This window comes from Paenibacillus sp. J31P13 (assembly GCF_056269295.1).
This window is the reverse complement of the sequence record NZ_JBWDNR010000006.1, coordinates 57,672-173,014: the sequence shown is the minus strand read 5'-3', so window position 1 is coordinate 173,014 and position 115,343 is coordinate 57,672. Positions and strand designations below refer to the sequence as shown.

At 42.0% G+C, this 115,343-nt stretch carries 122 protein-coding genes, 8 tRNA genes and 1 other annotated feature (2 of these 131 cut by a window edge); of the genes, 29 read left to right on the top strand and 101 right to left on the bottom strand.

What is annotated here, in order from left to right:
• Positions 1-36, bottom strand: the start of a protein-coding gene (locus AC0YOD_RS20555; protein ID WP_475801196.1) for a GNAT family N-acetyltransferase. The gene continues 993 nt to the left of window position 1, outside the view; only the first 36 of its 1,029 coding nucleotides appear in the window; its start codon is at positions 34-36; the stop codon falls past the left edge of the window.
• Between the two features lie 450 nt (positions 37-486).
• Here AC0YOD_RS20555 and AC0YOD_RS20550 point away from each other — a divergent pair, with 450 nt between their 5' ends.
• Positions 487-1,236, top strand: coding sequence for an MBL fold metallo-hydrolase (locus AC0YOD_RS20550; RefSeq protein WP_475801195.1), 750 nt, complete (start codon positions 487-489; stop codon positions 1,234-1,236).
• A gap of 46 nt (positions 1,237-1,282) precedes the next feature.
• On the opposite strand, the gene AC0YOD_RS20545 is transcribed toward AC0YOD_RS20550, so the two are convergent.
• The 3 genes from AC0YOD_RS20545 to AC0YOD_RS20535 all read right to left on the bottom strand — a co-directional run bounded on the left by AC0YOD_RS20545 (position 1,283) and on the right by AC0YOD_RS20535 (position 3,038).
• Positions 1,283-1,612 (bottom strand): low molecular weight protein tyrosine phosphatase family protein, encoded by a 330-nt coding sequence (locus AC0YOD_RS20545; protein ID WP_475801297.1) that lies wholly within the window; start codon positions 1,610-1,612, stop codon positions 1,283-1,285.
• Positions 1,613-1,630: 18 nt separating this feature from the next.
• Positions 1,631-1,891, bottom strand: coding sequence for a DUF7667 family protein (locus AC0YOD_RS20540; RefSeq protein ID WP_475801194.1), 261 nt, complete (start codon positions 1,889-1,891; stop codon positions 1,631-1,633).
• Positions 1,892-1,970: 79 nt separating this feature from the next.
• Complete coding sequence (locus AC0YOD_RS20535; RefSeq protein WP_475801193.1) at positions 1,971-3,038, bottom strand: hypothetical protein; 1,068 nt, start codon at positions 3,036-3,038, stop codon at positions 1,971-1,973.
• 167 nt (positions 3,039-3,205) lie between these two features.
• Here AC0YOD_RS20535 and AC0YOD_RS20530 point away from each other — a divergent pair, with 167 nt between their 5' ends.
• Positions 3,206-3,562, top strand: a complete 357-nt coding sequence (locus AC0YOD_RS20530; protein ID WP_475801192.1) for a hypothetical protein — start codon at positions 3,206-3,208, stop codon at positions 3,560-3,562.
• A gap of 62 nt (positions 3,563-3,624) precedes the next feature.
• Here AC0YOD_RS20530 and AC0YOD_RS20525 read toward each other — a convergent pair whose 3' ends face one another.
• From AC0YOD_RS20525 to AC0YOD_RS20490, 8 genes are all read right to left on the bottom strand, one after another.
• Positions 3,625-5,568, bottom strand: a complete 1,944-nt coding sequence (locus AC0YOD_RS20525; protein ID WP_475801191.1) for an ABC transporter permease — start codon at positions 5,566-5,568, stop codon at positions 3,625-3,627.
• Complete coding sequence (locus AC0YOD_RS20520) at positions 5,543-6,319, bottom strand: ABC transporter ATP-binding protein (RefSeq protein ID WP_475801190.1); 777 nt, start codon at positions 6,317-6,319, stop codon at positions 5,543-5,545. The genes AC0YOD_RS20525 and AC0YOD_RS20520 overlap by 26 nt, the downstream gene beginning before the upstream one ends.
• A 141-nt stretch (positions 6,320-6,460) precedes the next feature.
• Positions 6,461-7,549, bottom strand: a complete 1,089-nt coding sequence (locus AC0YOD_RS20515; protein WP_475801189.1) for a sensor histidine kinase — start codon at positions 7,547-7,549, stop codon at positions 6,461-6,463.
• The gene (locus AC0YOD_RS20510) at positions 7,546-8,298 is read right to left on the bottom strand and encodes a response regulator (protein WP_475801188.1); all 753 of its coding nucleotides are present in this window, start codon (positions 8,296-8,298) and stop codon (positions 7,546-7,548) included. The genes AC0YOD_RS20515 and AC0YOD_RS20510 overlap by 4 nt, the downstream gene beginning before the upstream one ends.
• Positions 8,299-8,387: 89 nt before the next feature.
• Positions 8,388-9,164, bottom strand: coding sequence for a formate/nitrite transporter family protein (locus AC0YOD_RS20505; protein ID WP_475801187.1), 777 nt, complete (start codon positions 9,162-9,164; stop codon positions 8,388-8,390).
• 155 nt (positions 9,165-9,319) lie between these two features.
• Positions 9,320-10,453, bottom strand: coding sequence for a PAS domain-containing sensor histidine kinase (locus AC0YOD_RS20500; RefSeq protein ID WP_475801186.1), 1,134 nt, complete (start codon positions 10,451-10,453; stop codon positions 9,320-9,322).
• Positions 10,446-11,102 carry a response regulator transcription factor gene (locus AC0YOD_RS20495; protein ID WP_475801185.1) on the bottom strand — a complete coding sequence of 219 codons (657 nt, stop codon included), beginning with the start codon at positions 11,100-11,102 and terminating at the stop codon, positions 10,446-10,448. The genes AC0YOD_RS20500 and AC0YOD_RS20495 overlap by 8 nt, the downstream gene beginning before the upstream one ends.
• A 136-nt stretch (positions 11,103-11,238) precedes the next feature.
• Positions 11,239-11,679 (bottom strand): GAF domain-containing protein, encoded by a 441-nt coding sequence (locus tag AC0YOD_RS20490; RefSeq protein WP_475801184.1) that lies wholly within the window; start codon positions 11,677-11,679, stop codon positions 11,239-11,241.
• Positions 11,680-12,000: 321 nt separating this feature from the next.
• Between AC0YOD_RS20490 and pflA the strand changes: the two genes are divergently transcribed.
• Positions 12,001-12,795: a pyruvate formate-lyase-activating protein gene (pflA, locus tag AC0YOD_RS20485; protein ID WP_475801183.1), complete on the top strand. Its 795-nt coding sequence runs from the start codon at positions 12,001-12,003 to the stop codon at positions 12,793-12,795.
• Between the two features lie 420 nt (positions 12,796-13,215).
• On the opposite strand, the gene AC0YOD_RS20480 is transcribed toward pflA, so the two are convergent.
• Positions 13,216-13,578 carry a HesB/IscA family protein gene (locus tag AC0YOD_RS20480; protein ID WP_475801182.1) on the bottom strand — a complete coding sequence of 121 codons (363 nt, stop codon included), beginning with the start codon at positions 13,576-13,578 and terminating at the stop codon, positions 13,216-13,218.
• Between the two features lie 273 nt (positions 13,579-13,851).
• Here AC0YOD_RS20480 and mqnE point away from each other — a divergent pair, with 273 nt between their 5' ends.
• Together mqnE and AC0YOD_RS20470 are read left to right on the top strand one after the other, a co-directional pair.
• Positions 13,852-14,955, top strand: coding sequence for an aminofutalosine synthase MqnE (gene mqnE, locus AC0YOD_RS20475; protein WP_475801181.1), 1,104 nt, complete (start codon positions 13,852-13,854; stop codon positions 14,953-14,955).
• 65 nt (positions 14,956-15,020) lie between these two features.
• Positions 15,021-16,088 carry an NAD(P)/FAD-dependent oxidoreductase gene (locus tag AC0YOD_RS20470; protein WP_475801180.1) on the top strand — a complete coding sequence of 356 codons (1,068 nt, stop codon included), beginning with the start codon at positions 15,021-15,023 and terminating at the stop codon, positions 16,086-16,088.
• 2 nt (positions 16,089-16,090) lie between these two features.
• Here AC0YOD_RS20470 and AC0YOD_RS20465 read toward each other — a convergent pair whose 3' ends face one another.
• Positions 16,091-16,351, bottom strand: a complete 261-nt coding sequence (locus AC0YOD_RS20465) for a YuzB family protein (protein ID WP_475801296.1) — start codon at positions 16,349-16,351, stop codon at positions 16,091-16,093.
• A gap of 98 nt (positions 16,352-16,449) precedes the next feature.
• Between AC0YOD_RS20465 and AC0YOD_RS20460 the strand changes: the two genes are divergently transcribed.
• The gene (locus AC0YOD_RS20460; protein ID WP_054026871.1) at positions 16,450-16,695 is read left to right on the top strand and encodes a NifU family protein; all 246 of its coding nucleotides are present in this window, start codon (positions 16,450-16,452) and stop codon (positions 16,693-16,695) included.
• A 102-nt stretch (positions 16,696-16,797) separates the two neighbouring features.
• Here the strand turns inward: AC0YOD_RS20460 and AC0YOD_RS20455 are convergent, their stop codons facing one another.
• The 24 genes from AC0YOD_RS20455 to AC0YOD_RS20340 all read right to left on the bottom strand — a co-directional run bounded on the left by AC0YOD_RS20455 (position 16,798) and on the right by AC0YOD_RS20340 (position 42,954).
• Positions 16,798-17,577, bottom strand: coding sequence for an SDR family oxidoreductase (locus AC0YOD_RS20455; RefSeq protein ID WP_475801179.1), 780 nt, complete (start codon positions 17,575-17,577; stop codon positions 16,798-16,800).
• 20 nt (positions 17,578-17,597) lie between these two features.
• On the bottom strand, positions 17,598-18,422 hold the full coding sequence (locus tag AC0YOD_RS20450; RefSeq protein ID WP_475801178.1) for a Cthe_2314 family HEPN domain-containing protein: 825 nt from the start codon (positions 18,420-18,422) through the stop codon (positions 17,598-17,600).
• 47 nt (positions 18,423-18,469) lie between these two features.
• Entirely contained in the window at positions 18,470-19,402 is a 933-nt protein-coding gene (locus tag AC0YOD_RS20445; RefSeq protein ID WP_475801177.1) for a COX15/CtaA family protein, read from the bottom strand.
• 245 nt (positions 19,403-19,647) lie between these two features.
• Positions 19,648-19,995: a thioredoxin family protein gene (locus tag AC0YOD_RS20440; RefSeq protein WP_475801176.1), complete on the bottom strand. Its 348-nt coding sequence runs from the start codon at positions 19,993-19,995 to the stop codon at positions 19,648-19,650.
• Positions 19,996-20,051: 56 nt separating this feature from the next.
• Positions 20,052-21,662: a copper amine oxidase N-terminal domain-containing protein gene (locus tag AC0YOD_RS20435; RefSeq protein ID WP_475801175.1), complete on the bottom strand. Its 1,611-nt coding sequence runs from the start codon at positions 21,660-21,662 to the stop codon at positions 20,052-20,054.
• Positions 21,663-21,785: 123 nt separating this feature from the next.
• Positions 21,786-22,985 (bottom strand): polysaccharide deacetylase family protein, encoded by a 1,200-nt coding sequence (locus tag AC0YOD_RS20430; RefSeq protein WP_475801174.1) that lies wholly within the window; start codon positions 22,983-22,985, stop codon positions 21,786-21,788.
• Positions 22,986-23,077: 92 nt separating this feature from the next.
• The gene (locus AC0YOD_RS20425) at positions 23,078-24,451 is read right to left on the bottom strand and encodes a sensor histidine kinase (protein ID WP_475801173.1); all 1,374 of its coding nucleotides are present in this window, start codon (positions 24,449-24,451) and stop codon (positions 23,078-23,080) included.
• Positions 24,452-24,455: 4 nt separating this feature from the next.
• The gene (locus tag AC0YOD_RS20420; RefSeq protein WP_475801172.1) at positions 24,456-25,154 is read right to left on the bottom strand and encodes a response regulator transcription factor; all 699 of its coding nucleotides are present in this window, start codon (positions 25,152-25,154) and stop codon (positions 24,456-24,458) included.
• A 185-nt stretch (positions 25,155-25,339) separates the two neighbouring features.
• A complete protein-coding gene (locus AC0YOD_RS20415) occupies positions 25,340-26,392 on the bottom strand; it encodes an ABC transporter substrate-binding protein (protein ID WP_475801171.1) in 1,053 nt (350 codons plus the stop codon).
• Positions 26,393-26,497: 105 nt separating this feature from the next.
• Complete coding sequence (locus AC0YOD_RS20410) at positions 26,498-27,259, bottom strand: ABC transporter permease (RefSeq protein ID WP_475801170.1); 762 nt, start codon at positions 27,257-27,259, stop codon at positions 26,498-26,500.
• On the bottom strand, positions 27,189-28,031 hold the full coding sequence (locus AC0YOD_RS20405; protein ID WP_475801169.1) for an ABC transporter ATP-binding protein: 843 nt from the start codon (positions 28,029-28,031) through the stop codon (positions 27,189-27,191). Before AC0YOD_RS20405 ends, AC0YOD_RS20410 begins: the two co-directional genes overlap by 71 nt.
• Before the next feature lie 231 nt (positions 28,032-28,262).
• Positions 28,263-29,909, bottom strand: a complete 1,647-nt coding sequence (locus tag AC0YOD_RS20400; protein ID WP_475801168.1) for a putative polysaccharide biosynthesis protein — start codon at positions 29,907-29,909, stop codon at positions 28,263-28,265.
• 20 nt (positions 29,910-29,929) lie between these two features.
• The gene (locus AC0YOD_RS20395; RefSeq protein WP_475801167.1) at positions 29,930-30,655 is read right to left on the bottom strand and encodes a ThuA domain-containing protein; all 726 of its coding nucleotides are present in this window, start codon (positions 30,653-30,655) and stop codon (positions 29,930-29,932) included.
• A gap of 22 nt (positions 30,656-30,677) precedes the next feature.
• The gene (locus AC0YOD_RS20390) at positions 30,678-31,160 is read right to left on the bottom strand and encodes a DUF456 domain-containing protein (RefSeq protein WP_475801166.1); all 483 of its coding nucleotides are present in this window, start codon (positions 31,158-31,160) and stop codon (positions 30,678-30,680) included.
• A gap of 7 nt (positions 31,161-31,167) precedes the next feature.
• Entirely contained in the window at positions 31,168-31,920 is a 753-nt protein-coding gene (locus tag AC0YOD_RS20385; protein WP_475801165.1) for a Cof-type HAD-IIB family hydrolase, read from the bottom strand.
• A 201-nt stretch (positions 31,921-32,121) separates the two neighbouring features.
• Positions 32,122-33,585: an ABC transporter substrate-binding protein gene (locus AC0YOD_RS20380; protein ID WP_475801164.1), complete on the bottom strand. Its 1,464-nt coding sequence runs from the start codon at positions 33,583-33,585 to the stop codon at positions 32,122-32,124.
• Positions 33,586-33,760: 175 nt separating this feature from the next.
• Positions 33,761-35,200: an ABC transporter substrate-binding protein gene (locus AC0YOD_RS20375; protein ID WP_475801163.1), complete on the bottom strand. Its 1,440-nt coding sequence runs from the start codon at positions 35,198-35,200 to the stop codon at positions 33,761-33,763.
• A gap of 186 nt (positions 35,201-35,386) precedes the next feature.
• The gene (locus tag AC0YOD_RS20370) at positions 35,387-36,256 is read right to left on the bottom strand and encodes a metal ABC transporter permease (RefSeq protein WP_475801162.1); all 870 of its coding nucleotides are present in this window, start codon (positions 36,254-36,256) and stop codon (positions 35,387-35,389) included.
• The gene (locus AC0YOD_RS20365) at positions 36,253-37,194 is read right to left on the bottom strand and encodes a metal ABC transporter permease (RefSeq protein ID WP_475801161.1); all 942 of its coding nucleotides are present in this window, start codon (positions 37,192-37,194) and stop codon (positions 36,253-36,255) included. The genes AC0YOD_RS20370 and AC0YOD_RS20365 overlap by 4 nt, the downstream gene beginning before the upstream one ends.
• Positions 37,195-37,196: 2 nt before the next feature.
• Positions 37,197-38,003 carry a metal ABC transporter ATP-binding protein gene (locus AC0YOD_RS20360; protein ID WP_475801160.1) on the bottom strand — a complete coding sequence of 269 codons (807 nt, stop codon included), beginning with the start codon at positions 38,001-38,003 and terminating at the stop codon, positions 37,197-37,199.
• A 50-nt stretch (positions 38,004-38,053) separates the two neighbouring features.
• The gene (locus AC0YOD_RS20355; RefSeq protein ID WP_475801159.1) at positions 38,054-39,019 is read right to left on the bottom strand and encodes a metal ABC transporter solute-binding protein, Zn/Mn family; all 966 of its coding nucleotides are present in this window, start codon (positions 39,017-39,019) and stop codon (positions 38,054-38,056) included.
• Positions 39,020-39,220: 201 nt separating this feature from the next.
• Positions 39,221-41,305, bottom strand: coding sequence for a peptidoglycan D,D-transpeptidase FtsI family protein (locus AC0YOD_RS20350; protein WP_475801158.1), 2,085 nt, complete (start codon positions 41,303-41,305; stop codon positions 39,221-39,223).
• Positions 41,306-41,351: 46 nt separating this feature from the next.
• The gene (locus tag AC0YOD_RS20345) at positions 41,352-42,500 is read right to left on the bottom strand and encodes a transglutaminase domain-containing protein (protein ID WP_475801157.1); all 1,149 of its coding nucleotides are present in this window, start codon (positions 42,498-42,500) and stop codon (positions 41,352-41,354) included.
• Between the two features lie 4 nt (positions 42,501-42,504).
• Positions 42,505-42,954 carry a hypothetical protein gene (locus AC0YOD_RS20340; RefSeq protein ID WP_475801156.1) on the bottom strand — a complete coding sequence of 150 codons (450 nt, stop codon included), beginning with the start codon at positions 42,952-42,954 and terminating at the stop codon, positions 42,505-42,507.
• 160 nt (positions 42,955-43,114) lie between these two features.
• Here AC0YOD_RS20340 and AC0YOD_RS20335 point away from each other — a divergent pair, with 160 nt between their 5' ends.
• Positions 43,115-44,281 carry an MFS transporter gene (locus AC0YOD_RS20335; protein ID WP_475801155.1) on the top strand — a complete coding sequence of 389 codons (1,167 nt, stop codon included), beginning with the start codon at positions 43,115-43,117 and terminating at the stop codon, positions 44,279-44,281.
• A 377-nt stretch (positions 44,282-44,658) separates the two neighbouring features.
• Positions 44,659-45,030, top strand: coding sequence for a toprim domain-containing protein (locus AC0YOD_RS20330; protein WP_475801154.1), 372 nt, complete (start codon positions 44,659-44,661; stop codon positions 45,028-45,030).
• A 93-nt stretch (positions 45,031-45,123) separates the two neighbouring features.
• Here the strand turns inward: AC0YOD_RS20330 and AC0YOD_RS20325 are convergent, their stop codons facing one another.
• Positions 45,124-45,729 (bottom strand): SCO family protein, encoded by a 606-nt coding sequence (locus AC0YOD_RS20325; protein WP_475801153.1) that lies wholly within the window; start codon positions 45,727-45,729, stop codon positions 45,124-45,126.
• Between the two features lie 33 nt (positions 45,730-45,762).
• Complete coding sequence (gene cyoE, locus AC0YOD_RS20320) at positions 45,763-46,638, bottom strand: heme o synthase (protein WP_475801295.1); 876 nt, start codon at positions 46,636-46,638, stop codon at positions 45,763-45,765.
• Positions 46,639-46,877: 239 nt separating this feature from the next.
• Here cyoE and AC0YOD_RS20315 point away from each other — a divergent pair, with 239 nt between their 5' ends.
• Together AC0YOD_RS20315 and gerQ are read left to right on the top strand one after the other, a co-directional pair.
• Positions 46,878-47,300 carry a cell wall hydrolase gene (locus tag AC0YOD_RS20315; protein WP_475801152.1) on the top strand — a complete coding sequence of 141 codons (423 nt, stop codon included), beginning with the start codon at positions 46,878-46,880 and terminating at the stop codon, positions 47,298-47,300.
• Positions 47,301-47,338: 38 nt separating this feature from the next.
• The gene (gene gerQ / locus AC0YOD_RS20310; RefSeq protein ID WP_475801151.1) at positions 47,339-47,917 is read left to right on the top strand and encodes a spore coat protein GerQ; all 579 of its coding nucleotides are present in this window, start codon (positions 47,339-47,341) and stop codon (positions 47,915-47,917) included.
• 19 nt (positions 47,918-47,936) lie between these two features.
• Here the strand turns inward: gerQ and AC0YOD_RS20305 are convergent, their stop codons facing one another.
• Positions 47,937-48,221 carry a hypothetical protein gene (locus tag AC0YOD_RS20305; protein ID WP_475801150.1) on the bottom strand — a complete coding sequence of 95 codons (285 nt, stop codon included), beginning with the start codon at positions 48,219-48,221 and terminating at the stop codon, positions 47,937-47,939.
• Between the two features lie 89 nt (positions 48,222-48,310).
• Here AC0YOD_RS20305 and AC0YOD_RS20300 point away from each other — a divergent pair, with 89 nt between their 5' ends.
• Positions 48,311-49,297 (top strand): metal-dependent hydrolase, encoded by a 987-nt coding sequence (locus tag AC0YOD_RS20300; protein ID WP_475801294.1) that lies wholly within the window; start codon positions 48,311-48,313, stop codon positions 49,295-49,297.
• Between the two features lie 157 nt (positions 49,298-49,454).
• On the opposite strand, the gene AC0YOD_RS20295 is transcribed toward AC0YOD_RS20300, so the two are convergent.
• On the bottom strand, positions 49,455-49,670 hold the full coding sequence (locus AC0YOD_RS20295) for a small, acid-soluble spore protein, alpha/beta type (RefSeq protein ID WP_475801149.1): 216 nt from the start codon (positions 49,668-49,670) through the stop codon (positions 49,455-49,457).
• 130 nt (positions 49,671-49,800) lie between these two features.
• On the opposite strand from AC0YOD_RS20295, the gene AC0YOD_RS20290 reads away from it, so the two are divergent.
• Complete coding sequence (locus tag AC0YOD_RS20290; protein WP_475801148.1) at positions 49,801-49,977, top strand: DUF5325 family protein; 177 nt, start codon at positions 49,801-49,803, stop codon at positions 49,975-49,977.
• Between the two features lie 34 nt (positions 49,978-50,011).
• On the opposite strand, the gene trpS is transcribed toward AC0YOD_RS20290, so the two are convergent.
• Complete coding sequence (gene trpS, locus AC0YOD_RS20285; protein ID WP_475801147.1) at positions 50,012-51,001, bottom strand: tryptophan--tRNA ligase; 990 nt, start codon at positions 50,999-51,001, stop codon at positions 50,012-50,014.
• Positions 51,002-51,060: 59 nt separating this feature from the next.
• Positions 51,061-51,328 (bottom strand) — a binding site (T-box leader).
• A gap of 178 nt (positions 51,329-51,506) precedes the next feature.
• Between trpS and AC0YOD_RS20280 the strand changes: the two genes are divergently transcribed.
• The gene (locus tag AC0YOD_RS20280; protein WP_475801146.1) at positions 51,507-52,463 is read left to right on the top strand and encodes a permease; all 957 of its coding nucleotides are present in this window, start codon (positions 51,507-51,509) and stop codon (positions 52,461-52,463) included.
• Positions 52,460-52,777, top strand: a complete 318-nt coding sequence (locus AC0YOD_RS20275) for a DUF1980 domain-containing protein (RefSeq protein ID WP_475801145.1) — start codon at positions 52,460-52,462, stop codon at positions 52,775-52,777. Before AC0YOD_RS20280 ends, AC0YOD_RS20275 begins: the two co-directional genes overlap by 4 nt.
• Positions 52,778-52,872: 95 nt before the next feature.
• Here the strand turns inward: AC0YOD_RS20275 and AC0YOD_RS20270 are convergent, their stop codons facing one another.
• A complete protein-coding gene (locus AC0YOD_RS20270; RefSeq protein ID WP_475801144.1) occupies positions 52,873-53,283 on the bottom strand; it encodes an O-methyltransferase in 411 nt (136 codons plus the stop codon).
• A 510-nt stretch (positions 53,284-53,793) separates the two neighbouring features.
• On the opposite strand from AC0YOD_RS20270, the gene AC0YOD_RS20265 reads away from it, so the two are divergent.
• Positions 53,794-55,059 carry a methyl-accepting chemotaxis protein gene (locus AC0YOD_RS20265; protein WP_475801143.1) on the top strand — a complete coding sequence of 422 codons (1,266 nt, stop codon included), beginning with the start codon at positions 53,794-53,796 and terminating at the stop codon, positions 55,057-55,059.
• 80 nt (positions 55,060-55,139) lie between these two features.
• On the opposite strand, the gene AC0YOD_RS20260 is transcribed toward AC0YOD_RS20265, so the two are convergent.
• Together AC0YOD_RS20260 and AC0YOD_RS20255 are read right to left on the bottom strand one after the other, a co-directional pair.
• Positions 55,140-55,943, bottom strand: coding sequence for a (2Fe-2S)-binding protein (locus AC0YOD_RS20260; protein ID WP_475801142.1), 804 nt, complete (start codon positions 55,941-55,943; stop codon positions 55,140-55,142).
• Positions 55,944-56,026: 83 nt separating this feature from the next.
• On the bottom strand, positions 56,027-56,920 hold the full coding sequence (locus tag AC0YOD_RS20255; RefSeq protein ID WP_475801141.1) for a fumarylacetoacetate hydrolase family protein: 894 nt from the start codon (positions 56,918-56,920) through the stop codon (positions 56,027-56,029).
• 145 nt (positions 56,921-57,065) lie between these two features.
• On the opposite strand from AC0YOD_RS20255, the gene AC0YOD_RS20250 reads away from it, so the two are divergent.
• A complete protein-coding gene (locus AC0YOD_RS20250; RefSeq protein ID WP_475801140.1) occupies positions 57,066-57,893 on the top strand; it encodes a polysaccharide deacetylase family protein in 828 nt (275 codons plus the stop codon).
• A 54-nt stretch (positions 57,894-57,947) separates the two neighbouring features.
• On the opposite strand, the gene AC0YOD_RS20245 is transcribed toward AC0YOD_RS20250, so the two are convergent.
• The 9 genes from AC0YOD_RS20245 to yicI all read right to left on the bottom strand — a co-directional run bounded on the left by AC0YOD_RS20245 (position 57,948) and on the right by yicI (position 66,965).
• Positions 57,948-58,595 carry a 3D domain-containing protein gene (locus tag AC0YOD_RS20245; protein ID WP_475801139.1) on the bottom strand — a complete coding sequence of 216 codons (648 nt, stop codon included), beginning with the start codon at positions 58,593-58,595 and terminating at the stop codon, positions 57,948-57,950.
• Positions 58,596-58,720: 125 nt separating this feature from the next.
• A complete protein-coding gene (locus AC0YOD_RS20240) occupies positions 58,721-59,620 on the bottom strand; it encodes a CAP domain-containing protein (RefSeq protein WP_475801138.1) in 900 nt (299 codons plus the stop codon).
• A 231-nt stretch (positions 59,621-59,851) separates the two neighbouring features.
• Positions 59,852-60,538, bottom strand: a complete 687-nt coding sequence (locus AC0YOD_RS20235; RefSeq protein ID WP_475801137.1) for a peptidoglycan recognition protein family protein — start codon at positions 60,536-60,538, stop codon at positions 59,852-59,854.
• A 154-nt stretch (positions 60,539-60,692) separates the two neighbouring features.
• The gene (locus AC0YOD_RS20230) at positions 60,693-61,529 is read right to left on the bottom strand and encodes a DUF4097 family beta strand repeat-containing protein (RefSeq protein WP_475801136.1); all 837 of its coding nucleotides are present in this window, start codon (positions 61,527-61,529) and stop codon (positions 60,693-60,695) included.
• The gene (locus AC0YOD_RS20225; RefSeq protein ID WP_475801135.1) at positions 61,530-62,063 is read right to left on the bottom strand and encodes an HAAS signaling domain-containing protein; all 534 of its coding nucleotides are present in this window, start codon (positions 62,061-62,063) and stop codon (positions 61,530-61,532) included.
• A 17-nt stretch (positions 62,064-62,080) separates the two neighbouring features.
• Positions 62,081-62,401 (bottom strand): PadR family transcriptional regulator, encoded by a 321-nt coding sequence (locus tag AC0YOD_RS20220; protein WP_475801134.1) that lies wholly within the window; start codon positions 62,399-62,401, stop codon positions 62,081-62,083.
• 217 nt (positions 62,402-62,618) lie between these two features.
• A complete protein-coding gene (locus AC0YOD_RS20215; protein ID WP_475801133.1) occupies positions 62,619-63,641 on the bottom strand; it encodes a Gfo/Idh/MocA family protein in 1,023 nt (340 codons plus the stop codon).
• A gap of 25 nt (positions 63,642-63,666) precedes the next feature.
• Complete coding sequence (locus tag AC0YOD_RS20210) at positions 63,667-64,437, bottom strand: sugar phosphate isomerase/epimerase family protein (RefSeq protein WP_475801132.1); 771 nt, start codon at positions 64,435-64,437, stop codon at positions 63,667-63,669.
• Between the two features lie 206 nt (positions 64,438-64,643).
• Positions 64,644-66,965 (bottom strand): alpha-xylosidase, encoded by a 2,322-nt coding sequence (gene yicI, locus AC0YOD_RS20205; RefSeq protein ID WP_475801131.1) that lies wholly within the window; start codon positions 66,963-66,965, stop codon positions 64,644-64,646.
• A gap of 178 nt (positions 66,966-67,143) precedes the next feature.
• On the opposite strand from yicI, the gene AC0YOD_RS20200 reads away from it, so the two are divergent.
• Positions 67,144-68,055, top strand: a complete 912-nt coding sequence (locus AC0YOD_RS20200) for an AraC family transcriptional regulator (RefSeq protein WP_475801130.1) — start codon at positions 67,144-67,146, stop codon at positions 68,053-68,055.
• Positions 68,056-68,200: 145 nt separating this feature from the next.
• Positions 68,201-68,428 carry a 3-dehydroquinate dehydratase gene (locus AC0YOD_RS20195; protein ID WP_102709951.1) on the top strand — a complete coding sequence of 76 codons (228 nt, stop codon included), beginning with the start codon at positions 68,201-68,203 and terminating at the stop codon, positions 68,426-68,428.
• Between the two features lie 103 nt (positions 68,429-68,531).
• Here the strand turns inward: AC0YOD_RS20195 and AC0YOD_RS20190 are convergent, their stop codons facing one another.
• Positions 68,532-70,295, bottom strand: a complete 1,764-nt coding sequence (locus AC0YOD_RS20190; RefSeq protein ID WP_475801129.1) for a glycoside hydrolase family 2 protein — start codon at positions 70,293-70,295, stop codon at positions 68,532-68,534.
• A 163-nt stretch (positions 70,296-70,458) separates the two neighbouring features.
• On the opposite strand from AC0YOD_RS20190, the gene AC0YOD_RS20185 reads away from it, so the two are divergent.
• Complete coding sequence (locus tag AC0YOD_RS20185) at positions 70,459-71,358, top strand: ArsR/SmtB family transcription factor (protein ID WP_475801128.1); 900 nt, start codon at positions 70,459-70,461, stop codon at positions 71,356-71,358.
• Between the two features lie 103 nt (positions 71,359-71,461).
• Positions 71,462-71,881, top strand: a complete 420-nt coding sequence (locus tag AC0YOD_RS20180) for a CBS domain-containing protein (RefSeq protein ID WP_475801127.1) — start codon at positions 71,462-71,464, stop codon at positions 71,879-71,881.
• A gap of 73 nt (positions 71,882-71,954) precedes the next feature.
• Here AC0YOD_RS20180 and AC0YOD_RS20175 read toward each other — a convergent pair whose 3' ends face one another.
• Together AC0YOD_RS20175 and AC0YOD_RS20170 are read right to left on the bottom strand one after the other, a co-directional pair.
• Complete coding sequence (locus AC0YOD_RS20175) at positions 71,955-72,611, bottom strand: hypothetical protein (protein ID WP_475801126.1); 657 nt, start codon at positions 72,609-72,611, stop codon at positions 71,955-71,957.
• Positions 72,612-72,697: 86 nt separating this feature from the next.
• Positions 72,698-73,939, bottom strand: a complete 1,242-nt coding sequence (locus tag AC0YOD_RS20170) for an MFS transporter (protein ID WP_475801125.1) — start codon at positions 73,937-73,939, stop codon at positions 72,698-72,700.
• A gap of 258 nt (positions 73,940-74,197) precedes the next feature.
• Here AC0YOD_RS20170 and AC0YOD_RS20165 point away from each other — a divergent pair, with 258 nt between their 5' ends.
• Complete coding sequence (locus tag AC0YOD_RS20165) at positions 74,198-75,088, top strand: ROK family protein (RefSeq protein ID WP_475801124.1); 891 nt, start codon at positions 74,198-74,200, stop codon at positions 75,086-75,088.
• A 37-nt stretch (positions 75,089-75,125) separates the two neighbouring features.
• Here AC0YOD_RS20165 and AC0YOD_RS20160 read toward each other — a convergent pair whose 3' ends face one another.
• The 4 genes from AC0YOD_RS20160 to AC0YOD_RS20145 form a co-directional block, all read right to left on the bottom strand.
• Complete coding sequence (locus tag AC0YOD_RS20160) at positions 75,126-75,704, bottom strand: TetR/AcrR family transcriptional regulator (protein WP_475801123.1); 579 nt, start codon at positions 75,702-75,704, stop codon at positions 75,126-75,128.
• Between the two features lie 22 nt (positions 75,705-75,726).
• Positions 75,727-76,437 carry an MBL fold metallo-hydrolase gene (locus tag AC0YOD_RS20155; protein WP_475801122.1) on the bottom strand — a complete coding sequence of 237 codons (711 nt, stop codon included), beginning with the start codon at positions 76,435-76,437 and terminating at the stop codon, positions 75,727-75,729.
• A gap of 92 nt (positions 76,438-76,529) precedes the next feature.
• Positions 76,530-77,444: a ribokinase gene (rbsK, locus tag AC0YOD_RS20150; RefSeq protein WP_475801121.1), complete on the bottom strand. Its 915-nt coding sequence runs from the start codon at positions 77,442-77,444 to the stop codon at positions 76,530-76,532.
• 155 nt (positions 77,445-77,599) lie between these two features.
• Positions 77,600-78,880 carry an adenylosuccinate synthase gene (locus AC0YOD_RS20145; protein ID WP_475801120.1) on the bottom strand — a complete coding sequence of 427 codons (1,281 nt, stop codon included), beginning with the start codon at positions 78,878-78,880 and terminating at the stop codon, positions 77,600-77,602.
• A 109-nt stretch (positions 78,881-78,989) separates the two neighbouring features.
• Here AC0YOD_RS20145 and AC0YOD_RS20140 point away from each other — a divergent pair, with 109 nt between their 5' ends.
• Positions 78,990-79,868, top strand: a complete 879-nt coding sequence (locus tag AC0YOD_RS20140; protein WP_475801119.1) for a LysR family transcriptional regulator — start codon at positions 78,990-78,992, stop codon at positions 79,866-79,868.
• A gap of 167 nt (positions 79,869-80,035) precedes the next feature.
• A complete protein-coding gene (locus AC0YOD_RS20135) occupies positions 80,036-81,334 on the top strand; it encodes an ArnT family glycosyltransferase (RefSeq protein ID WP_475801118.1) in 1,299 nt (432 codons plus the stop codon).
• 218 nt (positions 81,335-81,552) lie between these two features.
• Here the strand turns inward: AC0YOD_RS20135 and hflC are convergent, their stop codons facing one another.
• The 4 genes from hflC to AC0YOD_RS20115 all read right to left on the bottom strand — a co-directional run bounded on the left by hflC (position 81,553) and on the right by AC0YOD_RS20115 (position 85,128).
• The gene (hflC, locus tag AC0YOD_RS20130; protein ID WP_475801117.1) at positions 81,553-82,419 is read right to left on the bottom strand and encodes a protease modulator HflC; all 867 of its coding nucleotides are present in this window, start codon (positions 82,417-82,419) and stop codon (positions 81,553-81,555) included.
• A complete protein-coding gene (gene hflK / locus AC0YOD_RS20125; protein ID WP_475801116.1) occupies positions 82,416-83,465 on the bottom strand; it encodes an FtsH protease activity modulator HflK in 1,050 nt (349 codons plus the stop codon). Before hflK ends, hflC begins: the two co-directional genes overlap by 4 nt.
• A 295-nt stretch (positions 83,466-83,760) precedes the next feature.
• Positions 83,761-84,693, bottom strand: a complete 933-nt coding sequence (locus AC0YOD_RS20120) for an SPFH domain-containing protein (RefSeq protein ID WP_475801115.1) — start codon at positions 84,691-84,693, stop codon at positions 83,761-83,763.
• On the bottom strand, positions 84,694-85,128 hold the full coding sequence (locus AC0YOD_RS20115; protein ID WP_475801114.1) for an NfeD family protein: 435 nt from the start codon (positions 85,126-85,128) through the stop codon (positions 84,694-84,696). It abuts the gene before it with no gap.
• A 141-nt stretch (positions 85,129-85,269) separates the two neighbouring features.
• On the opposite strand from AC0YOD_RS20115, the gene uraA reads away from it, so the two are divergent.
• The gene (gene uraA / locus AC0YOD_RS20110; protein ID WP_475801113.1) at positions 85,270-86,568 is read left to right on the top strand and encodes a uracil permease; all 1,299 of its coding nucleotides are present in this window, start codon (positions 85,270-85,272) and stop codon (positions 86,566-86,568) included.
• Positions 86,569-86,705: 137 nt separating this feature from the next.
• On the top strand, positions 86,706-87,122 hold the full coding sequence (locus tag AC0YOD_RS20105) for a pyridoxamine 5'-phosphate oxidase family protein (protein WP_475801112.1): 417 nt from the start codon (positions 86,706-86,708) through the stop codon (positions 87,120-87,122).
• 179 nt (positions 87,123-87,301) lie between these two features.
• On the opposite strand, the gene AC0YOD_RS20100 is transcribed toward AC0YOD_RS20105, so the two are convergent.
• The 10 genes from AC0YOD_RS20100 to AC0YOD_RS20055 form a co-directional block, all read right to left on the bottom strand.
• Positions 87,302-87,386, bottom strand: a tRNA-Leu gene (locus AC0YOD_RS20100).
• A gap of 51 nt (positions 87,387-87,437) precedes the next feature.
• A tRNA-Lys gene (locus tag AC0YOD_RS20095) sits at positions 87,438-87,513 on the bottom strand.
• A gap of 48 nt (positions 87,514-87,561) precedes the next feature.
• Positions 87,562-87,636: transfer RNA gene (locus AC0YOD_RS20090), tRNA-Glu, on the bottom strand.
• A 112-nt stretch (positions 87,637-87,748) separates the two neighbouring features.
• Positions 87,749-88,063, bottom strand: a complete 315-nt coding sequence (locus tag AC0YOD_RS20085; protein WP_475801111.1) for a hypothetical protein — start codon at positions 88,061-88,063, stop codon at positions 87,749-87,751.
• Between the two features lie 178 nt (positions 88,064-88,241).
• A tRNA-Leu gene (locus AC0YOD_RS20080) sits at positions 88,242-88,326 on the bottom strand.
• Between the two features lie 55 nt (positions 88,327-88,381).
• Positions 88,382-88,457, bottom strand: a tRNA-Lys gene (locus tag AC0YOD_RS20075).
• A gap of 50 nt (positions 88,458-88,507) precedes the next feature.
• Positions 88,508-88,582, bottom strand: a tRNA-Glu gene (locus AC0YOD_RS20070).
• 108 nt (positions 88,583-88,690) lie between these two features.
• Positions 88,691-88,781: transfer RNA gene (locus tag AC0YOD_RS20065), tRNA-Ser, on the bottom strand.
• 6 nt (positions 88,782-88,787) lie between these two features.
• Positions 88,788-88,863 (bottom strand) — tRNA-Asn (locus AC0YOD_RS20060).
• Positions 88,864-88,897: 34 nt separating this feature from the next.
• Positions 88,898-89,371 carry a SprT family protein gene (locus AC0YOD_RS20055; protein ID WP_475801110.1) on the bottom strand — a complete coding sequence of 158 codons (474 nt, stop codon included), beginning with the start codon at positions 89,369-89,371 and terminating at the stop codon, positions 88,898-88,900.
• A 130-nt stretch (positions 89,372-89,501) separates the two neighbouring features.
• Here AC0YOD_RS20055 and AC0YOD_RS20050 point away from each other — a divergent pair, with 130 nt between their 5' ends.
• A complete protein-coding gene (locus AC0YOD_RS20050) occupies positions 89,502-89,864 on the top strand; it encodes a hydrolase/acyltransferase (protein WP_475801109.1) in 363 nt (120 codons plus the stop codon).
• 78 nt (positions 89,865-89,942) lie between these two features.
• Complete coding sequence (gene cmpA / locus AC0YOD_RS20045) at positions 89,943-90,086, top strand: cortex morphogenetic protein CmpA (protein WP_475801108.1); 144 nt, start codon at positions 89,943-89,945, stop codon at positions 90,084-90,086.
• A gap of 157 nt (positions 90,087-90,243) precedes the next feature.
• Here the strand turns inward: cmpA and AC0YOD_RS20040 are convergent, their stop codons facing one another.
• The 5 genes from AC0YOD_RS20040 to uptA form a co-directional block, all read right to left on the bottom strand.
• The gene (locus AC0YOD_RS20040; protein ID WP_475801107.1) at positions 90,244-90,918 is read right to left on the bottom strand and encodes a nitroreductase family protein; all 675 of its coding nucleotides are present in this window, start codon (positions 90,916-90,918) and stop codon (positions 90,244-90,246) included.
• Between the two features lie 172 nt (positions 90,919-91,090).
• Positions 91,091-93,346 carry a Tex family protein gene (locus tag AC0YOD_RS20035; RefSeq protein WP_475801106.1) on the bottom strand — a complete coding sequence of 752 codons (2,256 nt, stop codon included), beginning with the start codon at positions 93,344-93,346 and terminating at the stop codon, positions 91,091-91,093.
• 22 nt (positions 93,347-93,368) lie between these two features.
• Positions 93,369-94,034 carry an MBL fold metallo-hydrolase gene (locus AC0YOD_RS20030; protein ID WP_475801105.1) on the bottom strand — a complete coding sequence of 222 codons (666 nt, stop codon included), beginning with the start codon at positions 94,032-94,034 and terminating at the stop codon, positions 93,369-93,371.
• 6 nt (positions 94,035-94,040) lie between these two features.
• Positions 94,041-94,607 carry a thioredoxin family protein gene (locus AC0YOD_RS20025; protein WP_475801104.1) on the bottom strand — a complete coding sequence of 189 codons (567 nt, stop codon included), beginning with the start codon at positions 94,605-94,607 and terminating at the stop codon, positions 94,041-94,043.
• 61 nt (positions 94,608-94,668) lie between these two features.
• Positions 94,669-95,277, bottom strand: a complete 609-nt coding sequence (uptA, locus tag AC0YOD_RS20020) for an undecaprenyl phosphate transporter UptA (protein WP_475801103.1) — start codon at positions 95,275-95,277, stop codon at positions 94,669-94,671.
• A gap of 168 nt (positions 95,278-95,445) precedes the next feature.
• Here uptA and AC0YOD_RS20015 point away from each other — a divergent pair, with 168 nt between their 5' ends.
• A complete protein-coding gene (locus tag AC0YOD_RS20015) occupies positions 95,446-95,892 on the top strand; it encodes a cupredoxin domain-containing protein (protein WP_475801102.1) in 447 nt (148 codons plus the stop codon).
• 79 nt (positions 95,893-95,971) lie between these two features.
• Positions 95,972-96,283: a dehydrogenase gene (locus tag AC0YOD_RS20010; RefSeq protein WP_475801101.1), complete on the top strand. Its 312-nt coding sequence runs from the start codon at positions 95,972-95,974 to the stop codon at positions 96,281-96,283.
• An 81-nt stretch (positions 96,284-96,364) separates the two neighbouring features.
• On the opposite strand, the gene AC0YOD_RS20005 is transcribed toward AC0YOD_RS20010, so the two are convergent.
• The 20 genes from AC0YOD_RS20005 to AC0YOD_RS19910 all read right to left on the bottom strand — a co-directional run.
• The gene (locus tag AC0YOD_RS20005; RefSeq protein ID WP_475801100.1) at positions 96,365-96,550 is read right to left on the bottom strand and encodes an H-type small acid-soluble spore protein; all 186 of its coding nucleotides are present in this window, start codon (positions 96,548-96,550) and stop codon (positions 96,365-96,367) included.
• 59 nt (positions 96,551-96,609) lie between these two features.
• The gene (locus AC0YOD_RS20000) at positions 96,610-96,792 is read right to left on the bottom strand and encodes a hypothetical protein (protein ID WP_475801099.1); all 183 of its coding nucleotides are present in this window, start codon (positions 96,790-96,792) and stop codon (positions 96,610-96,612) included.
• Positions 96,793-96,908: 116 nt separating this feature from the next.
• The gene (cls, locus tag AC0YOD_RS19995) at positions 96,909-98,339 is read right to left on the bottom strand and encodes a cardiolipin synthase (protein ID WP_475801098.1); all 1,431 of its coding nucleotides are present in this window, start codon (positions 98,337-98,339) and stop codon (positions 96,909-96,911) included.
• Between the two features lie 112 nt (positions 98,340-98,451).
• Complete coding sequence (locus AC0YOD_RS19990; RefSeq protein WP_475801097.1) at positions 98,452-99,459, bottom strand: glycosyltransferase family 2 protein; 1,008 nt, start codon at positions 99,457-99,459, stop codon at positions 98,452-98,454.
• Positions 99,449-100,855 (bottom strand): undecaprenyl-phosphate glucose phosphotransferase, encoded by a 1,407-nt coding sequence (locus tag AC0YOD_RS19985; protein WP_475801096.1) that lies wholly within the window; start codon positions 100,853-100,855, stop codon positions 99,449-99,451. The genes AC0YOD_RS19990 and AC0YOD_RS19985 overlap by 11 nt, the downstream gene beginning before the upstream one ends.
• A 113-nt stretch (positions 100,856-100,968) precedes the next feature.
• The gene (locus AC0YOD_RS19980) at positions 100,969-101,898 is read right to left on the bottom strand and encodes a glycosyltransferase family 2 protein (RefSeq protein WP_475801095.1); all 930 of its coding nucleotides are present in this window, start codon (positions 101,896-101,898) and stop codon (positions 100,969-100,971) included.
• Positions 101,899-101,906: 8 nt separating this feature from the next.
• Complete coding sequence (rfbD, locus tag AC0YOD_RS19975) at positions 101,907-102,755, bottom strand: dTDP-4-dehydrorhamnose reductase (protein ID WP_475801094.1); 849 nt, start codon at positions 102,753-102,755, stop codon at positions 101,907-101,909.
• Between the two features lies 1 nt (position 102,756).
• Positions 102,757-103,779, bottom strand: coding sequence for a dTDP-glucose 4,6-dehydratase (rfbB, locus tag AC0YOD_RS19970; protein ID WP_475801093.1), 1,023 nt, complete (start codon positions 103,777-103,779; stop codon positions 102,757-102,759).
• Positions 103,780-103,788: 9 nt separating this feature from the next.
• A complete protein-coding gene (gene rfbC, locus AC0YOD_RS19965) occupies positions 103,789-104,346 on the bottom strand; it encodes a dTDP-4-dehydrorhamnose 3,5-epimerase (RefSeq protein WP_475801092.1) in 558 nt (185 codons plus the stop codon).
• Between the two features lie 16 nt (positions 104,347-104,362).
• The gene (locus AC0YOD_RS19960; RefSeq protein WP_475801091.1) at positions 104,363-105,106 is read right to left on the bottom strand and encodes a sugar phosphate nucleotidyltransferase; all 744 of its coding nucleotides are present in this window, start codon (positions 105,104-105,106) and stop codon (positions 104,363-104,365) included.
• A gap of 40 nt (positions 105,107-105,146) precedes the next feature.
• Positions 105,147-105,725 carry a hypothetical protein gene (locus AC0YOD_RS19955; protein WP_475801090.1) on the bottom strand — a complete coding sequence of 193 codons (579 nt, stop codon included), beginning with the start codon at positions 105,723-105,725 and terminating at the stop codon, positions 105,147-105,149.
• A 13-nt stretch (positions 105,726-105,738) separates the two neighbouring features.
• Complete coding sequence (locus AC0YOD_RS19950; protein WP_475801089.1) at positions 105,739-107,337, bottom strand: glycosyltransferase; 1,599 nt, start codon at positions 107,335-107,337, stop codon at positions 105,739-105,741.
• Positions 107,334-109,571, bottom strand: coding sequence for a glycosyltransferase family protein (locus AC0YOD_RS19945; RefSeq protein ID WP_475801088.1), 2,238 nt, complete (start codon positions 109,569-109,571; stop codon positions 107,334-107,336). The genes AC0YOD_RS19950 and AC0YOD_RS19945 overlap by 4 nt, the downstream gene beginning before the upstream one ends.
• Positions 109,572-109,587: 16 nt before the next feature.
• Positions 109,588-110,331: an ABC transporter ATP-binding protein gene (locus AC0YOD_RS19940; RefSeq protein ID WP_475801087.1), complete on the bottom strand. Its 744-nt coding sequence runs from the start codon at positions 110,329-110,331 to the stop codon at positions 109,588-109,590.
• Positions 110,332-110,349: 18 nt separating this feature from the next.
• A complete protein-coding gene (locus AC0YOD_RS19935) occupies positions 110,350-111,135 on the bottom strand; it encodes an ABC transporter permease (protein ID WP_475801086.1) in 786 nt (261 codons plus the stop codon).
• Positions 111,136-111,179: 44 nt separating this feature from the next.
• Complete coding sequence (locus AC0YOD_RS19930) at positions 111,180-112,298, bottom strand: DegT/DnrJ/EryC1/StrS family aminotransferase (RefSeq protein ID WP_475801085.1); 1,119 nt, start codon at positions 112,296-112,298, stop codon at positions 111,180-111,182.
• Positions 112,299-112,312: 14 nt separating this feature from the next.
• Complete coding sequence (locus AC0YOD_RS19925) at positions 112,313-112,942, bottom strand: acetyltransferase (RefSeq protein WP_475801084.1); 630 nt, start codon at positions 112,940-112,942, stop codon at positions 112,313-112,315.
• A 20-nt stretch (positions 112,943-112,962) separates the two neighbouring features.
• Complete coding sequence (locus AC0YOD_RS19920) at positions 112,963-113,895, bottom strand: GDP-mannose 4,6-dehydratase (protein ID WP_475801083.1); 933 nt, start codon at positions 113,893-113,895, stop codon at positions 112,963-112,965.
• Between the two features lie 16 nt (positions 113,896-113,911).
• On the bottom strand, positions 113,912-114,910 hold the full coding sequence (gene gmd / locus AC0YOD_RS19915) for a GDP-mannose 4,6-dehydratase (RefSeq protein ID WP_475801293.1): 999 nt from the start codon (positions 114,908-114,910) through the stop codon (positions 113,912-113,914).
• Between the two features lie 49 nt (positions 114,911-114,959).
• Positions 114,960-115,343: the final stretch of a mannose-1-phosphate guanylyltransferase gene (locus tag AC0YOD_RS19910; protein ID WP_475801082.1), read on the bottom strand. Its footprint extends 693 nt past the window's final position; the window shows 384 of its 1,077 coding nt (coding positions 694-1,077); the start codon falls outside the window, past its right edge; the stop codon is at positions 114,960-114,962.

The window sequence follows — 115,343 nt, the reverse complement described above, 5'->3', positions numbered from 1 at the left end:
AAGTGAAGCTGTTTCTATTGTCATGGTATGAGTCATTTATGAACACTCTCCTATATAGTTAGATGGGGTGAGAACAAAAAAACGGAGTACCCCAAATAGGCACTCCGCAGGTTATATAAGCCCGCATAGCACTTGTAATGGGTCAAAAGGGCACACGAATCCCGTCTTTGATAAAACGAGTCATTGCGCTGCTTCTAAATATCCATTACATAGTTGCTGGCATATAGTTTAAATTCCCCTCTCAAATAACTCCTTATAGATTACCATTCTTGAAATCCGTTGTAAATAATTATGGATATTTTTAAAAATAAAGGAAATGCTATTTCGATCAACATCCCTGCACATTGACTATTGACAAATAATTATTTTTGTGATATAATATTAAATTTTTCTATTTACTTCTCTTTTCTCTACTGCTAATATGTACTCAGCATTGCATTAGCAACGGTGCTGAAGAGCTATTCATCCGAATAACGGGGGGATAAAATGAACATTGCAAGAGGAATTAATATGCTGCCTATCTCGGCAGTCATGATGGGTCGTATGGAAACCATATATCCTGTATTGATATGGGACAATGATTCCGTTGTTTTAGTGGATACCGGATATCCTGGACAGCTTCCACTAATAAAGGAACAGGTGGAACGAGCGGGACTAACTCTTGATCAACTATCAAAAATCATTATTACGCATGGCGATATAGATCATATCGGCAGCTTGCCTGATCTATTAAAAGCAGTGCCCCTTAAGGTAGAGGTTCTAGCCAGTGAAATAGAAAAACCATTTATTGAAGGCCAGAAGAGGCCTTTAAAAATTACAGATGAATCCATCGAGCAAGCCGTAAAAGCGTTGCCGCCAGAAGTACCAGAACAATGGAAGGCATCCTTTCGCAAAGTACTGGAGCAGCCGCCATCAGCCCCTGTTGATACGATCATTGAAGACAAATTAGAGCTGTCCGATTGTGAAGGGATTATCGTGATCTCGACACCTGGTCATACACCTGGTCATATTAGTCTCTATCATAAAGCTAGCAAAACCTTAATTGCAGCCGATGCAATGAACGTCTTAAATGACCAGTTGACCCTGCCAACGCCAGAGTTATGCACGGATCCTGAACAAGCCAAACAATCGCTTAGGAATTTGCTAGCCTACGACATCGAGACCGTGGTCTGCTATCATGGTGGATTGCTTTCGGGTGGGATTACCGAGAGAATTAGAGCGTTAATCGAAGAATAGACTTACTCCATATCCATCTGCTAGAGCCTTGCGGTAATTCATACATCTACTTCTCAAGATCAATGTATTCTGAGACAGATGAGTGCAATAACTCTACTAAATCCTCCTCCATATACTTATAATCATCCGGTATATGGAGGCATATTATTTTCTTGTCCGTAAGAGCCTCGCTGAATTTATTTTGCATGCGTCTCACATGCTTTTTTTCCATCGCAAATATTAAATCTGCCCAACCGAGCATACCCGCAGACAGCTTTATTCGTGCTTGCTCCTCTGTACCTGCTGACCGTACCTCATGACCATTCACGCCTTGAAAGATCGTCTCTGCCGTGAGGCTTCTCCATTTATTTCGACTGCAAACAAATAATAATTTAATATGATTCTCTCCTTCATTCTATTGCTTCTCAAAAAACGACGGTCTCTCACAATAGTATAAATTTTCTATTTTATCAATTTCTGCAGACACCTCATGCAGCCAATCCCAATCCTTTGTCATACTCGCCATAAGTCCGAAATTATATTGGGCAGCGAGCTTTCGAGCATAAATAGCGTTCAGCTGCAGGCAACTGTTCATATCTGACAACTCATCTTCAGACAACGTTCTTTTTTGCTGCAGCAGCCACAGCTCTGCCAACCGCCAATGAATATTCAACATCCTTATCAGCCCGATTCATTTATAATTTCATTCATTGTCATTCTTACCCCTTTCATCATAAAATATAATTTCGAATTCGCTATAAAGTCTTAACTGCCTTCTTTGACAAGTTTCGAATTCTTTTGAAGACCACTATATTACATACGATTAAAAACACTCCAACTACTATATCCGTAAATCCAACAAAGATAGGGTTAAACGGATATCCTCCCATTTTCGTAATGTAATAGACCGTAAAGAACATAATCCCAATTGAACTGATCATGAGAATCCAACTCCTTCTCAGTAGGAGTGCCGCCCCTGAAGCAAGTGCCGTTACTATTAAAGTTGACAGCAGTATCAGTAAATTATGATCACTTTCTATATTTGTTGGGAAGAGGAGACGCCCAGGATTCGTATAAGAGAAGTACCATTCCTCCCCAGGCAGGCCCTTAAATAAGGCATGATATGTTGCAGGTCCTGTTTTCTCCATAGGCAAATTCGAATGAAAGCTTAGGTTAGGATTATTTAAAATGACTTCTAGCTCTACTTGCGGCTCACCTTCCCAAAACTTAGCAGGGGTAAGGTAATAAAGGCGCGAAAAGATAGTGCTGATAACCCCTTTGTCATACATCCCTCCAAATTCTGTATAGTGAATGTCAATTTGCTTTGTTTCATTTGGCTCGAATGACAAGAAGAATCGTGTTCCTGTCGTTTCATTGCGAGAATCCCCATACGAATATATACGCAGCTCCTTACCGCTTACAGGATCAGTAACTGTCATTTTGGTGCCGGCATGCCAGTTTAGCGTTTTTGCATCATTCGTCAAGCTTGATGGAATCCGCTTATCCCCCTCCATAACGGTTAGTACTTCCCTTGTAGGAGTAAGGAACAACACATCAATATCCTTCTGAAAATCATTATTGTTTTTCAGTTCATACCGAATCGATACATCCGCTTGACGATCATATCTACTGGCCTCTTTTTTTATCGTAAAAGAGACCTTCTCCCGAACTAAGCTCACATTCGTTCCCTCGTCTAGCCGCAGCAGTCCATGTCCGTCTGCCGGCTCATACATGGGTCCTCCATTTGCACTTATTGCTGTCGGGCCGAGCATGAATAATAGGATAACAACAGCGGATAGCGTCCGAAGTCTTCTAAGTATCATTCCAAACCCCTCATTTCTTGAATTGTATCTGTACAAAAGATACCTTAATCTTACAGGAATTGCCTGACAGCATCCATTCCAATTTCGTTAATGCTGAATTACCCATGTTTCATCCCATCTCAAACTCGTTTACTACTTAGTAACGCTAAAGATGAGGAGTGAGAGCAATGAGCGAGAAGCAACTCTATTACGTATCCGTATCCAGCAAAAAAATTGAGTATGGGCCTGATACCAATGAGCAATTGACGGTGACAGCAACAGTTGATGAGATCGATGAGCTGCAGCAGCTGCTTGATCAAGTTCAGCTTGATGATGAAAAAATACAGCTCCGAGCTCCTATTCCATTTAAATCGGCTGATCATGATGAGACGACTGATAAATATAATGAGGATATTATAAAGGTTTATGACGCCATATATGAGCTGGGAACCGATGAGACAAGAGCTCATATTCAAGAAATGAACATACTAAGGAAACTCCAAGATACCGACTATAACTACCCTGGCTATGATCGTAATGGATAAATAAAAGCAGCTCCCCATCCTAAACGATGAGGAGCTGCTTTTTAGTTGCCTATAGAAAGTTTCTATGCCGTTGCACCGCGCAGCATGCTTTTCATATAGCTGCTGCATGCTGCAATGAAGTAAATAAGCTGCATGGCAATATAAATGCCGATAACAACAAAGGAATAAATCCAGTTCGACGATTCCATCATATTATCGAGTGCCTTCATCGCGAACAGTGCATGGGAAATGCCGACGATGACGGGCACGAAAAATATGATGCCGATTTGAGTAACGACAATTTTTCGGATCTCTCCTTTTGTCATCCCAATCCGAGATAAAGCCTTAAATTGTGCTTGATCCTCTTGCAGCTCCGTAAAGAGCTTGAAGTATATCATACTGCCAGAGGCAATAAAAAACAGTAAGCTGATAAACAAGCCTATAAATAAGGTAAGTGAAACGACTTCTTTCATTGAATCATAGTCGGTTGCCCGTCGGAAATCGGTCTGCTCAAGAAGCTTCTCTGGTACTAAAGCTTTTATTTTCTCTACGGTACCAGATGAGCGTTCCCAATTACTTAGCTCAAATCCATACATAACGTTAAGCTTATCCTCAGGTACAGTTGAGAGCAGCTTCAAATAGGAGAAGTCATCCATGACGAATGTATAATAGTTGCTCTCAAGCCAGTTCATAACCACTGCATCAACGGTACTGCTAAGTCTAAGTTCCGTTGCCTTGCCATTTATACTTCCTTTAATTACACCATTCTTGGCGCCTGTTCCACCATAGGTTCGCATAGCCAGTGTTACCTTGCCATTCTCGGGCTGAATTACAGGCTGACCATTTTCCTTAGCCAGCTTGTTGTAATCTGTTGCTGAGATAATAATCGAACTCATATCATTGTGGTTCCTTTTATTTCCATTCGCTTCAATCGTGAAGTTGGTCATCTCGATTCCGGCTATTTTCGCTTCGCGAATGACAGGAAAGCCATCCTTCGCTGCGATGCGCTTTAGTTCCTCCGGATCTATAACGTGATGTGAATTTACGCCTTTCTCCATATATGCAAGAGAATAAGGAGAGTTTTGGAGCATGCTTTCTTTACTGCCGATTTGCATAATATATACGGTTCCAAGTGCAGTCATGACGACCGCGCTTAGGATAGACACCGTGAACAATATCCGCGCATTATCTTTAATTTTATAACCCAGTTGAGCAAAAACAATCATATTCGTACGTTTGTAATAAATAGAGGCTCTTTTCTGAATAAATCGTAGAAGAACAACACTTAGCTGTGTAAACAAGAAGTATGTGCCGATTACAACTGTAATTAATATAGGTAATGCAAACAAAACAAACGTCCCGCTATTCATTACAAAAGCCATACCATATGCAGCACCCAAACAAACAACGCCAACTACAACGAGCCAACGTGAGAATATAAGCTGTCCCTTAGGTTTACGTGAAGCCTTAAGCAAATCTATAATTTCGGTTTTTCCAATTCGAAGTGCGGTCCATATCGAGATAAGCATAAACAGTGCAAAGAAACCGCCTGCTGTAAGTCCTATCGCTTGCAATGGAGCTGCGAATGGAATGGTATCATTCATATTCAGAAGTACCGCCAATGCCATGAAGAAAAGCTTACTAAACAGCATCCCTAAACCAATACCTACTGCTATAGCAAGAATTGCAATGGCAGCATTCTCATAGATGACTAACTTTCTAAGCTGATTTCTTGTCATCCCAAACAAGGAGAATAAACCAAATTCCTGTTGCCTTGTTTTGAGAAATGCTGAATTTGAATAGAGCACGAACAGAAATGAGAAGATGACGATAAGGTATTCACAGAAAAGCATACCGCTTCTTATTTTAGATGCCGCCATAATGTGACCGCTCAATACGTCAGGATGTGCTAGAAATGCTGCATAAATGTAAAAGATCATGACAGAAAATACACTGCTGAAGAAAAACGCGCTGTACGACCGCCAATTGCCCCTAATATTACTAAGCGCGAGCGAACGGAACGTCATCGAAATTACCTCCCAGCACGCTGAGAGCGTCTAGTATCTGTTGGAAAAAAGCTTGGCGATTTGCACCGCGGCGGATTTCAGAGAAAAACTTCCCATCCTTGATAAAGACGATTCTCTGGCAATAGCTTGCTGAAAAAGGATCATGCGTAACCATAAGCACGGTGGCTTTGAAACGTTCATTCATATCCTTTAGGGAGTCCATAACATCCTTCGCTGATTTGGAATCCAAATTACCTGTGAGCTCATCCGCTAGTACAAGTGAAGGTTGATGAATAATCGCTCTCGCAATTGCAGCACGCTGCTTCTGTCCACCGGACACCTCATAAGTGCGCTTATTCAATATCGCTGTAATTTGCAGGAGCTCAGCAAGCGGAGTCAGCTTCTGCTCAATTTGTTTTGGAGAGAGTCCTTCCAGTACAAGTGGCAGAATGATATTTTCTTTGATAGACAATGTGTCCAGCAGGTTAAAATCCTGGAACACGAAGCCGAGTTCCCGTCGGCGGAACAAAGCCAGCTTTTTGTCCGTTAGCTTATTGGGATTAACACCGTTTATTTCAAGCTCTCCCGATGTCGGTCGATCGATCGTGGACAGCAGGTTAAGCAGTGTGGTCTTCCCGCTTCCTGACGGTCCCATGACTCCGACAAATTCTCCAGCCTCAACGTTTAATTCAATATCTTCAAGTGCTTTGTATGCCACATTTCCTTTACTGCTGTATATTTTGCCAAGCCCTTGTGCTTTAAGTACGCTCATTTATTTGTTCCCCCCAAATTTATCTGTCTTTCTTGTGATTAACCTTAGTATAAATCAGGGGAGACAACGAACCCATCGATTTTCCTTTCAATCATGACCGCTTATTCTTACAAAATTGTCACCTTGTCACCTAAGACATCATTAGTGATTTTCCTTGTCCTCTAAAAGGTGAATGCCCCGGGGTTGATACAACACCTTGAGCGTTGTACCCACTCCAATAACAGAGGATATGCTCAGTGTATGTCCTAATCGATTGCAAACCGTCTTTGCCAAATAAAGCCCCATGCCAGTTGACTCGCCTGCAGCTCGTCCGTTCTCTCCAGTGAAGAAAGGATCGAAGACGCGCGGAAGGTCATGCTCAGCAATACCTATCCCCTCATCCTCAACCTCCATGCTCGCGAAGCCATCCTCATTATATTGGAGAAGGAAGAGCAATTTTTTTGCCCCCGGCTTGCTTTTGCTATATTTTATCGCATTGCTGATAAATTGATTCAAGATGAACAACATCCACTTCTCATCCGTTTCCACCCAAGCCTCACCATCCACTTTAGGAAAAATGGAATGACGGATACATAGCTTTTTATGTGCATTAATTACCGTTCGAACAAGCTCATGCAGCGCAATCCGCTTCATATGAAGATCAATTTCAAACTTCTCAAGACGGGAGGTATAGAGCATCATCTCAAGTCCGCGTGTTAACCGGTCCGTTTCTTCCTGCACGCTCTGCACAAGCCCCTTATGCTCCTCATGCGTAGATGTCTTCTGCTGCAAAGCATCCTGTGCCAGCAAGTCAATAACGGATACCGGCGTCTTCATATGGTGAACCCATTGAAGTACAAAATGATTATGCATTTCCTGCTGACGACGATATTTACCAAGCTCATTCATATAGGCTCGGTGCTGCTCCTCCAGCATTTTGCCAACAAGCTGCTGCTCCTTCGTCACATAAGATTTCACGATAGTAGATGCCTGCAGCTCTTCTGAACGCTCAATAGCATCGATTAATTGCTTGAAATAAGCCCGCTGACGCAAATAATCAATAATAAGCGCTACTGCAAGTAAAAATACTGACAATATAATTAGGTAAAATACCGTTGCATTGTCAATCATACCTGGATATCTCTCTTGCTCAAGAGTCAGCAGACAGACAGCCAATGCGATGATAAGCAGTGTTACAAAAATAAACACCAAGCGATCCTTCAAAAACAATAACAACGATAGTCCTCTCATCGCCGTGCATCCTTATCTAATCCCGTCAGAATTAGCTTATAGCCTTGACCTCTAACTGTCTCAACAGCTTTTGGCAACCCAAGCCCCTCCAGCTTTTTACGAAGTCTAGTCACATTGACAGTCAGTGTATTATCATCAACAAACTGAACATCATCCCATAGAGCCTCAAGCAGCTGCTCTCTTGAAACCACCTCAAAGGGCGATTTCATCAAACATTCCGCTAAGAGCTGTTCATTTTTGGTCAGCTCTACCCGTACCCCTTGCCACTCCAGCTCGTTTCGATTCAGAAATAATCGTAACCCATGCGCAGATAACTCCCCATGTCCGTTGCCTGTTGCCTCACTCGATTCATTTAATAGTGACGGTGCTGCTGCAGGCGCATACTCACCATATGTACGGCGAAGAATCCCTTTCACTTTCGCCATCAGCAAATCCAAATGAATCGGCTTCGTTATGTAATCATCGCCACCGTTCTCAATCGCCATCACTTGATCCATCTCCCCTGCCCTTGCAGAGATAAAGATGATTGGAACACTAGAGCGTGCGCGTATTTGCCTGCACCAATAATAGCCATCAAAGTATGGCAAATTAATATCCAACAGGACTAATTGCGGTCCAAACGCCTCTAGCTCCGGCAGTATTTCACGGAACTGTGAGGCTGTTTCCGCCACAAAGCCGTATTTCTCCATATTGCTCTTCAAAATCGCAGCGATCTTATCGTCGTCCTCCACGATGAATATTCGATACATGAATTTGTCCTCCTTAAGGTTTTCGTAGAAAACCTACTCCGTAAGCATAAGCTAAGGTTTTCGTAGAAAACCTACTTCGTAAGCATAAGCTAAGGTTTGCGAATAGGCGTAATAACCCAATAGAAAAAACCTACAAACAAGGCTCCGCCAACCATATTGCCTAACGTAACGGGAATCATATTATGAAACCATCCTGCAATTGTAATGGTCTCTGGATGCGGCAGCAATAGGGCAAGACCAAGAACCGTCATATTTGCAACACAATGCTCATAGCCCGATGCAATGAAAGCAAACAACATCCAGAAAATAAGGATAAGCTTTGCGGTGTCTTCCTTTGCTCGAAGAGATGTCCAGATGGCCAGACATACAAGCCAATTACACATAATGCCGCGAAAGAAAAGCTGCATGGTATCTATATTCATTTTTTTAGCTGCTGAAGTAAACAACTGATGGTCTGGTTTTATGTCGGCAAATAAGCCTGTCCCTATAATAAGCAGGCATAACCCCATAGCGCCAACAAGATTACCGAAATAAGACCATACCCAATTTTGTAACGTATCCTTCCATGACGTTGCTTTGGCTAGCGTACTCACCGTAAATATCATGTTATTGCCGGTAAACAGCTCTGCTCCTCCAAATATAACTAAGGTTAATGCAATCCCAAAAGATAAGCCCATTACAAGTGAGGTAACTGGAGAATGAGAAGCAGCTAGGGCGCCGCCGATTGTGAAAATAAGAATAATCCCAATGCCTACGTAAGCGCCTGCCAAGCCTGCAGACAATAAATAACGGCCTTTGCTCTCATTAAATAATGCTTTTCTAGCCAAAGCTGATTTTACAACTAATTCTAGTGTGTCTCGAAACATGAAGTAACTCTCCTTTTTCCCCTAACTATTCATCATGTGAATGTAACGTCCCGATCTATGGTCAAAAAAAAGAAGACGACAGAAGCCTGATAGCACAAGGCTGCTTACATCTTCTACATGATATTCTAATTATTTATAAGATTATTTATAAAATTTTAATAAGAGCTTACTCCTATTTGATTTCCCTTTGGAACGACAAATCGAACAACGGTACCGTTGTCTTGACTTGATATCAGTTCTAAATGTCCGCCTACACTGCGCGCTCTCTCTTCCATACTAAACAAACCAACGCCGCGTTGAATGCGATCCAGATTAAAGCCTTGGCCGCGATCCGTTACTCGGACCTCAACTTCCTCCGCTCTCTCCTCCATCACAACCTCAGCCTCAGCAACATCCGCGTACTTTGCAATATTCGTCAAAGCCTCTTGAATGACCCGATAAATGGCTGTCTCCTTATGTATGCCGAGTCTGCTCTTAAGGCCGCACTCCAGCTTCAGCTGTATCCCGAAGTGCTGTGAATAGTTTTCCGCATAGGTTCGAATAGCAGGAACTACGCCAAGGTCATCTAGAACGGAAGGACGAATCTCCCAAGCGAGGCCGCGAATATCCTCCATCATTCCTGACACATCAGCGCGGATAGCATTCAGCTCAGCAAGCTCACTATGATCACCGATTAAACGGTCCATCTTAATCAACAAGGAAAATAAACTTTGACCAATACCGTCATGCAGCTCCCTAGAAATCCGCTTCCGCTCATCCTCTTGGATTTCGATAACCTTAACCATCATTTCCTTCAGTTCCTGCTCCGCCCGCTTCCTCTGCGTCACTTCACTACGAATAGCCAAATACTGGTAAGGATCCTCGTTCTCGTTTAAGAAAGGGACAATTGTCGTGCTTACCCAGTAGAAGCTGCCGTCCTTCGCACGATTCTTAATCTCTCCTCGCCATACCTCACCGGAAGAGATGACGCGCCAAAGCTCGCGAAAGAACTGGGATCCATGGTGACCTGAGTTAATAATTCGGTGATCCTTACCCATTAATTCCTCGCGGCTGTACTTGGATATTTCGCAAAATTTATCATTGACGTACTGGATTTTCCCCTTCGTATCCGTAACAGCAACGATGGAAGACTCATCGAGCGCAAACTTCACGTCAGCAAGCTGCTTTAGGGATTGATTGACTTGAGCAAGCATCTGCTTATCATCAATTTGCCCCTCTAGAACCGTCAGTAAATAATCAACGTCTGCTCCGATAATTTGACGAAACTTTTCGTTTGTTCCATTATTCAAATGTGAGCAGCCCCTTCTTCAATGCGAACTTAATCAGCTCTGGCCGAGTTCTAAGTCCCAATTTATCCATCAGGTGGCTTTTATGCGTTTCTACCGTTTTCACGCTTATGATAAGGTTTTCTGCAATTTCTTTGTTGGAATAGCCCTTAGCGATCCAGCCTAAAATTTCTTTCTCCCGTTCCGACAGCGTTTCATAAGGACCGCTTTCCTCGCCGCCCTGCTTCATTCTTACGAGATACTCGCTCATTAAACGTTTCGTAGCCGTTGGATATAAATAGGCATTGCCTTGCGCGACCGATTGAATAGCAGACAGCAGCTCATCATGAGGCGCGTTTTTCAAAATATATCCGGATGCTCCTATATGTATCGCTCGAAATAAATATTCGTCATCGTCATGCATGGTCAATATGAGGACAGCAGTATTCGGCAGCAGTTTCTTCAGCTCTGTCGTTGCCGTCATTCCATCCTTGCCATGGGGCATACTGAGATCCATCAGTACGACATCAGGAAGCAGCCGCTGCGACATTTCGATTGCCTCATCGCCTTCTGATGCCTCTCCCACCACTTCAATGTCGTGTTTGCCGTTTAACAGCAAAGCAAGGCCTGATCTGACCACTGCATGATCATCACAAATTAATAGCTTTATCATGTACTTCTCCCTTCACCTGTCATTCCCATCCCTTTCATTTCTATAAAAATGGATGTTGCTTCCTCATATTATAGCTTACTTTTATGCTCAGATGGACTTATTGAAATAAAAATGATACCACTCCAGCAAAATAATGCTAGCCCCTCTGTCCCATCTCCTCTGCTAGCTGCTTCGTTAGCATGACCGCGCACTCCAGCTCATCCGCCTGATAAGCTTGAAGTGATCGTCTGCCCAGCAAAATAACGCCCGTAATGCCTTCACTTGTTTCTATAGGAACGCTTACAGCAATAAGAAGCTGCTCCGCGAGTAAGATTGGTTCTCCCAGCTTAAATCGTTCAGCATCCGTCATTGCGGCGCTTGTACTGGCAGGTCTGCCTGAGCGAATAGCCGCCCCGGATATGCCGGCACTCGGCTTTTGCTCAACTAACAGCGTGCGTTTACTAATACTACCCCATGCGTGTGACCAGCGCAGCTTTCTTATATTGGTATCGATCAAGCCGAGTCCCGCGAAATCACTGTCAGTCTCCAATCTAATCCGCTCTATGCCGGCAGCGATTCCCTCTTCGGTCGTCTTCATCGTCGTTCCTCCTTCATTATTCAGCTTCCAAGCAGTTCATAGCTATCCATAGCTTTCTGATGCCTTGCAAGATAGTTCCGTTCATTTTCATTAACTCTGAATTTAATTATAAAACGATCTGGAAAGTTTGTATGTCAGGGAATTCCCTGAATTAACGCATAGGATTCCCTATTTATGGAACGCGCCTATTCTAAACCGAAAATTCAGGGCTTTCTCCTTTAATAATCAGGAGATTCCCTGATTATTAAGGGAGAACAGGAGCAGTATGATAGTTATATACGACTTTTTAAATACATTCAATTACGAAATGGAGGTAACATAATGAGCACTCGCGGGCAAAAAATGACTGATTCAAGCGTCGAAGGACGTTTTATATCATTTGATACCCATGGCGCCATGAACGGTCCCGGCAGCCGCTTTGTCCTATCCATGCAAGGCTGTTCCCTTCGCTGCAAGTTTTGCCCTAACCCTGATTCTTGGAGTATGTCTGGGGGGAACGTAACCAGCGTAGAGGACATCCTTTCAGAGATTGAACCCTTCGTCAGCTATTACAAAAGCTCCGGAGGAGGCATTACGGTTACAGGTGGTGAACCCACTCTTCAAGCTCCTTTCGTTGCTGCCCTCTTTCGAGAAGCCAAGCGAAGATTCGGACTACATACGGTCTTGGAAACGTCAGGCTTTTGCAAAACTTCTTCACTAGATGCAAGCAGACTGCTTGATGCAACCGATCTTGTAGTGCTTGACCTGAAGCAGATTAATGAAGAGCGTCATCAATCCATTACGACACAATCCAATAAACAGATCATCCGTTTTGCTTGCCATCTATCCAATTTGGGACAAAAAATGTGGATTCGGCATGTCCTTGTTCCGGGTGAAACCGACTTCTATCAGGATCTAGTGGAGCTTGGCCAATTTATGAGCACACTTGATAATGTAGAGAAACTCGAAATTTTCCCCTATCATGGATTACGCATCAATAAATGGCAGCCACTCAAGCATCCGTATACTTTCCAGCATGTGCCTACTCCTACGGAGAATGACATCGAACGAGCTTATCGTTTAGTTGAAGCAGGGCGCAAGGAACTTGAAGAGTATGAGAAAAATGCCTATAAATAAAAAAATCTAAAATGACGATGTATAACCCTGAAAAATTTTGTCCATTATAATAGGGATGGTGTGAAGAGAGGTGTGGTTCCGTTGGACCATTTGGTGCTAGGACTGCAGGAGGAATTAATTTAACCACTAAGCTAACCGAAAGCGAGGGGTTGTGTCGCAGAGTACTTCTGAACACACTCGCCTAGTAACGATCCATTAAAACGGATTGCGAACAAGCGGTGCCCAAGTTATTCAAATTATGTGAAGTGTGATATTTTAGAAACTCAACGATCAAACACCATCGAGAAAGAGCCCCTAACAGGGCTCTTTTTTCATTGCATGTCATTTCAATTCCAATAACCAAATAAAAAGCCTTCTACTGCAGATAAATGTTCATTTACCTGCAGCAGAAGGCTTAATCTATTTATGCCTATTTGAATTTTAGCACTCGCCAGCAGCAGCTGGTTTACCCGCAGCCGTAGCTGTGCGGAATGATGATCCACAGCCGCATGTTGCGCTTGCGTTAGGATTTTCGATCGTAAAGCCTCCGCCCATTGCGGACTCCTTAAAATCAATGACTAGACCGTTCAAAAGCGGTATGCTTTTTTCATCCACCACTACTTTAAGTCCATCCATTTCAAGCGTTTTGTCGCCTTCAACTTCCTCATCATCGAAGCCCATACCGTATGAGAAACCGCTGCAGCCGCCTTCCTTCACGCCAAGACGAAGAAATAGATCTGGCGTTCCTTCCTCGAGAAGCATTTCTTTTATTTTTTCAGATGCAATATCACTGATTGTGATCATGCGACATCCCTCCGTTTATGTGTCTATTCATACTTATCTTTCCTTGCAGGTTCACTTACTTATTTGTAGTATACTCTTATTTGATGACTAGCTCAAGAGAAGTGTGCCCATTCTAATTATTGCATCATTCAAGTTCGATTTAAGTTACATACAAGATCATCCAATCAGTTTTAAGTTGCCCCTACTACGTAAGAGGTTTATAATAGTTACAGTTTCTTAGACGGTAAATAAAGTTATTTTTTTCACAAAGTATATTCTAAAGGAGGCTTTACCATGAACATCGTTATCCCTACTGAAGATAAACAAATGCAACAGATTATAGAAAAAGTTCGTCATGGTCAGCGTTTATCGTTAGAAGATGGCGTTTTTTTATATCAATCCGATGACTTGCTTACTATTGGACAACTAGCTAATGAAGTTGCTATGCGCAAAAATGGTAAAAAGGTTTATTTTATTGAAAACATGAGTCTTTACTTCACTAATGTTTGCGAAGCACATTGCGCTTTCTGTAATTTCCGTAAAGATGAAGGCGAAGAAGGCTCCTATACGCTTAGCGGCCAAGAAATGATTGAATACGTTGAGCAGCATTTTCATCCCGGTGTCCGTGAGTTCCACATCGTCGGCGGACATAATACCAACGTACCTTTTCAATACTACGTGGACTCCCTTAGCGCACTGAAAGCTCGGTTCCCTGAGGTTACACTAAAAGCTTACACGGCAGCAGAAATTGATTTCTTCTCCCGCATTAGCGGACTTACTTATCGCGAAGTGCTGCAAGAGCTTATGAAAGCAGGTCTGCAATCCTTAACTGGCGGCGGAGCCGAAATCTTATCCGATCAATACCGTAAAAAAATGCGTGTAGAGAAAGCGGATGTAACACAATACTTAGAGGTGCATCGCACAGCGCATGAGCTTGGTCTACGCACTCATACAACGATGTTATACGGCTCCATTGAGTCCAAAGAGGATCGGATTCGTCACTTGATCCATCTTCGTGAGCTTCAGGATGAAACGAACGGTTTCCTTGTGTTCATTCCGTTATCCATGCAGCCTATTAACCCAAGAGCTGGCATACGTCGCCGCAATTCGGCATTCGAGGATTTGAAAACCATTGCCATTAGCCGTCTAATGCTTGATAACTTCCAACACATCAAAGCTTATTTCATTAACATCGGCGTACAGCTAACCCAAGTCGCACTAACAATGGGCGCATCAGATGCACACGGAACAATTGTAAAAGAAAAAATCAGCCACGCTGCCGGGGCACTCACTCCAGAAGGCATTACTCGCGAGGATCTGATATGGTTAATTAAAGGCGCAGGTCGCATTCCTGTTGAACGTGATACCTTCTATAATGAAATTAAAGTATACGAGTAAACAACATGCAGAGCGCACATTATAAAATAATCATCTAGAAGCGTTGAAGTGGAGTTGAAAATAAGATGAGAAATCTTGTTATTTTGGGTGGAGGCTATGGCGGACTCGCCATAGCTAATGAACTTATAGAAAAGCAAATACCTCTTGATGTATCTATTGTTTTAATCGACCGCATGCCTTTCCAAGGCTTAAAAACGGAATATTACGCGCTTGCTGCCGGCACTGTCTCTGATTTGGAGCTTCGGGTGAAATTCCCGGTTGATCCAAGAGTCAGCCTTACTTATGGAGAAATATCCGATGTTGATATGGAGGGTAAGCTTGTCCATCTTGCAGGACAAGATCCTATTCCTTATGAATGGCTTGTAATCGGCCTTGGTTGTACGGATAAATATCATGGTATCGAAGGTGCAGAGCAATATTCAACAAGCATACAATCATTTTCTGCAGCTAGACAAACGTATGCCCTGTTAAATGATGTAAAACCTTATGGACAAGTCTCCATCGTTGGAGGCGGCTTGAGCGGTGTAGAGGTTGCAGCCGAATTGCGTGAAAGTCGTCCTGACCTGAACATTCGTATTTTGGATCGCGGTGCAAGTGTTCTCTCTGCTTTTCCAGGCAGATTGCAGGCATTTGTAGCGGAATGGTTTAAGGAGCATAACGTAGAAATGCGGGGGAAAGTCGGCTTAACAAAGCTGGAGGGCGGCATTTTGCATGATGGCAATTCCACAGCTCCTATTTATACTGATGCCACAGTATGGACGGCTGGGATTCAACCAGTAGAGCTTGTCCAACGTATGGATCTGCCGAAGGATAATCAAGGCAGACTTATCATCAACGAATATCATCAATTGCCAGATCATAACGATGTTTTTATCGTAGGAGACTGCGCGGCATTGCCGTTTTCACCAAGCGGCCAAGCAGCCGGAGCCCAAGGAAAACAAATTGCAGAAGTCATGCAAGCAATCTGGCATAATAAAACTCCGCGTTTGGGCAAAATAAAGCTGAAGGGCGTACTTGGCTCGCTCGGCAAAAAAAGCGGATTTGGTGTTATGGGCGGTACAGCTATCATGGGTCGTGTGCCAAGACTCGTTAAGAGCGGTGTGCTATGGCGCTCTAAGCGTCACCTAGGTTAACCTTATAAATCATCAAGAAGCTTATCAAGGGCTTCGCTGTCGGCCTTCTGTTGCTCTAGCTCTTTTAAAATTTGTTCTTGGAGCTCGTCAACAGATTCGGCAGCCACAATTTTTCCTTCTACAAGCGCAAAAGGGAATAAGTAGCATTCGCCGCAGTTGCCGAGACAACCGTACTCTATTACTTCAAAGGCATCATCTTCTTCAAATAATTTCATTATTCGATCTGTCCCATGATGCATATTGCTTGCACAAAACTCGATCATTGGTTTAAACATTTTGCTTCACCTATCTTTACTCAGTTACTATCCATTTTCAATTGTCTCACTTTGTACTATAATAGGTTAGAAAGGAGATGATTGCAATGAGTGAACAAGTACAAGACACAATGTATGATGAAGTGTTGGACGTATTGGATAAGCTTCGCCCATTTTTACAACGTGACGGCGGCGACGTGGAATTGGTTGATGTCGAAGGCGGCATCATCAAGCTTCGTCTAATGGGTGCATGCGGAAGCTGCCCAAGTTCGACAATCACGCTTAAAGCGGGTATCGAACGTGCACTTCTTGAAGAAGTTGAAGGTGTAATTGAAGTCGTTCAAGTATTCTAAAAATATAAGAACGCATGATTGAACCTTTACGCTAGAATGACAAAGAGTCTTATCGACGGCTTGATCTCGATAAGACTCTTTTTTTTTATTACTAGAAAAGGATTACATCCCTTTTATGTTCGCCACGATCGGATCAAAGCCGCCTGTTACATCGATTACATTGCCCGTCAAAAAATTAGATTTCATCCCGCAAAGGAAGAGCACGACACGCGCAACATCCTCACCAGCGCCTGGGCGGCCAATTGGTGATTCTGAATCATAATCGCTTTCGACCTCTTCGATAGAGCGTTCCTTATTCATACCGCGAATATCGCCAGGACCGATCAAATTAACCGTTACACCGTAAGGTGCTTCCTCTACTGCCAGTGACTTCGTAAAGGATACAAGTCCTGTCTTGGCCGCTGCATACACCGTTCGATGAGGCCAAGCTCTTGCTTCTCCTGCATGACCAAAGCCAAAGTGAATAATACGTCCCCATTTACGCTCCCGCATTCCTGGAAGCAAGCGATGGTCCAACAGCATAACACCTAATAGATTGCCATTTAATAGCCGGATAATAGTTTCTTCGTCGTACTCACTGAACAAGGTACGCTTACGCACGAATGGACCAGCATTGTTGATCAAGATATCAACGCCGCCTGCCCAGCTCTCCGCCTCATCAGCAAGCTTCTCCACGCCTTGAACGGTTGCAATATCTGCTTGAACGGTTAACGCTTTCAATCCCATATGTTCAATCTGTCTCTTCACTTGCAGCGCTTCTAGCTCACTCTCATAGTAATTAATAATGACATTGCAGCCTTGCTCAGCAAGCTGAAGGGCCGTTCGTTTACCCAAACCCTTCGCGCTCCCTGTGACCAATGCTGTTTTCCCTTTAAACTCCATGAGTTTTCCCCACTCTCGGATTATGGTTGCTTCTTTCGCATTAATCCGCATGCGTATTGAAAGGTAAGCAGCAGTGATTCTATAGCAAAGTATAACCCCTGCGTTAGATCAGCCGATTGCTCTGCTATATTTTCCAGCGGCACCTCTACCCCATACATACGGCTGCTTTGAATTAAATCGTCCTGCATCTCTGAGTTCATGTAGTGAATTTCTGTATTTCTCCGTTTGCGAAGCCGATTCGTTGCTTCTTTGTATTTTTCTTTTACATCATTCAGCTTCCAGGTCAATTCAGGATGCGCTTTTTTCTCCCGCATATTTCGGAGCACGGTAAAATATGAGAAATGTGGTTTTATCCGCTCCGTTTCCATGTCGAGAAGAACATTAAGCAATGTACCCAGCTTATCCAGTAAAGAAAATACGCGAATAAAAGAATTTTTATCAAAGTATATATACCGATTATAATTGATTCGTTCCGCTTCTGTCATTTGTGAAACAGTAGTGGAGGTTATTTTATGTTGAAACTTCAATGCCGCATAATGGCTTTGCTCCAGCTCATCAAGGGAGGAATGAAGACCAAGCGTCCAAATTTCATATTTACGCAGCTTATAATCATTTTCTCCGCCTGTTCCCATTTTCTTGGACATGATGGAAATAAACTGTTCCATTTCACGAAACGTTTCTGCCAGGGTTCCTTCCGCTTCTCTCTGAGGCTCATCAAACAGGAATCGCAGCATCTTTGAACAGTCCTTTCTACTTCGAAATAGGCTCGATCCTTTAGCTTTCCCTAACGGCAGCTCCATAATTAGCGGACTGCCATCTCCCTGCAGGCTTATAATAGCAGACAAACCTGCAAACGGGAATACCGTTTTGCAGGTTTGTCTTATTTAAAAATCTATTTTTTTCCATGACCTGCCCGTAAGCGCCATGAACGAACCAACATGTCCATTAATAGTCCAAACAAACCCGTAACAATTAAATTATGCAATAAATTAGTGAATAAGAAAAGATTATCATTCGTAATGGTTAATGTAAGCCAAGCACCACTAAATATTTGCGTAATGACTAGTCCAAGTGTCCAAGCTGCCGGCTTCGTAAGTCCTTTTCCAGCACCGCTTACTTTCCGAATATGAAGGAATAATCCTGCGATTGAAATACCGAGTAACAGAGCAGCAACGCGGTGTAGGAATACAATACCTGTCGCACCGCTAATTTCGGGAACAACCTCACCGTTACAAAGCGGCCAACCTAGACAGCCCCCGCCAGAATCAGTATGCCGAATAAATGCGCCTAAATAAACAACCACGTAACTGTAGATAGCCGTTAAGAGAACGCGAGGGAAAACAGATCTCGGTACTTCGAATACTGCTGGAGGTCCATTTTTAGCTCGAAATGTCCAAATGACAAGCAGTAGGGTAGCAGCAAATGCCATCAATGATATACCGAAATGGATAGCCATTATAGGCGGAGATTGCGGCCACATGACGGCGGCGGCCCCCATCAAAGCTTGAATAATGGTAAACAATAATGCGCCACCTGCATAAAACAGCGGCTCTTTAAAACCATCTTGGTCTTTCCGATATCTTTTGAACATCAATACTGCAGTAGCAAGTACAAGCAAACCTTCAAATCCAGTCACAAGCCGATGTGAGTATTCAATCATCGATTCCACGGTGTAAGCAGGTACAAATTTGCCGTTGCATAATGGCCAATCATCCCCGCAGCCGCGCCCAGAATCTGTATTCGTGACCAGTGCCCCGCCGAGCAGTACAAGAAGCATTCCGATGCACGCTGCAATGGCTAACGTGCGAAAACGCCCGGTTATCATAATACAATCACCTTTTTTCAAATATTATATTTTTTTATGAATACGCAAAGTTAGATCCTTTGTGAATTTAATAACAATTCAATTATAGCTATAAAAAAGAGCAAAAGCCATGTTGAAAATGTGACACTTCAAGCTACAAGCTTGTAATAAAAAAGGAAAGTCCGCCCTGAAAGGAGAGAATTTTCTCTCCAAGCAGTGCGAACTTTTCATACTGTCGTTCTTTTAGTCATACCTATCTTATTTCTTTAAGTGCGGCTCAGCTCATCGCTAATTTCAAGCGCACGATCCACATACTGTTCGATTTCCTCACGCGTTTTACGCAGTTTGCTCACAAACCGTGCTAGTTCCTGACTCTTACGGAACGCAATAAAGCTTGGTATTCCCAATATATTCAGTTCAGAGCAAAGATCAGGAAGGTCATCACGATCGATTTCCACGAAAGTTACTCGTCCCTCATATTGACGCTCCAGATCAGGCATAAATGGATTTATAAAATGACAATCTTTACACCATGTTGTCTTGAATACGGCTATTGTCAGTTCCTCACTGGCTACAGCCTCGCGAAACTCAGCATCTGTAATCAATTTTCTCATTTTTGCACCCCTAATTAATTGTATCATAAGTGCTAGTTGCTTGTTTACACTAATTCTTATACTTCCCGTTCTAGTTCAAAAACTTTCACATCATCGTAATATTCCATATCAGACCAGCTAATCTTTGCTCCGAGTACTTTCGCAAAGTCACGTGCCGGAATATAGGCTGCACCTTCAACCACGATTATAGGGAAGGATAATTTCACCGCTTTTCCATTAACAGTAGCTGAATCACTTCCGATCTTTACGATCATTGTATTATTCGTTGCTTCATCGATAATTTTTAAGCTCTTCGTCTTAGCGTCATAAATCAATTCTGCGCCAAGCTCTTCCACCGTATCGCGAAGCGGAATAATGGTTATTCCGTTAGCCGTTACAATAGGAGGATTATAATAATCATCCGAATACCAAACAATAGATTGTTTATTGATGTGCAACTTGTTTTTTAATAGATCATAAATCGTTGACTTCTCATCGAATTTCTTCAATACTTGGAAGCCTTGCATAGAAACCAGCTGCTCAATAGGGAAATCCTCTTTTGATGCAACGGGAGCATCTGCCTTAACGGTGCCATTGATATTCCAAGATTCATTTTCTACTTTGATTGTTACACCCTTCAGCGGCATATCTTCAGGGTCTATATCTTCGCTAATTGCATAGGAAAGCTCAAAGGCTTGCTTACGAATATCAAGCTTGCTGTCGACATAGAGATCAGCCTTGATCGTTAGCTGTTCATTAAATACTTCATTAATACTATCCAGATCCTCAGCTTCTATCTCTTTTAGATCAGATTGCAAGCCCTCAAGCATGCTTGCGATCTCATCTGCTGCTTCCTTCACCATTTCTTCTGTTGTAGGCTGGTCTAAACCTCCGGATTCATTAGGAATAACCATACCCGCCGCTTCCCATACATCCGGATTAGCAGATAGAATTTGAAGTACGCCCGTCAGCATTTTATCAAGACCTGCACGATCAGCTACAAGAGCATCCACGTATTTTTTAAACAAACCCCAAATTTCCTTGCCGTTCAAATCAACATGTACATGCATAAGGGAGGTGTTAACTCCATTAATGGCAGCAACGGTCGGGTTGACCACAATACGATCTGGATTCGGTAAGTTATTGATAACATAGCTTCCAACTGTATCAAGCATTTGGTGGCCTATCGCGGTTAAAGTAGCCTCATCAACCACTTTAACTGGCGCTTCTTCTTCCTCCGCTTCAAATCCGTAGTACATATTAAGCAAGGACTCGCCAGTCATATCAATAACAAATGGCTGTTTGGCTCCTTCAATATCTAATGTCGCTAATTGATCTGATAGTTTTAAACCAAATTTTATACTCGTATTTTCGCCAAATACAAGCTTACCGTCCAGAGACATATGATTGCTGTCTTGTGTCTTAACACTATCAAGCTGCAGCTTCATGCTGGACAACAGCTTCATAAGAGCAATCTCTTCCTCAGGCAACCCCGCGTAAGCAGATTCATCCACTTGAAGCTTCAATTCTAGGGACCCCTTGCTCTCACTGGAGTTTACCTTAAGTGCCCCTTTAAGAACCGAATTAAAGTCAACATTTGAAACCGATTGGCACCCCGCAACAAATACAAGCGTAAAAATAATCAAAAGTGCTACGAACTTACTTGGTTTTCCGAAATTTCTCAGCATCAAGGCTTCTCCCTTATAAACGAATTTATCATTCGAACAAACTCTACTAATTGTACAGGGATCTTATAATCTTGTAAATGTTTGGTAATGACTAGTTTTGTCGAAATGATATAATTATTAAGATTAACTTGCTCGATTAATAACAATTTGCTTTTTAGCTTGATTCCACTGGATGGTCCATCCGTTATGTAAGCATAAATCACGAAGAGCAATCATATTGGGATGCGATTCATTAGCTGTCAACAGCTTCATTCCTGCAACTGCCTGGCCGTCGATATAAACAATATTTCCTTCCGCAGCTTGTTCATCACGATCATTGACGCGCTTCAATTTGTTTATCAGATCATTAGCATCTTCACCCGCTCTAGCGCCATTAATCCGATATCCCACTCTATTCAGTCTTGTATTAAACCCCTCCTTTGTCGTAAAGGTGATCGCTATTCCTGCTTCTGAAGCAATCTTCAGAAGATTTTCATTATATGCGCCAAAAGGAAATGCAAGAACTCTGTTGGTATTTCCGAGTTCAGTGTTCAGTCTCTGCTCTGCTTTAAACAAATCATTTATTACACGCGTCCTATATTCGTCTTCCGTTTCCTTCCTTTGCTCCTTCTCATTAAAAAGCAGTTTTGCCATCCGGGGCGCTTTACCCCCATCCTCATTTACTACGGCATACTGATGCTGCGCATAGGTATGACTATAGAAGCTCATCCCGTCCTGCTTCATTTCCCTCATTTGCTCCCAAGTTAGCTTAGCCTCTCCCGGCAATGTTGGATCATCAATGGTTGATACAATGACAAAGTTAGTTGCAGCATAACCGAAACGTTTGAGAATCGGATAAGCATGGTTATAAAAGCTTTCATAGCCGTCATCAAATGTGATTAAAACCGCATTATCCGGTACCGTTCCTTCTTCCAGCATAAAGCTCAAATATTCGTCCATTCCGATAACATGGAATCCAGCATCCTTCAGCAATTGCATTTGCTCCTCGAACTGATCCACACCTATAATGCCATCCTTGAGAGGCACTAGCGAAATATCATGGTACATGAGTACAGCGACCTCTCCCCCATAATAAACGGGGTTTTCTTGCGATCTCTTTACCCACTCCATCTTTTGCCCAAATACTTCCTCTATAAAAGTATCAGACACCATCAGCTTTTCATCAACCATACGCATATTCGTTGTATCTTCAACAGTCGCCCCATCTACGATTAGCTTTATCCTTTTTGTATTTCCGTTGATAGAACAGCCCGTAAGCAGCCATCCAACCATCATCGCAACTGCCACTACAAGAGCAATCGAAGTTTGCATTGTGCGTTCCATATTCCATTCCCCCTCATCCTATTGATGAGAATTGTAGAGGAAGGATCTTATCGATCACGCATCTTACTGATTAACGACTGCTTAAATAAATCTTAACTTTTTCCATTTTTTAATGGGAAACGACTTTCGAAGATGGTCTCCTTGGCAGTGCTGCTTACTGAAACCCGTCCCTCATGAGCTTCTATAATGCTCTTCGTAATGGCGAGTCCAAGACCTGTACCACCTGATTCCGATGTTCTCGAGCGATCTGCCCGGTAGAAGCGATCAAATATATAGGGTAGATCTGCTGCAGGGATTTGTTCGCCATAATTAATAACTTCAATGATCGCTTCTTCCTGTGTACGCTTAATGTTAATCACTATTTGCTTGCCTGCATGTCCATATTTGATCGCATTAGCGATCAAGTTGTCAAAAGCTCTCACCAGGAGATTGCCATCAGCCATAATGGACACTGCATGCTCTTTTGTACTTATTTGACAGGTCATGCCTGCCTTCTCAAGGCTCGGTACAAATTCTTCAACCAGTTGTCCCATAAAACCAAGGATATCAAGCTCTTCCATTTGAAGAGGCATACCATTATTGAGCTTTGTATATTCAAAAAGATCCTCGATTAACCGCTGCAAATGTCTCGATTTCTCATACGCAATGTTCACAAAATAACGCAGCTCAACCTCATCTCCATAACGATCCTGATCAATGAGCTCCAAAAAACCCAATATAGACGTCAGAGGTGTTCGCAGATCATGTGACACGCCGGTTATTAAATCATTTTTTGTTTTCTCTGCGTTTCTCTCTTCCTGCAGAAGCTGATTGAACTGCTTGCTCATAACATTAATGCTGTTAGCGATCTCGCCAAGTTCATCAGCGGATTTGACCGAAATTTGATGATCGAGCTTTCCTTCTGCCATTTGCTGCAGGCCAAAACGGATTTCCTTTAAATAATTAATCATATTTCTGCTCGTCCAAAAAAATAAACCTAGAAATAGCAAACAGCCGAATGTTGCTATTACAGGAGTAGATCCGATATTATTAACAATCCAAATAAGCGTTCGGTCAAACGGCGTGTATTCCATCAGAAAGTAAGCAAGCAAATGGCCAGCAATGACAAAACAAATCATCAGTCCCAGACTGTTTAGAAAAGCAAGCATAAACGTCCAGCGTATGGTACGAAACAACTTATTGCTTAATCCAGTAGTAGTAGCATTGCCTTGGCCACCGTTTGCTTCTCGTAATTCCCTTTGAATATGCCTCGTACAGAGCTTCGTATAGACAATTGCGAATATAATAATCGCCATGCCAATCATAACCGGAGTTGCTCCAATGTGATTAATAATCCAAATCAAAGGCTTATCATAGGGCTCTATCTCCAACATAAAAGCAATTAGCAGGCGGCCAATAACGGTGATAACAATCGTTATTCCAAAGCTAATAAGCATATACATCGCTTTCTTTTGCTTCGTAAGCATAGGGTTATAGAGCCTCCATTTTATAACCGATTCCCCATACGGTTTTGATAAATTTCGGAGTTTGCGGATCCTTTTCTATTTTTTCACGAATTTTGCGAATATGAACCATGACCGTATTTTTCGATTCCATAAACGGCTCATTCCAAGCTGTCTCATATATCTTGTCCATGCTTAGAACAATCCCTCGATTAACAGCGAGCAGCCTCAGAATCGTAAATTCCCGTGGAGTAAGCTTAACGGCTTGCTGATCCACCATTACCGTATGTGTGGAGGTATTAATAACGAGATCATCGATAATGATTTCATCCTCATTCTCCGGTGTTTGCAAATTAAATTGTTTATATCTCCGAAGATGTGATTTCACGCTAGCGAGCAGCACCAAAGGACTGAAAGGCTTTGTTACATATTCATCTGCTCCAATGCTAAGACCTGATATTTTGTCGATATCCTGAGTCTTAGCAGACAGCATAATGATCGGAATATTGTTTTTCTCACGAATTTTCATGCAAGCCTCGATCCCATCCATAACGGGCATCATAACATCCAAAATAATAAGATCCACCTTATGCTGCTTAAGCTGCTCCAGCGCTTCTACCCCATTGCTTGCCTTAAGCATGGTATAGCCTTCATTTTTGAAGTAAATGTCCATCAGCTTCAATATCTCTTTCTCATCATCGACCATTAGAATCGTTTCTCTAGCCATGAGTATTCCCCCTTTAAACCATTGCCTTTCCAGTAAAAATAGACGAAGTTGGCAAGAACCTCGTCTCTCTCTTAAAGAATATAGCATGAAAGTTGTGTTTTGGAAATTTCCCCTATAGCCTCTTCATAAAAAAAGGGCTGCTCCTACCTCCGCAGCTGCGAAGGAAGGAACAACCCTTACTGGATTTACTTGCCGTTCTTCACTTCTTCTAGAAGTGAAAGATCTAGAAATTCACTCAAATCAAGAGAATCAATGGTTGTATCTTTGATGTAACCTGCTTCAATGGATACCTTCGCCATCTCTTCAATCGCTTCTTTGCTAACATCAGAGGTCAATCTCATGTGTGAGAGTGCCGCTTTGATCAAATCAATTTCAAGTCCTTTGCCGCTTAGCTCGCTCAGACGATTATTGATCAGCTTATAAGCTTCATCTGGATTAGCATTAATAAATTCAATTGCTTCATTATTGGCTTTGATTGCTGCCTTCGCCAAATCTCTGTGATCTTTAATAAATTTATCGCTTGCAACGAGTATTACAAGTGGATAGTCGCCGTTATTTGGTGGGATTTTATCCCAATCAACGATCACTTTACCAATTCCCTCTTGCTCGATTTGCGTACCCCAAGGTTCAGGAATAAGTGTTGCTTGCACTTCATTTTGACGAAGGGCAATAAGTGTATCGGATGGTGCACGAGCTACAATTTGAGCCCCCGTCTTATCGGAAGTGACTTTCACGCCTTCTTGCTCAAGCAGCAGTCTAAGCGAAATTTCATTCGTGCTGCCTTTTGTTGGAATCGCAATGGTTTTTCCAACCAAATCCTTAACCGTCGTTACGCCTGAATCCTTGCCGGCAACTAGAACAGCACCGCCGTTATCAGCTCCGGAAATAACTCGGAAGTTTTTACTTTTTAGAAATTGATTCGTTGACGGTCCAGGACCTACATAACCGAGATCAATCTGACCCGTGGCAATAGCTGTAGAGAAATCCGATCCATTATCAAAAGCTTGCACTTCTATTTTCACATTGTCGCCTAGCTGCTTTTGGAAAAACTCTTTCTCCAAAGCAATATAACCAGCTGCATGCGTTACGTTTTTGAAAATACCTAGCTTAACTGTTACTGCATCTTTTTTAGTTGTACCATTATCTGTCGTTTTATTGGTTGTAGAATTATTACCGCCGCATGCTGATAACACCAACACGAATACCAAAGTAATAATGAGACCTAAAGATTTTTTCATTTTCATCTCTCCTACCCTTCTCTATCTGTTCTTTATCAAGCCCCCGCCTTACTCCTACTAATTCTATCGGATTAATTTATTTTGTCAATCATAATTTATTTTTACTTATTTTTCTAAGCCGTATCGAATCAACAGCTTATCCTCCAACTTCTTGAAACAGAAGTGATCAGAGATCGTTCCGAGCACTGCAATAATAATGACAACGTTAAGCATCAATGCCGTATCTCCGAGTCCTCTGCCATCTTGAAGCAGTTGACCAAGACCTGCGCCGTTTGCAATGAGCTCGCCCGCAACAAGCGCACGCCAAGCAAATGCCCAAGCGACCCTAACGCCTGTCATCAGATGCGGGAAGGCACCCGGTACGAGTACTTGGGTAAACATTCTCCAGCCATTTCCTGTGCCCAATGTCTGAGCAGCTCGGATGTATATAGGAGAAATATTTTTGATGCCGGTTCGAGTGGCAATCGCCATTGTCCATGTTGCCCCTAAAGCAGTAATGAATATAACAGACTTGTCGTTAAAGCCGAACCATATAATAGCGAATGGCAGCCACGCGATGCTGGGCACCGTTTGAAGCGCGATGACTACAAAGCCAATCGTATCATCAATTGCTTTCGATTTGGCGAACATAAGGCCAAGCAGCATGCCTAGCGCAAGTGATATAGCAAAGGCGATCAATAATCTTCTAAGTGAATTGACGATAGCCTCTAATAGTTGTCCATGAGCAAAGCCGTTGTAAAACGATTCAATGGTCTGAAACAGAGAAGGAAATTTCCAGCTTTCCCAGCCGATAATTCTATATGCCGCCTCCCATGCCACTAAAAGTGCTATCAGGAAGATCGTTCTTCTTAAGACTGTAGGTGTCATCGCCCATTTCCTCCTTTACTACCTTCTCCAGCTCATCCGCTAGGCATTCCATAATTGATTTTTCTACATGATGCAGAATAGAATCAGCGCTGCTTCTCGGTCTTGCCGCTTGCACGACAAATTCCTTCTTGATTGTACCTGGTCTTGTAGACATGACAAGTACTCGGTCGGACAGCATAACGGCTTCTCTAATGTTATGAGTAATGAACAGTATCGTCTTTCCTGTTCTTAGAAATATTTCTTCGAGCTCCTGGTGAAGCACAAGTCTCGTCTGCTCGTCTAAAGCGGCGAATGGTTCATCCATTAATAAAATTTGAGGATCCATAACAAGTGCGCGCGCTATTGCTGCACGTTGTTTCATCCCTCCTGAAAGCTCATGGGGATAGCGATCAGCAAATTTGCTTAAATGCACAGCACGGATTTGCTCACGAGCTAGTTCCAATCTTTCCTTCTTAGCCATACCCCTCTGCTTCAATCCAAATGCTACATTTTCAAGAACTGTCAGCCAAGGAAACAATCCATGCTCTTGAAAAACAACGACTCGGTCAGGTCCAGGGTCCTTAATCCCTTTGTCATCCACCTTTATAGATCCCTCGTAGCTCTTATCAAATCCTGCTATGAGATTAAGGACAGTCGATTTTCCGCAGCCGGATGGGCCTAGCAGAGAAACAAACTCCCCTTTTTTTATCGTAAAGTTCACACTGTCTAGTGCTTGAAAGCTCTTGCCATCCCGTTGATTGAATATTTTACTGACATTATCCATTTTGATCATCTCGGTGAACCTCCAATTCTGTTTCATTATCCTTTATCCATAGTAAGCAATGGTATGATCCTTTTATAAAAAATGCACACATTCTATTTTTATCGGATTAATTTGAATTGTCAACCTATCAAATGCAATCTTATCATTATTTTGTCAAAAAATTTACAAAAAAAATCAAAAAAAGAAGAGAGGCAATCCAGTTATCTGGATGCGCCCTCTTTCCTCTTGATTCATACGTGATTAATTCGCTCTTCTATAAAACGGTTTAAGCAGTAAAGTCATGCCTTTACGAAGCGGTCTAGGGAATGATTTGATATCATCCTGTGTAATAACGCGAAGCGCTGCCAGTAGAATGACATACAATCCGCAGACTATGATTCCTGTTACCGTCCCTGAAGCCAAGTAGGAAAGCTTCTTAGCCTCCCAAGAGCCTGTCAGAGCGAGCATGCCATACTCAGCACCCCAGCCAGCTAACGCAGACACAGCTATTGTAACGAGATAAGGCACCCACTTGCTTCCAAGCACATTAAGCTTAATATCCTTATTGATTCTTCTTATATTCAACAATGTGATTACGACAAAACATACGGTTGATCCCAAGATAAGGCCGTATACACCAAGCCATGGCGTAAGGGCAATACTGCATATTACTTTCAAGCCGAATCCGATAAAGGTGTGGATCATGGGTAGATTAGGCTTCCCTGTTCCAAACAAAATCGAGTTTGTCGTCATCATCGTAATTTGGAAAATCGATCCTGCTACCAATAAAGCGACTGTACCGCTGCCGCTCGGACTTACGAATAGGAATCCGGTTATCGAATAGGAAGCAACGGTAAGCAGCATAGCCACAGGTACACCGGTAAAGCAGACAATACGCATGACTAAGGAGGACTGTCGTTCCACCTCATCCAATCTCTTCAAGGAAAATGCCGAAGAAATAATCGGAATCATGGAAGCACCTAAAGCGATGGCCAATATCGGCGGTATTCCAGCGAGTCCCATTGCTTTAGTCGAATAATTGGCAAGTACAACTAATGCCTCTTCCTCGCCGTATACAGATTGTGTAAGACGCATGAATAAAGAAGTATCAAAGAAATATAGAAATTGCACCGTCATTGCGGTTACGACAGCAGGAATAGACATACTGAATATTTCCTTGTAAATAGATCGATAAGGCAAGGCGGTGCCGGTTGATGCACGCAAGCTCGTCCCTTTTTCAGGAGAGCTTCCCTGTTCCGTTTTGTCTTGTCTTTTGAGCTTGCGGGCAAAAGTAAGCATGACCGACAAGGCACCAATGCTTCCGAACACGCTACCGAAGGCAATGGCTGCAGCACCCTTATCATCGCCCCAGCCCCAGCCTAGCACGATAAGCGCCAGCCCGATACCACCGATTACCCGCAGTATTTGTTCGATAATTTGCGAAATACCGCCTGCGGCCATAATTTGTCTGCCCTGAAAATATCCGCGCATCATTGCGATGATCGGAAATAGGAGCAGTGCGGGAGCAATGGCTTGCAGAGATAAGGCCGTGTAAGGAACCTTCGTTATTCTTTCATATGTCGGTGCTAAGGTTATCATGGCAATAGCTAAAATGAATCCGGTAATGGCACCGAACATTAAGGCTGCTTTATAAATACGCTTTGCTTCATCAGGTCTGCCGAGCGCATAACGTTCCGATATCATTTTGCTTATGGATATGGGAATGCCTCCCGTTGCGATCGTAAGCAGGAGCAGATAAACCTGATTAGCAGAGTTAAAGGCAGACTGGCCAGCTGAGCCAAGCATATAATCGAGCGGTATTTTTTGAAAGAGTCCGAGGAAGCGAGCCGTGAACGCTGCCGCTGCTAATATGAGTGTCCCTTTAATTAATGAGTCTTTTTTTAACATAATTGAGTCTGAAAGTCTCCCTATTCTTTATTTCCAATTGGCTCCAAGGGCTGATGATTTCCTCTGACTGGCACTGCCGCATTTGACGGTGCTGCCCAGCGAATACCGTTTTGTATCACTTGCAAAACTTGAGAATTGTAGTAAGTTGGATAGGTTTCATGCCCTGGTCGGAAATAAAATATTTTACCTTGTCCACGGTTAAACGTACAGCCGCTGCGGAATACTTCGCCGCCTTCAAACCAGCTTACGAATATAAGTTCATCCGGTGTAGGGATATCAAAGTGCTCACCATACATTTCTTCATGTTCTAACGTGATATATTCCGGCAAGCCGGCTGCTATAGGATGTGCTGGGTTTACAACCCAGATGCGTTCCTTCTCGCCAGCCTCGCGCCATTTCAGATCGCAGCCTGTGCCCATCAGTTTTTTGAAAATTTTCGAGAAATGCCCGGAATGCAATACAATCAAACCCATACCGTTCCAGACACGCTGCTGAACACGTTCAACGATCTCATCCGAAACCTGATCATGTCCCATATGTCCCCACCAGATTAATACATCCGTATTAGCGAGACGCTCTTCCGTCAAACCATGCTCCGGCTCCTCTAAAGTAGCCGTTGCCAATTCAAAATCCTCGCCAACTAATCCCCTTGCCAGTGCGTTATGAATTCCATCCGGATATACATGTTTAACTTCTTCATGGATCTTTTCATGCAAAAATTCATTCCATATCGTTACTTTGATCATATGCTCATCAACCCTTCTTCAATTAGAATACAAGCCATATGATAAACAAAATAATCATAATCGCTTGAAGAATGATCTTAACCACAACACTCGAGAATAATCCGACAACAGAGCCGAGACCAACTTTGAGCGATTTTTCTACACTCGTTCCGATAATGAGCTCCCCAATTACTGCGCCGGCAAACGGACCAATAATAAGTCCGAAAGCAGGAATAACAAAAGGCCCAAAAATAAGACCGATCGTACTGCCGATTACCGAAGCTCTAGAGCCTCCAAAACGTTTGACACCCCAAGCACTGACCGCATAATCCGCAATGAATAACACAACAACGATCAGTGTTTGAATGATCCAGAACCAAGCACCAAATTCGCTAAAGGAAAAAAATAATCCATAAACAAAAAATGCGCCGTAAATAGCCAATGCTCCTGGCAGGATTGGATAAATCGCACCTGCCATACCTACTGCAAACAATATAACAACCAGCGACCAACCTAGTATATCCATACGGTCATCACCCTTTCAAAATGTACCGTCTAATCACTTCCGCAACGCCGTTTTCATTATTAGTTAGCGTAATAAAATCAGCAGCTTCCTTGACCGCATCCTGTGCATTGCCCATCGCAACACCAAGACCTGCCTCGCGAATAGCAGCAATATCGTTCAAACTGTCGCCAACTGCAATGACCTGAGACATCTCAATATGGAGCAGACCGCATACCTCTTGCAATGCGCTTGCCTTGGAAACACCAAGCGGATTCAGCTCAATATTGCTTAGTGATGAGTTTGTTATCTCAAGAGCACCCCAGCTTTGCACCTCTGCAAGAATCTTCTCCCTTGCAATGTCATCTTCCGTGTAGTAACCGAATTTCAGCCAATGATGGGATTCATAGTCATCCCCCGGGCTGATCCATTTCTCTTTGTTATAAATTTCCTCTGTTGAATATGCCCAAAACCAAGGCTCGCCATGCTCAAGAGCGAGCTCATGCAGCCGTTTCACATACATAGGGCTAAGCAGCGTCCGCTTATGAAGAACGTGGGGGCGATGCCAAATCTCACCGCCGTTAACGGTAATCATCGGTGTTTCCAGCTTTAGCTGTTCCGCATAAGGCAATGCGCTGCGAAAGCCGCGTCCCGTTGAGAAGCTAACCGTCACGCCGGCATCTAACGCTTTTTGAATCCATTCAGCATTTTCCGGGCTTATCTCACTCGTATCATTCAGCAGTGTACCATCCATATCTAGCGCAAGTAATTTATAGTTTCCCAAAATGTGCCTCCTTGTAAAAAGCATTTCGAATATGTAACCCAACTAGTAAATTATTTTAGCACATTTAACGCAGATTCCAAACGAAAGTATACGCAAGCCTAACTAGTAAAATGAAATTCCGCCTATCCCAATTAAAAAAAGGAGCACGCCTTCGCTGAAATGCGAAAGCATACTCTCTTTTCCCTTAATGAAAGGGAACCCTTAAGGCGTTTCCGCTTCTACCTGTACACCATCTGTCAATGGCTCAGCCTCCTTCCCTTCAACTGGATCTTCCTTCGCTAAAAATTCCTGTCCTTTCGTTTGCATGATTTCCAGTGCTTCATCTATCGTCTGCTTCTCTTCCTTCACTTTCTGCATTTCCTCAGTCATCGCATTTTGGAAATCCATCCAAAAGGTTTGAGGAAGCTTATCATAATCTCTATAGATATTTGTTGAGCTTGGTTTCAATTTATAAAAAGCTGCAAAATTATGTCCTTCGGTATCCGATATATACTTGGTTCGAACAGTGAGACCACCATAAGAACCTGCCTTTGACTTCACCCTTGCATAGTCATCACTTGTAATATATTTAAGAAATTCCCAAGCCGCTTCCTTATTCGGTGAATCAGCGCTAATGGATAAGTAGTTATTGAGAGATATCATATTGCTCTGATCGGGATTTTGCTGGCCTACAGGAACGGTTACCATATCCCAATTTTTAATGATTCTATCCTTGATTGACGTTATTTCATTGGCTTGCTTGATCTGCGAAAGAAAGCCGCTGTCTCCAATGGACATAGCCAAACGATTCGCAATAAATGGATCCCTCATCAGGTAATGATCATTAGACGAACCTCCATAGGTAGTGATGCCGTCCGAAACATTTTGATTCTCATACATCTTACTTTCAAAAAATAATGAATCTGAATGAATAGCATCAGCTGCGGCCTGGAAAGCTGTTTTCCAAGATTGAGAATTAATTGTCATCTGTTTTTGAGCAGGGTTGACATACGTGAGACCATCTGCAGCTGTCAGAGTAGTCGCTATTTGAAATAGATCATCGTTATAGCTCATTTTCAAACCGTATAATCTTGTGTCTTTGTCTCCATCTGTTGGAAACCTGCGAGCCAGTTGCAAAACTTCATTCCAGCTCATTTGATCCGTTGGATACTCAATTTGAAATTTATCAAATAAGTCCTTATTGTAATAGAGAACTTGACTATAGAAGCCCGGTGTAAAGGCGTAAATCTTGCCTCCGCCTTGCTCTCTCATATAATCAAGCAATCCAGGAACCAGGCCTTCCGTATCATACTTAGACTTCGCCATCTCGCTCTCCAGGTCATAAAGCTTTCCATCCTGAGCCATTTGCTTGTATTGATCGCTTCCCAGCATAAGAATATCAGGCTTCTCATCATCAATAAACTTAGTTAAGGCAGCATCATAGTCCTTTACTTCGCCATTATTGTACATGGACTGTGTGGATACAACCTCAACGTTAACATTAGGGTATAAGGCCGAGAATAACATGCCGTACTCTTGGAAAAACGAATTTTCGTCATAATACATGACCCTAAGCGTAGACTCCTGCTTCTTATCGAACCCTTTGTCACTTCCTCCAAAGCTGCACCCTGTAACGATAAAAGCAATCCATACAACAGGTATAACAAATTTAAACCAAGCTTTCATATGTAGCTCCAATTCCTTCCAAATTTATCTAGTATAACTAATCTATTAACGGACAAAAATTGGTAAAAGTTTCAAAATAATCATTGAAATGGTATACTTTTTTCAAAAATATAATAAACGCATAAAAAAAGATGACTCCTGTACCAAACAGGAATCATCTTTTGTGTGTAACCAATTATGACGTAGTAGCTTGAGAGGAAACGCCATCCGAAGAAGGCTCAGCTTCCTTTTGGTCTACAGGATCTTCCTTCGCTAAAAATTCTTGACCTCTAGTTTGCAACATTTCGAGCGCTTCATCAATCGTTTGCTTCTCTTCCTTCACCTTCTGCAATTCCTCAACAGTCGCTGTTTGGAAATCCTGCCAGAATGTTTGAGGAAGCTTATCAAAGTCTTTATAGTTATTGAATGTGCTCGGCTTCAACTTATAAAAAGCCGCAAAATTATGCCCTTCCACATCGGAGATATATTTTGTACGAACAGACATGCCATTATAAGAATTAGTCTTTGACTTTACTCTTGCAAAGTCATCGCTCGTTATATATTGTAGAAACTCCCATGCCGTTTCTTTATTCGGTGAATCAGCGCTAATGGCGAAAATGTTATTAAAAGAAACCATATTGCTCTGATCAGGATTTTGCTGGCCAACAGGAACGGTTACCATGTCCCAGTTTTTTATTATTTTATCTTTAACTTCCGTATTCTCATTCGCTTGTTTCATTTGAACAAGATAGTTGCTGTCTCCAATGGACATAGCCAAACGTTTGGATATGAATGGGTCTCTAAGCAGATAGCTCTCATAGGTGCCAGCCATATTTTCTTGATCCTCATACATACTGCTTTCAAAGAATAGTGAATTTGAACTAATGGCATCCGCTGCGGTTTGGAACGCCGTTTTCCAAGATGCCGAATTAATGGTCATTTGTTTCTGAGTAGGATTAACATAACTAATTCCATCTGCAGCAGTCAAAGTAGTAGCAAGTTGAAACAGGTCATCGTTATAGCCCATTTTCAAACCGTATATTCTCGTTTTTTTGTCACCATCAGTTGGAAAACGTCGAGCCAATTGCAAAACTTCATTCCAGCTCATTTGATCAGTCGGATACTCAATTTGAAATTGATCAAATAAGTCTTTATTGTAATAAAGAACCTGACTGTAGAAGGTAGGTGCGAAGCCATAAACTTTGCCTCCGCCCTGCTCCCTCATATAATCAAGCAAGCCAGGAATAAGCCCCTCCGTATCATACTTTGATTTTTCCATATCGCTATCCAGCTCATACAGCTTTCCATCCTGAGCCATCTTTTTGTATTGATCGCCGTCAAGCATTAGAATATCGGGTTTCTTCTCTTCAATAAACTTAGCCATTGCTGCTTCATAGTCCTTTATTTCACCACTGCTATACATAGATTGTGTTGATACAACTTCAACGTTAACATTAGGGTATAATGCTGAGAATAACATGCCGTATTCTTGGAAAAATTGATTTTCATCGTAGTACATAACCCTGACCGTTGATTCCTGGTTCTTATCGAACCCTTTCTCTCCTCCGAAGCTGCAGCCCGATACCACAAGAGCAAGTAATACAACAGGTACAACAAATTTAAACCATGCCTTCATATGTAATTCCTTTCCCCTTCCAAATATATTTAATATGTTCCATATATATTACGTTTGAGAATAGGAAAATGTTTCAATTTCAGTTTGTTTCTTGTCAAAATAAGCAAATAAATAATCTATATATATAAATAAATCCCAGTACCAAGAGGGTACTGGGACTTCTTTTATTATTAATAATTTCTCCTGTTAAGCAAGCCTTCTAAGACGAAGCTTCTTCATAACTATTCCTTGAGATGGCGAGAATAGAAAAGCTGCTATGAACAAAACAGATGCCGCACATACCATGCACCCCGCGATAGAAGCATCCATCAGTACTGCTGCTCCATAGCCTAGGAAGGTGCTTGCAACGCCAGCAGCGACGCTTAGTATGATCATAATCCCTAGCCGGTCTGTCAGCAAGTAAGCGGTTGAAGCCGGAATGATTAGCAAGCCAACTACCAGGATTGCGCCAACGCTCTCGAAAGAACTGACTGTCGCCATAGATACCAGACCCATTAATAAATAATGAAAAATGGCAACGGGTATGCCAATCGCTGCTGCCAGTGCTGGATCAAAGGCACATAGCTTAAACTGCTTATAAAACAAAGCGATTACTGTCACTATGACGACTAGCGTGAAGCCAAGCAGCCATATCGCTTTCGGACCCATATTCATTCCGCCAAGCTCCCAAATATTCCAGTGAACATAAGCAATTTCACCGTATAAAATGGCATCCTGATCCAAATGCACCTGCCGCGCATACAGGCTGACAAGCACAACACCTATCGCAAACAGAGAGGTAAATACGACGCCTATAGATGCATCGGCTTGAATGCCGCTTTGCTGGAACATTTGAATAAGGAATGTCGTAAGCAAGCCGCACAGCAGCGCTGCGAACATCATCAGAAGAGAATCTCTCGATCCGCTAAGAAGAAAGGCAATAACAATACCCGGCATGACGGAATGACTGATCGCATCACCGATCATTGCCATTTTGCGAAGGACAAGGAAAACACCTAAAATGCCGCAGCAGCTAGCTACGAGTGCGCCAGTTAGCAATATCCAAAAATCACTCATGGGGTCGCCTCCTTCTTAACACTGCTAGTCGCAAGCAACTCGCTCTCGCGGTAATAGTGCTGCTTCACCTGGCTGCGCATCAATCGTTTCGCAATCAACCCGCGACGAGGACCAAATAGAATAGATATCAAGAATAGTAAGGTTGCTGCTAGTACCGTAACGGGTCCAGTCGGCAAGTTAGAGACGGATGCACTGATCCAAGTACCTACTGCCCCGCTCACTGCACCGAATAAACCAGACAATACAACCATTAATCCTAATCGATCTGTCCAATATCTAGCTGATACGGCTGGTGTAATCAGTAGCGCTGCTACAAGTACAACGCCGACTGCTTGAATGCCTGCAACGACTGCTACCACGATTAGTAACATCATCAATTGCTCAAGGAAAGCAACCGGATAGCCAATACCTCTCGCAAAACCCGGATCAAAGGAGATAATTTTGAATTGTTTAAATAGTAAGGCGCAAACGCTAACCAACAGTATACATACGACCGTCATCGTAATAACATCTGAAGCAATCATGGACGCTGCCTGCCCGAATAGAAACTTATCCAGACCCGCTTGATTCCCATAGCTTCCATGTTGAATGATGGTGAGCAATACGATTCCAAGTCCAAAAAATCCAGATAACATGATTCCCATCGCTGCATCCTGCTTGAGCTTGGAATTTCTCGTAATATATCCGATACCAAAGGTAGCGATGAGTCCCGCTACTCCCGCACCTATTAGAAATAATCCAATTGATTTAATGCCTGTAAGCATAAATGCAATACATATTCCCGGTAAAGCAGCATGTGCGAGCGTATCCCCCATCAAGCTTTGTTTGCGAAGATACGAGAAGCAACCGATTACACCGCTGCTTAATCCAAGCAAGGTGCAGCCGAGAAAAATCCATTGCATATTGGGATCCGCAAGCATTTTCCATATTATTTCCATCCTCAATCGCTCCCTCCGCCAAAACTTGTAGGCGGCTGCAAACTGCGATCAAGGAAAGCCAATCTGCCGCCATAGGTACGCTGCAAATGCTCCTGAGTAAAGGTAGTTGCTGTTGAACCGTAAGCTTGAAGCTCAACATTCAACAGAAGAACCGAATCAAAATAATCCTGAACCGTTGCTAGATCATGATGAACAACGATGACTGTTTTCCCTTGCAGCTTCAGCTCTTGAAGCAGCGTAATGATCGCTTTCTCCGTCGCCGCATCTACACCTGCAAAAGGCTCATCCATAAAATATAGCTTAGCGTCCTGTGCTAACGCTCTTGCAAGAAACACGCGCTGCTGCTGTCCGCCTGACAATTGACTAATTTGTCTGTCTGCGAAATCCGCCATACCAACCTTGCTCAGACATTCCAAAGCAATTTCCTTATCCTTTGCGCCAGGTCTTCGAAACCAGCTCAAATGACCGTATCTGCCCATTAGCACAACATCGAGCGCATTCGTTGGAAAATCCCAATCAACCGATTCACGCTGCGGCACATAACCGATCAGCTTCCGTTGCTCCTTATAGGTCTTTCCGTATACGAGCACTTCCCCGCTAATACTAGGTATGAGCCCCAATGCCGCCTTCATTAGCGTGGATTTACCTGCCCCATTCGGTCCAATTACACCAACCAATTCACCTTCCGTTACTTCAAATGTTACGTTACGAAGGACAGGCTTCTTCTGATAAGCTACACTCAATCCATGAATTGCAAGCGGGGATGCTGTACTCACATTCTGTGTTTCAACTGTTTGTGCTCCACTCATGACCATCACTCACTTTCCTGTCTTATTGCTATATATTCTAAAAATTTTTATTATTTCAGGGCAGCAACAATAATGTCCACGTTATGTCTCACCATTCCGATATATGTTCCTTCCACCGTTCCCTCATCGCCCATCGCATCGGAGAATAGCTCTCCGCCAATCTTCACCTCATGTCCTAACTGGCGGGCTCCTTCAATAACGGACTCAATTGATTTCTTTGGAACGCTGGATTCAATAAATACGGCTTTGATCTTCTTCTCAACTAAATAATCACGCAGCTTGCTGACATCCTTCGAACCATATTCGGACATCGTATTCATCCCTTGCAAGCCTGTGACAGTCAACCCGTACGCTTCGCCAAAATACCCGAAAGCATCATGAGCCGTGACGAGTATGCGGCTAGCCTCTGGAATCGATGCAATCTGTTCCCTAGCATAATCATCCAGATCCTCGAGCTGCTTGATATAAGCTGCTGCTGCCGCTTTATAATCATCCCCATTAGCTGCATCCTTCTCTACTAAAGTATCGCGAACCACCTCAGTAGCTGATATCCATAGCTTAACGTTGAACCAAATATGCGGATCATGCATAATTCCCTGTCCTTGCCCTGGGGCTGCATGCAGCTGCTCCTCGGTAAGATAAGAGGATACGGCAACCGTTGGCTTGCGCTTCTCAAGCTTTTCGAACATCTCAGCCATTTTGCCTTCTAAATGCAAACCGTTATAAAAAATAATGTCTGCATTGTCCAGCTTCGACACATCGCCTTGAGACGCTTTGTACAAATGCGGATCAATGCCGGCTCCCATTAAGCCGCTGACTGCAACATGTTCACCACCCACATTTTTCACGATGTCAGTTATCATCCCTGTAGTAGTAGTAATGGTAAGTTTTCCATTCTCAACACCGTTGTCTGAAGACTGCCCGCATGCTGTCGCCCCGATAACGGTAAGTGTCAAAAAAACAACGGCTATAATAAATCTTCGAATGGCTGCATTCATTTTTTTCGATTTAAGCATGTTTGAACCTCCTACGTTTATTTGATTTACATACGTACAAGTTGCCCTGATGAATATTAGTTTACCTTATGCCTTTTTTTTAATAATACACAAAAATGTTTCTCTTGTGCAACATTTATTTTATATTGCTCTCTTTTCAATAAAAAAAGGGCGACTAGAGCAAATGCTCCAGTCTCCCTTTTTGTTGATTAGACAAGCTTTTTATTCATTTGTACCCGTTGCGGTACCATCCTCAGATCCATTAGCAGCCGTATCATCGTTCGTTGTATCATTCGTCGCTGCTTTCTTCTTTGGAACGCCGTATAGACCAATTTCTTCATCATACGCGTCGAAAATTTTACGTGCAATAGGTGATGCACCATAACTACCGAAGCCGCCATCTGGGACGACTACTGCTACTGCAAGCTTAGGCTTATCAGCCGGTGCATACGCAATGAACACGGCATTTTCAGCTGTACGACCCGCAACCGATTGCTCAGAAGTACCCGTCTTCCGTCTATAGGTATAATCCACACCCTCAAAGCCCTTTGAGCTAACTTTCGACATGCCTAATTCAATTTCTTTCCAATACGAATCATCAAACTCGACCGTATTCAATACTTCCGGCGTATAGCCTTGAATCAAGTTGCCGTCACTGTCTTTAATCTCATTCACAAATTGCGGCTTCATCCGTTTGCCATGATTAGCTAGCATAGCTGTATACTGTGCGAGCTGCAGCGTCGTATACTGCCCCTGCTGACCGTAGGATGCCAGAATAAGCGCAGACTGTGTACTAAATCTCTCAGCCGTATCGTAATAGCCTATAATCCCTTTCGATTCCCCAGGCAATCCGCTTTCTGTTAGGACGCCAAGACCGAATTGTTTCATGTAACCGTCCCAAATATCTAGTGAGCTCTTTCCTTTGGTCGTACCGCGCATATAAAGCTTATTGCCGACCATTGCGGCCATAAATGGGTTGGAAGAATGTTCAATCGCTTGTGCTCCGTCAATATACCCATACACATGTCTTTGTGAATTTCGCACAAAGGTCTCATAGCCTTTCTTACCATAAACAAATGCACCCGTATCTTGATACTTGTAACCCGTAGTGAATAATCCTTCATTTAAACCAACGAGTACGGACAAAGGCTTCATCGTAGATCCCAAGAAGACGATAGAGGAAGGATGCTTATCCCGCTCTGCCTTTGTTTCATATTTACCATATACACTTCGAATGGTGCCATTCTCCAGTACGTTCGAGAAATTCTCATAATCCTTCGAGCTTATACGTCCGCCGGACCAAATATTTGGGTCGTAATCCGGCATACTTGCCATCGCTACGATTTTCCCTGTGTCAACCTCCATAGCAACAGCAAAACCAGTTTGGGCATATTCTGCACGCTCATATTTATTGCTGGAGGTCGTTATTTTTTTCAACTGATCAATAATAGCCGCTTCCGTTTTCGACTGTACTTCCTTATTGATCGTCAAATACAAATCTGAGCCTTTTTCTGGAGTCGTAATTTGCATAGGACCAATAATTCGCTCTGCATTGTTGACAGGGTAGCTTTTCAAACCGTTTTTACCCCGCAGCACGTCCTGGTACATAAACTCCAGTCCGTCCATGCCAACGTCCTCTTCCTCCAAATACTTAAGTGTTTCGTCCTTCTCTTTTGTCTTTTGATTATAAAAATCAACCGTCTCGCGTACGCCTTTATATTTTTTCAGATAACCAACCAATTGCACAGCCGTCGTGTCCTTGTCGTAATTTCGGACACTTTCCTCCATAATGTCTATACCCTTGAAACTCGAGCGATTTTCCATAAAATAAGCGATTTCCTTATTGGTTAGACCCGATTTAATACGGCGAGGAGTCGATACGTTATTCCTTCTAAAATCCAAATCCATTTGGCGGATAATATCCTCTACGGTCATCGATTTAGCAGGATCTCCATATTCGGTGAAAATCTTCTCTAATTCCACGGCTAATTTCCTTGAAGATTCTTTCGCAGCTTCTAAGCCAAGATCTGGCTGAATGCTGAAATATAGTGATTGCGTGGATGTAGAGTAGGCAATAGGAAAGCCTGTTGAATCATAGATGTTGCCCCGTATTGGCGGGATGGCATTAACTCGCGTCCCTTTACTCGCCCCTGCTGCACTTAGCTCAGGTCCTTCAACAAACTGCAATATAGCAAGCCGAACAATGAGTACGCTAAACAACGCAAATGTAACAAAGAAAAATAAGTTCAAACGAAAAGAAAAGTGTCTCCGATTAATAATCTCCCGCTTTTGCGGATCATCTTGCATATTTCTTCACCTCGATATCCTTTAATGTATAGGGCAGATCAATCATTTACGCTTCTCTAATATGAGTACGATCAAATTGAGGAGGATTAAACCAATCTCCTGAGCTTGCCCAGGTTGCATCTAGCGGAATCCACTCATTATTAAGTTTGACCATATTCCAAGCATGCGGACCAAAGCCTCCGCGTCCATCAGCACCCATTCCGGTTGCTACTTCTACCTCAAGGCCTGCGGTACGTGCCATAACCGCATACAAACGAGCTATATCTATACATACGCCTCTGCGCGTATCAAATGTCTCGGCTGGTGTTTGTTCCTTCCAAATACCTTGTTCTTCATAATTATTGGCTTTGTCCCAGTCATACGCAATGCGTGAACCGAGCCAATCATATAGCTTTCGCGCTTTTTCTTCATCTGTATGCGCGTCCTTCGTGACATAAAGCGCTGCTTGTTCAATTTCAGCAGGTACTGCATAATCTGCTATTTCGAATTTGCGCTTTATAAGCTGTTGAAATTGAGACTCTACGGCTTCAGTCAAAACTGGACCTTGTCCTGCGAGCATTTTTTCTGCACTGGACGGCAGCCAAGAAGCAGCTTGCGCGTACAGCGGTGAATCTGAGATCTTTGCGGCATACCAGCCGCCTGGCAATAGCGATACATAAACAAACAAAAGTGCTACAAATACGAAGGAACGCCCAGCTCCATGCGCTGCGCCAATCAATGCGCCCACTAATCGGCTTGCCGTTCTCTCCCCTCTCATACGAGAGACATGTTCTTCTGAGCGCCTATGCAGCATACGGTCCACAGTGCGCTCTAAGACAGGCTCTATAAAAGCAGCTACAGCCCGAAGCAATAAATAACTGAGGAGAAATAACACACCGTAACGCAGCAATGTAAAGTCGCGCATACTGGTAAGCCATGTATACCATCCTTGTTCTAATCCGCTAAGCTCATGAAGCGGCAGCTTTACATGTTCGGTCAGCCACCTTGCTGTCATTGGAGATAGCACTTTGCTTAATAGACCTGCAAGTGCCAAACAAACGATAACAACAGCAGCCTCCCACACAAAAAAGAAAAGACGCCTCGCTGAACCTGATGCGCCTCTCCTCATCCCTTGTACAAGCGAGCCTAGCAATATTACTAGAACAATAATCGCAACAGGCTCCGGTTCTTTAAACCATTGAACCCATTCGTTCATAACATCACCCGTTCTGCTTTGCTTGATCGATGAATGATTGGATCGTACTGTCGATCTCCCATTTGCCGAGTGAAGCTCCACGGAATGAAACAGCAACCTCTTTGTCACCGGGTTTTCCCGTTAGTTCAACATTGTTTGTTTTTACAGAGAACGTGCCATCCGCATTGGTAACAAAAGTTGCGTCCTTCGCCTCTCCCACCATTGCGCTCACTGCTTCCTGCTTCACTGTGCCTGCGACCTTGGAGCCAATCTCCTTCAGGTCATCCATGCTGTAGCCGCTGTAAACGACAAGACCGATTACGATAACAGCAACAATCGCCCATTTTACAACCGTCTTCACAATGCGAACAATAAGAAACAATACGATAAGTGCAACGACAAGTACCAACCAATGCTCTTTGAAGAATGTAATCCAAGTGTCAAAGTCATACGTAGAAAAATCTAAAAAATCCAATCCGATCCCCTCCATTATACCTCGTACGAAAACTCATTACAAAATATTATAACCTACGAAATATAAGGCGTAAACGTCGTCTTCCTTTTTATCCAGACATATCCTGTCCTACTGGAACGTACAAGTATATAAGAATGTAATTGGCAAGGAGGACAGCCCTTTGAAAACCGCAATATGGCTTTATTTATTTCTGTTTGTCGCCTTTTTTGATTTGCATGCGCAATACCCGATTCTTACACCTTTCGCTATTTCTTTAGGCGCAGCCCCTTCCTTTATTGGATTGATGATGGGCATGTACTCCATTACACATTTGCCTGGCAATCTTATTGCCGGCTATGGCGTCGATCGGTATGGCAGCCGTTTGTTTATCGTCTTCAGCCTTATGGCAGCAGGCGCTGTGCTATTGTTTCAATCACATGTAACAAACCCTTGGGAGCTGCTTTTCCTTCGCTCGATCAGCGGTTTCGTTCTAGCCTTTCTATCACCGGCTTGTTTAGCACTGCTTGCTAGAATTTCAAACGATCGAACAGAACAGGGCAAGCTTATGGCAGGGAATGGTCTTGTTCATACACTCGCATCAGTCGTATCTCCCGCAGCAGGCGCATATTTAGTTGCTAAAATCGGTTTTGCTACAGCATTCACCATGCTTGGCTGGGTCCTAATTGTGACGGCAGTTTGTGCTTTGTTTTTCATTAAGGATATTAAGCCGCTGACAGATGCTAATGATCAAGCCGCTTCCCCTTCCACAGTCAAAAAAGAGAAGCTGCCGCTGGAGCAACCTGTTTCCGTTCCATGGCTTGTCTATTTACTCCCCGTTTCTATCAGTTGCGCACAGGGGATTTTGTCCTTTGAGCTTCCTTTGCTTGCTAAGACACAAGAGGCTATGCTTACGACAGGCTTATTATTTTCCGTTGTCAGTATCGGGGCTCTCGTTACATTAAGCATGCTCTTCTTAAATCGTGTATCCGCTTTTCAGCGAACGTTATGGGGATCCCTTGCGCTGGCAATCGTTTATTTTGGAATAGCAGCTGATCTGCATGCTCCTTTCGCCATTATGCTGCTCCTTGTGGGTATGGCCAAAGGCATTATTTTACCGGCATTGTCGACCTTGCTAATAGAGCTTAGCGGCGGTGCGCGCTACGGACGAACCTTTTCTATCCTATCCATCGCATTCTCAGTTGGCGCATTTATAGGTCCTATGGCTGCTGGACAATTGCGCAATCACATATCGCCCTATTATATTGCTTTCATAGCGCTTATGATTGCTGTATCGGTACTCCCGCTGCATCTTTCACGTTCCATTCCCACTCGCACAAATTTTACTTAGAACTGGGTACTCGCACAGAGCTAACGGCACTAAGACACATACAATACCGTGTGACAGATGTCCCTCCGCCAATGCCAATAAGAAGCGGAGCACCATCCTAGCTATTGCGATAAGGAAAAGGGGTGACCATAGATGTCTGCAAATGTAGAGTCCGTTCAAAGGGGTTGCGGTTACAACGGTTTCTCAAATCTGGGAACCATACTTGTATTATTTATATTGCTTGTTATCATCGCTTGCACTTGTATGTGGTAGGACATATTGCTTATGAACGGCCTGCATCCGCAGGTCGTTTTTTTATCGGTAAAAATGATGATTAGTGGTAAACTAAATCTAACCAAATAAATTGATTACCATTTTACTGACGCGAGGTGACCGCATTGGACGTTGCTATTATCGTAGAAGGAAAAAATGATAGAAGCAGATTAAAGCGCGTGCTCAAAGGAGATATCGCCCTTCTCTGCACCTTCGGCACACCTGGCTCAGAGCAGCTTGATAAACTGCGTAAAGAAGTTGGAAATAGTCAGGTATATATCTTTACCGATAATGATTCTTCAGGAAAACGAATTCGTTTTTTGCTGCGAGATCTCTTCCCGGATGCTGAGCATATCTACACCCGCAGAGGTTATTCCGGCGTTGAGCACACACCGCTTGACTATTTAATCGCACAGTTGGAAAAAGCCGGACTTCAAGAGCATATTGAATATGGTGAGCAAAGCGCACCCGCTCCATGGACGAAGGATGAATTTTGAAGAAAGATCGGACATGCTGTCAATTGAAGCAGCTCAGCCGGGCACTCCCAAAAAAAGAGCGCATAAGCTGTCTGCTTATACGCTCTTTTCATTCTATAAAAGCTTGTTTAATTCATCTACAATTTGCTTAGCTGTTAGATCCTCATCACTGCCGCTGATCCATTTGCGAATTTGACCGTCTTGATCAACAATCGTAATGACATTCATATGTGCATATGTGCCATCTTCATTCTTCATGGCAGTGGCGCCAAAGTCACCTGCCAGCTTAAGCGTTGTTGCTTCATCCCCGCGCAAGAAGCGCCAGCCATTGAAATCAACATCGAGACGCTTAGCAAAATCACGTATAACCTCCGGTGTATCGCGAACGGGATCAAAGGTTATCGAAATAAGCTCTGCCTTCGTGCCCAGCGTTCCTTCCTTAGCTAGCTCGTCCTGAACCTGTGATAGCAAGAATGTCGTCGGAGGACACACATCCGGGCAATTAGCAAAGTAGAAATAGACGATCCGAGCTTTGCCATTCGTTGATTCCAGGGATACCGGATTGCCGTCAATATCCGCCATCTCAAAGGCTGGAGCAGGCGCCAATACAGGAAGCGTCTCTTTTGGCTTCATGCCGTACGTAATAAATAAATAAATGCCCATTACTGCGCAAAGCGCGAGAACTGCAATTTTAAAAATATGCTTTTTTACAAAAACCACATCTTCACTCCTCAGCATCATTACATAGCATTATTACATTCTTGTATCTAAAATCATAACAATGAATATAACCATTAAATAGTTGACGGAAATCAAAAAGTTAGTTTTTGCCCATTTGTCTGTATCTTTCGCACTGGTGCCTCTCAGTGTATGAACGAGCCAAACCACTGCAATGACAAGCGATATAATCAAGAAGTAAATGCCTACATAACCATACGTATAAAACAGAATGGAAGTCGGCAACAGCAAAGCGATGTAAGGAATCATTTGAAGCTTAGTACGCTTGATTCCTTTCACGACAGGCAATAATGGAAAACCAGCTGCGCGATACTCCTCTACACGTCTAATTGCAAGCGACCAGAAATGTGCCGGCTGCCATAAGAACAGCAAAGCGAATAAAATCCATGCGCCTGCATCTACTTCTTGTGTAACTGCGCAATAGCCAATTACCGGAGGCATAGCTCCTGAAATCCCGCCAATCGATGTACTCCAAGTTGATGAGCGTTTTAGCCACATCGTATAGATAACAATGTATACAAACCATCCTAAAAGTCCCAGCCATCCAGCCAATGGATGGATGAGAATGAATAATACGGCTAGTCCTACAACTCCTAAAATAATGCCATAAGCCAGCACCGTTCCCGGCTTCATTCGTCCCGTCGGCAGCGCGCGATTTTTCGTTCGCTCCATTTTCAAATCCAATTCACGATCCCAATAATTGTTAATGACAGTTGCCGAAGCAATCGTCAATGTTGAACCAATAAGCGTCCAAAGGAGTAACAAAAAATCAATATCCCATTTGGAAGCAACCAAGAAACCGCCTAGCGCGGCGAAAATATTCAACCGAAGCAGCCCTGGTTTTGTCAATGCAATTAAGTCTTTCAGCACGTAGAAAGCCTCCCGAGTTATACGACAAGACGCCTTAACGCCTATCTTTTATTGATGAATCGTTACTAATCATACCGAAAAAAAGTGGCAAAGACAACGTTCGACCATTTTGTTCATGATTTTGCCACGCAAATTGTGACAAATCATTTAGTAACCATTTTGGCTGGCGCCTAATACAATGATTATGTAGTTGGGTGCCTATGACAAAACGCGTTTCAAACCGCCCTATAGTATGCGAAGGGATGTGAACCGTCAAACCTATGGCAGTAATCAAAACGAATTCCGAAGATACAAAGATGCTTGCAAGGCTCATGCGAGCGGAAGCTGAAGGTGAAGGTGAGCTCGGGATGCTTATGGTTGGCAATGTCGGCGTGAATCGCGTACTCGGCAATTGCCTGGACTTCAGAAACATACGCTCTATACCTGATATGGTCTACCAAAGCCCCGGTGGTTTCGAAGCAACGACAAAAGGATATTTCTATCAGTCAGCAAGAGACAAAGATATCCGATTGGCAAAACGAGTGATCAACGGGGAACGTCAGCACCCAGCCTCTAATGCGCTATGGTTTTTCAGACCTGAAGGTAACTGTCCGGATACCTGGTGGGATCAAGCGAATAGCGGTCGCTACAAAAAACATTGCTTCTTTATCCCTACATCAAGTGATTGTCCTTCTGTATACTAATTCATTATTTCCAACGTGCGAAAGCGAGGAACATGATAATGTCTAACGGTTATGGTTACAAAAATGCGGTAAGCCCCGCAAACACAGCTCCTGCTCAAGGTTTTGGTTACGGAGGCGGCTATGGCAACTATCCTTACCAACCAATGGGAGGCGGACAGCCGACTCCATTTCCAATGAACACTGGCGTTCAGCCAATGCAAACGATGCAAGGGATGCAAGGAATGCAAGGAATGCAAATACCTCCAAGTGTACCTAGCGGAGCCTTTGTTACACCGTCTGGAGGAAATATCGTTACACTCCCATCTGTCGAAGAATCATATGTAGAGAACATTTTACGTTTGAACCGTGGTAAAGTCGGTACCTTCTACATGACATATGAGAACAATCGCGAGTGGAACGCTAAAATTTTCAAAGGCACCATTTTGGCAGCAGGTCGCGATCACATTATTATAGCTGATCCTACAACGGGCATGCGCTACTTACTTTTGACTCTCAACCTTGACTATGTTACGTTCGATGAGCCAATTGCATATGAATATCCCTTTCACGGACAGACGATAAGCTCTTCCACGCCGCTTGGCACAGCCACTCTCGGTACTGCGAACGGAAGTCGTTAATTCGTTAATCAGCAAGAGCTTACACATTTACCGGCTTAAATGTCCAAATATGCATTTTTCCAGGTCCGCCAACTATCCATTCCGTTAATCGGAACCAAGGAGAACGCTCATTGCAGCGTTCTTTTTTGATCCGTTCAGCATCCTCCAAACTTGACGCTTGCCATACCTCGACAAATAAGCCTGGCTGATCTGTTCCTTCATATATATATACGTCGTTTTCTCCTTTAAGCAAATCGGCCGTATAAGCAAGAAATTGATCACGGAACTCATCTATTATTCGATACTCTGCAAAGCATATATGCATGTTTCTCGTCTCCTTATGATTACATTGATAAAATTCCCTTAAAACGCTGATACTACACCTAGTTATTTGAATTTAGGGAGGGCTTACTCATTGATACAGGGACACATCTGGTAATGGGGATTGGATTGGCTGGTCTAGCCGCAGTCGATCCTGTTGTAGCATCGAATCATTCCATTCAAACTGCTGTTTTGCTTGGCACTGTTATAGGATCTCAAGCACCTGACTTAGATGGTCTTCTTAGGCTAAAAGGGAATGCATTTTATATACGGCATCATCGAGGCATCTCGCATTCCTTGCCTGCCATCGCCATCTGGACCATATTAATAACGAGTATTCTTCAATTATTTTATAGAGGCAGCTTGCCTTGGCTTCACGTTGGAGGCTGGGTGCTGCTCGCAGTCTGTGTTCATGTATTTACTGACCTTTTCAATACGTATGGAACACAAGCTATGAGACCCTTTACGGAAAAGTGGATATCGTGGAATATTATCCACATATTCGATCCCATTATTTTCACGGTACACGTAATAGCTATTCTACTTTGGGCTGCAGGTTTAGTAAATCCCGCACTCCTGTTTCCACCCATGTATGCCTTGCTAGCCATTTATTTCGTTTGGCGAACATGGTCCTCTAGGCGTACCGTTAAAAAACTGCAACATCGGGACTCTGAGTATCATGATGGCGATCATTACATTGCGATACCAACTATATCGTTATCTATTTGGAATGTTGTTAAGCAAACGAAAACAGGAAGCTTCGTGATTGGGAATTTACGCGGAGGCACCTTACAATGGCTCGACCACGTCCATTGCTCCGATCACCCTGCAGTAGCCAAATCCAAAAACGAGCCTGCTATTCAATCCTTCTTATATTTCACAAGCTTTGCCTGCGCCGAGGTTCGAGAGCATAGCTGGGGCTATGAAGTGAGATGGTCTGATGTTCGTTATCGGCATCGCAAGCAGTACCCATTCGTCGGCGTTTTACTAATGAACAAGAAATATGAAACGATTGGCTCTTACGTCGGTTGGTTAAGTGATGAACGCTTAATGAAGCGGCTGCGCATGGATACGTATTAAATTCGACTCCAGAAAGTCCCTTGACTCAAAATAGAGGGGCTTTCTTTTTTTTGTGCTAAAATAGAGCGTAACGCTATTTATTTTCAATGTTTATTGTACAATAAAAAAGCCCAAGGCAAGCCTTGGGCTTTTATTAAACGTAGTGTATGAAGAGTAATTAGCGGTTGCCGCCAGACAATTGTTGTTCAGCGATTTGTACTAGTTTCTTCGTAATGTAGCCACCAAGGGAACCAGCATCACGAGTTGAAACATTACCGTAATAGCCATCTTGAGGAATTTGCACGCCTAGTTCTTGTGCTGCCTCAAGTTTCATTTGTTGCAAAGCTTGACCCGCTTGTGGAACAATAAGTTGACCGCTTCTGTTACTTGCCATAATGTATTTCTCCTTTCGTCCTCTGCACTTTAATGTGTGTTGCAAGCTTGCAAGCTTATTATGTGCATGATAGGAGAAAGTATGCTCCCTTGAAAAAATATATTTACAATTTGTTAAGGAGATTAACCCGATGCCAAAATCACTCTCATTATTCTTTTCAGTGCTTGCGATCATATTCTTAAGCGCCATGTCCGTCGCCATCAGCTACAGCGTTTGGTATGTGCTATTGTTTGGCCTACTGAGTCTCTTCACTATTGGTGCCGGTTTTATAGTGAAAGCTCGCTTGCGGAGAAAAAAACAAGGCTGACGCTAGGCGCCAGCCTTGTTTTTTTGTTGAAAGACTAGCCGCGAGGCTGCAAAAAGCCCATGCGCTCTCTTACGTCAGCAAGCGTGCGATCAGCGATTACAGTTGCACGTTCAGCACCTTGCTTCAGAATCTGATGGATCTCACCTGAGCTCCGAATTTCATTATAACGAGCTTGCAATGGTTCCAATACAGCAACGACATGCTCCGCGAGATCCTTCTTGAAAGGACCATAACCTTGGCCTTCATAGCGTGCTTCGATTTCTGGAATCGTCATGTTCGCACAATGTGCGTAAATACCGAGCAAATTACTGATCTCTGGCTTATTTGCAGGATCATATTTCACTTCACGCCCTGAATCGGTAGTTGCGCGACTAATCTTTTTGCGAATAACAGAAGGCGGATCAAGCAATAGAATCGAGCTGCCTGCATTAGGATTGCTTTTACTCATTTTTTTGCTTGCATCATCAAGTGACATGATCCGTGCGCCTACTTTTGGAATGTACGGCTCTGGCATTGTAAAATAATTACCGAAACGAGTATTAAAGCGATGTGCTAAATCACGTGTTAGCTCCAAATGCTGCTTCTGATCTTCACCAACTGGAACAAGATCAGCATTATAAACGAGTATATCGGCAGCCATCAATGATGGATAAACGAACAAGCCAGCTCCCACTGAATCTTTACCCTCAGATTTATCTTTAAATTGCGTCATTCTCTCCAGCTCGCCCATATTGGTAAGAGTCGTTAACAACCATCCAAGTTCAGCATGCGCGCGAACGTGGGATTGGACAAAAACATTGGCTTTAGCCGGATCGATGCCTGCTGCAATAAACATTGCCGCTACTGATTCTGTTTGTTCACGAAGCGCAGCAGGTTCTTGCGCAACCGTAATCGCATGTAAATCGACAACCATAAAGAAACATTCCTCGGTATGCTGTAATTTCACGAAATTTTGCATAGCCCCAATATAGTTCCCCAACGTAAGCTGACCGCTTGGCTGAATGCCTGAAAGCACTTTTTTCATTATTCCTCTACTCCCTTTTCTTCTCATTTTTAGCCTAAAAACGCAAAAAAGCCCCCGCCGCAAGGGACGAGAGATCGTGGTGCCACCCTAATTCGCTTATAGTGCGCTGCGCTCTCTAAACTTGAAGAAACGCATGCTGCTCATCTATAAGCCTTCATACTCCATAACGGGGAGTGACCGTACAAACATCCTCGGCAACGAATGTTGACGCATTCCGTTCATAGGCTCCGGGGCCCATTCAGCATCGAGGCTTGCACCGGCTCGCAGCAACCGCCGGCTTTCTGTGCGCAATCATTCGAGCTTACTTGTTCCCATCATCGCAATAAAGTAATTATACATCCGGCAACTTCAATGTCAAGACGCTAGAGTTGTCCTAATGTACGAATGACATGCATAAGCTATATAAATTCAATAATCGTAATCCTTACTGAAAGAAAGGATACTATTCATGCAAAAATTTCTTTTTCGTTTCGTTACACCTATGCTCGGGGTAGGATGTCTCATCATGCTGACGCTAATAGTGACCCAACGAGAACTACCGCTGCAATTATTTACTACGGCAAACTTGCAAACGTTCAAAATATTATTTATTAGCATTATATTAGAAGCTTTTCCTTTCATTTTGCTTGGCGTATTATTTTCTGCGTTGCTGCAAGTGTTCGTTACAGATGAATTCATTCGAAAATATACGCCGAAAAATCCTATTGCCGGTGTTTTGTTCGGTGCTTTCCTAGGCTTATTATTCCCGCTGTGCGAATGTGGAATGATTCCCGTCGTTCGCCGTCTTATTCGAAAAGGAATGCCCGCTTATATAGGAATTGTCTACCTGCTGGCGGGTCCAATCGTTAATCCCATTGTATTCACCTCAACCTTAGCAGCCTTTCGTACAACACCTGAAATGGCATACTCACGAATGGGACTAGCTTTCGCAGTCTCTGTTCTTGTCGGCTTGATCCTATATCGATTTATGCGCAAGAGTCCACTCAAGGAGTCCTCTGGTTTCAAAATGATCGGTCATAATCATAATCATGATGAGCACATGAATGGAAAAGGGGTACGCGGCAGAATGGCTTCCATCTTGTCGCATGCTTCTGATGAATTTTTTGAAATGGGAAAATATTTGATCTTCGGAGCGTTTCTAACAGCAATCATTCAGGCTGTTGTCGATCATAACATACTCGTTTCATTTGCCGAGCAGCCCTTCTACTCTTATTTATTCATGATGGCATTCGCTTTTATACTATCCATTTGCTCCACTTCAGATGCTTTTATCGCATCCTCATTTAACGGCATTTTTGATTTTGGACCATTGCTCGCTTTTCTTGTATTCGGTCCCATGATCGATTTAAAAAATACGTTAATGCTGTTCAGTACCTTCCGAGTTAAGATCGTACTCGTATTAATCGCTCTTACTGCAATACTGACACTTATTGGAGCTTGGATAACGGAGGTTCTGCTATGACTCATCATCTCATTAGAGCAGCCATACTAACGGGGTTTGCTATGTATATCGTTTACTTGGACCGCAGCGGTGAAATGCTTCTTTATGTTGAACCCAACATGGTGCTCTATGTGAAGATTTCGGCACTAGGCTTATACGCTGCTGCCATTTATCAAGTATTCGCAGCTATCCAGAAGCGAATCGGCAGCCCACCGACAAGCTGTGATTGTGAGCATGACCATCCCCCTTCCGTTTTAAAAAGCATCTTAGTTTATGGTCTATTCATCATCCCGCTGCTGCTTGGTTTTCTTGTTCCAAGCGGCGTATTAGGCTGACTAATCTCACTAACCATTTTTAGCTATCATAAGCAAAAGGGGCGTCGCATCATGCGTCACCCCTTTTTTTATACAGAATAATGAGGCTTCATTCTTTATTGTGAATCCCATATCGTATTTTGCTTTGGATAATAGCGTGAATTCCAGTTGGACATATTATAATTAGATTCATAGAGAACGCTCGCTGACCAAGAATTGGCGTTAGCGCTCGAACGTACTGAGAAATCATAAAGAATCTCCCCATGCGTCCATTCCCTTCTGAATTTGAGCGCATCCATTGCCATTTGGCGGAAAGCTTGTACCTGTGTTGCAGTCATACCTTGACTTTGAGCTTCAAACTTTCCATTCTTCGATTCGATGGGATGATGCTTCATTCCGAACTTACCTACTGCATTGTTGCGAATTTGAATCAAAACAGTCCCTGCAGTTGCATTCGTCAATTCACCTTCAAGCTGACGAAAAACAAAATCCACCTGACGAGCGAGCGATACTGAATCAATTTCCATAATGTCCATCCTCCAATTAATATAATCATTAATGAATGCGCTTACATATAGGTCTTAACGCATATTATATAGTTCAATACTAGCACTTTCAATACTTATTTCGACATTATTTTCTATTTATTTAAATATTTACATATTAATTTTTAATAAAATATCATTTGTGTGATTAATAAATAAACTCTTCGATTAGAAATCGAAAAATATATTATAACTTTCGAACTATTATCATTTAAACCTCGCGTTTATTGTGGTATTTCTATTCATTTCATGGCTATGTAAAATCTTTTTAGTAACTTCGGACTACTATTTTTAATCCATAAAATAATGTATACACATGACTATAATGGTATCATCTTCTAATTTATTTCACACCGAAAAGGTCTTTGGTATTTTCCGAAAAGCCCTTTGCGGTCATGCTTTCTTAATTATTTTCCTAAATCGACAATTATAGACCTATTTCGCAATGGGTGCTATAATATGGATAATCTATATTAAAGGAGCGCATACATAATGGTCCAATGGTACTATTCGCTTTCAGTCCGCAATAAGCTGTTGATCACTTCCTATCTTAACCTGTTAGTGTTTGCCGCAATCATGCTTATCGTTTTATCTGCTTCAGGTGGCTCGGTTATTAGTGGCATTATTGTTACCATCATTATGGCAATCGCAGTATTGCCGCTCGTCTCCTTTATTGAGAAGTCAATCAATAACTCCTACGATGAAGTCAGAGATACGGCACTTCGTATTTCCAAAGGTGACTTTACACAGAGAATAGATACAACCTCGTCGGCATCATTAGGTGAGCTTGGTTATTCTTTCAACAGCATGATTGATAAACTTCGTGATATCTTAATGGAAACAACCAACATCATTCGGCACGTTTCTGAAACAAGTCACAGTATTTTTGATAAGAACAACAATATTCAGATTGCTATGCAACAAGTTGCAGCTTCTGCAAATGAGCTGGCTACCGGCGCAAATGAAATCTCGGAAGATGTATCTCATATGAGTGAATCCATTACAGAAATTGAAGAGAAGGTTTCTGACTATGCAGATTCTACAAAGGAAATGAATACACGTTCTGAGCAAACGCTTCAACTTGTAGACAAAGGAATGAAAGCGCTCGATGTACAAGCTGAGGGCATGCGTCGCAACGTAGAAGCTACTGCCAAAGTATCTGCAACGATTGAAGATCTCGCTCAAAAAGCGAAAGGCATCAGCGCAATTACAACGACGATTTCTGATTTAGCTGAACAAACGAACCTCCTATCACTCAATGCTTCCATTGAAGCAGCAAGAGCGGGCGAGCACGGCAGAGGATTTGCAGTCGTTGCACAAGAGGTTCGAAAGCTCGCAGAAGAGTCTTCAGCTTCAACGAAGCAAGTATTCCAATTGGTAAAAAGTATTGATGAGGGCATTAAGCATACCATCACCAATATGAAAACCAACGAAGAGGTTGTGCAGCTGCAAACTGCTCATATTAAAGAATCGGAAGTTGTTTTCTCCGAAATCGTAGAAAGCGTTCAGTTTATAACGAATAAAATTTATGCCTTCTCACAAGAAAGCGATGCTATGCTTGAGAGTGCTCGCAAAATATCCGCTGTCATTCAAAATATTTCCGCTATTACACAGCAATCAGCAGCAGGAACTGAGCAGGTATCAGCTTCTATGAATGAGCAAATCGCTTCCGTGCAAGCTGTCGTTGAGGAAACAGAGCGGATGCGTACGATGTCAGGACAGCTTCTGAAAACAATAAATGTATTCAAAATGAAATAATTACTTTTATAAAGACCAATAGAAAGCCCCTCATTAGCCGTTGGTTTAACGGCTAATGAGGGGCTTTTGTTCGATTAAGGCTATTTCTGTGATCGACATGCAACACGGCGTTCCTCACGTTCACTTTCCTTAATCCTAGGACAAGAGAAGCAGTAGGAGCCTCCTTCAACCAAATAGTACATACAACAAGCATTTTTCAATTTAATTTGCCTATCTGGATTATCCATCGATTCCGTCAGTCTGACTTTCACATCGAATGGGTTTCTTTTTCTTCCGAACTTTTCAGCTTCAAGCAGCTTAACAAGCTCAAAGTTTATGGTCGCCTGCTGCTTCAATTGTTCGTTCTGGTCCGAATTCATAAGGCTATCGTATCCGTACTGGAGAGAAGTTGGTAACTGACCCCAGAGCATTGCTACACCGAGCGATCCAACCTTGGCTATCGACTCAAATATCGGTCGAACCGTATACTCAAAATAGTCGCCTATTTTCTTTTTTGCCCATTCATTTCGTTCAATTGGCTGTTCAGGACCCTCCTGCAGTTCGAAGTCGTGAAGCAGAAAACCGCAGCGATAATATTTAAAATCATTATATGTATCCGAATAGATTTCAACAGTTAAATTATTTAATGATAAGTTCGGTGTCTTGTTCCAAGCTGATAATATATAAAGAAGACCCAGCATTGGACCTCTAAACCAGGAGGTCATGTAGGCTTCCCCTACAGACTGCTCCTTCCCTTTAACAAGCGGGGTATAGAGCGCCAACAAAGACTTCATATGCCCTTCATCCAATAAATCGGCGGCCAAACAACGATAAACAGTATTCTCGCGTGGTTCCGTAAATAAATCATAATCCTTAGCGAGGCTTGCCATTATTTCATTACTCATTTTGGCTTTCGTCCCTCTCAATAACTTGATGCTCATTATATATTGATGCTGCCTTTATATTATACATCAGGCGATAATGATTATCAATGAGAAGAAGACATCGTTATACTTAGCTCTCCAAGCTGCTCGATTTGTACCGTGACCACGTCACCTGCTTTTAAATAAACACGTTTGTCCCTTGGGTATCCTACAACAACCCCCTCAGGTGTTCCCGTTAAAATAATATCACCAGGCATAAGAGTCATATGCTGTGAAATATAGCTTATAATCGTTTGACAAGAAAATATCATATCAGCCGTATTGGAGTTTTGCTTCTGTACACCATTTACGTTACATGATATGGAAAGATTATTCGGATCGCTCACCTCATCCTTTGTTACAATGTAGGGTCCTATCGGTGCAAAGCCGTCACAGCTTTTACCCAGCAACCACTGTGATGTACGACGCTGTAAATTACGCGCTGAGAGATCATTGGCACAGCAATAGCCGAATACATAATCAAGTGCCGAGGCTTCCTCAACGTCCTTCGCTGTCTTCCCCATGATGATGGCAAGCTCTGCCTCATAGTCCACCTCGTTGCTAGTATGCGGAATGATAACGGTATCACCATGTGCGCTTAGCGCATTAGCGAATTTATTGAACAGGATCGGCGACGTCGGAATTTCAGCCTTCGTTTCTTCCGCATGCTTGCGGTAATTCAAACCGACACAAATAATTTTTTGGGTTGCTGTGACCGCAGGCGCGAATACAAGCGATGATTCCTCTAAGAAAAACACTTCATTAGGATTTTCAAGAGCAGTATTGATAACGTTATTAAGCTCTGAAATGGCGGTCGCTCCGCCACTAATCACTTCCTCCATCGAGGATGGAGCATTTATATGAAAAACTTCTGATGCAGCAGCGATATCCATAATTCCAGCCTCGGTACGTGCGCCTAGCTTGATTTCATTAAGTCGTTTATATTGTAAAAGCTTCATCCAGCGTATCCCCTTTTCTTCTCCAATTATTTCTACTCATTATCTTAAGCTTCCCCTTTTTCAATGTAAAGTGTATGAAAGAGAATGTCATGGGTAAAATAGCGGCACAACGCCTATACATACAAGTGAGGACTGATGCGGCAGCATGAAGACTATTCAGCTTAAAATCGTAAAATACTTTGTAGCTACAGCTTTAACTACATGTCTTCTGCTGGGCAATGCTCCAAATTCAAGCCTTATTTACGGAAGCAGTGCAAAGCAGACGATAACTAAGCCCGAAAAAAGAAAAAAACAACGTTCGCAATCCAGCATGTCTTGGGTCCAGCTTCACAAACAGTTTCCACGCTCTTTTCTATTAAATGGCCCGCGAGATAGCAAACGTGTGGCGCTTACGTTTGATGATGCGCCTGATCCACGGTTCACTCCGGCTATTTTAGATATTTTAGCGCAATACGATGTATGTGCGACTTTCTTTATTGTTGGAACCCGTGCGTCCAAAAACCCAGCTTTAGTAAGTAGAATACATAAGGAAGGGCATATTATCGGAAATCACTCCTACGATCATGCCGTATTATCAAAGCTTTCTCTAACGAATTACATGAAACAAATCCAACGCACCGATAAAATTATTAAAAATATCGTGGGCTACTCCCCTCACTTTATAAGACCGCCATACGGCGAAACGATACCGCAGCAAGTGAACTGGAGCAAGAGTGCCGGGTATACAATTGTAAACTGGGATGTCGACTCTGTTGATTGGAAGAACAATCCGAGCTCAGCAAGCGTCATCCATAATATCAAAAAAACCTTGCAGCCGGGCTCAATCGTACTTCAACATGCTGGAGGCGGGAGCGGACAGGACCTTTCAGGGACGATTCAAGCATTGCCGAGCATTATTCAATTGCTTCAGAGTAAAGGTTACCAGTTAGTAACGCTACCTGAGCTGGTAGGACAAGCAGCCGCACGTAAATAAAAAGAGAAGCCGATATCCGCTCATAGTGAGGGATTTTCGGCTTCTCTTCTTTCTTTATTCGATTACAAATACTTTTACACTTTGAATACCAAAGGACTTAGCCTCACTGGTTGTTCCAGGAACAAATATATCAACACGATTTCCTTTGATGGAGCCGCCAATATCTGTAGCAGTAGCGATCATTCCACCAACAGGCAAGCCTTTATAGTCATAGCCGGTTACATAAAGCTTCGTTCCTAACGGAATCATTTTAGGGTCAACGGCAATTGTTCCTACTTTAAGTTTATCGCCAAAATAATCAACAGCGCCCCACTTGCCATTCTCTGATGCTGCTGCTGTATATGCTGTAGCTTGTACAATTAATGATTTTGAGTATGCGTATGATTTCCCATTAACAGCTTTAACACTTTGTTTAGATACGGTTGGTGCTGACGGTAAAACTTCAGCTTTATCTGCTGATTCTGCTTTAACCGTTGTTGTTGTCGGTATGGACAACTTCAAGCCCTCATATAGGTTCAAAGGATCTATGTTAGGATTTGCTCCCATCAGTTTGTTCAGCGGTACATTATACTGCTTGGAGAGCTTCCAGAATGTATCATTGTCTTTCGTAGTATGTGTTTTTTCAGCTGCGCTTGCAGTTCCTGCTGCCAACATGACCGATAATCCGATTACTGCTGCGGTAATAGTACTTCTTTTCAACATAAGTTAAATCCTCCGGTTCTCTTTCGACGTTTCACAACTTCGATAGAGGTATTTGAAAAAAATGGATGTTAAGGGCGCTAAGCGCCCTTAACCATTATTTTTGAAATGATTGGTTTATTAAAAAACTAGCCTGTAAACTCTTGTACCCATTCACCATTTACATAGCCAACACCGATTTTTGTGAAGTTACTGCTTAAAATGTTTGCCTTGTGACCGGCACTGTTCATCCAAGCTGTCATAACCTCTTGCGGTGTTCTTTGACCTGATGCAATGTTTTCACCAGCATAAGAATAAGTGACACCATAAGAACGCATCATATCAAAAGGAGATCCGTAAGTTGGTGAAGTGTGGCTGAAATAATTGTTTACGTCCATATCTTTTGCTTTATCAGTCGCTACTTTTGTTAGAAGCGCATCGCTTTTCAATGCAGGCAAGCCTACTTTAGCACGTTCTTGGTTAACCAAATCAACGACTTGTGATTGATAAGCACTCATGTTGGAAGATCCATTATTTGAAGAATCCGTATTGCCTCCTCCAGTTGAGGAATCCGTTCCAGTTCCAGGTTTCGTTACTGTACCCGATCCTGTACCTGGTTTTGTTACTGTGCCAGTTCCAGGCTTCGTTACCGTGCCTGATCCTGTACCTGGTTTCGTTACTGTTCCAGTTCCAGGCTTCGTTACTGTACCCGATCCTGTACCTGGTTTGGTTACTGTGCCTGATCCTGTACCTGGTTTTGTTTCAGTCCCTGTACCAGGTTTCGTTTCTGTATCCGTTCCATTGCCAGGCTTTGTAATGGAGCCTATTCCAGGAAACTTAATTGCAATGCTATCGAATAGCTTGCTGAGATCCAAACCATATTTATTTGTTATTTCTTTGATGGAATCTTGATTAAGCATGTAGGTTTGAATGGTAGAGTTAGTAATTACTGCAGGTGCTGCTTTTGCCGTTGGAGCCGTAAGACCCGCACCGATTACAGTTGCTGCGATTAGACTAGCGACACCTACACGTATTGGTTGCATCTTCATTAATTATTCCCCCTGTAAGGTAAGTTTTTTTGATATATGAAAGTGTACGATCATGCCTACAGCCTTCATATATTTTCAAGCGTATGAGGTTGTTCTCTCCGACGCCACCTATCTTAACACGAGTATTTCACTGCTTCATGACACAATAACTGGTAATTAACTAAAAACAGGGCTCAAAACAGCACTGTCACTGCTTTATGAGAATATGCTCATCATGTATATCAAGGATTGCTATAATTGTCCGCTAACCTTTCTAAGCTCATTTGCTAAGCGATGAATCTCATCCTTCTCCGCCTTCGTTCCAGCAGCAAACCATGCGGGAGAAAGCCAGTTTGAGATGATTTTATTTGCATCTGCCGGACTCATATCTACACTCTTCCATTCCCTTACTAACTGAAGGAAAGAGGATTTATTAACAGCGCTGCCTGGACAAGTTTTTGCAGGATTCATTTCCCGATGAAACTTAATTTCGGTTTCTGGCAGCTTCCACATCGTTGCAATTGCATTCGTCAGCTTCACCGCTGTGGCTAACTGTGCGCCCTCCAATTTTTCTGCCCCGATATCAAAATTACCGATCATTTCGAACATAAACGGATGAATACCATCCTTATCGGGATCATTATAGCCAACGGCTGAAGCAGGAGCGATCAGCAACGATCTGCCCTCCCATATAAACCCATCAGGATCTATTGTCGCGTGCTGCGCAATATCGCCCCATTGATTCGTAATCGCATGGAAACGCCACATCGATTGAATAAGTTTTATCTTCTCAGCTGCTTCACGGTAATCAGCAATAGTTGGCTTCCACGTTCCATGAACATGAATCTGCGAGAATTTCACTAATGAGACAAATGGTTTTAAATACTCCACATATTCCGCATACGTGAATCTGCGAAAGTCTTTGCGTTCGACACTCATCAAGAACACCATCCTTTCCATAATCTATTCTTATACCATATGCAAAGGGTGGATATCGGAAACGACTTAAACCTAATGAGTAAAAGCGAGTATCCTTCCAAAAACAAAAAAAGAGCGTTGAACTGTTTCCAGTTCACGCTCCCATTGCTGCCATCTAACGCTGATTAAGCTTCACATTGCCAACTTCTGTTTCAATATCAATCGTGATATCACCATTGCCAATCTTCTCATTTATATTCTTTTTACTATTGGATGAGATACCCTCCCAGTCCATTTTGACATTGCCTATTTCCGACATCAATCTAATATTTGCTGATTTTGGCTCCTCATCAACACTAATCGTTACATTTCCGACTTCCGATCCAATCGTGATATCATTCTGGATGGTTTCAGCCTCAACACGAATGTTTCCGACATCACTTTTCATCTTCAAGGCACCTGTTCCATCCGTCAATGTAATGTTGCCGGTATCCGTTTCAACATTAAACTGCTTCGTTGCATAATTGGTTACCTTCACATTGCCAACATCCGTATTAATATTTATTATATCTGCATTCATATCTTGAATATCAATATTCCCTGTATCGGCATCCACTTCAATGGAATCCCAGAGACGCTCCGGCAGCTCAACAATCAACTTCGTGTTAATGACAGTCCAGCCAAATGTAAATCCGCTATTGTTAATTTTACTTTCAATTTCAAGAACATCGCCCTTTGTCACCGCTTTTAACGTGATTTTATCCAAATATTTTTCACTAACATTTCCTTCAAGCCGAATCTTAATATCTTCTGAATCGCCGCGAATCATTTCCAAATTGAATGTATTCGTTTTGGCATACAGTGAACGAATTGTTTTGGCATCGATCGTCTTCTCCTGCAGGAAAGGTTCACCTTTGAGTTCTTTATTAAAGTCATCTTTGTCAAACAAAAAGAATGCACAAACAATTCCTATTCCGAGCATAATAAGTGCGATAGCAACAAGCTTCTTCATCTATTTATTCCCCCTAACGATACGTGTATTGAATTTCAAATATTTTAATGTCATTTTGAAAAATGCCTTTGTCAAAGCATTGGTGCCGACAGCCAGCAATAGGCTAAGAGAAGTGCTGATTAGGATAAATGTTAAAGCTTGAGCAATTGAAAATCTGTCGTACCAATAGCTTTCAGCTGCAATACCAATGCCTGCCAGCCCAATTCCAATAACGGATCCCCACAATGCAATTAGTACACCAGCTACAGCTACATAGGGCCCTAATACAAAAATAATATTGAACAAGCCTAGGCTGACAGTTGCGAACACAGCGCGTGAGAGCTTGCTGAAGCTCTTGTTCGTCTCCGCTTGATCTACTCGGTAGCTCAGCAGCAGTTCTCCAGCGATCAGCTTAGGATCGCCTAGCTCGCGTGCTGCTTCCTCCTCAGTCTGACCATTTTCTACTGCCTGCTGAAAGTGAATATAATAATCATAAAGCCATTCCTTCCTAGTCGGCTCCGGTACTCTCTTTAGCAACCCTTCTAATTCATTCATGTACTGATCCCTGATTGTCATGGCTTAAGACCTTCCTCTACAATTTCATTAACCGCTTCAGTGAATTCTTTCCATTCTGCGATGAGATGCCGCATATGACTCCAACCCTCTGAGGTTAGATGATAGTACTTGCGCGGCGGCCCCTCTGTTGATTCCTTCAGATAGGTGGAGAAATAACCGTCTTGTGTAAGTCTGCTAAGCAGCGGATATACGCTCCCTACAGCAACCTCGAATTTTTCTGATATCTTAACAGCTAATTCATAACCGTAGCGATCACCTCGAGTAGCTAATACCAAGACGCATATTTCCAGCACGCCTTTTTTAAATTGAATGTTCATTTGTTGTCCTCCATTAATGAAACGAAACTATAATAACTTCGTGAAACCCCATATGGTGCATAGCTTAGTATTAATTAATGTAGTATAGTGTTTCGTAGTTGTCTTCCAATAACTAGATATTACCATATGCTATTCTACAATGCAAGATAGTGTGCAAAAAAGAATACCCCTGCTAAAACGCCTTGAGCGTTTTTTGCAAGAGTATCCCTATCATTCATTAATTTACGCTTACAAACTTACCTGTTGCTTGTGATTCGAATGCGCATAAAATAACTTTCAATGACGCGCGACCATCCTCACCGCTTACAGCAGGTGTCGTGTTCGTAAGAATACTTTCCAAGAAAGCATTGATAACGCCGCTTGTTTCTTGCTTATCATTCGTTGAGATTGCACCTACTTTATGCTTCTCAATCGTTCCGTTACGAAGCTCAACAATAACTTGATCGTCATGATGCGTACCAATTTTCATTACGCCTTCCTCACACCAAAGGATCGTGCTGTTGTCTTCACCTTTGTAGTAGGTCCAGCTTGCAACAAGCGTACCCATTGCGCCGCTCTTCATACGAAGCAAGCAAGACGCATTGTCGTCAACCTCTGTGCCTTGTTTATGAAGCGTTCCTACAAAACCAGCAACTTCCGAAACCTCATCGTCCAGCATCCAGCGGATGAGATCAGATTTATGCACGCCAAGGTCACCCATTGCGCCCATAATTGCTTCCTCTTTGCGGAAAAACCAGCTTTCAGCTCCATCAATGCTCCAGCCGTCTGGACCTGGGTGCCCGAAGGAAGTACGGAAAGTGAGTACTTTACCTAGTACACCGGATTGCAAAATTTGTTTCGCCTTCACATGCGGCGGCATGAAGCGTTGGTTATGTCCAACCATCAGGTGAACATTATTTTTCTTAGCAGCCTCAATCATTGCCTCTGCTTCAGCATCAGTAACGGCCATTGGTTTTTCTACAAGCACATGCGCACCTGCATTTGCAGCAGCAATTGACATAGGAGCATGCAGAGCATTTGGCGTACATACGCTTACTGCATCTGGTTTAACTTCTGCAAGCATCGTTTCATAATCTGCGAAGGCTTTGCCTCCGAATTGATCAGCATAATGCTGTGCACGTTCAAGTATAGGATCAACGAAAGCCACTAGCTCTACTTGATTATGTGCTGCATATTCCGGGATATGACGGTATTTAGAGATGGATCCGCATCCAATGACTGCTACGCGTACTTTTGACATGAAATTTTCCCCTGCCTCTTCGTTATTAGTTATTTAAGAAGTTTTTCTTAATCCATTCCATACTCTCAGCAACCGCTTCAAGAGGTGGATTAGCACATGTATCCTGCTCCACAATCAACCACTCCACAGATGCTTTCGAAGCAGCATCAATGATTGGCAATAGCGGCAAATCACCGCGACCTAGCTCAACCGTATCAATTTGCTGACCTTTTTCACCTGCACGGAAATCTTTTAGGTGAAGAAGCGGCAAACGACCCGCATATTTTGCAATATATGCAAGAGGATCTACTCCGGAATATTGAACCCAGCCGATATCCATCTCTACTTGCAGATATTGAGGATCAATTCGCGCATACAGGGCATCAAATAGAACTTCCCCATCCAAGATCACTTCAAATTCAAACTCGTGATTATGGTAAGCGAATGTAATTCCTTCTTCACGGAAACGCTTTCCGTATTGTTCGAAATTAACCATGTGTACACGCCATGACTCCACGTCGCGAGCTTCTGCCGGCAACCATGGACAAATCGCATATTTCGCTCCAATAGTTTTCAGATAAGCAATTTCCGCTTCGATGTTCCCTTCAAGCAGGTGCAAGCCAATGTGGCTGCCAATTGCTTTTAAGCCGAGCTCATCCAACAAAGCACGCATATCTTCCGCTTTAATGTCGCCATAACCCGCGAATTCAACGCCTTCATATCCCATCGCTGCAACTTTGCGCAAAGTACCTTCGAAATCTTCGGCTGTAGCATCGCGAAGAGTATACAATTGTAGACCAACATTCATCCTTGTCATATCGCTGCACTCCCTTATATTAATAATTTTGATGTATTTGATTTTGCTTTATGACTTTCATTATATCGACAGTTAACGTTGAAAAATAGCTATCTTATTAGCATTTTCTTATGCGATTTTGCTCATAGCTTGTTTCTAGGGTCCAAAAAAGAAAAGCAGCACCGATTAAGTCAATGTGTGACTGAATCGGTGCTGCTTTGATGTCATTAGATGTTGATAGTGAAGCTCAATTGCTTAGAACCTGCCGCAAATGTCAATGTATTGCCGTTAACTTCTGCATCAGAACCGTCTACAGAGATGTTATCGCCATGACCTTTAACTGCAAATGTGAATGGTTTGCCGCTGCCATCAATTTTAACACTAATAGCATTGCCATTACGGCTGGCTGAAATCGTCATTTCTGTTGCGCCCTTCACATCACGAACTTTCGTTTCTGCTGTTGAACCATCAGAAAGATTATGAAGCTCAAGTGAAACGCCATCCGCATAATCATAATCCGGACGTACATCATTTGCTCCGAGAGCGATAATGGAGTTCGGACGTACGAATAGCGGCAAGCTGAAGAAATCATATTTCTCTTTGCGCCATGATCCGCCTTCAACAACCTCACCGGACAGCAGATGCGTCCATTTGCCTGCTGGCAAGTAATAAGTGACATTGCCTGCTTCATTGAAGATTGGAGCAACGAGCAAAGAATCTCCCAGCATATATTGACGGTCGAGAATTTCGCTTGTTGGATCCTCAGGGAATTCTAGAACCATTGCGCGCATAGATGGCAAGCCTTGCTCTGTAGCTTGTACAGCCGTGTTGAATAAGTAAGGCATAATACGGCATTTTAGTTTCGTGAAGAAACGAGTCACATCAACCGCTTCTGTATCGTAAGCCCAAGGCACCCGGTACGATTTGCTGCCATGTAGACGGCTGTGACTGGATAGCAAACCAAATGCTAACCAACGTTTGAATACATGCTCAGGCGCTGTATTTTCAAATCCGCCAATGTCATGGCTCCAGAATCCAAAGCCGGAAATACCGAGTGACAAACCGCCGCGAAGGCTTTCTGCCATCGACTCGTAATCCGCATAGCAATCGCCGCCCCAGTGAACAGGGAATTTTTGACCGCCAGCTGTAGCAGAACGAGCGAACAAAGCAGCTTCATTTTTACCAAGCTTCTCTTCAAGCACTTCAAATACCACTTTATTATAGAGCTGCGTGTAGTAGTTATGCATTTTCATTGGATCTGATCCGTCAAAATAAGTGACATCAGTCGGAATACGCTCACCGAAGTCTGTTTTGAAGCTATCTACTCCCATATCTACTAACTCGCGCAAGTAGCCTGCATACCATTCGCATGCCGCTGGGTTTGTGAAATCAACAAGCGCCATACCTGGCTGCCATAGATCCCATTGCCATACATCTCCGTTTGGTTTTTTCACCAAATAACCGTTTTGCTTGCCTTCCTCAAAGAGGCGCGAGCGCTGAGCGATATAAGGATTGATCCATACGCAAATTTTCAAGCCTTTTTCTTTCAAACGAGTTAGCATGCCAACTGGATCTGGGAATACGCGCTCATCCCATTTAAAGTCTGTCCAGTGGAACTCGCGCATCCAGAAGCAGTCAAAGTGGAATACGTGAAGCGGCAAATCACGCTCTGCCATACCGTCAACAAAAGAGTTTACTGTTGCTTCATCATAATTCGTTGTGAAAGAAGTCGTCAGCCATAGACCAAACGTCCATGCCGGTGGAAGTGAAGGCTTGCCCGTCAAATCTGTATATTTGTTCAGAACTTCCTTCATACTTGGACCGTCGATTACGAAATACTCAAGAGATTCTCCCGTTACGCTGAACTGCACTTTTTTCACTTTCTCCGAAGCGATCTCGAAGGAAACTAGCTCAGGGTGATTAACGAATACACCATAACCTTTGTTTGTTATATAGAAGGGAATGTTTTTGTATGATTGCTCAGAGCTTGTGCCGCCGTCTTTATTCCAAAGATCAACAACCTGTCCGTTTCTAACGAAAGGTGTGAATCGTTCGCCAAGACCGTATACCCATTCGCCAACACCTACATCTAATTCTTCACGCATGAACGTGTTGCCGTTGTCTTCTTTAATGTAAGCCATCGATTTTTGCGTGCTTCCTGTAATTCTTTCGCCATTACGATAGAAATCAACAGCCCATTCAGGACCTTTGCGAATGTGAACGCTCAAGTTGCCGCTTGTAAGAACAGCTTCTTTATCATTTTCTTCTATAATGACATGCTCGCCTGTTTGCGAGGAAAGTTCAAATACGGGACCGCGCTCTGTTACCCCTGCATGGTGAACAAGCTTAACGCCGATAATGCCTGGCAGCGGGGAGTGAAAGTGAACCGTCAACAGCATCGTATCGAGCATATTAGCACGCGTTACGATTGGTTGCGGTGAAGCATAAGCAGTAAGTCTGCCGTTTTGTTGTTCAAAATCATGTACTTGAACTGCTCCAAGCACCTTGTATTCATCACGAATGAGCCAGTTGCCGTCTGTAAATTTCATGGACTGAACCAACCTTTCCAAAATTCATATTATTTTTATTTGCAATGTTTCATAATTGCATTATACTGATAATCAAACACATAAATCTAACAAAATCATGCTCATCTATAGCACTATTTTGATATATTGCCTCTTCGACAGCAGAATTTTCATTACAACCTCAAGGAGGCTTTTCAAAATGGACCAAACAACGCGTCATTCTCTAAAAGAAGACCGCATGCATGGCGACAATATGTTCCCGTTAGCCGCCTATTGGATTGACCAAGAAGAGGCTGGCGCCCCCGTTCTGGATTGTCACTGGCATTCGGAAGCAGAATTTTTTTATGTGCTTGAAGGTGAAGTGCTTTTTCAAGTGGATACTGATTATTTTCCGGTTCGAGCAGGTGAGGCTGTATTTATAGATGGCGGAGACATTCATGCTGGACATGCTCTCGGAGATAAGGGCTGTTCCTTTTGCGCTATTGTATTCGATACTCATTTGCTGGCAAGCGCAAGCTATGATGCCGCACAGGAACGTTGTATTCTGCCGCTGCAGGATAAGAAGAGGACATTTCCAAGGCACATCAAGCCGGATTCCGATTGGGAACGTGCACTGCTTGGACATTTGCATTGCATCTTAGATACTTGCTCCGAGCAGAAATCAGGCTTAGAGGCAGCTATCAAGGGACGACTGTATTTGATGCTTCACGAAATCGCTGAAGATGGCCGCTCCTGCAATCGCAGTGAAACCAATTCAGCGGACACAACAAAGATCGATAGACTGAAGACTGCTATCGTCTATATGCAGAAAAATTTTCATCGTCCGATCCGAATTGCAGAAATAGCGGAACAAATTCCGATGAGCGAAGGACAGTTTTGCCGCTTCTTCAAGACTATGACAAGACAAACGCCTATTGAGTATTTAAATGCTTATCGGATCAGGCAAGCAACGGAGCTGCTTCTTCAGCCCGAACGAAAAATATCGGCTGTAGCGCTTGATGTCGGCTTCGATCATATCAGCTACTTTGTTAAAGTATTTCGCAAATCAATGAAATGTACACCTTCTCAATTTCGCAAAAAACAGCTCGAAACGGTCGATCGCCGTCCATAAACGGCGAAAACATGGGATAATGATTGATTTTCCGCAAAAGTTACAGCTTTGTAACCAAATACTCACTTAATTTTAAGAATTATTTAATAATTGTACGTTAAACTGAAAAAAATAAAAAATCCTTCGCGGGATGGAGGTCCATACCATGAAAACGATGCTGTTGTTCCAAAACAAAACGATACCTGTCTATTTAACAGATACTAATAAACAAGCAATTGAAAAACTATCCGCTGTCCTTAATCGTAAGCTTGCTACAGGCAAGAATGCACTAAAAACATGTATCAAATCTTTGATTAGCGTTGAAATTGTAGGAAGTGAAGCTACCCTTCATTCATACTCAGAACGTGATACCTTAACTATCTCTCTTTACTAAATAGAGTCTTCTCATAAAATAATCAAAATACCATTTCATTTCAAACATACTGTTCTTAAAATGAAAAGGGGATGGCGCATTGATGCGTCATCCCCTTTCTCTATTATTTTGTGCTGCGGCCTTCGTTTATCGCACGAATGACAGCCAGTGAGACCTTAGGCTGACGATCATAAGTCATTAAACCATTAATCTCCTGCTCTACATCCGTTAGCTGGGTATAGCAGTAGCCTTGTACAGCATTCGACAAACGAAGCGGCTTAATAACTGCCTCTAGCTTAGCTATAAAATCTTCGTCATTATCCGCGCCGGAATATCCCCAGCCCTCCCAATCGCTTTTCTTATAAGCAATTCCGCCAAATTCTGTGATGAGAATCGGCTGTCCACTGTATGCGTAGCCCCCTACAGAAAGCTCTCGATTAGCCGGTCTTGCTGCAATTGCTGCCGCAATCGAGCCATACCTTTCAGAGAGTACTTCCTCACGCCACTCATAATCATGAATGTTATACAAATCTGTCTCAACCATTTCCCAGCCGTCATTGGAAACAACAAGTCTGGTCGGATCAAGTGATTTCGTCAAATAATACATCGTCAGAGCATGCTCCTGCTGCTGTTTATCAATAAGAATGTTTGGCACGCCCCAGCTCTCGTTCAGAGGCACCCAAACGACAATGCTGGGATGATTATAATCGCGCTCCAGCACCTCCTGCCATTCCTTCGTAAACTTGCGAACATATTCACTGGAATACTGATAAGCATTAGGCGCTTCACCCCAAACGAGCAGCCCAAGCTTATCGCACCAATATAAGTAACGCGGATCCTCAATCTTCTGATGCTTGCGTGCGCCGTTAAATCCCATTTCCTTCGTCAGCTCAATGTCTCTGCGTATCGCTTCATCACTTGGAGGTGTAAGATTCCCGTCAGGAAAATAGCCTTGATCGAGAACGAGCTTCATTTGATAAGGACGATTATTTAGACTAAGCTTACCGTCCTCAATTGAAATTTTTCGCATGCCGAAATAGCTTGCAACCTCATCGATTCCCTCTCCATTTTGCAATACCGTAAATTTAATATCATATAAGCTTGGATTCTCAGGCGACCACCAGCGACCAAGCCCATGATCATTAAAATCCTCCAACCCAATTGTACGCTTCGTTTGATTGGCTCTAATGGAATAACAATCACTTGCTACGGGCTGTCCTTGAAATGTAATATCGACCTTCAACTCCATAATCTTGCCTGATATATTGCCATGCAAATAAGCATCTATTTCAATTTCATTCGTATCCAAATGCGGTGTAAATCTGACCTTCTCCAAATGAATGTCAGCAACTGCTTCTATCCATACGGTCTGCCAAATACCAGTCGTCCTCGTATAAAAAATACTCGCTGAGTCCTTCAGCCAATACTGTTTTCCCCGAGGTAGAGTAACATCCTTGCTATAGTCAACCGCTCTAACCACGATCCTATTTCCCTTGTCCGTTAGCGCATCCGTTATATCAGCAAAGAACGGCGTATGCCCGCCCTCATGATAAGCAACCTGCTGTCCATTAACCCATATCGTAGCCTCATAATCCACTGCTCCAAAATGCAGCAAAACACGCTTTTTCAAAAAGCTGGCTGGAATTTCCAACTCCTTGCGATACCAAACGATGTCATGGAATTCAGAATCGGCAATACCGCTGAGCTTGCTTTGGAATGAAAAGGGGACTTGAATGGTTTTGGAGAATGGAACTTGACCTTGGCTCCACTTCAGAGCAAGACCCTCATTCTCATCATCAAATTGAAACTCCCATTGCCCGTTTAAGTTGATCCAGTTTGCTCTAACATGCTGCGGTCTCGGGTACTCAGTTCGTAGTGGATTAGTCAATTTTATACACCTCTTATAGTTAATTTAAAAGTTAATAATTAATAAACCAGTGCATCATTAGACATATAATAATTTACAGGCGCTCATTAGTCAACTTGAAAGTTGAATAGTTAACTTTCAAGTTATATACTAATAGAAAATGAAATAAAACGAGGCGTTAATAATGATCATTGAGGTTAATAGTCGTAATCTGAAATTTCTAGAATGCTTTTCATCCGATACGAGAATTAAAATTATTGAGCTGCTGAATGAGCGTCCTACGAATATAAAGGATTTAGCAGAAGCGCTAAGCCTTTCATCTGCAATCGTAACTAAGCATATACAAAAGCTTGAGGAAGCACAGATCATAACGACTGAGAGCATACCGAGCACGAGAGGCCGGCAAAAAATATGCCATCTTACCCTTGACTCAGCAACACTGCAATTTCGAACCAAGGATCAGCCTGAGCCAAATCGTTATTCCGTATCTATTCCAATCGGACAATATGCTGCCTATGAAGTAAAACCAACCTGCGGACTAGCATCCGATACGAAAATAATTGGAATGGTCGACGATCCTCGTTATTTTTCGGACCCTGAGCATGTGAAGGCTTGTCATTTATGGCTGGGAAGCGGTTATATCGAATATCGTATCCCTAACTACTTAGTCGGAAAACAAAGGGCAAGCAGCATTTCCATCTCGCTTGAGATCTGCTCGGAAGCCCCTCACTATAATGAAAATTGGCCATCCGATCTGTCATTCTACATGAATGATGTACTTTTGGGCATGTGGACTTGTCCAGGCGATTTCGGAGCTGTTCGGGGAGTCTATACGCCAGCATGGTGGGATCTTGGAACGCAGCACGGATTGCTGAAACAAATCACTATAGATTCAGAAGGCTCTTATATCGACGGCATTAGGATGTCGGATCAAACGATCCATGATTTAGCTATCGGTTATGGAGACGATATCCGATTCCGCATACATGCGCCTGAATCCGCAGGCCATAGCGGTGGTCTAAGTATGTTTGGCAAGGGGTTTGGCAATTACGATCAGGACATTCAAGTGTATGTAGCCTACTAATATAAAATTTTTTTTACAAAACGTTAACTGTTTGAGCCATTGGAATTAATGAAAGAGGATTATGATAGGGGTGTAAGCAACTCATGAAAAAGGGTGATCAGACATGACATTTACTTTTTTGATGGAGCAGCGCACCTCTAATCCTAGCAACTCGATAGCCAATCACTTGCAGGAAACACCTCGTATGTATGCAGGCCTAACCTGTTATGAAGCACTTCGTTTGTTCCAAAGCAATCCAGAAGCCACTTGTGTCGTCGTATGCGATAAAGCCAACAGTCCTGTAGGACTCGTTATGCGTGATTTATTCTTCTTAAAGTTTAATGGGCCTTGCGGAATTGATGTGCTCGGCAGACAATCAATAACAAAACTGATGAAACGAGCGACTATAACGGCAGATATTAATCTCCCCCTCCAAACATTAATCGAAGCATGCTCCACCCGCCCCGTCGGTAATCAACATGATTGTGCGATCATCACTCTAAACGGCAAGCTTATTGGTATCGTAAAAACCGAGGATCTATAGAGCCTATTGGCTGAAATAAGAATAGAAAAACGAGCTGCTCTGGGATTAACCAATGCAACTCGTTATTTTGTCATTACTTTGTCGTAGACTCTTGTTGATCCTGCTGCGGCTGTCTGCCACCACCACCACCGCCACCGAATCCACCCGTACTCAGTGAAATGGTCTCAGCTTCTTGCGTATCATCCTTAAGGGTAACGGACAGGATATCATCCGCCTTCAAATCGGCAAGTGTAAGTACTTTTTCTACCATTTTCTCATTCTCGAAGGTCATGGATACGATTTTTGTTGCGTCCGTTACTTTAATGTCAACGGTCTCATCAGTGAACATGGCATCCATATTCATCCTTCCACCGCCTTGTGGAGCAGTACCGTCACCTGCTGGCGCTTGCGGGCGTTCACCTTCCGCCGGCATTTCACCTGCTGGCGGTGATTGCTGCCCACCATCAGCAGGCTTCTCGCCTGTACCGTTTCCTTGCGGACGACCGCCTTGTCCCATCGTCATAGATGATTTATATACGGTAATAGTCTGCCCTTCAATGGATTTCACTTTCCCCATTAGATCTGCCCCCATGCCCATTCCAGGCATTCCGCCACCGTTTTGTTTCACACCATCTGTACCGCTTTGCCCTTGTTGCTGACCTGTTTGAGCTTCAGCCTCTTTGTCTGATCCGCATCCAGTTAAAGCAGCAGCAATAACAACTGCACTAAGCATGACTTTCCATTTATTCATATTTTTCATCTCCCCTGCTTATTCATCTGCATTCCTTTGTGGATAAGGAATTGTAGCATAGGAATATGAACGAGAAATGAACAAATCTATGGTAACGGTCTGCGCTTCCAATTACCCGAAACAAACAGCATCGTTCCGATCCAACCACAAATAGAGGCTGCAATAAGCAGCGTAGATAATGAAACACTTGTTGTCAGAGATGAGCTAAGAATAGGAGCAAGCGTTCCTCGAAAGCCAAAAAGCATCAAATGCAATCCAAATACCATTGCCTCTCGTCCTGGTGCAAGCCGGAATACGAAAGCAAGAATACCGATATCCCAAATGGCTTCGCCCACACCTTGAATGGCATTCCCCGTGATGACCGCTGCATAACTGCCCCAGAGACCATAAAGCATCGGTACTATCGCATAAGCAGCAATACCGAACACAAGTGTATATTTAATATCAATCCGATCAATCATCCAGCCTGCAATAAAGAACGTCAGCAGCAAAGCTGTAAAATAGGCAACACGAGCGTATCCGATTTGTATATTAGAGAGTTCCAGCACATCAACCTGAATAATCTGATATAACGGATTAGCAAGCATATTGCCAAAGCCCGCAAATGATGTTGCCGCAAGGAAAACAGCAAGTGTTCGGTTTTCTTTCACCAGCTTCCATTGCTCTTGAAGAGGGAAGCGGCTTCCTGTTTTTAAAACCTTAGGTTTTGACTGCGGAGTCTGCTGCGTCAGCTTTAACGTACTAAATAGTCCTATAGAAAGCATCCCCGCAAGCGATGCTGCGATAAGAGGTCCAGACGGACCGAAGGCATCCGACCAAGTTCCAACAAAATAAGCGAGGGGGATCATAATAATTCCCATTGCCACGCGAACATACCCCATCAATCTCCCGCGCAAATCAGATGGATAGATCCGTGATACAAGAGCAGCATAGGCTGGAGCCTGAATACCCATTAATAATTGAAAGGCCAGAACAGCCACTACATAAACAGATGGATATGCGAAAAAGGCAGGAAAAAGCAAAAGAAGCCTTCCGATCGCATTCGGTATCATAACGAATGGCTTTGGATTATTTGCCTTCTCAATCCATGCAGCCCAAAAAGGAGAAAATAACAATCCGACTGCTGGAGCTGCTGACAGTAATCCTACTTGAAAATTGCTTGCTCCTTGCTGAATCGCAAAGGCAATATAGAATTGATTTAGAACAACATTAAATAAACTGAACAAACAGGATGCGCCTAAGTCAATCCGGGCATTTCTCCATACATGATTCGTCATCGGCATTCCAAATTTCATCACAGGCATATTTGATTTCGTTATGGGCTCCATATAGCCGAATACCTTCTTTTCTAGTAGGTTTGAACATGATAAGAGGATTCCTTGCTCCGCAAGAAATCCTCTCTCCAGCTCCTCATTTGATTGGATATTACTACAATCATTTTTATTTGTACAGCATTAGTTACGGGCCTTATTTTCAAGAATCTATCCGTCCTATTCGTTGTGCTTTACTTTCTAATATTCCTTGAATATGATAGACTTTTTTAGTCACGAAAACACATTATTTTTTGCTTATTTGGAGGGTTTATAGTGAGTATTGCAATTGGAATCGATATTGGTGGAACAAAAGTAGCATTCGGCTTTGTAGACGAGCAAGGAACGGTCATCGCCAAGAGTTCTCTCAAAACAGACTTGACGGTCGCACCCGATGAAATGATTACTCGTATAGCAGAAGCAGTTAAACAATTAGCCCAAGAGAACGAGCTTTCTTTAGATACGATGAAAGGCATCGGCGTAGGAGCGCCCGGTCCACTGGATACACGAAACGGTAGACTAACCTGCCCTCCAAACTTAAAAAGCTGGTGGGGGTTCCCTGTAGTTGAAGCCCTTCAAGCCCAGCTGCCCCTGCCTGTCAAAATGGAAAATGACGCTACAGCAGCTACGCTTGCTGAGAAATGGCTTGGCGCTGCTAAGGATTCCGAGCATTTCATCTTCATCACGATCAGCACAGGTATTGGCGCCGGCATCTATATGCATGGCAAGCTGCTTACCGGCTCAACTGGCAATGCTGGCGACGCCGGCTTTATGATTGTAGATCCAGCCGGTACCCCTTGGGAATTGGTTGCCTCCGGCACAGCCGTTGCCCGTCAAGCAACGGAGCTGCTCGGTCGTGAAGTTACCTCCAAGGAAGCATTCGATATGGCCAAAGCAGGCGATCCGCAAATGTCTCAGCTCGTTAATCAGGTTTTTAACTATATCGGAATGGGCTGCGTTTCACTGATCAACATCCTTGATCCAAACAAAATCGTCATCGGCGGCGGTGTTTCACAGGTTGGTGAGCCGCTTTTCACAGCTGTTAGAGATTATGTGTCGAAAAACGCACTTAACCCTTCAGGCAGACAAACAGCTATTGTTCCTGCAGATTTGAATCAAGATGCTGGCTTGATTGGCGCAGCTGCGTTAGTGCAAGTGGAATATTAGTAGAAGAAAAAGAGCACTAGCCCCTTATCTTTAGGGTCTAGTGCTCTTTTTGTGTAGAATAGCGGAGTCCGTTCAAATAGGTTTGCATGACCAGTCTCATGCTCTCATCTACGGACTGCGGCATCCCAAAACCGCCTTTTTGCTCAATGGCTGCAAACCCGTGCAAAAAGCTTCGAAATCCTCGTACGACATGAATCGATTGATCATAGCTTAATTGGTATACGCCTAGCGTTTGTACCAATAAATCAACAAGCGCCTTTCCTTGCGCAGCATATTCAACCTCTTCTGCGTCTGGCGAGCGCAAAGTCAAATCATAAAGCCCCGGATGCGATCTTGCAAAAGCGAGATATGCAGAAGCAATGGCATGAAAAGCTTCATCGCCCGTCTTACCCGCTAAAGCTTCAGTAATCGATTCATTTAGCAGCTTTAATCCATGTATCGCCAGCTGAATTCGCAGCCCTTTTAAGCCATTAACATGATTGTATAAGGAAGGAGAACGAATACCCAGCTTCTGGGCAAGCGATGCAAGTGTTACTTCCTCCACACCTGAGGAATCCGCGATTTCAGCGGCCGCCTCCACGATTTGCTGCAAATCCAATCCGATTCTTGGTGACATTGCCTAAGCTCCTCTTCATCTTCTATTTTGCTAAAGCACTTTCCGCTTCTAATATAGCTTTGTCCATAATAGGTGTCGGTTGATTAATCATATTCCCGTGACCAACTGCCAGTAACGTTGGCTTTAAAGCTCTCAATCGACGTGCTGTTTCCAGACTCGTTCCCTTATCCCAAGTCGCCAAAGCCGGAAATGGAAACGACCATTTCATTTGTCCTGCTACCGCAACGCCAGAACGGGATTGAAAAGCATCTCCTGCTATTAAAATATGATTGCGCGTATCTAAAAACGCCATTGAGCCAGGCGTATGACCTGGAGCTGCGATCGCAAGCAGGGAACCGATTTTGTCACCATCTTGCAGCAGCACATCAGGCTTGGTTCTCACATTCTTCGGAACGCCGCCTCGTATAGGGAATTTCGGCTCGTTATCATCTAGTGAACGATCACCTGCTAATAGGCGTGCATCTCTTTCTGATATAAAAACCTGTGCCAATGGAAGCATTGCCTTCAATCGATCCAATGCTCCTATATGATCATCATGTGCATGCGTTAATACGATACGTGTAATCGGTTTTCCTATTTTTTCAGCAGCTTCTAAAATCGCCTTGGCATTGTTAGCCAGCGCTGCGTCCACTAACGTTAATTCATCTTGCTCTTCAACCAAATAACAGTTTACTGGAAATATCTTCGGTAAATAAGTTAGTTGTATAACCGTCTTTTCCCGTATAAATCTCATCCTAATCGTCCCCTTCACAAAGAAAACTAATACCATTAGTTTTATAATAAACTAATGGTATTAGTTTTAGCAAGCCCTTTTTTAGAAAAGCTTTATTTTTGAAGAAAGGCTGCTATTTCATCCCTTGAAGGAATCGAGGTTTGAGCGCCTGCTTTGGTCACTGCTAATGCAGCAGCTGCCGCAGCAAACTGCAGTGCTTCCTCCGTTGATTTCCCCTCTACGCTTGCAGCTGCATAAGCTCCTAGGAATGTATCGCCTGCTGCCGTCGTATCAACAGGCTTTACTCGAAAGGCTGGTATGGTCAGTGCGTCGGTTTGGGCATTTTTATGAACACAGCCCTTTTCTCCTAATGTAATGATAACGTTTGACGCCCCTTTATTAAGAACCCAATCTGCCGCCGCATAAACGGAATCTTCATCACTTATCGTAATCCCAGAAATAACAGCAGCCTCTGTCTCATTAATAACCAGAGTATCGATATGAGGAAAAACCTCATCCGCTATTTTTACTGCTGGAGCAGGATTGTACAGAACACGTACGCCATTGCTGCTCGCGCTATGTATGACTGATAAAGTCGTTTCCCATGGAATTTCATTTTGCAGCAGCACTGCATCAAACTCGGACCATTCCGGAATCGCTGAAGCAACGTCCGCTGCCGTCATTCCTCCATTTGCACCTTCTGAAAGTACAATGTTATTCTCGCCATCGCCATTAACTGTAATAATAGCAACGCCTGAAGTGCCTGATCTTCGCAGAACATGTTCGGTCGCAATGCCATTATCTCGCAATGAACCAATTAACGTATCTGCAAAAGAATCCTCGCCAACTGCGCCGATCATCACGCAATCACCGCCTGCTCGCGCTGCCGCAACCGCTTGGTTTGCACCTTTGCCCCCTGGGAAATAAGCCGTTCCAAGACTATGAATCGTTTCTCCCGGCAAAGGGAATTGCTTAACGCTATTTACAATATCCATATTTATACTTCCAACAATGAGTATTTTAGACATGGTACACTCCATCCTTCCTTTTCCAACAAATATCTTCATTATATTAGACAACTTGCATTCATTTTAACAGAATCACGAGTGTAATGTGGAATCGTACAAAGAAGGCAGTGTCTCGAAGTCCATTACGACTCTAATGACACTGCCTTCTATATAACTTATCGAATAATGAGCTGCTCGCGTCTCGGTCCAACGGATACAGTTGCTACCCTAACACTCGTCGATGACTCTACAAAATAAACATACTGCTTTGCCGCTTCAGGCAAATCTTCAAATTTACGTATATGAGTAATATCACAGCTCCATCCCGGCAATCGCTGTAGAACAGGCTTCGCCGAATCAAGCTTTGCTGTAACCGGGAAGAAATCCTCCATCTCTTTTCCATCCTCCTGGTACGATACGCATACCGGTATTTCCTCAAGATAGCCAAGAACATCCAGATTCGTCAGCGCTATCTCTGTTGCTCCTTGCAGCATACAGCCATAACGAGTAGCCACTGCGTCAAACCATCCCATACGTCGCGGACGTCCTGTCAAGGCGCCATATTCGCCCCCGTCCCCGCCAAGTCTGCGCAGCGTACTCGCTTCTTCTCCTTCAATTTCGGATACGAAGGGTCCTGCTCCGACACAGCTTGAGTAAGCTTTGACGACTGCAATAATTCGCGTAATCGCATACGGCGGAAGACCTGCACCTACCGGCGCAAAGCCTGCAAGTGTAGAAGACGAAGTCGAGTAGGGATAAATACCGTGATCAGGATCTCGCAATGCTCCGAGTTGACCTTCCAATAAAATATGCTCACCTCTTCGATAGGCTTCATGAAGCAGCTTGCTCGTATCTGATACAAATGGACGAAGCTTTTCTGCAAGTTCCAGGAGCTCTGGAAGAAGCTCCTGCGGCGTTATAGGCTGGCGGCCATACCACTTTTCAAGCAATATATTTTTGGCTGCCAGCGTTTGCTCAAGTCTGAGCAATAATCGCGATTTATTATACAAATCTGCTACCTGAATACCAAGCTTCGCATACTTATCTGCATAAAAAGGAGCGATTCCTCGTTTCGTCGAACCGAAACTATTCTCGCCGAGTCTCTCCTCTTCCAGCTCATCAAATAAGCGATGAATCGAAAGTACAATCTGAGCCCGCTCCGATATACGAAGCTGCGGCTCAGGCACTCCGCGTGCAAGAAGCTCTTCTCTCTCCCGCAGCAGAACCTCCCCGTCAAGCGCGGTTCCCGGTCCTATCACATTAATTACCTCTGGGTTAAACACGCCTGATGGCAGCATATGAAGAGCAAATTTTCCGTAGCTGTTTATTATCGTATGCCCGGCGTTGCTGCCGCCTTGATATCTAACGACATAAGACGATTTTGCAGCTAAAGCATCTGTCATTTTCCCCTTGCCTTCGTCTCCCCAATTCGCACCTACAATCGCTGTTACTGTCATTCCAATCGCCTCCGCTCTTGTAATTACCTCACAACGTTTATTATAATAGCTAATATCACATTAGAAAAATTGATATAACTAATATCATGTATTAGGTGAGGTAATAGCTATGGTCGTAAATATGGAATGGTATCGTGTTTTTTATTGGACAGCCAAAACAGGCAGCCTCTCTCGGGCAGCGGAGCAGCTCTATATTACGCAGCCTGCTGTCACACATACGATCAAACAGTTAGAAGCCAAATTAGGCGGACAGCTTTTCTTCCGTATGGCAAAAGGGGTTAAGCTTACCGCTGAGGGTGAGGTGCTGTATCGCTACATTGAGCAAGCTTACAGCTTTATGGAGACAGGCGAGAGAATGATAGCAGAAATGCATGAATTGCAAAAAGGAGAAATGAGTATCGGTGCCAGTGATACCCTATGCAAGCATTATTTGATGCCATATTTGGAGAAGTATCATAGCATGTACCCTTCCATCCGCATTCATGTTACCAATCGAACAACTCCTGAAACCATTGCGCTGCTCAAGGCAGGGAAGATCGATTTTGGTATTGTCCATCTGCCTGCTACAGATAAGCAGCTGGATTTTCGCGAGAGCTTGTCTCTTCAAGATTGTCTCGTTGCTGGACAATCCTATGCTTCACTTGCAGCAGGCACGCTCGAATTGGAGCAATTAAACCAGCATCCATTGCTATTATTGGAGAAAGGCAGCAGCACTCGCCTTTTCCTTGATGATTACGCAGCTCGCAACGGCGTTAGTTTTTCACCTGAGCTCGAGCTCGGCAGTATCGATTTGCTTGCACAATTTGCAAGAAGCGGCTTTGGAGCAGCATTCATTGCTCGTCATTATATTCTCAATGAACTCGCTTCCGGTGAGCTGATCGAAATACCGCTGAACCCTCCTGTTCCCGCTCGCAGCATTGGCATAGCCACACTTCGCGGTGTTCCTCTATCCGCTGCATCGAAACGATTTCTTGATCTGCTGCCCTAGGTGCGTGCTATGTTTGAGGATTTTTCAATCGCAATTGTGCGCATGTATATACAAAACAAAAATAATTTTCATATCCTCAGAACCTTTTTCATATTTGGCTCGTCATGTTATAGTTAGAGGAAATTTTGTAATAACAGGTATTTAGAGATAGGAAAGGTGTGTATATTTTGTTTAAGCTGCGCGAGGTCTCATTCCCCATTAAAGCCACTCTTATTGCGACTATTATTCTGGTGATCGCGTTCAGTGCAGCATCTGTTCTCATGTATGGGGATTACTTTCTACTCGGCTCCTATGAGAAGCTCAACAATGATGATGTGAAGTATGTAAACAGTGCAAAAATATTATTAAATAAGCACACTCTCGCTTATAATAGCGGAGAATCACCTTCAGCCTTCATTATGCCCGGCATGCCATTTGTATTATCGGGGCTGATGCTCATTTTCGGACAAGGGGATGCCGCAGTTATTGCGTTCCGCTTACTGCAAGTTCTTTTGCAAGGCTTCTCCATCTATCTTATTTTTGTTCTAGCTAACTATTTATTTAATAGCAGAGCAGCTATTATTGCCAGTATAGCTACAGCGCTTTATTTGCCCGATTACTTCTCATCAGGCGTCATTTTATCAGAAACAATGTTTCGAACAACCTTTATTGCATTAATCTGCTTTAGCCTGCTCGCTTTAAAGACAAACCTTACGAAGCATTATGCCATTGTTGCCCTGCTAGTTGGGATAGCCTGTTATTTCAAACCGCATACGATCCTTTTTCCAGTCGTATTGTTTATCATCTGGCTAGTAAACAGACTCTCGTGGAAGCTAATCGTCAAATATACGGCCATTATTTCAACGATCCTAGTCCTTATTCTAGGTCCTTGGTGGATACGTAATTATGTTACATTTGATAGCTTCATTCCTTTCACGAAATCGGCAGGAAATCCAATGCTATTAGGTGCTCTTGTGAATAACGCTGCTCCGTCTCAAGCCTTCTTCGATGCTCATCCGGAATACACAGGAGGCAGAAACAGCTTATTTGTAGGCTCTGATGATGATAATGTAGAAACAGCGAAAAAGATTGTGAAATATGGCTTTAAAGAGGAGCCGTTAACCTATCTGAAGTGGTATACCGTTGATAAAATTGAAGGACTCTATCAAGGGGTTTACTATTGGAAGCCCGTGTTTGGCGTTTCTGGTGAAGCCATAGTCATTTTCCATACGCTCATGATGATTTTAGGCTTCATTGGACTGATCCTGATGCTTATTCAAACCATTAGGCAAAAGAATATACCATATTTACTGTTATTGCTCACACTTGCTTATTTTACAGTCATTTATATTCCATTCGTAGCCTTCTCCAGATATGGTTATCCGAATATCTTTATTATTTTCATAGCTGCTGCATTCTTAATAAGTAAGCTGATAGATGTAGGTAAAAATAGAGCCTCAAGCAAAATGAAGCAAAATTTAACGTAGATTTCAAAAAGGATATACTTAATAAATGATTCCTGTACTGTACAGGAGTCATTTTTTTTGTTCCCATTGATATCGGTTAGTATGGTAATAATAATGTTTTTCCCTCATTTTCACGCCTCCGATACTAATTCCAGTAAACAAAAAGGTACCCATATGCTGTACACCTTCTTTCAAAGTATACAATGTATGGGTACCCGTTTAGACAGGCTCACTCTTCTCTATTGACCTAACAATATTTTTGCATATGGAGAATCAATTGGCATCATAATGACTGGCTCATTTTGCAAGGTTGTTTTGTAGCTTTCTAACGTACGATAAAAATTATAGAACTGCGGGTCGCTGCCATAGGCTTTGTTATAGATCTTAGCTGCCTCGCGCTCGCCCTCGGCGACTATCTTCTTCGCATCTGCTTGCGCTTGAGCAATCAGCTCGGTCGCTGTACGATCCGCTTTGGAAGTGATTTTGCGTGACGCCTCATCTCCCTCAGATAAATAACGCGCCGCAATCGATTGGCGATCCGATATCATCCGATTGTACACGCTTTGCTTATTTTCTGGAGGCAAGTCGGTACGTTTAATTCGAACGTCAATGACTTCAATACCATAGTTGTCTCTTGTAAGAGCTGCAGTAACATCCTTGGTGATCTCATCATTGATGTTGCCTCGCGCTGTATTTTCACTAATAATGTTATCGTAGTTTACTTCCGACAGCTTACGACGAACCGAGTTATATACAGCTTCATCTATTCGCTGAATGCCCCCGCTGACGGATTGTACGGTTCTCAAAAACTGCGAAGCATTCGTGATGCGCCAAACGGTATAGTTATCGACAACAATCGGCTTTTGGTCCTTTGTAAGTATTGTAGTCGGACTGCTCTCATACGTCATTTGGTATTTTGGAAGTGTGGATACATTCTCGATAAATGGCAGTTTAAACTTCAAGCCCGGCTCTGGAACTGCTCTCATCGCTTCGCCAAATCGGAGAACGACCTTATATTCGCCTTCTTTAACGATAAACATCGAGCCTGAGCCTAAAATAACAACTAATAAAACAACAACAAGGGTTATCCATTGATTTCTCTTCATTGCGTGTTACCTCCTTGCGGAGTCTCTGTTACTGGCGGTGTAGTCGTCGTATTGCTTGTTCCGCTGCGCAGAAGCTCATTTAACGGTAAATAGTTGACCGTATCACTGTTCGAATTCGTAATGAAAATTTGGGCGTTCGGCAATATTTTCTCTAGTGTCTCTAACACTAGCCGGCTTTGTGTAACATTAGGATTGTTTTTGTACTCTCCAAATATGGCATTAAATTTTGCAACGTCACCCTCAGCGTTTAGAATACGTGATTTTTTCTCGCCCTCCGCATTCTCCAGCAGAGCTTGTGCTTCACCGCGCGCCTTCGGTATGCGATCATTCTCATACTTTGCAGCATTATTGATTTTGGTGTTCTTCTCTTCTCTTGCGTTCGTTACTTCGCGGAATGCTTCAGCAACCTGGCCGCTCGGAGGTTCGATATCTTGGAACTTAATATCTATAATCTGAATACCTGTTTTGTACTTGGTTTGAAGCTCAACCAGCTTCTCACGAACTTTGTCTTGAATAACGGTTTTACCGTCGGTAATCGCATAATCAAGCTTCTCAGAACCAATTACAGCCCGAATGGACGAGCTTGCTGCATTACGCAAAAATTGTTCTGCATCCGAGATGTTATACAAGTAATCGTGAATGCTGCTAATTTTCCATTGGACGACTGCGTCTGCCGATACGATATTCTCGTCACCGGTTATCATCATCGCCTCATCTTCCACCTCTACCATCTCTTTGTTGCCTTCTTGACGATAACCAATATAGATCCGCTGCGTCAGCTCTGCCGGAACCGTAATGGTCTGCTGAATCGGATAAGGCCATTTGAAGTGAAGCCCTGCTGAGCTTTCACCCGTATATTTTCCAAATGTTAAAATTGCCGCTCTCTCTTGCTCTTGTACCGTATAAAACGAAGACGAGCCTATAAAAATAATAAAAATTGCCGCTGCGATACCAATCACTATTTTCTTCACTGTAGCTGGCTTTAGTTCCGGCGGCCTACGGCCGCTCATGCTATGATTCTGGCCAGGGTTCTGGTTTTGATCCATGAAGCTCAATGACATCTCTCCCTAATATTAGATTTTTTTCTATATGTTTAATACGGTCGACTATGAAAAAGGTCCCATTTTTTTAGAAAATTATGCAATATTCCGTTTAATTTTGCCTTTTTAGACCAATGTGATCAGATTTCACAGTAAAATCAATAGTTTACAAGCTTAAGGTTCACGAATCTTCCTTTTACTTACAGTATTGTTTTTTTGAAATTATAACTCAACTCACAAAACGAAGAACCCTCAATACAGACATTGGGGTTCTTGGTCAAGCATGAAGTTGCTTATATCATCACTCAGACTTACCAGCCTTTAGCATTTCACCGATAGCTCCAATCGTTCCAAGAGTCTCAACTGCTCTAGTCGGAATAAATATTTTATTGGCGGCTCCATTTGCAATGTCTGATAATGCTTCAAGGGATCGATAGGTGAGCACATGCTCATCAAGGCCAGCTGAACGAATAAGCTCGATCCGATTTTTCTCCGCTTCGGCTATCGATTGAATAGCCTTCGCTTCTCCTAAAGCCTCAAGCTCCTGTGCATGACGCTGTCCTTCCGCTTGGCGAATACGAGCTTCCTTGTCGCCCTCAGCCTTCAATATTTTACTTTGCTTGTCGCCCTCTGCACGCAAAATCATGTCCTGCTTGGCAGCTTCTGCATCAAGCACCATTGCCCGTTTGCTGCGCTCTGCCTTCATCTGCTTATCCATCGCATCCTGAATATCGATTGGAGGTTGAATATCAATAACCTCAACACGTTCAATTCGGACGCCCCATTTTTCTGTTGCCTCATCAAGCGCAATTCGAATATCAAATGAAATTTTTTCACGGCCAGATAATGTTTCGTCCAGCTCCATTTTACCGATTATTTGCCGCATGGTCGCGGTACTTATGTTGCGAACGCCATATACGTAATCCGATATGCCGTATGTAGCTTGTTCAGGACCCGTTACTTGATAGAAAATGATCGTATCAATCTTTACTTGTACGTTATCCTTTGTAATAACGGTTTGAGGCGGCACATTCGCTTGTTGAATACGCAAGTCATGATAGGTTCTTACATGATCGATAATCGGAATTAAAATGTTCACACCCGGCGTAAGAAGACGATTGAACCTCCCTAAACGCTCGACAACACCAATTCTTTGCTGCGGTACGATCTTTATGGACAAGGCTACGAACACCACGACCAGCACTAATAACACAATTACGATTATTATAGACACTTAATCGGAACCTCCCCATTTTTTAACTAGAAGCACTGCGCTCCCCCTGCTTACAACGATAATGGACTCTCCCTTCATTAGAGGTTCATCAGATAGCGCACTCCAGGTTTCATTCCCAACCTTGACGATACCCTGCAAATCCGTACCTACATCCTCCATTACTAATCCCTGTTTGCCGACCAACTCGTCCACGGCGTCACTATATCCGCGTGAAGCATGAAGCCTGCGAGTTAACGGTTTTGTAAACAGTGTTAAAATAATAACGGTTGCACAGCCCACGACTACCTCCAGCGCAACATTACCTGGCCAAAGCAATGCAATAATGGCGGCTACCAAAGCTCCAATACCTAACCAAAGTAGATAAAACGTAAGCGTAAGCATTTCAACTACTATCAATATCCCTGCGAGGATAAGCCAAATCACCCACAATTCCATTCGATTGCCTCCTCTCTATATGAATATATTCATAAATGTCCACCCTAATGATAAGAAAACACTTGCAAACCTAATCTTATCTAGGTAGAATCGACAAGGGTCATATACAGACAACCTACTTTATTGAAGGAGCTCGTAACAATGAAAAACACAATTGGTATTGATGAAAGGCCTCCTCTTGGGCAAAGTTTCATGCTTAGCTTGCAGCATCTTTTTGCCATGTTTGGTTCAACTGTGCTCGTACCGAATATACTCGGTGTCGACCCTGCGATCTGTTTGCTAATGAACGGTATCGGAACATTGCTTTATTTATGGATTTGTAAGGGCAAAATACCAGCTTATCTTGGATCAAGCTTTGCTTTCCTTGGACCGGCAGGTTCCGTTATCGGCGATACAGCTGGAGGCGGCGGCAACTATGCAGGCGCTCTAGGCGGCTTTATCATTGCCGGAGTCATTTTTACAATCGTTGCGTTTATTATTCAAAAAGCTGGCACGGGCTGGATCAATGTTGTATTCCCACCCGCAGCTATGGGAGCAATCGTTGCTGTTATCGGACTTGAGCTTATTCCAACAGCAGCAGGAATGGCAGGCTGGATTGCCAAAAGTGGTCAAGAAGCAACCTGGGCGGCTGACGCGAAAATTATTACCTTATCGACGGTTACTCTCGCCATTACTGTACTTGGCTCTGTTCTCTTCAGAGGGTTTATGAAGATCATTCCGATTCTGTTCGGTATCATCGCGGGGTATGTACTTGCCTATCTGATGGGCTATACGAACTTCGGTAAGGTCGGTGCTTCAGACTGGGTTCAATCGCCTACCTTTACATTTCCAGAATTTCAGTGGACAGCTATTATCATAATTGCTCCAGCTGCGCTAGTCGTTATAGCAGAGCACATCAGTCACTTGGTTGTAACAGGAAATATTGTCAACAAAGATCTTTCCAAAGATCCTGGTCTTCACCGCTCTATGCTCGGCAATGGTATTTCGACGATGTTATCTGGATTCACGGGATCTACACCAAATACTACATATGGAGAAAACATCGGTGTACTCGCAATTACGAAGGTCTATTCCACATTCGTAATCGGCGGCGCAGCGGTCATCGCAATTCTCCTGTCCTTTTCAGGTAAGTTTTCAGCTTTAATCTCCAGTATCCCTGAGCCGGTTATGGGAGGCGTATCCCTGCTTCTATTCGGAGTTATCGCCTCGTCAGGTCTTAGAATGCTGATTGAATCAAAAGTTGATTACAGCAAACCGACTAACCTTTTCTTGACTACAGTCGTTCTAGTTACAGGTCTCAGCGGTGTTACCCTTAACGTTGGAGATATGTCGCTCTCCGGTATGTCTCTCGCAACGGTAGTCGCAATCATTCTCAGTCTATTGTTCAAGATATTCGAAGTATTGCGTATTTCAAATGACACTGAAGAAGCAGGTCATTAAGATAAAGAAGAGGAGACCCGAATATCGGGTCTCCTTTTTTTGTGATTACATTTAACACAGAATATAGAATAACGATTCATATTACCTCAAAAAGGGTAAAGTACTTAGGAAGCTGAAATACAAGGGAGCTGATTATGATGGAAAACAAACAACTTGAACAACTTATCTCAGAAGCGTTGGATCGCCATAAGTTTGGCTCCTTAGCTACGGTTGAACAGAATAAACCGAAGGCACGCTACATGGCTGTCTTTCATGATGGGCTTACCGTTCATCTCGCTACGAACCGCAAGACACATAAGGTTGAAGAGCTGAAACAAAACCCGAATGCCTTTTTACTGCTGGGCTTCGACGGTACTGGACCTAAAGAATTGATTGAAATAGAAGGAACAGTTGATATTACTAAAAATGACGAACTGCGGAAGTCCTTATGGAATGATGAGATGAAGAAGTGGTTTAACGGCCCTGATGATCCTAATTACGTCATCTTAGATATTCAACCATCTCGTATCGAATACACTGGAAAAGACCAAGAACGCCATATATGGGAAGGTTAAGCTTCTTAGTGGCTATTCAACAATAGAGGCAGGCTGCAGCGGATAGAATGATGGGGGCAAATGATGCCTCAATCATTCTATCCGCTGTTTCATTTGAGACGGTCAATGCGAGGAACACACTTAAAAAGAAATAAAAAAAAGCCTCTGCTTGGGAGCAAGGGCTTGTATAGTATAAGATATGGTGCGGTAGACAGGATTTGAACCTGCACGTCCTTTGGACACTACCCCCTCAAGATAGCGTGTCTGCCGTTCCACCACTACCGCACATTTGGTTTGTCGACCCTTCACCGCATTTGCCTTGAGAGTGTGAGCAAATGGTGAGCCATGAAGGATTCGAACCTTCGACACCCTGATTAAAAGTCAGGTGCTCTACCAGCTGAGCTAATGGCTCTAATGTGACTGAAATTAAGCTCTTAGAGCTATTTCGCTTGAGGATAGATGGTGACCCGTAGGGGAATCGAACCCCTGTTACCTCCGTGAAAGGGAGGTGTCTTAACCGCTTGACCAACGGGCCATTTCATACATAATGATCAGTGTTGTTGAGACAACAAAAATGATTATATCAGCATTTCAACTGAAGTACAAGCTTTTTTTTGAATAAAAATCAAAGCACGTAGCAATGATTCCTATTCAATTGTCTCCGCTTTAAAAACGTTATCCAATTTGTCTTCTGGAGTCAGTCTTTTTTTCAAAGGAACTTTAACATCTCTGCCCAATTCTTTGAAGAAGGTCTCAACATCGCATTCAACTTTGTCTACAAAGACAGTAAGAATACCTCTGTTAATAATCGCTTCGTTACCTTCTGCCGGAACCGTAACTTCAATAGAATATTTCTTCATCAAGGTGTTGCTGTATCGACCGAAAATCTCAAGCAATTCTTCGTTGTCGAATTTTGCAATTGCTGCTTGTCCTTTGTTCGTGAAATTCAAATGTAGTTTCATGTATACAGCTCCTCATCTCTAATGATGTATCTGTTTGACTTGTTATGGTGCCCAAGAACGAAAAAACCACTCTCTAATCAGATTTATGATCTGAATATAAAGTGGCATCATATATCAGAAAAGTGTTAACATGTGACACCTTCTAAATTCACCTATATACATGGGCAAAAGTAAATTATGGTGCGGTAGACAGGATTTGAACCTGCACGTCCATGGGACACTACCCCCTCAAGATAGCGTGTCTGCCGTTCCACCACTACCGCACATTTATAATTAGTGCTTCCTTCGCTTCCATTCCCTTCAAGATCTGAAGAAAAATGGTGAGCCATGAAGGACTCGAACCTTCGACACCCTGATTAAAAGTCAGGTGCTCTACCAACTGAGCTAATGGCTCTCAATGTGACTGAAATTGAGCTCTAGAGAGCAATTTCGCTAAGAGGAAATTGGTGACCCGTAGGGGAATCGAACCCCTGTTACCTCCGTGAAAGGGAGGTGTCTTAACCGCTTGACCAACGGGCCTTAAATCTTTAATGCATGTCCGCTTCGCCACTAGACTGCAATCTATTGTGACAAATAAAAAAGACCGGTTGAACGGTCTTCCCGTTACAAACACTTGTTGAAAAAGAATGGCGGAGAGAGAGGGATTCGAACCCTCGCACCGCTTGCGCAGTCTAACCCCTTAGCAGAGGGTCCCCTTGAGCCACTTGGGTATCTCCCCAAATCTTGGCTCCCCGAACAGGACTCGAACCTGTGACAACTCGATTAACAGTCGAGTGCTCTACCAACTGAGCTATCAGGGAAAATGTAAAAGTGACTTTTAATAATGTATCATGGTTAAACTTTTATGTCAAGAGAAATCATGTTTAATTTTCCCCGGCATTTACCGCAAGCATATTTTGCAGGGTCCAGCTTTCGTTTGCGTAAATATTCCATACCGCATTTTCCACAAACGAGCTTGTAACGAAATGGCTGCTGCTTTCTCTCTGCTCGTTCAGGAAGGGATTGGCAGTAGCGTGCGCCGCCGACATGCGCCAACAATTGCTTGAAATCAGCGTCACGATGTCGATAGCCTCGCCTCAAAATATGCAAATGATAATGACATAGCTCATGCTTAATAATTTTCTCTGTTTCCTCCTCGCCAAATGACTGGAGCTGATGCGGACTAATTTCAATATTATGCGATTTCGTAAAATACCGTCCTCCGGTTGCTTTTAAACGACTATTAAATGTCGCTTCATGTAAGAATGGACGGTTAAAAAAAGTAAGCGATATCCTTTCAACCCATTGCTGAAGCGCTTCGTTTTCCATAGATTATTCTCCCCCAACTACTTGAATTTTAAAGCCGTGATACGCTACACTGTCAAGTAGGAATTGTTAAATAAACAGTAACGGTCTACATAAAGGACGGTAACATACCGAGGGGAGAACAAAATCGATTATGGCTACAATGCGCTACGTCTTATTCAAACAAAATGACAGCATCTTTTTCGTTGAAATGCCTCACACACACGCTTATCAGCTAAGCGCACTAAATCTTAGACTTCATAAAGAAATCGATAAATTAACAGCTGAGCATGTACCAAGTCTGCCTTATGCTGTCGCAGAATGCAATGATGTTGAGCTTCATGAATCATCTATTTCCGTTATTTCTGGACTGGATTACATTAATAGCCTGGAGAAGGATTTCTCCGGTATTCAAGAAAAATCATACCCGCTTATCTCCCTCTTAACTGAGATTCGCGCGCTGCAAGCTCAGCTTGAGCAATGGTATGAGGAATATGAAGAAGAACAAAGCAATTAGTTTGGACCTGCACGGTCACCCGCCCTCCCCCATACTTTAGTATTACAACAAGTTGGGCACGGGAGGAGGACGATGCGTATGCCGCAGTGGCTTTGCAATCAACTGATGCGCGCATTTCTTAAGCGGGACCGCCGGCAAGTTAAGCTGTTAAATGACTGCTGGTATTTTTACCGTAACAAGCAAGATCCAAAGGAACAAGGCAATGGCACCGAGTTCCAATGATTGCCCCCTGCAAAATGGTAACCAAGCGAAAGCGGCTCTCACTGTCCTCTAGCCAAAGATTGCATCTATGGTGAGATTTAAGCGGAGTTTCCTTCATATTAACAAAAAAAACCGGTCTTCTTCTGAAGAAGAGACCGGTTTTCGTTATTTTTAAAACTTACATTTTATTAAAGAAAGTAACATCATCAACCGATAAGCGTGTAGTTGGATGACCCGCTGCTGCCGCTTTGCCAATAGGAAGCATCAGAGTAGGCAAATAACGATCCGAAATGTTAAAGAGTTCTTTTACCGCATCCCGATTGTAGCCGCCCATAGGAACCGTATCATAGCCTTTAGCGCGTGCAGTCAACATAAGCTGCATTGCAACGAGACCTGTGTCAAATACAACAACCTCTTTAAGTCTTTCAGCTGGAATAGAGGTATAAGTTTTCAATGAGTTTGCAATGAAGTTAGCAGCTAACTCCTCTGTCATATAGCCCGCTTTAACCGTTTCACCATAAATCTTTTCGGATAAGCTGTACATCTCCAAATCTCCGAGAATAATAATGATGGCGGATGCTTCAGCAACCTGCTGTTGATTAAAAGCGATTGGAAGAAGCTTTTGTTTCAATTCTGGATCCGTTACAACAAGAAAACGCCAAGGCTGCATATTGGATGAAGATGGCGCTTTTGTAGCAATCTCCAATATTTCACGGATTTCTTCCTCAGAAATAACAACGCTGTTGTCATATTTCCGAACGGAATGACGTCCATTAAGTACTTTCATGAAAGAAGCCTCGGTTTGTTCGTTGGTTTGGTTTTGTATGGGTGAATCAATTTGAGTTGTTGACATTGTAATTCCTCCTAATGAGTTGGATAACTGTATTAAATATAAACACAGTATAGAACGTTGGATTGCTTTTTGTCAATTCATACTCCCCCCATAAGTTTTGGAAGAAATGAATCGCCTTAAAAAAAGAAAAAAGCCTACCCGATAAAGGGCAAGCTCACTGTCTAAAACAAGGTTAATTAGGTTTGCGCATAGTCAAGCTTACGCGGCCTTTTTTCTCATCAATGCTAAGCACCCAGACTGTTACCGTATCTCCAACCGATACGACATCCATCGGACGTTTAACAAATTTATCGCTCAATTGTGAGATGTGTACGAGACCGTCATTTTTGATACCGATATCTACAAAGGCGCCAAAGTCGATCACGTTGCGCACCGTTCCGTGCAATTCCATCCCAGGTTTCAAATCCTGAATATTCAGCACATCTGTATGGAAGATTGGAGGCGGCAGCTCTTCACGAGGATCACGTCCCGGTTTGAGCAAGCTGTCGAAAATATCTCGCAAGGTCGGAACACCTACTCCGAGAACTTCCGCTAAATGGTTAGCATCCACTTCCGCCAGCTTTGCCTTCAGTTCTTCAGAACCAAGCTGCTTAAGCGAGAGATTCAGCTCCTTGAACAGCTTGTCCACAACAGCGTACGATTCTGGATGAATAGGGGTACTATCAAGTGGATTGCCCGCTTCTGCAATCCGAAGAAAACCGATACACTGCTCGTAGGATTTGGCGCCAAGGCGCGGTACCTTCTGCAACTGCGTTCTCTTCACAAATCGGCCATTTTCATCACGGTATTTCACAATGTTTTTGGCAATCGTTCCGTTAATACCCGCAACGTAAGATAGAAGTGATGCAGACGCCGTGTTCACATCAACGCCGACATGGTTAACAGCTGATTCAACGACGCCGCCAAGCGTCTCATCCAGCCTCTTCTGACTAACATCATGCTGGTATTGTCCAACACCGATCGCTTTTGGTTCAATTTTAACGAGCTCAGCAAGCGGGTCCTGCAGTCTGCGTGCAATCGAGACTGCACTGCGTTCTGCAACGTCAAGGGTTGGAAACTCCTCCTGGGCGAGCTTAGAGGCCGAATAAACGCTTGCACCAGCTTCATTGACAATAATATATTTCAGCTCAGATCCTGCTGCTGCCGATTTGCGGTTGCCTATGAGAGTGGCAATGAATTGCTCTGTTTCTCGTGAGGCCGTACCGTTGCCAATTACAATTAACTCCACGCTGTATTTATCGATTAACCCATTAATCAACTTTTCTGCTTCGGCCACTCTGTTGTTAGGTGCAGTCGGATAACATACTGCAACCTCCATAAGCTTGCCGATATCATCAATAACAGCGAGCTTGCAGCCCGTTCGAAATGCAGGGTCAACACCCAATACGATATTGCCGCGTACTGGAGGCTGAAGCAGCAAATTCCGTAGATTTTCAGAGAAGATCGATATGGCATGTTCCTCTGCCTTCTCCGTCAGTTCTCCCCTTACCTCACGTTCGATAGAAGGAGAGATCAGACGTTTGTAGGAATCCTCTGTTACATTGACCAAAACATCCCGAACAGACTGAGATGTACCGTTTCGAAGAATCTTCCGCTGAATATGCTCATGGATTCGATCCGCGGACAATTCGAACGTTACACGAAGGACATCCTCGCGCTCAGCCCGATTTATAGCTAGTATTCGGTGGGGCGGAAGCTTGCGGAGCGGTTCCTGATAGTTGTAATACATCTCATATACCGTTTCCTCAGCTGCGTTTTTCGCTTCCGTCTTTAATAGAGCTTGATCGAATGTATGTTTACGTACCCAAGCTCTAATGGAGGCGTCATCGGCGATGTTCTCGGCGATGATATCCATTGCGCCTTGAAGCGCATCTTGCGCGGATGCGACTCCCTTGGTTTCATCGATGTAACCCGCTGCTTCAGTTAACGCCTCTCCCTGACGAGGCTGCGACCATAGCCAGTTGGCAAGCGGCTCCAAGCCTCTTTCCTTCGCTACGCTAGCACGAGTCTTACGCTTTTGCCGATATGGGCGATAAAGGTCTTCAATCTCTTGCAGCTTAACTGATTTCGTAATATCTGCACGAAGCTCATCAGTGAGCTTCCCTTGGTCATCGATAAGACGAATAACCTCACGCTTGCGCTCTTCAAGATTTCGCATATACTGCAGCTTCTCTTCAATGGATCTTAAATCATTCTCATCCAGCTCGCCGGTCATCTCTTTCCGGTAACGAGCAATAAATGGGATCGTATTGCCTTCATCCAGCAAACTTACTGCTGACTTTACTTTCGTAATCGGAATTGTTAGCTGAGCTGCAATCCCCTTGATGATACGATCGCTTTCAGCCGCTTTTTGCTCCGTTGTAAGCTTTGATTTACCGCTGCCTTCTTCTAAATCATCCACCAAATGTTTTACATTAGAATCTGTCAAACGTCCTGCCCCTTTCCTTGCCTCATGCTCCCGTATAAGGGTTGTTCGCCATTTCGTACCCAATTGTCGTGCGTCCGCCATGTCCAGGATATACAATAGTATCCGGAGCCAGCTTGAACAGCTTCAGTCGAATCGAGTCATACAAATCCCTCTCACGCCCACCTGGCAAATCCGTACGCCCAACAGACAATTTGAACAATACATCGCCTGAGAACAAGTGGTTTTCACATAAGAAGCTGACACTGCCAGGCGAATGTCCTGGCGTATGCATAACCTTGATGGTTAGACCAAGCAGATTCAGCGTTTGACCCTCTGCAAGGGCGTATTCCGCCTCGTCTGTAGTAAGGGGCGGTGTAACATCCTCCCAGCGCAGAGAACCATTCTTACGCGGATCTGTAAGCCAATCCGCCTCCAGATCATGGAGGTACACGGGACATTTTGCTGCTTTGCGCAATTCATCCACTCCGCCCATATGATCGAAGTGTGCATGTGTCAATAATATTGCTTCCACATGAACGCCCTGCAGACGCTGAAGCAGCTTCTTCGGATTCATGCCAGGATCAATGACGATTGCCCGCTCCTGCGGGGAGCCGCCTTCTTCCGCAGCTGGTTCCGTAACCGTTATTAAATAACAATTCGTTTGTATAGGTCCGAGTGAAAATGTCTCAATTCGCATATTCGTACTCATAGCCGCTTACAGTGACTCCAGCAAGGTGCGGAGTTCTTTCACAATAACGGATTGATAAGCAGTGCCATCACCATAACGGCGACCGATCTCTTGACGAGTTACAGCAAGCTTCTCTTGATAATCAGCTGCCTCACGGTCAGGGTTTTCTTTCTTAAATGCAATCATCGCTTCTTGAACATGGCTTGGACGCGGCCCCCAAGTTCCAAGAACGGCACCGCCTGTATCAGCAATAATAACAACAGGCACCGAACGGCCGCCAAGTGTTAAGAACTGATCCATCGTATCCATATGCTCTTCCATAATTAGCACTTCTAACGTTACGCCGCTGTTTTCAAAAGCACGAAATACAACGGGAATATTACGAGCAACATCGCCGCACCAGTCTGCCATCAAGATGAGTACGCGAAGATCATCACGATTATTTAGCGAATCGAAATATTGTTTATCCTCTTCATCCGTCCAAACAAATTTCTCCGACCAATCCAAAAATGTTTCTTTGTTTTTTGTCATTCCATCTATAAATTGCTGTGGGCTAATCCCTTTGCCAAGCTTATCTGCAATACTTTTACTCATATGTATCCCTCTTTCCTCTTTTTGTTAGTCAACAATGAATGATGTGCATTGTATATGTCTATTATACCGATTTACGACGCGCACGCACCACTTTGAAGAGCACGTAAACGATAAGTAAAGCAATAGCAATCAAGATTGCAGGCTGCACATATGCGCCAGCCTTCTCATCGATTTGATCCCAGTTCTCGCCGAGTGATTTGCCTAAATAGACAAACAAGATAGACCACGGCAGGGATGCTACCGCTGTGAGCAGTGTGAATAATCCAAAGTTCATTCTTGCCATTCCTGCTGGGATTGAGATTACTTGTCTCATAATAGGAACAAAACGAGCAGTGAATACGATACCCGAACCAAACTTATTGAACCAATTTTCAGCTTTATCCACGTGCTTCTGTTTAATTTTAATATATTTACCGTATTTCTCTACTATCGGACGACCGCCGTATCTTCCAATCGCATACAGAATCCAGTTTTGTCCGACTGCGCCTAGTGTACCGAATAATACCGCTCCCCAAAAGGATATTTCACCTTTCCAAACAAGATATCCGCCAAAACCTAATACGATTTCACTTGGTATAACTTCGATTAATAAACCAATTAGTATTCCGAAATAACCTAAGCTCTCTACCCACAATAGCACTTTGTCCAAAATTTCATGAATCAATTCCATTCCAGTACTCAATCCGCCTTTCTTCCATCCATCTCATCTTTTTTTTTCCAATAATGTGTTGAGGCTATTCTATCATACGTTACGGATGGCCTTCCACTTTTGTCATGCGAAGACAAGCCCGTGCATAGACTAGCCTTAAATGATACGTAAAGATGAGGTGATCGTTTCATGTCCAAGATTTTGGTAGTGAGCAAAAGACAAATTCAATTATTTATCGTGGTTACTGCATTAATCATTATTACCGGTGTTTACTTGAGCTGGGGACAATCACGTGAGGTTAGCGGACAAGCTTCTACACCTCGCGTCATTCAGCTTGTAACAGGTGAGCACGAGGCGCAAACGGCCGATGGAAAAAAGCTTGAAGTGTATCTTTGGCATCCAGGCACCATCGTCGTAAACAAAGGAGAAGCAATCGAGCTGCAAATTAACGGTGTGAACGGTAATAATCATCCTTTTGTTGTGGAGGATCTTGGCATTAAAGGTGAAGTGGTAAAAGGAAAGGTAACCGTTGTACGCTTTACCGCTGAAAAAGCCGGCACCTATCCGATTATTTGCTTAAACCATACCGATATGAATCACGGCGGACCAATGGTCGGTTATATCGTAGTTATTTAATTCTTTTGGACTGGCAGCGAAGTGAGTGACCTCTCTCCCCCCGGGCGCATACATATGGGATAGAGAGGAGTCGGTTTACGTGAAGACTAATGCGCAAAAGCATGCCACCGGCTATCCCACCGCGCGCAAAATCCGCAGAGCCTGCAGCAACGAGCTCTACCGAACCGTCAAACGAATGAAGCTTTGGATATCTAAAGAAATGATGGATCAGGCAGAAACGATTTATTTCAAAAAGGTTATTCTGAACTTGACGTGGGTCGTGGAAAATAGAAGCAATCGGAAAATTCAATCCGACTGGTGGGACGAGAATGTAAGCGGAGAAATTGCAGAGCTATGGGGTGTTGACCGTGATAAGCTCTGTATCGCCTTCCGTGAAGCGTATGGCGGCTAACCCATACGAAAAACCCTGATGGATGCTTGCTCCATCAGGGTTTTTCGTTGTTATTCGTAAGCAACATTATTAAAAAGAGGTTTACTTACTCTCTTCCTTCAAACGATCACAAGAAACCGTTTGAGTGTTGGTAGGACTGCTTCCAACCTGAACTGTTGCCATTCCGTTCGCTTCATCTACATTTTCGATCCAAACGGCATCCCCATCCAAATGCACAGCTATTGTTGCCTTTGATTCGTAAATTTCTTTTGCGCGTACAGCATCCATAGGCTCATCCTCCTCACCAAAAGTTTTCTGCTCGTTTTAAAAAATAATGATCTTATTCTTTATTTGGATTCCAGATCCATCGTATCTGTTGTGGATTCGTCAATTAGGCCGTTTTGTAGCGTGACATTGCCCCCGCCCAAGCCCTCATTAACCATGCGGTCAACATCCATATCATACTCTGCTCGTCCCTCATACTGCGATTCCGTTGATGCTTCTTTTTCTTGATTGTTTTTATCGGACAATTTCATTTCCTCCTCGCGATGTTGAGCGTGCAACATGAATGATCATGTATGAACTCAGATGGCTTAGATAGCCTTCACGAAAAATATGCCCGAAATCGAGTCTGTCCATGCATCCTCTATAATAACGGTGACAGCATATGAAGAAGGGATTCCTTTTTTTTTTGCCACCAAGATCTATTTTTGAAGGTTTCCAGATCGAGCTCTAGGCTGTGCTTCAAATCATTGAGAAATTCAGCTTCCAGTCTCTCAATTGTACCTTCATCAAAGAGTACCGCATTCAATTCAAAGTTGCTGTGCAGACTGCGCATATCGACATTCGCTGTTCCGACAGTTGCCAGCATATTATCGACAATCATCACCTTTGCATGAATGAAGCCACTCTGGTAACGATACACTTTTACACCTGCAATCAGCATTTCTTGAATGTAGGATAAGGTAGCCAGAAGGATGAGCTTGGAATCCGCTATACCCGGTATAATCAATCTAACATCAACACCGCCAAGAGCCGCTGTTCTAAGTCCCATTAGCAGAGATGGATCTGGGATAAAATAGGGTGTCGCCATAAAAATACGTGTTTGGGCGGCTGTAATTGCTGCGAACATAACCTCCATAATTTGCTGATCATTATGACCAGGCTTACTGGGCACGATCAATACGCGTTCATTTTCTACACATTGGTGCTCTGACATATAGTGATTTCCGTCAAGCTGTACTTTCGCTGCAAATGCCCAATCATTCATAAACAGCTCTTGCAAAAAATAGACAGAATCGCCCTCTAATCGCAAATGAGTATCTCGCCAAAATCCTATTTTGGGATCCTTCCCTAAATACTCATCTCCGATATTGATACCGCCCAAAAAGCCGACTCGACTATCCACAACGACGATTTTACGATGATTACGATAATTAAGCTTTCTATCAAAAAAGGATATTCGAGGTGGGAGGAAGCAGCTCGTATGCGCACCTGCATGACGAAGCTTCTCGAGATATACGTCCTTTAGGTTAAGACTGCCAATGCCGTCATATAACACACGAATCTCAACGCCTTCCTTAGCCTTACGAACGAGCACCTCCAAAAAAACATGACCAATCTCATCGTCTCGAATAGTGTAATAGTCCATATGAATGTGATGAACCGCACCTTCAAGAGCCTTCAAAATGGCCTCATAGGTCTCTTTCCCATTCGTAAGCACAGTTGATTTATTTCGGCCTGTTATCGGAAAAGGCGCCAGTCCCTTAAGCATTGCAAAGAGCTTCTCTTGTTGAGCAAGCTCATTGTTCATGACTTCCTCCACAGATTCAATTTGCTTCGACATGTTACTGGCATACTGAATGATCTCCTGCTTATAAGAATAAAGGCTTTTACTTCTTGTGAAATTCTTCCCTAGAAGAATATAAGCGATGAAGCCAATCATCGGGCATATAAAAGAGATAAGCAGCCAAGCGGTCATTTGGGCTGGACGACGATGCTCCATTATCAATATGGCTGCCAGTTGCACAACGTATATAATAAGCAATGCAATGAGCCAAATGAGCCATGCTTGCAATTAGGTTCACCTCTTTTCTTAACTGCTTCTTTCCTTAGAGAGAGACAGGTTTCTATAGTCTGAGCGCTGACTGCAAAACCTATACGATGAAATGAAAAAAAAGCCCATTCGACTATGAATCAATCGAACGCGCTTTTTTGGTTTTAGATGAATGAGCCGGAACTTGTTCCATGCTATGGTGCTGCATTTGCGAGAAAATAAGACGATGCATACTGAATCTTCGACTTATAAAGAGAGGAATACGTCGATAGTGAATTCCCAGCTTATAACCGATCAACTTTGCAGCAGACTCCGCCACAAGCTTCGGAATAAGATCCCACCTACGATTGCGGTGCAGCTCCTTTAGCTGGAGCTTTACCAACTTAGAGCCAGCGCTGCGAACAGATGCATAAGGCGTAATCCACGCATTACAGCTCATGGAGATACCGTTATCGAAATATCTTCTGAACTGCTGCGAAATGGAATAATCATGTGAGTGATAAACAAGCGCTTCCGCGCAATAAGCTATTTTATGACCCGTCAAAATACATTTGGCTGCCATAAACAAATCTTCATTGAAAATAACGGGCTCTTGGAAACGGCCCATTATCTCAAACGTTTCTCTTCGAATCGCCGCGCATACATTTGAACAAAAGAATGTCTTAATGCCTAGCTCTTCGATTTGTTCGTATGCCTTAACTTCCGACCGATCTGGATAATTATATTGTCTTGCGAGCCGCTCCAGTATATTGGCTTCTGGCCTCGGAAGCTGCCTTGCATAGGTATATACAATATTTTTGTCCTTGAACATTGGAGCGATTAATTGTTCAATAAGCCTGTCATCATACGGAAGGGCATCTTGTGTCATGAAAAGCAATATATCACCTTTCGATTGCACTGCTGCTTTATTCCGTGTGCCGCCGTGATCGAATTCACTCTGATCCACACTAATAACTTGAGCACCAGCTCTCATTGCGCGCTCAGACGTCCCATCCTTCGAGCTAGAGTCAATTACGATAATCTCGCAAGGTTTGACTGTCTGCTTCATCAGTCGCTTCAGAAGCTCTTCTAGCTCGTTACCAGCATTAAATGTAGGAATAATAACAGATACGCGAGCAGATTCTTCGCTGTTAGTATGCATTTTTGTTAATCAGGCCCTTCAATACCGTCTTAAAGATAATTTTAATATCGAATAAAAAAGTCCAATTTTCAATATAAAAGAGATCATGCATAATACGATCCTTAATCGACGTATCGCCTCTCAGACCATTCGTTTGTGCCCAGCCCGTTATCCCAGGTCTGATTTGATGCTTGATCATATATTTCGGAATTTCTTCCTTGAATTGATTAACGAAATAAGGACGCTCCGGCCGAGGACCGACCACACTCATATCCCCAAGCAGCACATTAAAAAATTGCGGAAGCTCATCCAGACTGGTTTTCCTTAGAAAACTACCAAAACGAGTGCGCCTTGGATCATTCTCCACCGTCCACTCCGTATCAGACACCTGATTAGTGGATACATGCATCGAACGGAACTTATACATAAAGAAAGATTTGCGATCTAGACCCATTCGCTCCTGCTTAAAAAGAATAGGACCGGGAGATGTTAATTTCAAACCAATTATGGTTAATAACATGATAGGCGAAGTAATTAGGATAGCAAAAAGCGAGAACGCAATATCAAACCATCGCTTCAATATGCGATTGCTCAGCTCATCAAGCGGAACATCCCTTACATTAATAAGTGGAATCCCTGCAAAATTATCGAAGAAAGGACGTGCAGGCAGCAGGTCAAAGAAATCAGGGATAATTAGTGTTTTCACACCTGTCTGTTCGCATGTTTCAATAATGTCAGCGTATTTCATATGTGCATCGAGCGGGAGTGCAATAATAACCTCATCAATCGGCGCCTTATTCAAGTGAGTCTTTAAATCATCCAGCTTGCCGATAATCGGCTTCATGTCATTAAACTCAGGATCATGCTTTATTTGATAATCATCTAAAAAGCCGACAACCTCATAGCCAAGCTCTGGGTGCCGCTGCAAATTTTGATAAAAGCTGCGTCCTACTGAGCCTGCTCCTAGGATGAGAACAAATCTTTTGTTGAAGCCTCGGCGGCGGAAGGATGAGAGGATAGATTTTACCCAGTAACGGTATGTCGCTATTGCAATAAAATTTAAAATAAAGAATATAAGAAGAAATTCCCTCGAGATATGTACTTCTTTCGTAATAAATAACAAGCTTAAAAGCCCAAGAAAGCTAATCGTTTGAATTTGTAAAATCTTCAACACTTCAAAAGAATAGTTTCTTCGACGCTTCGGTGAATAAAATTGAAAGTAAAAACCTACAAGAATAGCTGAAAAGGAATATATGGTTCCCCATAATGTATAGGTAGAAAAAGGTACTGAGTTACTGCTGGGAATCAAGCCGCTGTAAAATTTGAGCCAGTATGCAGACATAAACACAACTAATGTAACAAGCAAATCCGCCAGCATATATAATTGGGTTAAAAATCGTTGGTTTTGTCGAAGCATTTCGCCGTATTCACCTACATTCACTTAAATTTCGACTCTAATAGAATTGTAACAAAAAAGAAAAAATAAGAATACCCTAATTTTTCCACTTCAAGTTAATTAAATCGTTTTTCTCATTTATGCAATACTCTAACTTTATCGGCAATCCACTTTCGTTTCTTTAACATGAGCGGTGTTAATCGAATGATTGTCGGCCAGCAACGTAATAAATCAGGCTCGCGAAGAATGATATAACCAAGTTTAATTATTTCCGTTACTAGAATGAAAGGAATACTCACAAAAGAATGCCAACCAATAGACTCATTTTTAATTAATGTAAAAAATCTATTTTGATAAGAATGCTGCCGCACGAACAAAGGTACGCTGCTGCGTCCTCCTTTTTTCCACCCTCTATGGTGTATAGCTTTTGCTGAAGGAACATAGTTAGACTTCCATCCGAGTTTATTTGCTCGCCAAGCTACGTCTACATCCTCTTTATAAGCAAAAAACTGTTCGTCAAAAAATTGACCCTCATATTCAACGTCACGGATCATACGATACCGATAAATAGCTGCTGCTCCAGACACGCCAAAAACAGTTTGCGGTCTGCCCCAATCTGTCACAGGAGAACCCGCTCCTAGATCATAAGCATTTCTACTTCGTTTCATAGCAAGCCCTGCGCTATCCATTATATTCCTATTAGACGCTAAAACTAGTCTTCCAGTTGCACTCCCCACAAAAGAATTTTGCTCCATGAATGTCACTATTTCATATATATAATCTGGATCCAAAACAACATCAGGGTTTAGGACTAGTACATAATCAGAACGGGTTTGACGAATAGCCTGATTCTGGCCTCCGGCAAACCCGTTATTTATATCATTTCGAGTAAATTCTACCTGATTCTTAAATGGCAGCATGCGCTCTGATGTATCGTCTGTAGATGCATTATCTATGACGACAATTCGTTCAATTGGATGGGTTTGCTTTATAACAGCATGTAGACAGGCCTCAATATCCTCGGCGCTATTATAAGTAACGATACATACGCTTATTGTAGCCATAACATTTATCACTCACTGTCTTTGAGATAGTGGTTGAGCGCTTCTCTCCACGGCCTAGGCTCGCTAAAACCGTTGCTTCTAATGGCACTATGATCCATAACAGAATAAGCTGGCCTTGGAGCAGGTCTTGGAAACTCACTCGTCGTGCATTCATCCACTTGCATCATGATCCCGCTGTCCTCAAATATCGCTTTCGCAAACTCGTACCAAGAACAAGTACCGGAATTAGAAGCATGATATATACCATAATAATCTGTATTTACAAGCTCTAGTAGAAAAGCTGCTAAGTCATAAGTATAGGTAGGAGAACCAATTTGATCTGATACTACCTTAAGCAGATCACGTTCTTTGGACATCTTGAGCATAGTTTTCACAAAATTATTGCCGTATTTCCCATAGACCCATGAAGTACGAACAATATAATACCGATCATGTAAGGTTTGAACGGCATGCTCTCCCCCAAGCTTAGACTTACCGTACACAGTCTGAGGATTTGTCTGATCATACTCATTATATGGAATGGTGCCTGCTCCATCGAATACATAATCAGTACTGATATAACATAATTTTGCGCCCACTTCTCTAGCTGCAACAGCAACATTACGCGTCGCAGCTGTATTTACATGAAAAGCCTCATCTGGTTCAGACTCTGCTCTATCGACAGAAGTATATGCAGCACAATGTATAACAACATCAGGCTGGTGAAGTACGAATAATTTACGACATGCAGCAAGACTAGTAATATCCAACTCATTCCGACCAAAACCTATGATTTCAGACGTTTCAGTCGTCCATTCCGTTAATTCACGGCCAAGTTGTCCATTAGCACCTGTAATGACGATTTTTAATTTTTGCATGTTATTCGTCAGCCTCCAGTCGCTCCTTGTACTGTGACTCGTAGTATTCTTGATAGGAGCCTGAAGCTACCTGATCCATCCATTCTGCGTTACTCAAATACCAGCGAATGGTTTCCTTAATACCATCCTCGTAATTGAATTTAGGCTTCCAGCCCAGCTCATTACGAATTTTGTCGGCATCAATTGCGTAGCGGCGATCATGACCAAGACGATCCTTCACATACGTAATTAATGTCTCTGGTTTACCCAGCTCTTGGAGAATAGTGCGAATAACCTCAATGTTATTACGTTCATTGCGACCACCAACGTTATATACTTCTCCATTCTCACCTCTGTGCAAAACCAGATCGATGGCACTACAATGATCTTCTACGTATAACCAATCACGCACATTAAGCCCATCACCGTAAACAGGTAGCGGTTTATCTTGCAATGCATTTTGAATCATTAATGGAATGAGTTTTTCAGGGAATTGGTATGGACCATAGTTATTGGAGCAGCGCGTAATGTTGACATTTAAACCAAATGTTTCATGATAAGCTCTGACAAGTAAATCGGCTCCCGCTTTACTAGCTGAATAAGGACTATTTGGTGCGATTGGCGTATCCTCGGTAAAGAGACCCGTCTCACCTAGCGTACCGTAAACCTCATCTGTTGAAACTTGTACGAATTTAGTGACGTTATATTGTTTTGCCAAATCAAGCAGCGTCTGTGTTCCAAGAATATTTGTCTGCACAAAAATTTCAGGATGCAATATGCTGCGGTCTACGTGTGATTCTGCTGCAAAGTTAATAACGGCGTCGATTCCTGCTTTAAATAAAGGCTCTATTTGGGAGCGTTCGGCTATGTCTGCCTTAACGAAAGTATAGTTCGAATTCTTTTCAATAGAACGCAAATTCTCAAGATTACCTGCATATGTAAGAGCATCGACATTGATTAGTTGATAATTAGAATAGTTCTTTAGCATATAAAGAACAAAGTTGCTTCCGATAAACCCGGCACCGCCGGTAACAAGTATTTTCATGAGATTAACTCACCCTTCATATACAAAGTTGATTTCTGCTTCAGCCAGGACTGGATGTTTCCCATCCTTATCCGATAATATAGGATTCGATGTCGGCCAATCGATTGCAAGAGCAGGATCATTCCAAGCTATGCCACGGTCGTGCTCAGGTGAATAGAGGGCATCGACCTTGTATTGGACCTCTGTATTTGGAGTAAGGGTGCAGAAGCCGTGAGCAAATCCTTGTGGAACAAGAAGTTGCAGTTTGTTAGAAGCTGAAAGAAAGAAGCCTTCCCACTGTCCAAAAGTAGGTGAACCGTGTCTTATATCTATTACAACATCATATATTTCACCAGTTGTGACTCTTACGAGTTTTGTTTGAGCTTTTGGATTAAGCTGATAATGAAGTCCTCTTAATACATTTTTTTCTACGGACAGAGAATGATTGTCTTGGATAAAAGTGCAATTCAGATTATGACTTGCAAATGTCTGTTGATTATAGCTTTCCATAAAGAAACCGCGTTGATCATCATAAATATTGGGCTCAATCAATTTCACGCCAAATAATTTAGAATCAATTACTTTCAATGCAAATCACCGCCTGTTACATTTTGAAGCTACCAAATTCCTCTCCATAAACGATTTCTTTTGCCAACTCATTAGCTTTATTATATGAACTATGTGTTCCAGCGTCCGTCCACCAGCCATTTAATATATCATATGTTAGTTCATTAGAATTGATATAAACATTATTGACATCGGTGATTTCTAATTCGCCTCGAATAGAAGGTTTTAACGAGCGAATAATTTCATACACTCTACTATCATACATGTAAATTCCAGTTACAGCGTAAGAACTTTTAGGTAGTGATGGCTTTTCCTCGATTGAGATGATGTTATCACCTGACAATTCCGGTACACCGTAACGTTGTGGATCATGGACTTCTTGAATAAGAATTTTGGCACCCTTTGATTGCTTCTTATAACTTTCTACGAATTCTGTTATACCATCGTCGAATACATTATCTCCAAGAATTACAACCATTCGTTCATTATTAACAAACTGTTCTGTCATTCCTAATGCCTGTGCTATTCCACCTGCCTCATCTTGCACTTTATAGGTGAAATTCAATTCAAACTCTTTGCCGCTTCCCAACAAGTAAACTACATCACCCATATGCTCTTTACCAGTAACAATCATTATATCTTTTATACTTGCTTCCTTAAGCTTCGCAATAGCATGAAATATCATTGGATATTTCCCAACAGGAAGAAGATGCTTGTTCGTGACTTTCGTTAAGGGGAACAGTCTAGTGCCAGTTCCACCGGCCAGGATAATTCCTTTCATGCTTCACCTCACTGTAATTAATCTATTAAATGATAACAACTTATTTTATAAATAATTGGCTCTTTCTGATTTTCATAACACCTACTATAAATAACAAAAAAAATAATACATTAACAATGAAAACAATCGGACTATTTATAAATGAACCTTTTAGAATAGAAATATATCTTTTGAAGGTATCGCTTTTGTAAATTATCTCGTCAGTTACGAAGATTATCTCTGAATTAGTAGAATACCAATAAACATTCTTCTCATCTACAATATCAAATTTAATAATCGCATAATCCTTGGTTAAAGGTTCTAATCCAAACGTTAAATCTAATTTCAAGTCAATATTACTAACTCCATTATCATCTACGGTTATTGGAAAACGTTGACCCTCCCATGACAGTTGTTGATTATCTTTATCATATAGATGATAAGATAGAAACAATTTATCATTATAGAGCTCTAGATTATTAAATTTGATTATTATGTCTGCATTCATTTTTTTTGAGTATTGTTCATGTTCTGATCTAACGCTAATGTTCACATCATTGGAAGCTGCTACACATTGTGATGACTGGTAAAATAGAAATACCGTAAATATGAATAAAAAAGTGTAGTTTACTTTGCTCATTTTCCCACCCTATTTAAATCATAAATTTTTTAAAAACCCTATTATATTCTCCGACAACTACTTTCCAATCCCTTTTATCAAATTCACTATATAATTCAGCTTGTGCTTTATATAGTTCTGTAGAGTTATTGACTGCCCATATTATTTTTTGCGCAATAGAATATGGATTAAATGGATCAAATAACATTTTTTCTTTTAAGCTCTCATTTTTGATTTCGTTTGCAACAACAGGAATATTACTCATAACCGACGGCGTACCAACCGAATATGCTTCTGAAAATGTGAAAGGAAATCCACCTTCAAATAAAGTAGGATTTACAGCACAGACAGCCATTTGATTAAAAGCTGCCAGTACCTCTGAAGAAATACCATAAAGAACAAAAACATCGTTTTCCAAATGATGTTTACGTATATAATCTTGCATGAAATCTATTTGATTTATATCACCTGTTAATATTAACTTTACATCCATATAGTTATCTTTATTCATTATTTTAATTGCTTTAATTAGGTTAAATATATTTTTATGCGGGCGAGCTTGTGATGAATAAATCACATAATTCATTTGGCTAATGTTAGAATTGTAAAACACATTTCCATTTGAAAATTTTGTTTTAATATATTCATTTATTATTAATTTCGCGTTTTGAGTATCAGTTAAATATTTCGACATTGACTTCGATAACTTCAAATGCTCTTTCATGTCAATGTTTGCATGTTTAATGACACTAATCTTATTTTCATCTATACCACATTTATCAACTAGATGCCTAAATTTCACATAATCACTATAGCAAATTAGATGATCTGCACTATCAATACTCATTCTAATTCGTTTATGTGCAACTATTGTATCTGAATATTGGGTAGGGAAATCATAAAACAAAATATCGGGAGCCGCTAAAACTTTTTTACACCTAATTGCATTTATTTGTGGCCAAGCCATTGATGGAATATAGCAAGTCTTAATATCACTCCGTTTATTGATTAGCTTGACAATTCTATAAAGTTCATTATCAAGAACAACTTGATATAATCTACCTCGACTTTTTGTTTCTATTTGTTTTATATCCCTTAATAAAGAGTTCACAATTGTTAATTTTTGAATTTGACTAATGATCTTACTCATCAGTATTCTTAATACTGATGAAGCTATGAAAAAGAAAACAAAAATTAAGATGACTGGCGAAATAACTAAAGCAATAATCAAATATATAATTGATTTTAAAAATAGCATAAACCATGAAGAAGTACTCATAAATTCAGCAACTACATTGTTTAATATAACATTGATTTTGTTTTTTACTTTAATTGATAATATTTTAAGCGATGATATTTTTTTAGAGCCTTTTCGTCTATCTAATAAGAATTTTTTTATCCTAACACCGAATGGGATTTTTTTCGTAGATATAACCTCACACTTATCTATATTAACTTTATTATCTTTTAATAACTTCGTCACTGAATCATTTAACCATTCAGGACAAAATAAAACTACACCAAAATCATCATTGTTCTGTTCTTTTAAAATAAAAGCGAGCAATCTTCCAATTCCCTCATTGGATAAATTAACACCTGGTTGAAAACCTAAAAAGACACCTAATTTACTCACAGTAACTTCCTCCATACTTCAGATATTTCATTAATTGAATTCTCGTAGAGATTTCCCCTATTGACTTCCAGATAGTTTGTCTCTATAGAATCTAAAAATATCTTAAGTAATATATTCTCTCTTCCACCAAAGTTCTCATAATGAAAATCACAATTAAAAAATTTTTCGATATCCCTATAAAACGGATAGTCATTAAGAGTAATTTCTTTAGAAAAACATACTGCTTTTGCTATTTTGAAAAATATATTATCAAGGTTATGAGGGAATATTACCTTTTTTGCATTCAAATATAATGCGTTATATTCATTTTCCCTTAAATTGGAATATAATACAACATTATATTTCAGTGTATCAGAATTTTTAATGATTTTTTTAAATGTTTCTAGTTCTTCATTTTCTATCTCTCTTTTAGAACAATTAAAGTGAAGCTTTATTTTCATAACATTGCTTTCTAATCTGTAATATTCTTCAATATCACTGAATATTTTTTTTATATGACTTTCTTTATTTAAATCAACCTCTATTAAAAAATAATTATCATCTCTTTTAGTACTTGTCTCTTTAGATATTGAACAAACAAAAGGAATAATACTGATCTTCTCTTCTTCAATACCTAAATGTTTGATTAAATCAGTTTTTGTATGTATTGAGCTTGTTAATAAAAACGATGCATTTTTATAGTTTGAGATTTGTACACTTGATATGGTATTGTAGTAACGCTCGCCTAAATTTTCCACATAAATTCCATATGGTTTTATTGGAGCAATTGGTGAAATAAATTGATCATTTAAAAATAACCAATAATCCACCTCAACATAATTGTGTGCAAAATCTACTGGACTAATATAGTCCTCATACCATATTGATTCATCTTTAAATAGAAGGGAAAGAGATTCAATAGTATTTCTCATAGAAATAGAATTTAACTTGAACTCTCGTACTGGAATACCTTCTTGCAATAGTTCTATAAAATCAGACTCAATATTAAATTGACTAGAGGTAACATTAAATATTACTGACTGATTAACACCCGTTTTTTTCAAACCGGCATCTAACAGTTTCGCAAGTTGAACATATTCATCTTTATGAATATTTAATTCAGCATCTGTAATAAAAAGAGCAACCTTCTTATCTGAGTTTATTTCACTTTTCTTAGTATTGTTAATAATAGGAAAAAAGTTTTTCTCCCACTCTAATTTGTTATACTCATAAGAAAATTTATATAAAATATGCTTTTGATCTGTTTTTATATTTTTTATTAATTGTTGATCTCCATTTAATATTTGTTTTATCTTTTTCCTAGCCTCATTTATATTTTTACAACATCCAGATTGGCGATTTCCATCTGCTAATACACTTAAAAGACTTCCCTCCATATAAACTACTGGCATGCCTGCTATCATAGCTTCTAAAGGATGATAGTGTAAGTGGCGTGGATGTGTCGAATGATAATACATGACTTTGCATTTTTTATATAAGTTGTTTAACTCATCTCTTTCAAGAAAACCCGTTACTTTCTTATCATTAACAGGCACAGGCTGATTACCTGCAATAACATAGTTGAAACCCGAAAAGTCTTTTTTGAATTGTTTATAAACTTTTTCTGATTCAGGTATATAATTTATTCTTGTACAAAAAAATAGTATTTTAGCATCTTGGCCTTCCCAATGGTCTTCTATATCATAGAATTCCTTTGGAAGTCCTAATGGCATAAATACTGATTTTTCTCTATAAAAATCGTCTTCAATCTCTGAAATGTTTGGATAGCATTGCGAAAACCAAAAACGATTACTTATTTGCTTTAACTTGTTATGATCATTTTCAGAGAAATAATTATTAATTATTTCTGTATAATTTCTAAATATTGATGGCCCTACACCAAAAGCTCGAAATAATATATTACCTTCAAAATTATGTATTAATTTGCGTAATAATAATAAAGCAGTATCTGTGTATGTTATTGCTGTTGCGAAATGCGTATTTATTATTTTTTTTATATATAATGGCATGTTAGTTGTAGAGAAAAAATCATACTCGTTTAAAAGCTTCAAATCTTCATCCGGAATGGTTAAAGTATTATCATAGTCAAATGTTATCGCTCCACTCGACTGTAAGATTGCTTTTATAGTGCTCTTCGGAGTAAATATTTCAAAACCTAAATCTTTTATTAAAGGAAGTTCAAACTTACTTAGTGTGTCATGATTTAACAACCAAAGTATTCTTTTTTCTTTCATACAAGCCCCCGAGACATTATATTGAGTTTTGATAATATTTAATTATCATTTCTGGATCTCCATCATTAATAATCTGGCCATTTTTAACTAGAATAACGCGATTACATACTTCTTTTATTGTTGCTAAATCATGCGATACTAGAACAAGAATTTTCGCTTTACTCATCAATCCCGTCATTCTCTCTTTTGCTTTTGCTGCAAATGATGCATCTCCTGCACCAATTACTTCATCTAACAAAAGAATTTCTCCAGCAATTGAAGTGGAAATCGCAAATGCAAGGCGAATAAGCATACCTGAAGAATATGATCTAATAGGGTAATCTATGAATTCACCTAAGCCAGCAAATTCAATGATATCAGCTTCTTGTTCCTTAATCTTCAACGGAGTTTCCCCTAAAAGAAGACCGCGATACATGATATTTTCTCTACCCGTTGACTCAAGATCAAAACCTAATGCTAAATCAAATAATGATCGTATTTCTCCTTTAATATCCCTTATCCCAGATTGAATAGGGAATATTCCAGCAATTGTCTTTAAAAGAGTGCTCTTCCCAGCTCCGTTATGACCAATTATTCCTACTTTTTCACCTTCATTAATCGTTAAGTTGAAATCTCTAAGCGCATGTACGTTATCTAATTTTTCCTTTTTCTTTTGTAGTTTTAACAAAGAGAAAACTTCTTGCTTTAAAGTTGTTGCATTATAAATATGAGAAGGGTAATAAAGATTAACATTCTTAAATTTTATATAACAATTATTCATTAGTGATTCCTCATATTCTTAGAGATAAAATATAACTTTATTTTGATTATTTTTATTAACCCACATCGCGAATAATGCAATGATAAATATAGTGCCAAAAGAGAATAGATAATTGGTAGCAGTTGGCATCATTCCATTCAAAAATGGTTCTCTCACAAGAGCCAACAGGTGTGTTATCGGATTGACATTAAACAATTTTTCTAATATTGGATTTGAAGTAAACATCTCTTTTTTAAAAAATACTGGTGAGACATACCATACGGCTTGAATTACCAAAGCCATAACTTGTGGATAATCTCGATATTTTGCGTTAGTATAACCTGCAACAGTCGTAATAGCCCAAGACAAAAAGAAATATAGCAACGTTGTTAATGGAAGAGTCAATATTCCTATTACTACATTTTCAGGGCTCATAAATAACATCCAAATAATAAGAGATAACATGGCAATTACAAATGTAAATGTGAATACCAATGATGATCTCAATGTGTATATAATAATGGGATGATTAAATTGGCGTATATATTGCTCCCCAGTCAGTATTGAATAGCCTCCACCAATAAAAGAGGAACTGATAAGTTCCCAAACAATTAACCCCGAAAGTACATAAGGTGCATAATCTGCAAATGATATATTAAATACTGTTCCAAAGACGGCAGACATTAATAATGTCAACAAAAGAGGATTCATAAACGTCCAAAGTATTCCTAGCTTTGAACGTCTAAATTTGTTTTTCAGCTCTGCTCTAACAAGATGGCTCCAAAAAAAACGGGTACGATATATTTTTATTAATTGATCATTCAATGCTTTCCCTCCGACGGTCTTACACTATTTAAGGACCTGTAATTCTATATATTATTACTGCAATGGTACACAAGTCTCTCGCAAATATATTCAATATCTGACTCAGTAAGTTCACCGTTTGTCGGTATATTTAAACCACTAGCAGATATTCTGTCAGAAATCGGAAAATTTGACTCTTCATAATATGGAGGCATCTGATGCATTGGATAGAATAATGGTCTTGTTTCAATGCCATCATTATCCAATAATTTCATCAATTCATCTCTACCTATTTTCACCTTATCATTTAGTAGAATCGAGACCATCCAATAAGAATGCTTTGCCCATCCCATCTCAGGCTGCAATGTAAACAAATCTGAATGCTGATCCAGTTTATTAATATAAGATACCGCAACAGTTTTACGCTTCCCAAGATGCCATTCTATATTTTCTAATTGACCTAAACCTATTGCAGCTTGCATATTAGTCATTCGATAGTTGTAACCAACAACATTGAACCAATATCGTTTGTCTGGGTCCATCCCTTGTCCTCTAAGCAATCTCATTTTTTCAGCGAGCTGCTTATTATTAGTTGTAATCATTCCACCTTCACCAGTAGATATTATTTTATTTCCAAAGAAACTAAAGGTACCAACATCGCCTATAGATCCAACAACTTTTCCATTGACCTCAGCTCCATGAGCCTCTGCCGCATCCTCAATAACAAATAGATTATGTTTCTTTGCAATTTCCATTATTGGTCCCATCTCAACTGGATGACCATATAAATGAACAACAATAATTCCCTTTGTTTTCTCAGTAATTTTTTCTTCAATCAATTTTGGATTTATGTTCCAAGTATCAGGCTCACAATCAACTAAAACCGGAGTTGCTCTACAATATTTCACCGCATTTGCAGTAGCGATATAAGTGAAAGTAGGTATAATGATTTCATCTCCAGCACCAACATTATAAGCTAATAAAGGCAGATGTAATGCTACTGTTCCGTTTGCACAAGTAAGCGCGTATTCTACTCCACAAAATTCTGCAAACTTTTGTTCAAACTCATTTACGTATTTCCCGTTTGAAGAAATCCAACCTGTATCTATACAGTCCATAACATATTTTTTCTCATTACCATTCAGAACAGGACCCGCTAACGGGATTTTTTTGACAACTTTCATTATTCTCCATCCTTTTAGATGTATTTTTTTGCTGGAACACCTACAGCTCTAACATTGGATGGTAAGTCTGAGATAACGACAGCCCCAGCTCCTATAACCGTCCATTCACCTATTTTTATCTCAGGAATCACAGTACACCCTGCACCAATAAATGTTCCATCTCCAATAATGACTGAACCTGCTAGTGATGCTCCAGGAGCTATATGAACATCTGATCCTATAATACAATCATGATCAATTCCTGCTAACGTATTAATAATAACGTTATCGCCAATTACTGCAGAAGCATTAATGACTGCTCCTGGAGATACAACCACTCCATTCCCTATTTTTGCATATTGCGAAATATAAGCAAAAGAACTTATTGCATTTATCGGTTTAAATCCCATGTTAAGAATCTTGTTGAATATTTTTTTACGCAACATATTATCTCCGATGGCCACACAAAATGCTGAAACACCACGTTTCAATAAAGATGATAGAATAGAATCGTCACCAAGATAAGGAACACCGAGCAAGTCTTTTTCATCGTTTGAATTAGAAGTAAACCCAACGACTTCATATCCATTTAACTTCTGAAGAATATCAATTACAACCTTTGCATGTCCCCCGCCGCCAATAACGACAACTTTTTGATTTATCAAAGTATCTCTCCTTGCTAAGTTCATACTAGTTGGGTAATATTTCTCCAGTAGTCTAATAAATTTCTCATCGTATCCTTTAATTCATATTCAGGGATCCAGTTTGTATCCTTGATCAATTTCGAATTATCACCAACACGTATATGGGTATCTGTTTCTCGAACTTTACTTGTATCAATTTCAATCGTAGGTCTTTCAATATTCGAATATTCCAGTAACATAACTAATAATTCTGATATTGAAACAACCTCATTAGAAGAAACATTATATGCCTCTCCAACCTTGCCTTTTTGCATTAATAAAACATACGCATTAATAACATCTCTAACGTCAAGAAAATCTCTCATCACATCTAGATTCCCTACACGAATATAGTTGTTTTTTTCATTTTCTATGTTCACTATTTGTTTTGCAAAACTAGAACATACAAAATCAGATGACTGTTTAGGACCTGTATGATTAAATGGACGAGCTCTTATTATTCTCATATCAAATGACCTTGCATATTGCTCACTAATTAAATCTGCACATGCCTTTGCACCAGCATATGGGTTATTAGGATGCAGCAAATCATTCTCATTATATGCAGTCTCTTTGACGTCACCATAAACGCCTGCAGAACCAACAAATAAAACCTTTGAATCAATATCAAGTTTTCTCAGTGCTTCATATAGATTCAATGTCCCGTTTACAATAGTATTGTAGGTTTCAACAGTTTTTATATAAGAGAAAGGAATAAAACCTGAACCCGCTAAATGGTAAATTTCATCTGGTCTTACACTTTTAATAACATTGTGTAGTCGTTCGGAATCCACAATATCGCAAGAAATATGCTCGACATTATGATTTTTAGCAGGAGTTCGTGAAAGCCCTACAACCTCATAGCCATTATCTATTAACTTTTCACTTAAAAAAGTCCCCACAAATCCGCTTACTCCAGTTATTAGAGCTCTCATTTAAATTTCACTCACTTTATGCATTACTAGTTATAGGGGATGCGTAATTAACAGTACGTCTTACTCTTTCTAAATCTGCATCAACCATTAGTTCTACAAGTTGTTTGAAAGTAGTTTTTTGTGGTATCCAATCTAACGTTTTTATTGCTTTGGCGGGATTACCAAGCAGTAAATCTACTTCTGCAGCTCTAAAAAATTTAGGATCTGTAACGACATAATCTTGATAATTTAAACCCACGTAACCAAATGCAATTTCACAGAATTCTCTCACTGAGTGCATTTCACCAGTTGCAATAACATAATCATCAGGTTGATCCTGTTGCAGCATCAACCACATGCATTCAACGTAATCTTTCGCAAATCCCCAGTCACGCAAAGAATCTAAGTTGCCCAATCTCAACTCATTTTGAAGACCTAATTTGATTTTCGCTACAGCATCAGTAATCTTTCTCGTGACAAATTCGATTCCTCTTCTTGGAGACTCATGATTAAATAAAATCCCTGAGCATGCAAACATATCAAAACTTTCTCGATAGTTAACAGTCATCCAATGACCATATACTTTTGCTGCTCCGTAAGGGCTTCTAGGATAGAACGGCGTTGTCTCTGTTTGGGGGGTTTCCAATACTTTTCCAAACATTTCACTACTTGAAGCTTGATAAAAACGAGCAGTTGGTTTTACAATACGAACAGCTTCAAGCATATTAGCAACGCCAAGTGCCGTAACCTGACCAGTCAAAAGCGGCTGATCCCAAGATGTACCAACAAATGATTGTGCTGCTAAATTATATACCTCATCCGGGTTAGCAATTTTAACTGCTTGTATAAGAGAACTTATATCCAATAAATCGCCATCGATAATTTCTATCTTATCCACAATATCTGCAATATTTTCCATAATAGGCACACTCGTTCTTCTGCGAATAGCAAATACTTTGTATCCTTTCTCTAATAATAAATCCGCTAAATAAGATCCATCCTGTCCTGTAATACCTGTTATAAGTGCACGTTTTATCATTTTGTAACTCTCCTTATTATAGATAAATAGTTTAATTGTATTTAATTTATAAGTACTGTTCCAGCTTTTGTATCTTAAGTTCTTTTATTAGAGATTTAATTTCCTGTGCTTTATCTTTCTTACAAATTAATGTTACATCATTCGTTTCTACAATAATTAAATCTTCAACACCCAATGTGGCGATTAACTTGCCATTACTTTCAATAATACAACGCTTTGTATCGATATTTAGTATATTCCCTTTAATTACATTGCCATTATCATCTTGATCATTTATTCTGTCTAAGGCTGTCCAACTTCCAACATCATCCCATCCTAAGATACAAGGTATTACGTAAATATTGTTTGCTTTTTCCATAATACCATAGTCAATTGATTGATCTGGCATTTTTGGAAACTCAGAACGAATTACATCATCACGATCAAATTG

Coding starts and splice junctions, on each gene's coding strand:
- AC0YOD_RS20550 (WP_475801195.1), top strand. CDS start 487: ATGAACATTGCAAGAGGAATTAATATGCTGCCTATCTCGGCAGTCATG.
- AC0YOD_RS20540 (WP_475801194.1), bottom strand. CDS start 1,891: ATGTTGAATATTCATTGGCGGTTGGCAGAGCTGTGGCTGCTGCAGCAA.
- AC0YOD_RS20535 (WP_475801193.1), bottom strand. CDS start 3,038: ATGATACTTAGAAGACTTCGGACGCTATCCGCTGTTGTTATCCTATTA.
- AC0YOD_RS20530 (WP_475801192.1), top strand. CDS start 3,206: ATGAGCGAGAAGCAACTCTATTACGTATCCGTATCCAGCAAAAAAATT.
- AC0YOD_RS20525 (WP_475801191.1), bottom strand. CDS start 5,568: ATGACGTTCCGTTCGCTCGCGCTTAGTAATATTAGGGGCAATTGGCGG.
- AC0YOD_RS20520 (WP_475801190.1), bottom strand. CDS start 6,319: ATGAGCGTACTTAAAGCACAAGGGCTTGGCAAAATATACAGCAGTAAA.
- AC0YOD_RS20515 (WP_475801189.1), bottom strand. CDS start 7,549: ATGAGAGGACTATCGTTGTTATTGTTTTTGAAGGATCGCTTGGTGTTT.
- AC0YOD_RS20510 (WP_475801188.1), bottom strand. CDS start 8,298: ATGTATCGAATATTCATCGTGGAGGACGACGATAAGATCGCTGCGATT.
- AC0YOD_RS20505 (WP_475801187.1), bottom strand. CDS start 9,164: ATGTTTCGAGACACACTAGAATTAGTTGTAAAATCAGCTTTGGCTAGA.
- AC0YOD_RS20495 (WP_475801185.1), bottom strand. CDS start 11,102: ATGATAAAGCTATTAATTTGTGATGATCATGCAGTGGTCAGATCAGGC.
- AC0YOD_RS20490 (WP_475801184.1), bottom strand. CDS start 11,679: ATGAAGACGACCGAAGAGGGAATCGCTGCCGGCATAGAGCGGATTAGA.
- pflA (WP_475801183.1), top strand. CDS start 12,001: ATGAGCACTCGCGGGCAAAAAATGACTGATTCAAGCGTCGAAGGACGT.
- AC0YOD_RS20480 (WP_475801182.1), bottom strand. CDS start 13,578: ATGATCACAATCAGTGATATTGCATCTGAAAAAATAAAAGAAATGCTT.
- mqnE (WP_475801181.1), top strand. CDS start 13,852: ATGAACATCGTTATCCCTACTGAAGATAAACAAATGCAACAGATTATA.
- AC0YOD_RS20470 (WP_475801180.1), top strand. CDS start 15,021: ATGAGAAATCTTGTTATTTTGGGTGGAGGCTATGGCGGACTCGCCATA.
- AC0YOD_RS20465 (WP_475801296.1), bottom strand. CDS start 16,351: ATGATCGAGTTTTGTGCAAGCAATATGCATCATGGGACAGATCGAATA.
- AC0YOD_RS20460 (WP_054026871.1), top strand. CDS start 16,450: ATGAGTGAACAAGTACAAGACACAATGTATGATGAAGTGTTGGACGTA.
- AC0YOD_RS20455 (WP_475801179.1), bottom strand. CDS start 17,577: ATGGAGTTTAAAGGGAAAACAGCATTGGTCACAGGGAGCGCGAAGGGT.
- AC0YOD_RS20445 (WP_475801177.1), bottom strand. CDS start 19,402: ATGATAACCGGGCGTTTTCGCACGTTAGCCATTGCAGCGTGCATCGGA.
- AC0YOD_RS20440 (WP_475801176.1), bottom strand. CDS start 19,995: ATGAGAAAATTGATTACAGATGCTGAGTTTCGCGAGGCTGTAGCCAGT.
- AC0YOD_RS20435 (WP_475801175.1), bottom strand. CDS start 21,662: ATGCTGAGAAATTTCGGAAAACCAAGTAAGTTCGTAGCACTTTTGATT.
- AC0YOD_RS20430 (WP_475801174.1), bottom strand. CDS start 22,985: ATGGAACGCACAATGCAAACTTCGATTGCTCTTGTAGTGGCAGTTGCG.
- AC0YOD_RS20425 (WP_475801173.1), bottom strand. CDS start 24,451: ATGCTTACGAAGCAAAAGAAAGCGATGTATATGCTTATTAGCTTTGGA.
- AC0YOD_RS20420 (WP_475801172.1), bottom strand. CDS start 25,154: ATGGCTAGAGAAACGATTCTAATGGTCGATGATGAGAAAGAGATATTG.
- AC0YOD_RS20415 (WP_475801171.1), bottom strand. CDS start 26,392: ATGAAAAAATCTTTAGGTCTCATTATTACTTTGGTATTCGTGTTGGTG.
- AC0YOD_RS20410 (WP_475801170.1), bottom strand. CDS start 27,259: ATGACACCTACAGTCTTAAGAAGAACGATCTTCCTGATAGCACTTTTA.
- AC0YOD_RS20405 (WP_475801169.1), bottom strand. CDS start 28,031: ATGATCAAAATGGATAATGTCAGTAAAATATTCAATCAACGGGATGGC.
- AC0YOD_RS20400 (WP_475801168.1), bottom strand. CDS start 29,909: ATGTTAAAAAAAGACTCATTAATTAAAGGGACACTCATATTAGCAGCG.
- AC0YOD_RS20395 (WP_475801167.1), bottom strand. CDS start 30,655: ATGATCAAAGTAACGATATGGAATGAATTTTTGCATGAAAAGATCCAT.
- AC0YOD_RS20390 (WP_475801166.1), bottom strand. CDS start 31,160: ATGGATATACTAGGTTGGTCGCTGGTTGTTATATTGTTTGCAGTAGGT.
- AC0YOD_RS20380 (WP_475801164.1), bottom strand. CDS start 33,585: ATGAAAGCTTGGTTTAAATTTGTTATACCTGTTGTATGGATTGCTTTT.
- AC0YOD_RS20375 (WP_475801163.1), bottom strand. CDS start 35,200: ATGAAGGCATGGTTTAAATTTGTTGTACCTGTTGTATTACTTGCTCTT.
- AC0YOD_RS20370 (WP_475801162.1), bottom strand. CDS start 36,256: ATGAGTGATTTTTGGATATTGCTAACTGGCGCACTCGTAGCTAGCTGC.
- AC0YOD_RS20365 (WP_475801161.1), bottom strand. CDS start 37,194: ATGGAAATAATATGGAAAATGCTTGCGGATCCCAATATGCAATGGATT.
- AC0YOD_RS20360 (WP_475801160.1), bottom strand. CDS start 38,003: ATGAGTGGAGCACAAACAGTTGAAACACAGAATGTGAGTACAGCATCC.
- AC0YOD_RS20355 (WP_475801159.1), bottom strand. CDS start 39,019: ATGCTTAAATCGAAAAAAATGAATGCAGCCATTCGAAGATTTATTATA.
- AC0YOD_RS20350 (WP_475801158.1), bottom strand. CDS start 41,305: ATGCAAGATGATCCGCAAAAGCGGGAGATTATTAATCGGAGACACTTT.
- AC0YOD_RS20345 (WP_475801157.1), bottom strand. CDS start 42,500: ATGAACGAATGGGTTCAATGGTTTAAAGAACCGGAGCCTGTTGCGATT.
- AC0YOD_RS20315 (WP_475801152.1), top strand. CDS start 46,878: ATGGCAGTAATCAAAACGAATTCCGAAGATACAAAGATGCTTGCAAGG.
- gerQ (WP_475801151.1), top strand. CDS start 47,339: ATGTCTAACGGTTATGGTTACAAAAATGCGGTAAGCCCCGCAAACACA.
- AC0YOD_RS20305 (WP_475801150.1), bottom strand. CDS start 48,221: ATGCATATATGCTTTGCAGAGTATCGAATAATAGATGAGTTCCGTGAT.
- AC0YOD_RS20295 (WP_475801149.1), bottom strand. CDS start 49,670: ATGGCAAGTAACAGAAGCGGTCAACTTATTGTTCCACAAGCGGGTCAA.
- AC0YOD_RS20290 (WP_475801148.1), top strand. CDS start 49,801: ATGCCAAAATCACTCTCATTATTCTTTTCAGTGCTTGCGATCATATTC.
- trpS (WP_475801147.1), bottom strand. CDS start 51,001: ATGAAAAAAGTGCTTTCAGGCATTCAGCCAAGCGGTCAGCTTACGTTG.
- AC0YOD_RS20280 (WP_475801146.1), top strand. CDS start 51,507: ATGCTGACGCTAATAGTGACCCAACGAGAACTACCGCTGCAATTATTT.
- AC0YOD_RS20275 (WP_475801145.1), top strand. CDS start 52,460: ATGACTCATCATCTCATTAGAGCAGCCATACTAACGGGGTTTGCTATG.
- AC0YOD_RS20270 (WP_475801144.1), bottom strand. CDS start 53,283: ATGGAAATTGATTCAGTATCGCTCGCTCGTCAGGTGGATTTTGTTTTT.
- AC0YOD_RS20265 (WP_475801143.1), top strand. CDS start 53,794: ATGGTCCAATGGTACTATTCGCTTTCAGTCCGCAATAAGCTGTTGATC.
- AC0YOD_RS20260 (WP_475801142.1), bottom strand. CDS start 55,943: ATGAGTAATGAAATAATGGCAAGCCTCGCTAAGGATTATGATTTATTT.
- AC0YOD_RS20255 (WP_475801141.1), bottom strand. CDS start 56,920: ATGAAGCTTTTACAATATAAACGACTTAATGAAATCAAGCTAGGCGCA.
- AC0YOD_RS20250 (WP_475801140.1), top strand. CDS start 57,066: ATGAAGACTATTCAGCTTAAAATCGTAAAATACTTTGTAGCTACAGCT.
- AC0YOD_RS20245 (WP_475801139.1), bottom strand. CDS start 58,595: ATGTTGAAAAGAAGTACTATTACCGCAGCAGTAATCGGATTATCGGTC.
- AC0YOD_RS20240 (WP_475801138.1), bottom strand. CDS start 59,620: ATGAAGATGCAACCAATACGTGTAGGTGTCGCTAGTCTAATCGCAGCA.
- AC0YOD_RS20235 (WP_475801137.1), bottom strand. CDS start 60,538: ATGAGTGTCGAACGCAAAGACTTTCGCAGATTCACGTATGCGGAATAT.
- AC0YOD_RS20230 (WP_475801136.1), bottom strand. CDS start 61,529: ATGAAGAAGCTTGTTGCTATCGCACTTATTATGCTCGGAATAGGAATT.
- AC0YOD_RS20225 (WP_475801135.1), bottom strand. CDS start 62,063: ATGAATGAATTAGAAGGGTTGCTAAAGAGAGTACCGGAGCCGACTAGG.
- AC0YOD_RS20220 (WP_475801134.1), bottom strand. CDS start 62,401: ATGAACATTCAATTTAAAAAAGGCGTGCTGGAAATATGCGTCTTGGTA.
- AC0YOD_RS20215 (WP_475801133.1), bottom strand. CDS start 63,641: ATGTCAAAAGTACGCGTAGCAGTCATTGGATGCGGATCCATCTCTAAA.
- AC0YOD_RS20210 (WP_475801132.1), bottom strand. CDS start 64,437: ATGACAAGGATGAATGTTGGTCTACAATTGTATACTCTTCGCGATGCT.
- yicI (WP_475801131.1), bottom strand. CDS start 66,965: ATGAAATTTACAGACGGCAACTGGCTCATTCGTGATGAATACAAGGTG.
- AC0YOD_RS20200 (WP_475801130.1), top strand. CDS start 67,144: ATGGACCAAACAACGCGTCATTCTCTAAAAGAAGACCGCATGCATGGC.
- AC0YOD_RS20195 (WP_102709951.1), top strand. CDS start 68,201: ATGAAAACGATGCTGTTGTTCCAAAACAAAACGATACCTGTCTATTTA.
- AC0YOD_RS20185 (WP_475801128.1), top strand. CDS start 70,459: ATGATCATTGAGGTTAATAGTCGTAATCTGAAATTTCTAGAATGCTTT.
- AC0YOD_RS20180 (WP_475801127.1), top strand. CDS start 71,462: ATGACATTTACTTTTTTGATGGAGCAGCGCACCTCTAATCCTAGCAAC.
- AC0YOD_RS20175 (WP_475801126.1), bottom strand. CDS start 72,611: ATGAATAAATGGAAAGTCATGCTTAGTGCAGTTGTTATTGCTGCTGCT.
- AC0YOD_RS20170 (WP_475801125.1), bottom strand. CDS start 73,939: ATGGAGCCCATAACGAAATCAAATATGCCTGTGATGAAATTTGGAATG.
- AC0YOD_RS20160 (WP_475801123.1), bottom strand. CDS start 75,704: ATGTCACCAAGAATCGGATTGGATTTGCAGCAAATCGTGGAGGCGGCC.
- AC0YOD_RS20155 (WP_475801122.1), bottom strand. CDS start 76,437: ATGAGATTTATACGGGAAAAGACGGTTATACAACTAACTTATTTACCG.
- rbsK (WP_475801121.1), bottom strand. CDS start 77,444: ATGTCTAAAATACTCATTGTTGGAAGTATAAATATGGATATTGTAAAT.
- AC0YOD_RS20145 (WP_475801120.1), bottom strand. CDS start 78,880: ATGACAGTAACAGCGATTGTAGGTGCGAATTGGGGAGACGAAGGCAAG.
- AC0YOD_RS20140 (WP_475801119.1), top strand. CDS start 78,990: ATGGTCGTAAATATGGAATGGTATCGTGTTTTTTATTGGACAGCCAAA.
- hflC (WP_475801117.1), bottom strand. CDS start 82,419: ATGAAGAGAAATCAATGGATAACCCTTGTTGTTGTTTTATTAGTTGTT.
- hflK (WP_475801116.1), bottom strand. CDS start 83,465: ATGGATCAAAACCAGAACCCTGGCCAGAATCATAGCATGAGCGGCCGT.
- AC0YOD_RS20115 (WP_475801114.1), bottom strand. CDS start 85,128: ATGGAATTGTGGGTGATTTGGCTTATCCTCGCAGGGATATTGATAGTA.
- uraA (WP_475801113.1), top strand. CDS start 85,270: ATGAAAAACACAATTGGTATTGATGAAAGGCCTCCTCTTGGGCAAAGT.
- AC0YOD_RS20105 (WP_475801112.1), top strand. CDS start 86,706: ATGGAAAACAAACAACTTGAACAACTTATCTCAGAAGCGTTGGATCGC.
- AC0YOD_RS20085 (WP_475801111.1), bottom strand. CDS start 88,063: ATGAAACTACATTTGAATTTCACGAACAAAGGACAAGCAGCAATTGCA.
- AC0YOD_RS20055 (WP_475801110.1), bottom strand. CDS start 89,371: ATGGAAAACGAAGCGCTTCAGCAATGGGTTGAAAGGATATCGCTTACT.
- AC0YOD_RS20050 (WP_475801109.1), top strand. CDS start 89,502: ATGGCTACAATGCGCTACGTCTTATTCAAACAAAATGACAGCATCTTT.
- cmpA (WP_475801108.1), top strand. CDS start 89,943: ATGCCGCAGTGGCTTTGCAATCAACTGATGCGCGCATTTCTTAAGCGG.
- AC0YOD_RS20040 (WP_475801107.1), bottom strand. CDS start 90,918: ATGTCAACAACTCAAATTGATTCACCCATACAAAACCAAACCAACGAA.
- AC0YOD_RS20030 (WP_475801105.1), bottom strand. CDS start 94,034: ATGAGTACGAATATGCGAATTGAGACATTTTCACTCGGACCTATACAA.
- AC0YOD_RS20025 (WP_475801104.1), bottom strand. CDS start 94,607: ATGAGTAAAAGTATTGCAGATAAGCTTGGCAAAGGGATTAGCCCACAG.
- uptA (WP_475801103.1), bottom strand. CDS start 95,277: ATGGAATTGATTCATGAAATTTTGGACAAAGTGCTATTGTGGGTAGAG.
- AC0YOD_RS20015 (WP_475801102.1), top strand. CDS start 95,446: ATGTCCAAGATTTTGGTAGTGAGCAAAAGACAAATTCAATTATTTATC.
- AC0YOD_RS20005 (WP_475801100.1), bottom strand. CDS start 96,550: ATGGATGCTGTACGCGCAAAAGAAATTTACGAATCAAAGGCAACAATA.
- AC0YOD_RS19990 (WP_475801097.1), bottom strand. CDS start 99,459: ATGCATACTAACAGCGAAGAATCTGCTCGCGTATCTGTTATTATTCCT.
- AC0YOD_RS19985 (WP_475801096.1), bottom strand. CDS start 100,855: ATGCTTCGACAAAACCAACGATTTTTAACCCAATTATATATGCTGGCG.
- AC0YOD_RS19980 (WP_475801095.1), bottom strand. CDS start 101,898: ATGGCTACAATAAGCGTATGTATCGTTACTTATAATAGCGCCGAGGAT.
- rfbD (WP_475801094.1), bottom strand. CDS start 102,755: ATGCAAAAATTAAAAATCGTCATTACAGGTGCTAATGGACAACTTGGC.
- rfbB (WP_475801093.1), bottom strand. CDS start 103,779: ATGAAAATACTTGTTACCGGCGGTGCCGGGTTTATCGGAAGCAACTTT.
- AC0YOD_RS19960 (WP_475801091.1), bottom strand. CDS start 105,106: ATGAAAGGAATTATCCTGGCCGGTGGAACTGGCACTAGACTGTTCCCC.
- AC0YOD_RS19955 (WP_475801090.1), bottom strand. CDS start 105,725: ATGAGCAAAGTAAACTACACTTTTTTATTCATATTTACGGTATTTCTA.
- AC0YOD_RS19945 (WP_475801088.1), bottom strand. CDS start 109,571: ATGAAAGAAAAAAGAATACTTTGGTTGTTAAATCATGACACACTAAGT.
- AC0YOD_RS19940 (WP_475801087.1), bottom strand. CDS start 110,331: ATGAATAATTGTTATATAAAATTTAAGAATGTTAATCTTTATTACCCT.
- AC0YOD_RS19930 (WP_475801085.1), bottom strand. CDS start 112,298: ATGAAAGTTGTCAAAAAAATCCCGTTAGCGGGTCCTGTTCTGAATGGT.
- AC0YOD_RS19920 (WP_475801083.1), bottom strand. CDS start 113,895: ATGAGAGCTCTAATAACTGGAGTAAGCGGATTTGTGGGGACTTTTTTA.